Raw genomic sequence first — 114196 nt, forward strand, 5'->3', positions numbered from 1 at the left:
GATCTTCGCGGTGGCCACGTGCGCCGGCCGGAAGTCGGCGACGGCGGCGGCCATCACCAGGACGTTGGCCTCCGGCGCGTGCTTGGAGACCGCATCGCCGAGCTGCGCGGCCGACCCGATGTGCACGACGTTGACCGCGGCCGGGTCGACGAGTCCGGCGGTGTTCCCGGCGATCAGGGTCACTTCGGCGCCGCGCTGGGCCATCACCCGCGCGACGGCGTAGCCCTGCTTGCCCGAGCTCCGGTTACCGATGAAGCGCACCGGGTCCAGCGGCTCGCGGGTGCCGCCAGCGGTGACGAGTACCTTCACTCCGGCCATGTCGTAGGGCAGCGCGTCGCCGCGCTCCAGCAGCAGCCGGGCCAGGGTGGTGATCTCCTCGGCCTCGGGCAGCCGGCCCGGGCCGGTGTCGGCACCGGTGAGCCGACCCGATGCGGGTTCCAGCACGACCGCCCCGCGGCCGCGCAGGGTGGCCACGTTCGCCACGGTGGCCGGGTGCAACCACATCTCGGTGTGCATGGCGGGCGCGAACAGCACCGGGCAGCGGACGGTCAGCAACGTCGCGGTCAGCAGGTCATCGGCGCGCCCGGCCACGGCACGCGCCAGCAGGTCCGCGGTCGCCGGTGCCACCACGACCAGGTCGGCGTCCTGACCGATGCGCACATGGGGCACCTGATCGACATTCTCGAACACCCCGGTGTGCACCGGGTGACCGGACAGCGCTTCGAAGGTGGCCGCGCCGACGAACTTCAGGGCGGACTCGGTGGGCAGAACCCGCACCGAGTGGCCGGCCTCGGTGAGCTGGCGGACCAGTGTGCACGCCTTGTAGGCGGCGATGCCCCCGGCGACGCCGACGACGATCCGCTTCTGCTCCATCAGCCGGTGGGCCTTACTGCTCGCCCTCGGAGTGCTCAAGCAGATCGGAATGGATCTCGCGCATGGCGATCGACAGCGGCTTCTCCTGCAGACCCGGCTCGACCAGCGGACCGACGTATTCGAGGATGCCGTCGCCGAGCTGGTTGTAGTAGTCGTTGATCTGGCGCGCACGCTTGGCGGCGTAGATGACCAGCGCGTACTTGCTCGACGCGCGGTCGAGCAGCTCATCGATGGGCGGGTTGGTGATGCCCAGCGGCGTGTCGTAGGCGTTGGCGGCGTCGAGGTTCTCGACAGGCGTGCTCACTAAGATTCTCCCAGGCTGTAAATGTATTGAGGCGCGTTAAAGAAGATGCAGTTGGTGTAAAAGAGGCGCACCGGCTAGCGGGCCACCAGCAAGGATACCAATTCTGCGCACGCCGACTCCAATTGACTGTTGACGACCACCACATCGAAGTCGCTTTGGGCGGCCATTTCCTCGCGCGCGGTGCTCAGCCGCCGGGCCTGGACCTCCGGACTCTCGGTGCCGCGGCCGATCAAGCGCTCCTTGAGCACCTCCCAGCTGGGCGGGGCGAGGAAGACCGTCGTCACCTCGGGCATCGCGGCCTTGACGGCGCGCGCACCGGCCAGGTCGACCTCGATCAGCACGGGCGCACCGTTCGCGACGGCCGAACGCACCGGCGCCGCCGGGGTGCCCGAGCGATGCAGACCGCCGTGGATGTCGGCCCATTCGAGGAGCTCACCCGCATCGATCAGCCGCTGGAACTCGCCGGCGGAGACGAATGTGTAGTCCACGCCGTCGACCTCACCGGGTCGCGGCGCACGTGTCGTCACGGACACGCTGAAATGCAGGTCGGGAATCCGGTCGCGGAGACACCGCACGACCGTGGACTTCCCGACGGCGGACGGGCCGGACAGGACTACCACCGCAGCCTTGTCCGGCCCACCACCAGTCTTCACTTGTCTGTACTGCGTGTTAGTCGGCGGTGAAGTCGAACTTCTCCAGGAGGGCCTTGCGCTGACGATCGCCGAGGCCGCGCAGGCGGCGGGTCGGGGCGATCTCCAGTTCGGTCATGATCTCCTGCGCCTTGACCTTGCCGACCTTGGGCAGAGCCTCCAGAAGTGCGGAGACCTTCATCTTGCCCAAGACCTCATCGGTCTCGGCGTCCTTCAGTACCTGCTTGAGGTTGGTGCCGCCACGCTTCAGCCGATCTTTGAGCTCGGCTCGCGCTCGACGTGCGGCAGCAGCCTTCTCCAACGCTGCCGCGCGCTGTTCGTCGGTCAACTGGGGAAGGGCCACGGGGTTCCTCCGTCTCTCGCCATCTGTTGTTTCATCACGGCTGGATCACGTAACCAGCCAGCGACGACGACCGTACCCACGCATCCTGACGAAAGCTAACCCCACCCCCGGGTTACGGCGTCAAAAGTCCAGCGTGTACGGCATGCGCCCGCAATGCCCGTTTCCCCCGTCCGCGCGACGGCGCCGTCACCTGGATTTCTGATCTCCCTGCATATCAAGGGTTTTCACCGCTCCGGCAGGTCGGCGGCGGTTTCCGGCGGCCCGTCGCGAGTTCGCTGAATCGCCGATCCTGGCGGTCGAATGAGAAATTTTCGCTGGTCATGGCGTGTCGGGCGTGTCGTCGGTCGTACCCGGACCCCTGTCGCGAGGCGGGCCTCATCGATGGCTAGACCGCCTAGACAAAAGTTGGCTACTGCGGAGTAGGATGCCGCGGATGTCGGCTGCGATCCGGGCGTTCAGTGCGGTCCTGGCGCTGCTGCTCGCCGGCTCCCTGACGAGCCTGGCCGGTCCGGCGTGGGCCTGCGGGTGCGGGGCATATATCCCCGACCGGCCCGGCGCCGGTGTCGTCGACGAGCGCGCGCTGATCGCCTGGGACGGGCGCACCGAGGACATCGTGATGTCCTTCGGCGTACGCGGCAGTTCGGAGCGCGCGGCCTGGGTCATGCCGGTGCCCTCGGCGGCGCGGGTCACGCTCGGCGAGAACGCGGTGTTCGACGATCTCGCTGCAGTGACCGCACCGCGGGTCGAATACCACGACAGCTGGTGGCCGACGTTCAGTTGGCTGACCCAGGGCGGTGCTGCCCTCGACGGTGTGGGCGCCCGCCCACCCGGCGGGGTCGCCGTACTGGCCACCCAGCGCATCGGCCCGTTCGACGTGACGCGGCTGGCCGGTGACGACCCGGCGGCGCTGGCCGGCTGGCTCGGCGCGAACGGCTTCCCGCAGCCCCCGGGGCTCAACGACAACCTCGCGCCCTACCTGCAGCGGGGCTGGGAGATCGTCGCCATCCAACTCGCCCCGGACGGCACCGGAGCGTTGACCGGTGCCCTGCAGCCGCTGCGGCTGTCCTTCGCTTCCGAGCGCGTGGTCTACCCGATGCGGTTGTCCCGGGCGGCAAGCGCACCGCAGTCGGTGCACCTGGCGGTGCTCGCCGAGCACCGGATGGATCCGAGCACGGTGCCGGTGCCCGGCGCCACGCCAATCCTGCGCTACGCCGGACACCTGGACGAGGGCACGGCGCCCGCCACGCTGGCGCCCTACCTGGCCGCCGGCACCTTCCTGACGAGTTGGACCGACTACATCGGCGAACCGGCCCAGATCGAGAACGACTACGTCTTCACCCGGGCCGCCGCCGACACGCCCCATCAGCAGGTCATCCGGCGCACCCGCGAGCGCGGCGACATCACCGGCGCGCTGCTGCTCGCCGCGGCCATCGCCGCCGCGGCGGCGGCGGTGCTGGCGCTGCGGCGGGGCCGTCAGGCCAGATAGGCGACCTGGGCGGCCACCGTGGCCGCGGCGGCGCGCAGTGCACCGACGTCGGGCCCGGCCCGCAGGATCTCGCGGGACACCGCGGGCAGCACCCGGGGCCCCAACCGCCCGAGGTCCTCGGCACGCCCGCCCTGGGCCCCCACCCCGGGTGCCAGCACGGGTCCGTCCAATGCGCTCAGGTCCGGTGGCTCCGACAGCGTCGCCCCGATCACCACCCCGACCGAACCCGTTGCCGTGGCACGATTCTCGGCACCGACCGCATCGACGACGGCCTGTGCGACGGTCCGCCCCGCCACGGTGGCGCGCTGCACGCTCGCGCCCTCCGGGTTCGATGTCGCGGCCAGCACGAACACCCCGCGACCGTGCGCCGCGGCGACATCGAGCAGCGGGCGCAAGGATTCGAAGCCCAGATACGGCGACGCGGTGACCGCATCGGCCGCCAGTGCCGACTCCCCCGCCCAGGCCTGGGCGTAGGCGGCCATGGTGGAGCCGATATCGCCGCGTTTGGCATCGGCGAGCACCAGCACGCCGGCCTCCCGCAGCCCGGCGATCGTCTGCTCGAGGACGGCGAAACCGGCGGAGCCATAGGCCTCGAAGAAGGCCACCTGCGGCTTGACGATCGCGAAATCGGCGAAGGCCTGCACGCAGATTTCGCTGAACGCGCTCAGACCCGAGACATCGACCGGCAGGCCCCACGACGCCAACAGTTCGGGGTGCGGGTCGATACCGGGACACAACGGTCCCCTGGTGGCGACGGCGTCGGCCAGGCGCTCCCCGAAGCTCGTCACGGCCGGCCGTTGCCCAACTGGCTGTGCAACTCCTGCAGCGACCGCACGCCGATGTCGCCGCGGATGCCGGCTTCGATGCCCTGCACCGCGGCCGAGGCGCCCTGCACCGTGGTCACACACGGGATGTTCACCGAGACCGCGGCCGACCGGATCTCGTAGCCGTCGATGCGGGGCCCGGAGTTGCCGTACGGGGTGTTGATCACCATGTTGACCTCACCGGCGCGGATGGCGTCCACCGCGGACACCGCCGGCTTACCCTCGCCGGGCTCCTCGAAGTTCTTGCGTACGACCTCACAGGGAATCCCGTTGCGGCGCAGCATCTCCGCGGTGCCCTCGGTGGCCAGCACCCGGAATCCGAGATCGGCCAGCCGCTTGACCGGGAACACCAGGGAGCGCTTGTCCCGGTTGGCCACCGAGACGAACACCGTGCCCGAGGCCGGCAGCGATCCGTAGGCCGCGGTCTGGCTCTTGGCGAACGCGGTACCGAAGTCGCGGTCGATGCCCATCACCTCGCCGGTGGACTTCATCTCCGGGCCGAGCAGCGAATCCACCTGTGAGCCATCGGCCTTGCGGAACCGGTGGAAGGGCAGCACGGCCTCTTTCACCGCGATCGGCGCATCCGGGGAAACCGTCGCACCGTCACCTTGGGCGGCGAGGATGCCCTCCGCGCGCAGCTGGGCGATGCTGGCACCCAGCATCACCCGCGCGCATGCCTTGGCCAGCGGCACCGCGGTGGCCTTGGAGACGAACGGCACCGTGCGGCTGGCCCGCGGGTTGGCCTCCAGCACGTAGAGCACATCGTCCTTGAGCGCGTACTGCACGTTGAGCAGCCCGACCACGCCGATCCCGTGCGCCAGCGCCTCGGTGGCCGCGCGGACCTTGTCGATATCGGTGCGCCCCAACGTGACCGGCGGCAGCGCGCATGCCGAGTCGCCGGAGTGGATGCCGGCCTCCTCGATGTGTTCCATCACGCCGCCGATGTAGACCTCGGCGCCGTCGCAGAGCGCGTCGACGTCGATCTCGATGGCGTCCTCCAGGAACCGGTCCACCAGCACCGGATGCTCCGGGGACAACTCGGTGGCCCGCTGGATGTAGCCCTGCAGTGTCTCCTCGTCATAGACGATCTCCATGCCCCGCCCGCCGAGCACATAGGACGGGCGCACCAGCACCGGGTAACCGATATCGGCGGCGATCCGGCGCGCCTGATCGAAGCTGGTGGCGGTGCCGAAGCGGGGGGCGGGCAGGCCGGCGCGGCGCAGCACCTCACCGAACTCGCCACGGTCCTCGGCCAGATCGATGGCCTCGGGTTTGGTGCCCACGATCGGCACCCCGGCGCGCTCCAGCCGTGCGGCCAGCCCCAGCGGGGTCTGCCCGCCCAGCTGCACGATGACGCCGACGACACCGGGTCCGCCTGCACCGGAGGCCTGTTCGGCCTGGTAAACCTCCAGCACATCCTCGAACGTCAGTGGTTCGAAGTACAGCCGGTCGGCGGTGTCGTAGTCGGTGGACACCGTCTCGGGATTGCAGTTGACCATGATGGTCTCGAAACCGGCCTGGCTCAGCGTCGTGGCGGCATGCACGCAGCTGTAGTCGAATTCGATACCCTGCCCGATGCGGTTGGGCCCGGACCCCAGGATGAGCACCTTGGGCCGCTGCGTCTGCGGGGCCACCTCGGTCTCGGCCGCCGGGTCCAGCTCGTAGCTGCTGTAGTGGTACGGCGTGCGGGCCTCGAACTCGGCGGCGCAGGTATCCACGGTCTTGTACACCGGATGGATGCCGAGGCGCTCCCGTAGTGCCCGCACCCCGGCCTCGCCGGCGAGTTCGGGCCGCAGCGCCGCGATCTGACCGTCGGACAGCCCGCTGTGCTTGGCATGGCGCAGCAGCGTCTCGTCCAGCACGGGAGCGTCGACCAGCTCACCGCGCAGCGCCACCAGGGTGGCGATCTGGTCGACGAACCAGGGATCCACCCCGGAGGCCTCGGCGACCTGCTCGACCGAACCGCCGAGGCGCAGGGCCTGCTCGATGTCATAGATCCGGCCGTCGGTGGCGGTGCGCAGATCGGTCAGCAGTTCCTCGAGGGTGGCGTCGCGGTCGGGCTTGGTCCAGAACCCGGCACGCGTGGTCTCCAGCGAACGCATCACCTTCCCGAGGGCTTCGATGAAGTTGCGGCCCAACGACATCGCCTCGCCGACCGATTTCATCGTGGTGGTCAGGGTGGGATCGGCGCCGGGGAACTTCTCGAAGGCGAACCGGGGTGCCTTGACCACGACGTAGTCCAGGGTCGGCTCGAAACAGGCCGGGGTCTCCTTGGTGATGTCGTTGACGATCTCGTCCAGGGTGTAACCGATGGCCAGCTTGGCCGCGATCTTCGCGATCGGGAAGCCGGTCGCCTTGGAGGCCAGCGCCGAGGAACGCGAGACCCGCGGGTTCATCTCGATGACGATGAGACGCCCGTCCTTCGGGTTGATGGCGAACTGGATGTTGCAGCCACCGGTGTCCACCCCGACCTCGCGCAGGATGGCGATCCCCAGGTCGCGCATGGTCTGGTACTCACGGTCGGTCAGCGTCATCGCCGGGGCCACGGTGACCGAGTCGCCGGTGTGCACGCCCATCGGATCGAAGTTCTCGATCGAGCAGACCACCACCACGTTGTCGTGGTGATCGCGCATCAGCTCGAGCTCGAATTCCTTCCAGCCGTAGATGGATTCCTCGATGAGCACGTTCGCGGTGGGCGATGCGGACAGACCGTCCCCGGCCATCCGCTCGACGTCCTCGGCCGAATACGCCATACCCGAGCCCAGGCCGCCCATGGTGAACGACGGTCGCACCACCACCGGCAGCCCGAGATCGGCGACGGTGTCGCGAACCTCGTCCATGGTGAAGCAGACCCGCGAGCGCGCCGACTCACCACCGACCTTGGCGACGATGTCCTTGAACTTCTGCCGGTCCTCGCCGCGCTGGATGGCGTCGAAATCGGCGCCGATCATCTCGACGCCGTACTTGGCCAGGATGCCCTGGTCGTGCAGCGCGACGGCGGTGTTGAGCGCGGTCTGCCCGCCGAGGGTGGCCAGCACCGCGTCGATCTTGTTACCGCGCTCGGCCTGCTGGGCGAAGATCTTCTCCACGAATGCCGCGGTGATGGGTTCGACATAGGTGTGGTCCGCGTACTCCGGGTCGGTCATGATGGTCGCCGGATTGGAGTTGATCAGACTGACCTGCAGGCCTTCGGCCCGCAACACGCGGCAGGCCTGGGTGCCCGAGTAGTCGAACTCGCAGGCCTGCCCGATGACGATCGGGCCGGACCCGATCACCAGGACATGGTTGATATCGCTGCGACGTGGCATTTACTTGCCCTCCCCGGACAGAACGTCGATGAACTGGTCGAACAGGTACTCGGCGTCCCGTGGACCGGCCGCGGCCTCGGGGTGGTACTGCACCGAGAAGGCACGTCCGTCAACGAGTTTGATGCCTTCCACAACCCCGTCGTTGGCGCAGGTGTGGCTCACGATGCCCCGCCCGAAGGGGGTGTCGAATTCCTCGCCGGCCTCACCGGCCAGTGCGAACCCGTGGTTCTGCGCGGTGATCGCGACGCGGCCGGTGAGGTGATCCATCACCGGGATGTTGATGCCGCGGTGCCCGAAGGTCATCTTGTAGGTGGCCATCCCGAGCGCGCGACCCAGGATCTGATTGCCGAAGCAGATGCCGAACAACGGGATACCCGAGCCGAGCACCGCCCGGGTGACCTCCACGATGTGATCGGCGGTCGCCGGGTCACCGGGCCCGTTGGACAGGAAGACCCCGTCCGGCTTCAGCTCGGCGATCTCGTCGAAGGTGGTACCCGAGGGCAGCACATGGCTGCGCACTCCGCGGCGCGCGAAGTTGCGCGGCGTGTTGGTCTTGATGCCGAGGTCGATGGCGGCGACCGTGAAGCGGTGCTGTCCTTGCGCTTCCACGATGTAGCGGGTCTGCGTGCTGACCTCGCCGGCGAGATCCGCGCCCAGCATGGAGGGTTGGCTGCGCACCCGGTCCACGAGCGTGTCGGTGTCGGCCAGGGCATCACCGGAGAACACGCCCGCCTTCATCGAACCGGCGGTCCGCAGGTGACGCACCACGGCCCGGGTGTCGATGCCTGCGATGCCGACGACGCCCTGGCGTTCCAGTTCCTCGTCGAGGGTGCCGGTGGCGCGCCAGTTCGACGCACGCGGTGAGGGGTCACGCACGGCGTAGCCCGCCACCCAGATCCTGTCGGCACGGCTCTCGCCGTCCTCGCCGTTCCAGCCGGTGTTGCCGATCTGCGGGGCGGTGGCGACCACGATCTGGCGGTGATAGCTCGGGTCGGTCAGCGTCTCCTGGTAGCCGGACATCCCGGTGGAGAACACCGCCTCGCCCAGTGTCTGACCGACCGCGCCGAATGCCGTGCCGGTGAAGACCCGGCCATCCTCCAGCACCAACAGGGCGCGTCCTCGTGAGCTCACACGTCCTCCTCATTGCCTGATGTACTGACGACCCATTTGCCGATTTCACCGCGGTCGTCGGCGCGGAAGCCGGTGTCGATCTCGGTACCCGACGCCAGCCGCCAACGGATCGCCACGATGCCGTCGTGGGTGAGCGCCTTACCGGCGATCGCCCGCTCACTACGCACCGCCACGATGGACTCGTCCGGAATCCAGATCGGCCCGATTCCGCTGCGCTGCAGCATCATCCCCTCGGGATACCGGGTGAGCACGGCCTTGGCACGGAAGCCCAGCGCCGCCGCGGCCACCTTGTCGTTCCAGTGCGGTGCGATGGTGCTGCCGACGTAGAGCCCCTTGGTGGGTCCGGTCAGCACCGGACCGACCGAATCCGGCAGGGCGGGCAGATTGCCGATGAGCTCGGCCTGCCGGGCCACCCGGTTGCGCCAGCCGGTTGCCAGCCTGCGGATGAAGAACCCGATCAGCAGGGCGATCACCGCGGCCATCACCAGCGATCCGATCAATGTCTGGTCGTTCATGCGGTGGCGCTTCCCCGGGTCGCTTCGCTCCTGCCCGCCGGACTACGTCCCTCGCGCGCGGTGACCTTGCCCCGCAACATCGTCAGCGTCACCGTTGCCGGCAACTCCATCGACTCGAACGGGGTGTTGTCCGAGCGGCTGGCCAGCTTCGATCCGGTGACCGTCCAGGTGGCATCGGGGTCGACGACGGTCAGGTTGGCCGGCTCCCCCACCTCCAGCGGGCGGCCCTGATCCGGCAGGCCGACGATCGCCGCCGGCGCCTCGCTCATCACCCGGGCGACATCGCGCCAGCTCAGCAGGCCGGGTGCCACCATGGTCGCGACGATGACCGACAGGGCGGTCTGCAAACCGAGCATGCCGGGGCGGGCGTTGGCGAACTCGCAGCACTTCTCCTGCTCGGCGTGCGGTGCGTGGTCGGTGGCCACACAGTCGATCACGCCGTCGGCCAGCGCCTGACGCAACGCTTGCACATCGCTGGCCTCACGCAACGGCGGGTTTACCCGATTGCGGCCGTCGTAGCTGCTCAGCCGGCCGTCGTCGAGCAGCAGGTGATGCGGGGTGACCTCGGCCGTAATCAAGATCCCTTGCGCTTTGGCCCATTTCAGCAGCTCCACGGTCCCCGCGGTGGAGGCGTGGCAGATGTGTACCCGGGCGCGCGCATCGCGGGCCAGGATCGCGTCGCGGGCGACGATGGACTCCTCGGCCGAGCGCGGCCAACCCGCCAAGCCCAGCTTCGCGGCGTTGGGGCCCTCGTGGGCGACGGCCCCGACGGTGAGACGCGGCTCCTCGGCGTGCTGGGCGATCAGCACCCCGAGCCCGCTCGCGTACTCCAGCGCGCGCCGCATGATCAGCGGATCATGCACGCAGATTCCGTCGTCGGAGAACATCCGGACCTGGCCGGCACCGGCGGCCATCAGCCCCATCTCGGTGAGCTGCTTGCCTTCCAGGCCCACGGTGACCGCGCCGACCGGGTGCACGTCGACCAGACCGACCTGCTGCCCGCGGCGCCAGACGTGGTCGGTGACCACCGGACTGTCCGCCACTGGGTCGGTGTTGGCCATCGCGAAGACCGCGGTGTACCCGCCCAAAGCGGCTGCGGCCGAACCGGTTTCGATGTCCTCCGCGTACTCACGGCCCGGCTCGCGCAGATGGGTGTGCAGGTCCACGAAACCGGGCAGCATGATCTGCCCGGCCGCCTCGATGACCTCGGCATCCTCGGACCCGATACCCGGACCGATCTCGGCGATCTGACCGTCGGCGATACGCACATCGACGGGATCGCCCTCACCGTAGAGTCGTACGCCCTTGATCAGGACCGTCATGCCGTCACCGCAACCTCTCCGGACCCGGTGCCGACCAGCAGGTGGAACAGCACCGCCATCCGTACGTGAACTCCGTTGGAAACCTGTTGCAGCACCGCAGACTGCGACGAATCCGGCACCGAGTACGCGATCTCCATACCGCGCAGCATCGGGCCCGGGTGCAGCACCACGGCATGCTCGGCCAGCTTGGCCTGGCGCTTCTCCGAGAGGCCGTAGAGCACCGAGTACTCGCGCGCCGACGGGAAGAATCCGCCGTTCATCCGTTCGGCCTGTACCCGCAGCATCAGCACGGCGTCGGCGGCGGGCAGTTCGGCGTCCAGATCGTGGCAGACCGTCACCGGCCATTCGGACACGCCGACCGGCAGCAGGGTGGGCGGGGCCACCAGCACCACCTCGGCGCCCAGGGTGGCGAGCAGTTCGACATTGGAGCGCGCCACCCGGCTGTGCAGCACGTCGCCGACGATCACCACGCGTCTGCCCTCGATGGAGCCGAGTCGCTGGCGCAGGGTCAGCGCGTCGAGCAGTGCCTGGGTGGGATGCTCGTGGGTGCCGTCACCGGCGTTGATCACGCTGGGGCCGCCGCCGGAATTTCCCCCGGGTCGCTGCGCTCCTGCCCCCGAGGAACCGTCCTCCCGCGTCCATTCCGAGAGCTGCTGCGCCGCACCGGATGCCGGGTGCCGGATGATCAGTGCGTCGGCACCGGCGGCGCGCAGCGTCAGCGCGGTGTCGCGGAGCGATTCGCCCTTGGCCACCGAGGAGCCGGAGGCGCTGACGTTGATGACATCGGCACTCATCCACTTGCCCGCCACCTCGAACGACACCCGGGTACGGGTGGAGTTCTCGTAGAACATCGTGATGATGGTGCGCCCGCGCAGGGTGGGCAGCTTCTTGACTTCGCGCCCGAGCAGCGCCTCGGCGAACCGGTCGGCGTCATCGAGCAGGGCGACCGCCTCGTCGCGGGACAGGTCGGCTGCGGTCAGTAGGTGCTTCACCTGGTCGGCCCTCCATACGGTGCGATCCGCACGCTGTCCTGCCCATCGGGCTCCTGCAGTCGGACCTTGACGTTCTCTGCGCGCGAGGTGGGCACGTTCTTGCCGACATAGTCCGCCCGGACCGGCAGCTCCCGGTGCCCGCGGTCGACCAGCACCGCCAGTTGCACGATGCGGGGCCGCCCGATGTCCCGCAGCGCATCCAGCGCAGAGCGCACCGAACGGCCGGAATACAGCACGTCGTCGACCAGGATCACCAGCGCGCCGTCGATACCGCCGGCCGGGATGGAGGTCGACTCCAGGGGCCGTGGCGGTTTGGAATTCAGGTCGTCGCGATAGAGCGTGATGTCCAGTGCACCGTGCGGCAGCGCGACACCCGCGAACTCGTGCACCTTTTCGGCGAGCCGCGCGGCCAGCGTCACGCCGCGGGTCGGGATGCCGAGCAACACCACGCGCGGGGCGTCCGGCGCGTCCAGCGCGGTCTTCTCGATGATCTGATGCGCGATGCGCGAGATGGTCCGGCTCACATCCGCGGCGGACATCAATTCCCGGTCGGGGCTGGGTGTGCCCATGGTCAACCTGGACCTCCTTCTCCGCCTCACGGGACGGATCGTTAAAGGACGTCGAACTGCCGGTTACTTTAGCAGGGTGAATCTCGACAACAACCGCGCCTCCATCTCCGAGGCCATCGACGGCGGCCTGCTCGCCGGCGCCGTCACCCTGGTATGGCATGCCGGGCAGGTGGTGCAGGTCAACGAGTTGGGTCACCGCGATATCGCGGCCGGGCTGCCGATGCAGCGCGACACGATCTTCCGGATCGCCTCGATGAGCAAACCGGTGACGGTGGCGGCGGCGATGACGCTGGCCGAGGAGGGCCTGTTCGCGCTCGACGACCCGGTGGCCCGCTGGGTGCCCGAGGTCGCCGCGCTGCGGGTGCTGATCGAACCCGGCAGTGCGCTCGACGATACGACGGCGCTGCGCCGACCGATCACCTTCGACGACCTGATGACCCACCGCGCCGGCCTGGCCTATCCGTTCTCCATCACCGGTCCGCTGGCCAAAGCCTATGGGCGGCTGTCGTTCCGGCAGAACGAACAGCGCTGGCTCAACGAGCTGGCGCAGCTGCCGCTGGCCCACCAGCCCGGCGCGCGCATCACCTACAGCCACGGCACCGACGTGCTGGGCATCGCGATCTCCCGGATCGCCGGAAAACCGTTGCACGAGTTGCTCTCCGAACGCATCTTCGACCCGCTGGGCATGTCCGACACCGGTTTCGCCCTCAGCCTGGCCCAGCGCCGCCGGATGGCCACCATGTACGGCCTCGGCGCGGACGAGACGCTACGCGACGACGTGATGGGCCCGCCCGCGCTCACGCCGCCCGAGTTCTGCGCCGGCGGTGCGGGGTTGATGTCAACGGCCGACGACTACCTGACGTTCGCCCGGATGCTGCTCGGCGACGGCACGGTGGACGGCGTGCGGATCCTGTCCCCCGAATCGGTGCGCGTGATGCGCACCGACCGGTTGACCGCGGACCAGAAGGAGCAGAACTTCCTCGGGGTGCCGTTCTGGATCGGCCGCGGCTTCGGGCTGAGCATGTCGGTGGTCACCGATCCCGCCCAGTCCGAACGATTCTTCGGCCCGGGTGGTCTGGGCACCTTCGGCTGGCCGGGCGCGTTCGGCACCTGGTGGCAGGCCGACCCGGCCAATGACGTCATCGTGCTCTATCTGATCCAGAACTATCCGGATCTGACCGCCGATGTCGCGCAGGTCGCCGGCAACACCTCGATGGCGAAACTGCGGATGGCACAACCGAAGTTCGTGCGCCGGACCTACCAGGGGTTGGGCCTCTGAGCCGGCTGACCACCGACAGAACATCACATCGAGCGTGACAGCACCCGGCCGAACTGCAGCAGCCGCTCCATCTGAGCCAGGCCACCGTTGTCCACCGACTTGGTGTAGCGGAAGGACTCGCAGTACAGGTCGCTCTCGGTCGCCGAGGTACGCCGGGCGCGGGTCACCAGCTGGGTGTACATCCGCAACCGGACCTCGGACAGCCGCCGCGTCCCGTCCGCCAGCACCTCGAAGTGGGTGCTCAGAATGTGATCGCTGATGGTCGACAGCAAGATCGTGCGCACCGAGGAGTTCAATTGCCGGCGCTCGTCCACGATTTCGTCATCGGCGCGCCACATGATGAGCCGCAGCCCATCGGTGGCCACCACTTCCTGCCACACCGCGGTCCCGTCGGCCTCCTCGGTTTCGCCGCGCGACATGATGAACGCGGCGATCCCGGGGAACTCGATGACCGACCGCAGCTGTTCGAGCGCCAGCTCGGGATCACGCAGATAGACCGTCGCCGCATCCTGCACGCTCATGTACGGCGCCCAGTCCTGCGGCACGATTACTCCCCGGTCTCCGACGGCCGCAGCGCCGCCGCGGCGGCCCGGATCTGCGGGGTCACCAACATCACCTGGCCGAGCACACCGTTGACGAAGCCCGGGGATTCGTCGGTGGACAGTTCCTTGGCCAGCTCGACGGCCTCGTCGACGGCGACGGGCGCGGGCACGTCATCGGCGTGCAGCAGTTCCCACACCGCCACCCGCAGGATGGCGCGGTCCACCGCGGGCAGCCGCTCCAGCGTCCAGCCCTGCAGGTGCGAGGAGATCAGGTCGTCGACGTGCGCGGCCTGCTCGGTGACACCGCGGGCCACCGTCACCGTGTACGGGTTCAGCGCGTTGATATCGGCCTGCGTGTGGGACAGCGCATTGCGACCATCGGCGGCTTCGGCGGCGGTGATACCGCGCGCCTCGGCCTCGAACAGCAGGTCGACGGCGCGCTTACGCGCTTGGTGTCGACCACGGTCACCACGACGGTCAGCCATGGCTAGGCATTCACCCTGCCCAGGTAGCTGCCGTCGCGGGAATCGACCTTGAGCTTGTCGCCGGTGTTGATGAACAGCGGCACCTGCAGTTCGGCGCCGGTCTCCACGGTGGCCGGCTTGGTGCCGGCGCTGGAGCGGTCGCCCTGCAGGCCCGGTTCGGTGTGGGTGACCACGAGTTCCACGGTGACCGGGAGCTCCAGGTACAGCGGCGCACCTTCGTTGAAGGCGATCTGCACCTTCATGCCCTCGAGCAGGAAGTCGGCCAGGCGCCCCACCAGCGACTCGGACAGCGAGTGCTGCTCGTAGTCCTCGGAATCCATGAAGACGAAGTCGCTGCCGTCGCGGTACAGGTAGGTGGCATCGCGGCGGTCGACGGTGGCCGTCTCCACCTTCACACCGGCGTTGAACGTCTTGTCGACGACCTTGCCGGACAGGATGTTCTTGAGCTTGGTGCGCACGAAGGCCGGGCCCTTGCCGGGCTTGACGTGCTGGAACTCGGTGATCTGCCAGAGCTGACCCTCGATCGAGAGCACGAGTCCATTCTTGAAGTCGGCGGTTGATGCCACGGTGTGTACAGCTCCTAGATCAGGTGATGACAGCCAGTTCCTTGGGGAACCGGGTGAGTAACTCGGGTGTAGGTGCGCTCTCGCTGCCGACAACCAGGGTGTCCTCGATTCGGACACCGCCCCGGCCGGGCAGATAGACGCCGGGCTCCACGGTGACCGCAGCGCCAGCAAGCAGTGTACCGACGGCCGAGGCACTGATCCCCGGCGCTTCGTGGATCTGCAGTCCGACGCCGTGGCCGAGGCCGTGACCGAAGTTCTCGGCGAACCCTGCGTCGGCGATCACCTGCCGGGACGCGGCGTCGACGTCCCGCAGCGCAGCCCCCGCCGCCAGCGCGTTGCGGCCGGCCGCCTGGCTGCTCGCCACCAGGGCGTACAGATCTCGCTGCCACTGCGCGGCGTGCCCCAGCACGAAGGTCCGGGTCATATCCGAGTGGTAGCCGGCGACCAGTGCGCCGAAGTCGATCTTCACGAAATCGCCGTCGGTGAGCACCGCGTCGGTGGGCCGGTGGTGCGGGATGGCCGAGTTCGGTCCGGCGGCCACGATGGTCTCGAAGGACACACCGTCGGCGCCATGGTCGAGCATCAGCGATTCCAGCTCGCGACCGACCTGCTTCTCGGTGCGCCCGGGGCGCAGCCCGCCGCGGTTCACCAGATCATGCAGGGCCGCGTCGGCCGCCTCGCAGGCCAGCCGCAGGATGGCGACCTCGCCAGCATCCTTGACCTCCCGCAGCCGTTCGACCATGCCGGCGGCCCGGACGAACTCGACTCCCCCGGCGTCACCCACCGCCCGTTCCAGCAGACCGAACCCATCGACGGTCACCACATGGCTCTCGAAACCGAGCCGGCGCACACCGTCGGCGGCCGCGCGGGCGGCCAGGTGCGCGCCGACGGCACGTTCGATGACCAGTTCGGCGTCCGGCGCCTGCGCCGCGGCCTGCGTTACATAACGCCCGTCGGTTGCCAACACCGGCGTGTCTTGGTCGACACGCACCAAAAGTGCGGCGTTGGATCCGGTGAAGCCGGACAGATATCGGACGTTGACCAGGTCGGTTACCAATATGGCGTCCAGTTCGGCGGCCGCCAGCCGGTGCCGCAAACGGTCCCGGCGCGCAGATATCGTCACAGCCGCTGACGGTACTCGCTACGCTGTCCCCTCATGAGCAAGTGGTTGCTGCGCGGACTCGTGTTCGCGGCGGTCGTGGTGGTCCTCCGGTTGATCCAGGGAGCGCTGGTGGATGCCTTCCCGACGCAGGCCGGCTGGATCAGTCCCACGCTGGGTCTGTTCCTGGCGATCCCGGCGATCGTGTGGGCCTACTTCGACGGCCGCGCGGACGCGGCCGCCCAGTCCGACCCGGACCGCCGCCAGGATCTCGCGATGGTCTGGCTGGTCGCCGGCCTGATCGCCGGTCTGCTGGGCGATCTGGTGTGCTGGTTCATCGGGCTGTTCTACCCGGTGCTCTACACCGGGAACCTGATCAGCGAGCTGACCTCGTTCGCCGCGTTCACCGCGCTGCTGATCTTCCTGGCCGGTGTCATCGCGGTGACCATCGGCCGCTGGAGCGTCGATCGCAAGGCCCCGCCGTACGTGCGCCGCCGCGAGGGCGACGAGGAACGCGCCGACACCGACGTGTTCGCCGCCGTGCAGCCCGGTCCCGACGAGCCCGCCAAGCCTTAGCGGGTACCGACCACCGAATAGGCCGCGGCCAGCAGCGTCGGGTCCGGCCCTTCCAGGCGTCCCGGCTTGGCCAGTCCGTCGAGCACCACGAAGCGCAGCACCCCGGAACGGTTCTTCTTGTCACCGGCCATGTATTCGAGCAGCTGCGGCAACGCGTCGACGTCATAGCTGACGGGCAGGCCCAGCGCGGTCAGCACCCGGGCGTGCCGGTCGGCGGTGTCGTCATCGAGCCGGCCGGCCAGGCGACCCAGCTCCGCGGCGAACACCAGCCCCACCGAGACCGCGGCCCCGTGGCGCCACTTGTAGCGTTCACGGCGCTCGATGGCATGCGCCAACGTGTGCCCGTAGTTGAGGATTTCGCGCAGCGCCGACTCCTTCTCGTCGGCAGCCACCACCTCGGCCTTGACCGCGATCGCGCGCCGGATCAGTTCGGGCAGGACGGTGCCCGACGGGTCCAGCGCGGCCTCCGGGTCGGCCTCGATGAGGTCCAGGATCACCGGGTCTGCGATGAACCCGGCCTTCACGATCTCGGCCATCCCGGCCACGATCTCGTTGCGCGGCAACGTCTGCAGGGTGGCGAGGTCGACCAGCACCGCCAGCGGCTGATGGAACGCGCCGACCAGGTTCTTGCCGGCGTCGGTGTTGATACCGGTCTTCCCGCCGACGGCGGCGTCGACCATGCCCAGCAAGGTGGTCGGCACGTGCACGATGTCGACGCCGCGCAGCCAGGTCGCGGCGGCGAATCCGGCGACATCGGTGGCGGCCCCGCCGCCGAGGCTGACGACGGCATCCTTGCGCCCGATGCCGATCCGGCCCAGCACCTCCCAGATGAAACCGACGACGGGCAGTTCCTTCCCGGATTCGGCGTCCGGGATCTCGATGCGGTGCGCGTCGATGCCCGTGCCGGCCAGGTGTTCGCGGATCGCCTCGGCCGTCTGGGCCAGGGTCGGCTGGTGCAGGATGGCGACCTTGTGCCGACCGGCCAGCGTGCGGCCCAGGTCTTCCAGCAGCCCGGTCCCGATGATCACCGGGTACGGCCGGTCGACCATCACGTCCACTGTCACGGGTTCACTCATTGCGTGCCTCTGCTCGTTTCGCCAGCGCCGCCGGGGTGGGCGGGGCCTCGGTGGTGGGTGCCGGGTTCAGGACGGTCGGTCCGCGTCGCCAGGCCGGTCGGCGGCGCCGGCGCGGCCGCGCCGGACCGCACCCGGACAGCCGGGTGACGATGTGGCGCACCACCGCACCGGGATTGCGCCGGTTGGTGTTGACCCGCATGGTGGCCACCTCACGGAACAGCGGCACCCGCTCGTCCATCAGGGCACGGTACTTCGCGGCCGGGTCGTCACCGGCCAGCAACGGACGCGCACTCCCGGTCGTTCGCCGAATTCCTTCTGCGGCACTGATTTCCAGGTAGATCACGGTGTGACCCTTGAGCGCTTCGCGCACCTCCGGGGTGGTCACCGCACCGCCGCCGAGGGAGACCACACCGTCGTGCTCGTTCAGCGCGGCACGCACCACGTCGGCCTCGATCTGGCGGAAGTGCGCCTCGCCCTGGACAAAGATGTCGGCGATGCTGCTCCCGGTGGTCTCGACGATCTTGGCGTCGGTGTCCAGCAGCGGCACGCCGAGCGCCTTGGCCAACCGCCGGCCGATGGTGGACTTGCCGGAGCCCGGCATGCCCACCAGAACAGCTTTGGGTGCCATCGGCTATCCCGAGGCCTGAGCCGTCGGCTCGTGCTCGGCGACCGCGTGCAGATAGCTCTCGACGTTGCGGCGGGTCTCGGCCAGCGAGTCGCCGCCGAACTTGAGCAACGCGGCCCGCGCCAGCACCAGCGCGACCATCGTCTCGACCACCACGCCGGCGGCCGGCACCGCGCACACATCCGAACGCTGGTGGATCGCCACCGCCTCGTCGCCGGTGGACATGTCCACGGTCGCCAGCGCGCGGGGCACCGTGGAGATCGGCTTCATCGCCGCGCGCACCCGCAGCGGCTGCCCGTTGGTCATCCCGCCTTCCAGGCCGCCGGCCCGGTTGGTGGAGCGGACGATGCCGTCGGGGCCCGGGTACATCTCGTCGTGGGCGACGCTGCCGCGACGGCGCGCGGTCTCGAACCCGTCGCCGATCTCGACGCCCTTGATCGCCTGGATGCCCATCACCGCGGCGGCCAGCTGGCTGTCGAGCCGGTTGTCCCCGCTGGTGAACGAACCCAGTCCGATCGGCAGCCCGGTCACCACCACCTCGACGACGCCACCCAGGGTGTCGCCGTCCTTCTTGGCTGCCTCGATCTCGGTGATCATGGCTTCCTCGGCGGTCTTGTCGAAGGCCCGCACCGGGCTGTCGTCGATGGCGGTCAGGTCCTGCGGCAGCGGGGACGGGCCGTCATAGGGTTTGGACGCGCCGATGGAGATGACGTGGGAGATGACCTCGACACCGAGCGCCTGCTGCAGGAAGGCGCGCGCGACGGTGCCCGCGGCGACCCGGGCCGCGGTCTCGCGGGCGCTGGCCCGCTCCAGCACCGGCCGGGCGTCGTCGAAGCCGTACTTGAGCATGCCCGCGTAGTCGGCGTGCCCGGGGCGCGGGCGGGTGAGCGGCGCGTTGCGGGCGGCGTCGGCGTCGAGTTGGTCGGCGGGCACCGGGTCCGACGCCATCACGGTTTCCCACTTGGGCCACTCGGTGTTGCCGATCTCGATGGCGATGGGGCCGCCGAGGGTGCGGCCGTGACGCACCCCACCCAGCACGGTCACCTGGTCCTTCTCGAACTTCATCCGGGCGCCGCGGCCGTAGCCGAGCCGACGGCGCTGCAACTGGGCCGCGATGTCGTCGGAGGTGACGGACACACCCGCGACCATGCCTTCGACCATCGCCACCAGCGCGCGGCCGTGAGATTCACCTGCGGTAGTCCATCGCAACACGGGTGACATTCTCCCATGCGGCCGGCGGTGCGACCGAATCCGTCGACCCTGCGCTCCGCACTACCACCACGCCAGGGCGACCGACGCCGCGCTGGCCGCACACATCGAGGGGCCGTGCGGCACGGTCGATCCGCGCCGCGCCACCGCGAGCACGACTCCGGCCAACCCGGTCAGCAGCACCGCGCCGATGGCGCCCAGCAGCCAGACGTGCACCCCGAACGTCCCGGTGAGTGCGCCGAGACCGACCGCGAGCTTCACATCGCCGGCACCGAGCGCGGCCGGGTCCATCAGGTGCACCACAAGATAGAGAACGCCGAGCGCGGCGGCGCCCAGCACGGCCGGGGTTCCGCGGCCGGCCAGCACGGCCACGACGAGGATCACCGCGGCTCCGGGCAGGGTGAGCAGATTGGGCAGCCGGCGCTCGCGCAGGTCGTAGCCGCTCAGCATGATCAGCCATCCGGCGAGGACCAGCGCACCCACCGTTTCAGGCTAAGAGCCCGGCAGTGCCTGCCTCATCACCTCTTTGGGCGCCGGCAGCCCGGTGAACTGCTCGACCTGCGCGATTGCCTGGTGCAGCAGCATCTGCAACCCACTGATCACCCGGCCGCCACGCGCCTGCACCGCCGCCGCCAACGGTGTGGGCCACGGGTCATAGATCGCGTCCAGCAGCACCGGGACGCCGTCGATGGTGTGCGCATAGTCGGCCGCGATATCGGCGGGCAGCGTGCTGACCGCAACGTCCAGAGCGGTCACGGCCGTGCCGGGTTCGACCCAGCGGATGTCGATCCCGAGCCGACGACCCACATCCACCGTCGCCGCGGCCTTCTCCCGGTTGCGGGCGATGACCGCGATGTCGGTGACCCCGAGGGTGGCCAGCCCCGCCACCGCCGCCGGTGCGGTACCGCCCGATCCGAGGACGGCGCCGCGCCGCGGGGCGTCGAGCACGTCGACCAGCGCGCCGGCGACCCCGTCGATATCGGTGTTGTCGGCCCGCCATCCGGTCGCGGTGCGCACCAGGGTGTTCGCCGAGCCGACGAGCGCGGCGCGGTCGGTGCGCTCGGTGGCCACCTCCAGGGCGGCGAACTTGCCCGGTTTGGTCACCGACAGCCCGACCCATTCCGGTCCAAGACCGGCCACCAGCGCCGGCAACTGCTCGGCGGTGCACTCGATGCGGTCATAGGTCCACGACGTCAGGCCCAGCGCCCGGTAGGCCGCGAGGTGGATGTCCGGGGACCGGGAGTGCGAGATCGGTGATCCCAGGACCGCCGCGCGCCGAGCGGGACCCCTATCTGGCACTGTCGAGGACACCGTTGTTCCTGGCCACTTCGATGCTCGCCAGGTGCTGCTCATAGTCGCGGGTGAACAGGGTCGTGCCCTGCATGTCGATGGTGACGAAGTACAGCCAGTCCCCCGGTTCCGGGTTCTCCGCCGCGGCCAGGGCGGGTTGACCCGGCGAGCAGATCGGGGTCTTCGGAAGGCCCAGGGAGGCATAGGTGTTCCACGGGGTCACCCGGGCGCGATCACCGTCGGTGGTGGCGATCTCGGTGCGGTCCAGCGAGTAGTTGACCGTCGAGTCGAACTCCAGTTTGCGGTTCTCGGCGAGCCGGTTGAAGATCACCCGCGCCACCTTGGAGAAGTCCTGCGGCTTGGACTCGCGCTGCACCAGCGAGGCCACCACCAGGATCTCGTACGGTGACATCCCGGTGGTCTCGGCCGCGGCGAGCAATCCGTTCGCCTCGTACTGCGCGGCACTGGCGCCGATCAGCGACGCCAGGATCTGCTCGGCCGAACCCGACGGATTGACATTCCAGCTGCCCGGCGCGATCAGTCCCTCCAGGCGGCGGTGATCGTCGCCCATCGCGGTCGCCTCGGCCGTCGCCCAGCCGGGCACCGACAGCGCGCCAAGGTCGGCGGTACCGGCGGCCCGCTTGAGATCGTCGGCGGACACGCACGCCCGGGTGCCGTCCAGATCCACGCAGGAGGCATCCGAGATCAGCGACAGGATGCCCTTGGTGACGGCATCGGTCTTGACGTCCGCGACATCGTCGAGCTGGCGCCCCTCCGGGATCACCATCTGCCCGACCCGGCTCGCCGGGTCGGCGAGCTTCTGCACCGCGCTCGACGCCGGGATCTCGGTGCGCACCTTGTAGAAGCCGGGCTGGATGGCGGCGATCGCCGGGTTGGCGGCCGCGGCCTCCACGAACGCCTTCGACGAGGACACCACGTTGCGTTCCTGCAGCGTCTGCCCGATCGCGGTGGTCGAATCCCCGCTGTGCACCTCGATCACCACATCGGCGGTGCCGTCGCCGGCGAAATCACTGCTGCCGCCGAACAGTCCGTGCCACAGCTTGGAGCCGACGAACACCGCCCCGATGACCACCACGATCAGCGTCACCAGCGCGGCGACCGAGAAGACGCGGCGGCGCCGGGCCGTCCGCCGTTGCTGCGCCCGGGCGGCGCGGCTCAGCCGGCGGCGTGGTGGGCCGACCGCCTGCGGCTCGCTGCGCCCGGGACTCCAGTGATCACTCATCGACAACCCTTACCGCGGACCGGCGCTGGTCCAACCAGTTCTGCAGAATGCCCACTGCGGCAACCTGATCGACCATGGCCCGCTGATTCTTGGCCCGCACCCCGGCATCGCGCAGCGACCGCTGGGCGGTCACCGTGGTCAACCGTTCGTCGGCCAGCCGCACCGGCGTGGGTGCGATCCGGGCCGCCAGGGCATCGGCCAGTTCGACGGCGTCCTGCGCTGAGGAACCCGACCGGTTCGCCAGCGTGCGCGGCAGGCCGACGACGACCTCGACCGCTTCCAACTCTTCGGCGAGGCGCACCAGCCGGCGTAGGTGCCGGCCCGACCTGTCCCGCTGGACGGTTTCCAGCGGGGTGGCCAGAATCCCGTCCGGATCGCTACCGGCGACCCCGATGCGCACGGTGCCGACGTCGATGCCGAGCCGGCGTCCCCGGCCCGGATCATCGGGACCGGGCCTGTCCGGCAGGCGGTCGGCAGCGTCGGGCACGGGTTAGCTCCGGGCGATCTCTGCGTGCAGCGCGGCCAATGCCGCGTCGATGCCCGCCGCCCCCTTACCCGAGCCCTGAGCCAGATCGGCCTTACCGCCCCCGCGGCCGTTGACCGCCGCGCCGAACGTCTTCACCAGATCGTTGGCGTTCAAACCAAGGTCCTGCGCGCTCTTGTTGACCGCGACCACGAACGGCACCGCGTCGTCCTCGCCGCCCGAATCGGCGATCAGGGCCACCACGGCCGGATCGGAGCCCAGCTTGCCGCGGATGTCGCCGACCAGGCTGCGCAGATCCGCCGCGGTGATCCCACCCGCCATCCGCTGCGCCACAAAACGCACCTTACCGACAAGCTGCGCACCGGCCGCGGCATTTGCGGCCGCGGCGCGCGCATTTGCCAGCCGCGCCTTGTCCAGTTCCTTCTCCGCGGCCCGCAGCCGTTCCACGAGGTTGGCAACGCGTGCCGGGACCTCGTCGGAGGGCACCTTCAGCGAGGACGCCAGGCCCGCCATCAGCGCGCGCTCCTTGGACAGATGCCGGAACGATTCCAATCCCACGTAGGCCTCGACACGGCGCACACCGGAGCCCACCGAGGATTCACCGAGCACGGTGACCGGGCCGATCTGTGCCGAGCTGCGCACGTGCGTGCCGCCGCACAACTCCAGGGAGAACGGTCCGCCGATCTCGACGACGCGCACCTCGTCGGGATAGTTCTCGCCGAACAGCGCCATGGCCCCCATGGCCTTGGCCTGTTCCAGACCGGTGTTGAAGGTGTGCACCGCGAAATCGGCCTGCACCGCCTCGTTGGCGACCTCTTCGATCTGTGCGCGTTGCTGATCCGACAGCGAGCCCTGCCAGTTGAAGTCGAAGCGCAGGTAGCCCGGCCGGTTCAGCGACCCCGCCTGGACCGCGTTGGGGCCCAGCACCTCTCGCAGCGCCGCGTGCACCATGTGGGTGCCGGAATGGCCTTGGGTCGCGCCGCGGCGCCACCTCTCGTCGACCTCGGCGGTGACCGTGTCGCCCTCGACGAACTCCCCGGACTCCACCGTGACACGGTGCGCCCATAGGGTTTTCGCAATCTTCTGCACATCGCCGACCGCGGCCTTGGCGGTTGCCGAGGCGCCGGTACCGGAGATGGAACCCTCGTCGGCGATCTGGCCGCCGGATTCGGCGTAGAACGGGGTGCGGTCCAGGATCAACTCGACCTGCTGGCCGACAGCGGCCTCATGGGACACCACCGGAACCCGCTTGCCGTCGACGAAGATGCCGAGAATGCGCGCCTGCGAACTCAGCTCGTCGAAGCCGGTGAACTCGGTGGGCCCGGCGTCGACGAGTTCGCGGTAGGCCGACAGGTCGGCGTGGGCCTGCTTGCGGGCCGCGGCGTCGGCCTTGGCGCGTTGACGCTGTTCGGCCATCAGGGCGCGGAAGCCCGCTTCGTCCACGCTCAGGTCGGCCTCGGCCGCCATCTCCAGGGTGAGCTCGATCGGGAAACCGTAGGTGTCGTGCAAGGTGAACGCGTCGCGCCCGGACAGCTTTTCGGCACCCGAGGCCTTGGTCGCGCGGGCCGCGTCGTCGAACAGCTTGGACCCGGAGACCAGGGTGCGGTTGAACGCGGTCTCCTCGGCGACCGCGATGCGCTGGATGCGGTCGAAGTCGGTGGCCAGTTCCGGGTAGGACGGGCTCATCGCATCACGGACGGTGACCATCAGCTCCGCCATGATCGGGTCGTCGACACCGAGCAGTTTGGCGGCGCGGATGATGCGGCGCAGCAGCCGGCGCAGCACATAACCGCGCCCCTCGTTGCCGGGGCTGACACCGTCGCCGATGATGATGGCCGCGGTCCTGCTGTGGTCGGCGATGATCCGGTAGCGCACATCGTCGTCGTGGACGCCCTGGCCGTAGCCGCGGGGTGCGATGCCGGCCACCAGGTCGATGGCCGGGCGCAGCAGGTCCGTCTCGTAGACGTTGTCGACGCCCTGCAGCAGGCACGCCACCCGCTCGACCCCCATACCGGTGTCGATGTTCTTGCGCGGCAGCGGCCCGAGAATCTCGAAGTCCTCCTTGGAGGTGCCCTCACCACGCTCGTTCTGCATGAAGACGAGATTCCAGATCTCGATGTAGCGGTCCTCGTTGGCTTCCGGGCCGCCCTCGATGCCGTACTGGGGCCCACGGTCGTAGTAGATCTCCGAGGAGGGCCCGCACGGACCGGGAATGCCCATCGACCAGTAGTTGTCGGCCATACCGCGGCGCTGGATGCGCTCCATCGGCAGTCCGGCCACCTCCTGCCAGTAGCCGATGGCCTCGTCGTCATCGAGATAGACGGTGGCCCAAAGCCGTTCGGGATCGAACCCGTATCCGCCGGCTTCCACCGGGTTGGTCAACAGCGTCCAGGCGTACTCGATGGCACCCTTCTTGAAGTAATCGCCGAAGCTGAAATTCCCGGCCATCTGGAAGAAGGTGTTGTGCCGGGTGGTGATGCCGACCTCTTCGATGTCCGGGGTGCGGATGCACTTCTGCACACTGACCGCGGTGTCATATGCCGGGGTGCGCGCCCCGAGGAAGAAGGGGACGAACTGCACCATGCCGGCGTTGACGAACAGCAGGTTGGGGTCATCGAGGATCACCGAGGCGCTGGGCACCTCGGTGTGTCCGGCCTTCACGAAATGATCGAGGAAGCGTTTCCTGATCTCGTGTGTCTGCACGTGCTGCTGTCCTTTGGTCAACCTGCGAATACTTTGACCGCACCACAGTACCGGTCGCCCCGCTCAGCCCGACACGAAGCTCAACCGCACCGATCGCCGCGGGTTGTCCCTGTTCAAGTCCACCAGCACGATGCTCTGCCAGGTTCCCAGCAACGGTTCGCCGGCACCCACCGGGACGGTGACCGACGGACAGACCAGCCCCGGGAGCACGTGATCGGCGCCGTGACCGGGTGAGCCGTGCGCATGCCGGTAGCGGTCATCGCGCGGCAACAGCCGCTCCAACGCGTCCAACAGGTCCTCATCGGAGCCCGCACCGGTCTCGATGACCGCGACGCCGGCGGTCGCATGCGGGACGAAGACATTGCAGAGCCCGTCTCCCTTGGCGGCGCAGAATTCGCGCACCTGCGCGGTCAGGTCGGTGATCCGGCGGCGCGACGTGTCCAGTTCGAGCACTGCGGTGTCCACGGGTGCCAGCCTACGAAGCGCGCCGGCGAAACGCTTGTGCCGTGCGCGCGGCAGGAGGACAGTTGAGGTGACCGGTGGTGCCGCCGGGGCGCCGCCCTGTACCGAAGGGGGTGGATCGTGTACGCACGCTCTACCACTGTTCTGGCGCGTCCCGAATCGGTCGACGCCGGCATCGCGTACGTCCGCGACGAGGTCATGCCCGCGCTGACCGACCTCGCGGGCTGTATCGGCCTGTCACTGATGGTGGATCGGCAGACCGGCCGGTGCATCGCCACCAGCGCATGGCGTGACCTCGACGACATGCGGGACAGCGCCGACGCGGCGGGCCGGCTGCGCACTCAGGCCGGCGAGCGCTTCGGCGGGCCGGTCACCGCCGAGGAATGGCAGATCGCGGTGCTGCACCGCGAGCACAGCTCCGACCCGGGCGCCTGGGTGCGGGCCACCTGGGTGACGGTGCCCCCCGAGCTCACCGAGGCCGGCATCGAGTACTACCGCAGCGCGGTGCTCCCGCAGATCGAACATCTGCCCGGATTCCGAAGCGCCAGTCTGCTCGTCGACACCGCGTCGGGACGGGCGGTGTCCTCGGTGTCGTTCGGCAGCCGGGAGGCGATGGAGCAGAACCGGGACTACGCGTCGACGCTGAAGGCCGAGTCGATCCGCGCCGCGGGGGCCAGCGCGGTGGACGAGGGCGAGTTCGAGCTCGTCATCGCCCACCTGCGGGTGCCGGAACTGGTCTGAGCCGGCGGGTCACGACCTGCCTAGCGCTTGCGCCGGATGATGGCCCGCAGCTTTTCCAGCCGGCTCGCGATCTCGCGCTCGGCGCCGTAGCCGGTGGGCCGATAATAGTCGACACCCACCAGCTCATCGGGTGGATACTGTTGGGCCGCAACGCCGCCCGGTGCATCGTGGGCGTACTTGTAGCCGACGGCGTTGCCCAGTTTCTCGGCACCGGAATAGTGCCCGTCACGCAGGTGCGCGGGCACCAGCCCGGCCTTGCCCGCCCGGATGTCGCCCATCGCCGCCCCCAGTGCGGTCGTCACGGCGTTGGACTTCGGCGCGGTCGCCAGGTGCACCGTCGCGTGCGCCAGCGTGAGCTGCGCTTCCGGCATGCCGATCAACGCGACGGTCTGCGCCGCGGCGACCGCGGTCGGCAACGCCATCGGGTCGGCAAGTCCGATGTCCTCGCTGGCCAGGATCACCAGCCGGCGGGCCAAAAAGCGCGGGTCCTCCCCCGCGGTCAGCATCCGGGCCAGGTAGTGCAGCGCGGCGTCGACGTCCGAGCCGCGCACCGACTTGATGAAGGCGCTGATGACGTCGTAGTGCTGGTCGCCGTCACGGTCGTAGCGCACCGCGGCCTGATCCAGGGACTGCTCCACCACCTCGACGGTGATGGTTGCGCCCGCGCCGCCGGCGGTCTCGGCCGCCACCTCCAGCGCCGTCAGCGCCCGGCGGGCATCCCCGGCCGAGAGCTTGACCAGTAGTTCCAGCGCGTCGTCGTCGATCGCGACCGAGCCGCCGAGTCCCCGTTCGTCGGCGACAGCCCGTTGCAGCACAGCGCGGACGTCGTCGGCGCCCAGCGGCTGCAGCTGCAGGATCAGTGACCGGGACAGCAGCGGGGCCACCACCGAGAAGGACGGGTTCTCGGTGGTCGCGGCGACCAGCAGCACCACCCGGTTCTCCACGGCGGCCAGCAGCGCGTCCTGCTGAGTCTTGGAGAACCGGTGCACCTCGTCGATGAACAACACGGTCTGCTGGCCGCGGATGGCCGCGTGCCGGGCCGTCTCGATGACCGCACGGACTTCCTTGACCCCGGCGGACAGCGCCGACAACGCCTCGAACCGGCGTCCGGTGGCGCCGGATATCAGCGAGGCCAGCGTGGTCTTACCGGTGCCCGGCGGTCCGTACAGAATGACGCTGGCCGCACCGGAACCTTCCACCAGACGGCGCAGCGGGGAACCGGGTTTGAGCAGATGCTGCTGGCCGACGACGTCGTCGAGGGTGGCCGGGCGCATCCGGACGGCCAGCGGGCTGGCGCCCGTCGGCATATCGGCAGCGGCGGGCGCATCGCCCGGCATGTCGAACAAGCTGTCGGCCACGCCTCAACGCTAGGCCGTGACGAAGTCGATGAGCTCCTCGACCCGCCCGATCAACGCCGGTTCCAGGTCGTTCCAGTCCCGCACCCGCCCCCGGATCCGCTGCCAGGCGCCGGCGATATCGGCCTGGGTGGCGTGCGGCCAGCCCAGCGCGTCGCAGATGCCGTGCTTCCACTCGATACCGCGCGGGATCACCGGCCACTGTGGCAAGCCCACCCGGGCGGGTTTGACGGCCTGCCAGATGTCGATATAGGGATGCCCGACCACCAGCGCGTGCCCGCCCGCCACCCGCGTCGCCTCGGCGGCGATCCGCGACTCCTTCGACCCGGCCACCAGATGGTCGACCAAGACGCCGAGGCGCCGCCCCGGGCCGGGCCTGAACTCGGCCACGATTGCCGCAAGATCATCGACACCGCCCAGGTATTCCACGACGACGCCCTCGATGCGCAGGTCAGCGCCCCACACCTGCTCGACCAGCTCGGCGTCGTGGCGGCCCTCCACGTAGATGCGGCTGGCGAGTGCGACCCTGGCCTTGGCACCGGACACCGCCACCGACCCCGACGCGGTGCGGGCGGGCGCGGCGGTCACCTTCGGCTTGACCAGGATGACCGGCTTGCCCTCGACCAGGAAGCCGGGCCCCAGCGGGAACGACCGCACCCGGCGATTGCGGTCCTCCAGTTCGACCCGGCCGTTCTCGATGCGCACCACCGCGCCGACGAAGCCGCTGGACGGATCCTCCACCACCAGACCCCGCTCGGCCGGGTGCTCGACGGAGCGGACCCGCGACGGGGTGTGTGGATTGCGGGCCAGGACATCGAAGCCGTATCGATCACTCACGCGGGCGATCCTAGGAACGGCGGTGCCGGAAACACCGTTGCGACATGCCCGCGTCATAGCATCGAGATGTGTTGCTGAACCGTCTCACCGCGGAGGGGATCGCCGCGGGCACGGTCACCCTGGTGTTACGCCGCTGGGACAGGCCGCGGGCGAAGGCGGGTGGCACCCAGCGCACGGTCGCGGGCACGATCCGCATCGATGCGGTCACCGAGCGCGCCGGTGACTACCGCGTCACCGCGGCGCAGGCACGCGCCGCCGGCTACGCCGACGCCGCCGCGGCCCAGGCCGAACTCGACCGTCGACCCGCCGCCCACACGTATCTGATCCGGGTGTCCTACCTGGCACCCGACGAACGACCCGAGCTGGCCGCCGAGGACGCCCTCGCGGCTGACGACATCGCGGGCATCGGTGAACGGCTGGACCGCTGGGACGCCGCCACCGAACCGTGGACCCGCAACTATCTGCGGCTCATCGGCGACAACGAGGCCATCCGGGCACCGGATCTGGCGGAACGGGTGGGCATCGACGTGCCGCGCTTCAAACGCAGGGTCCGTCAGCTCAAAGGTCTGGGCCTGACCATCAGTCTGGGCACCGGGTACCGGTTGTCGCCACGTGGAGCGGCTTTCTTGCGTGCCGACGGCCACCGGCCGACGCGGTGAGCCTGCTCAGCCGCCGACGGCGGCGAGCTTGGCCGGCGAGGAGGTGATCTCGTCGATGACCGTGTGGATGAACCGCATCTTCTCCAGCACGGCCGCCGGCAGCACGAACGGGTAGAGGTCGTCGCGGCCCATCGACCGGTTGACCATGTTCAGCGCCCATGACAGCGGCAGCCACATCTCGATGATGGTGTCGAAACCGCTGGGCCCCAATGCCCTTCGGTCGAAGGTGGCGCCCGCCGGGGCGAGGCTGAAGGCCGCCGCGGTGTCCAGGGTGTCGCGGATGTGCAGGTAGTGGGCGAAGGTCTCGGCCCAGTCCTCGGCGGGGTGCATGGTCGCATACGACGAGACGTAGTCGCTCTGCCAGCCCTGCGGGGCGCCCTCGCTGTAATGCCGGTCCAGCGCGGCCTGATAGTCCAGGTCCGGATCGCCGAACAGGTCGTTGAAACCGGCCAGATACTCCGGCGACGGGCTGACCAGCCGGTAGAAGTAGTAGTGCCCGAGTTCGTGGCGGAAGTGCCCGAGCAGGGTGCGGTAGGGCTCCTCCATCGCGACGCGCAGCTGTTCGCGGTGCACATCGTCGCCCTCGGCGAGATCGAGGGTGATCACCCCGTCGGCGTGCCCGGTGAACACCTTTTCCTGCACGCTGCTCAGCAGGTCGAAGGCGAGCCCGAACTGCGGGTCCTCATCGCGGCCGACGATCGGCAGCTTGAGTTCGTGCAGTTCGGCGATCACCCGGCGCTTGGCCTTCTCGGCGGCGGCGAACTTCGCCAGCGCCCCCGCGTCGGCATCGTGCGGCCGGGTCCGGGTCAGCGCGCAGGATGCGCACAGCTTGACCACCGGCCCCTTCTCGACCAGCCAGTTGCATTCGGCCAGATGAAGATTCGCGCACAAACGGTACTGCTTCTCGTCCACCGCGCCGGCGTGCTCGCTCTCTTCCTCGGACGCGATCACCAGCAACGCCATATCGTCGAGCGAGAAACCGAGCCGGGAGCCGCACGACAGGCATTTCGAATTCTCGAACGCCAACCGCTGCCCGCAATTCGGGCAGTTGAAATCCCGCATGTTCTTCTCTTCCCTGTGACGCCGATGACGCGGCCAGAACCCCGACCGCTTGAACGTGCCCCGTGCGGCTGGCGCCTAAACCATGTCCGACGGCGTGCCGGTCACATACGGCGCGACGTCGACGGAGACATCGATAACGCTACTCTCCGAATCGGTGTAGATGATCCCGCGCAACGGAGGGACGTCGGCGTAGTCCCGGCCGAAGCCGACGACGATATACCGTTCGTCGACCATCTGGTCGTTCGTCGGGTCCAGGCCCAGCCACTGGTTCTCCCGCGTCCACACCGAGGCCCAGGCGTGGGTGGCGTCCACCCCGACCATCCGCTCACGCCCCGGCGGCGGATCGGTGGCCAGGTACCCCGACACGTAGCTGGCGGCCAGCCCGTTGGCGCGCAGACAGGCGATGGCCAGCCGGGCGAAGTCCTGGCAGACGCCCTCCCGGGCGGCCAGCACCTCCGACACCCGGGTGGACACCGTGGTCGACCCGGACCGGTAGGTGAAGTCACGGAAGATGCGCGCGTTCAGGTCGCGCAGCACCTCGATCAGCGGCCGCTGCGGGGTGAAACTCGGTGCGGCGTAGGCGCGCACCTCCTCGGTGATCTCCGCCGACGCCAGGTCCAGGGTGAACTCGGTGGCCAGCGCCCCGTCCTGGCCGACCGGCCGGGAGATCTCCCACGGAGCACGCGCGGACCCGCCGCCGTAGAGCTCCGGTGCCGGCGGGTCCACCTCGACGATCGAGTGGCTGGTGACAACGAGCGTTCGGTGCCGCTCGGTGACGTGGAAGTAGGAGCTCAGATTGCCGAACACGTCACGGCTGGTGGTGCTGTCCGGGGTGTCCGGGCTGATCACCAGTTCATGTGAGCGGCAGCGCTGGGTACCGGTCTCGCGTGGGGTCAGGAAACCCCGGCCGTAGGAACTGGTCACATCGTCGGAGTACCGGTAGGTGGTGCGGTGGGTGACCTCGTAGGTTCGGGTTCCGGCGTGGCTCACGGCAGCATCCTGCGCTCATCGGGACCCCACAGCGGCTGGATCCCGGTCGGCAGCGACAGGTGCGCGGTGGTGATCAGGTTGGACAGCTCACGCAGGTCGGCGTGCAGACGGTTGAGCAGGTCCAGCAGCTCGGTCCGGCGGCCGTCGGAGCCGACGGTCTCCAGGTCGGCCAGGTCGACCCGGCGCAGGGTGGCGGCGATCTCGTCGGCCCACCGCTCCGGGCGTGAGGTGCCCGACGAGGACGGCAGCCGTTTGAGGTTCGCGCGCAGCCGCTCCAGCTGGAAGACCAGCGATCTGGGGTTCTCCTCGTCGAAGAGCACCAGATCCGCGATCGCCGTCACGCTCACCTTGCCCAGTGTGCGGCGCCGGTAGATCACCGATGATTCGCAGGCCACCAGCATGGATTCGGCGACCGCCTGTTCGGCGCCCGGCCGGCGCACGGTGGTCAGCGTCGCCCGCAGCAGAGCGGTCAGTCCGAGGCCGCGCTCGATCCGCTTGCCGATGTCCATCATCGTCCAGCCGATGTCCTGCACCATCGACTCGGCAGCCATACCCGACAGCGCCAGCATCCCGGCCAGCGTCTGGGACTGCGCGGTCAGCAAGTAGGCATCCCCGACCGTCTGCGACTCGGGCGGGGCGACGGCGCTGTTCCATTTCCCGTCGCCGCGGTGTACGACGGCGCGCTCGACGGCGGCCAGCACCATCCAGGTGTCGTTGGACATCTGGTCACGCACTCCCCTGGCCGCCAGCCCGAGCCGTTCCACCGATTGCGCCAACGAGCCGGGTCGGCGCCGGTCGGCGGTCAGCGACCAGAGCGTGCTGGGCGCGACGGCGATCGCCTCGTGGTCGTCATCGCCTGCGCCGGTGTCGGTTCCGGTGATCGAGCCGATGGCACCGAGCAGCACCGGCACACACTGGCTCTCCTCCATGTCCTGGCGGTACCGGTATTCGTGGTAGCGCTCCCGGGTGACGGTGAGCAGCCGGGCCATTTGTTCGGCGCGTTCGGCGTATCGGCCCAGCCAGAACAGATCCGACAGCACCCGTGGCGAACTCACGGCCCGGGTGGGGCTGGGCGTCATGACCGGCAGATCCACCGACGGGGTGGGCACGGCCTTGGCCCGGTCCGGGGTGCGCACCCAGACATCCTTGGCGGCAACGGTATCCAGGGTGTAGGCGGCGTTTCCCGGCGCGGGCAGGAACCCCAGACCGCCGATCATCGGCGCGTAGCCGCTGCGCTGGGCAACCGTGAACAGCCGCATCCCGACCTCGGCTGCCGAGACTCCGCCGGGGTAGTAATCGGTGGGCGCCGAGGAGAATTGCGGTAGCTCCTGCCCGAGCCAACGCCACGGTTCGGCGGTGATGCGGGCGGCCAGTTCGGTGCGCGCGGCCGCCGTCAGCGTCGGACCGACGATGGTCTTGGCGCCGGTGGTCGACTTGATCAGCAGGGTCGCCAGGTTCGCCAGCAGGTGCGAACGCTCCACGTCCACACCGCCCCAGTAGGTCTGCGGGGACGACAGCATCGGGGTCTCCCCGACCAGCATCTCCGACAGTTTCGGCAGGAAGTGCAGCAGCCCTGGGCTTTCCAGGATCCCGCTGCCCAGGGTGTTGACCACGGTGACCGCACCGCGGCGCAGCACCTCGACGAGCCCGACGACGCCCAGGCGCGAATCGGCCCGCAGGTCCAGCGGGTCGACATAGGCGGCGTCGACTCGCCGCAACACCACGTCGACGCGCTTCAGGGTGCCCAGCGAACGCATCCACAACGTGCCGTCACGGACCACCAGATCGGCGCTCTCCACCAGCGGAAAGCCCAGCACGTTGGCCAGGTAAGCCTGGTCGAACGCCGTCTCGGACTGGGTGCCGGGGCTGAGCACCACCACCATCGGTTCCTCGGCGGCCTCGGGGGCGGCATCGATGAGCGCCAGCCGCAGCGCCTGCGCCCACGGGGACGCCGGACGCGGGGCGATCCGTTCGTACAGGTCGGGCGCGGCGTGCGCGGTGACACGTCGGCCGGCCAGCGCGTAGCCGGCACCCGACGGCGCCTGCGTCCAGTCGGCGTTCACCCGGAAGTCGCCGTCGGCGGCGCGGCTGACATCGCAGCCGTGCAGGAACAGCTGATGGCGGCCGGGCACCTCGATGCCGTGCGCGGCACGCACATAGGCCGGATGGGCGAACAACAACTGGGCGGGCAACACCCCACTGGTGATCGACTTGCGCTCGCTGTAGAGATCGGTCAGCACCGCGTCGAGCAGGCGCGAGCGCTGCACCAGGCCGGCTTCCAGGATGTCCCAGTCGGCGGTGGAGATCAGCAGCGGCAATCCATCGAGGCGCCACGGCTCGGCCACCGCGTCATCGGTGAGCGCATCGTGATCCACGTGCACGAAGGTGATGCCGTCGTCGTCGACGAGATTGCGCACCGTGGCCCGCAACCGGTCCAGGCCGTCGAAGCCGCGCTCGCCGACGCCGTCGGCCAGTTCCTGCCAGGCCGGGCGGACGGCGCCGGCCGGGTCGATGAACTCGTCGTAGCCGGTGCCCCGGGTGCCGCGGACATCGAACAGCGCCTGTTGGGCGCGCCGGGCGCGGTACCCGGCGAGCACATCGACGGCGCGCGTCGGCGCGCCGGGCAGCCCGGGATCAGGCTCCGCTGAGCCGTGCGTGCGTAGAACCATCAACGCAGCACGGTACGCACCCGGCGCAGGTCCAGAATGCCGGGCGCGCCGGTGTCGGTCGACTGGCGCGCCTGCTTCTCCCGCAGATCCGACATGTCCACCCGGCCGGGGGTGAATCCGGTCGCCTCGAACCGGCGTCCACGCCGGGATTCGGCCTCCACCGCGTTGACCGGTGGCGTGTCATAGGCCCGCCCGCCCGGATGGGCGACATGGTAGGTGCATCCGCCGCGCGATGTCGCGGTCATGGTGTCGACGAGTTCGAAGCGCAGCGGGCCGTCGACGGTGATGGTCGGGTGCAGCGCACTGGGCGGCTGCCAGGCCCGGTACCGTACGCCGCCGACCTGGACGTCGTTCTTGTCGGTGGCCAGCAGCGGTATCGGGTGCCCGTTCGCGGTGACGATGTAGCGGTGCCGGTCGGCCCCCACCAGCCGCACCTGGATGCGTTCCACCGACGAGTCGACATACCGGGCGGTGCCGGCCCCGGAGGACTCCTCGCCGAGCACGTTCCAAGGTTCGATGGCGCCGCGCAGCTCGATCTCGACACCGTCGAACACCGCGGTGCCGATCCGCGGGAAGCGGAACTCGGTGAACGGGTCCAGCCAGCTGGTCTCGAAGTTCACCCCGTGCGCCCGCAGATCCGCCGCGACATCGGCGATGTCCTGGATCAGGAAGTGCGGCAACAGATAACGGCCGTGCAGGTTCTCGCCGTGCCGGATCAGCGGGGCCTTGAGCGGCTCTTCCCAGAACCACGAGATCAGCGAACGCACCAGCAACGACTGCACCATCGCCATCTGGTAGTGCGGCGGCATCTCGAACCCGCGAAGCTCCAGCAGGCCGAGCCTGCCGGTCGGACTGTCCGGACTGTAAAGCTTGTCGATGCAGAACTCGGCGCGGTGGGTGTTGCCGGTGATGTCGGTGAGCAGGTGGCGCAGGGCGCGATCGGTGACCCAGGCTGCGCCCTCACCCGCCTCGGCCAGCCGGGCGATCTCGGCGAACGCGATCTCCAGTTCGTACAACGATTCCGAGCGTCCCTCGTCCACCCGCGGGGCCTGCGAGGTGGTGCCGATGAAGCGGCCGGAGAACAGATAGGACAACGCGGGGTGGCGCTGCCAGTAGGTCAGCATCGACACCAGCAGATCCGGACGGCGCAGCATGGGCGAGTCGGCCGGGGTGACCCCGCCGAGGGTGATGTGGTTCCCACCGCCGGTGCCGCCGTGGGTGCCGTCCACGTCGAACGCCTCGGTGGACAGCCGGGCCTGGCGGGCTTCTTCGTAGAGCGTCTCCAGTTGCGCCCGCTGCTCGGCGAAGCTGCCGGTCGGCGCCACGTTGACCTCGATGACGCCGGGGTCCGGGGTGACGCTCATCGAGGTGATCCGCCCGTCCCGCGGAGGCCCGTAGCCCTCGACGACGACCGGCACGGCGATGGCCGCCGCGGCCTGCTCGACGCGGGAGATCAGGTCGATGAAGTGTTCCAGGTCGGTGGTGGGCGGCAGGAACACGTGCAGGATGCCGTCGCGCACCTGCGCGACCAGTGCGGTGGTCGGTGCCTCGTCGGCCTCCTCGACCGGCGCCGGCGGTTCGGCGATCTCGGCGGTGCGCAAGGTGGCACGGCGCGCGGTCGGGTCCGCATCGAAGTCCCTCCTGGGCGCACGCCAGCTGATGGAGTTCAGCGGAAGGCGCAGCCCCGCCGGGGAATCCCCGGCCAGCAACACGATTCGCCCGCGGCGCAGCTGCCAATCCGCGCTGGCCCAGCCGGAGTCGTCATCTCGGCGGTGCACCGGGAGGACGAATGCCGCGGGCTCATCGGTCGATTCGTCGAGCCGGGCGAGCAGCCGCGCGCGCCGCGCGGCGTCATCCTCGGCCAGGTCGTCCTGGGCATCGACCGGGTCGCCGGCGGGCCGGCGCACCGCAGCGGCGAGGCGCTCCAGCGGATCCTCGTAGGCGGGCCGGACCTGGGCGGCGGGCAGCCCCAACCCGTCGGCGATCAATCCCAGCAGTTTGGCACCGGCATCGGAGGAGGTCTGGGTGGGCTTGGTCTGCGCCCACGGGTCCGCCAGCAGCGCCGGGTCGTTCCACAGCGGCTCACCATCGGTGCGCCAGAACAGGCCGATCTGCCAGCGCGGCAACGGTTCTCCCGGATACCACTTACCCTGGCTGCGCTGGACCAGACCGCCCGGCGCCCACACCCTGCGCAGCCGCTCGGCCAGCACCGAGGCCCGTTCCCGCTTGTGCGGGCCGTCGGCGGCGGTGAGCCATTCCGGGTCGGTCTGGTTGTCGATCGAGACGAAGGTGGGCTCCCCGCCGACGGTCAGCCGCACGTCGCCGGCGACCATCCGCTCGTCGATCTGCGCGCCGAGTGCGTTGATGGCCGCCCACGCCTCGGGGGTGTAGGGCAGCGTGACCCGGGGGTCCTCGTGGATGCGGGTGACGATATTGCTGAAATCCAGCGTCGATTCGCAGGGCCCGACCGCTCCGGTGATGGGCGCCGCGGAAGCCGGGTGCGGGGTGGCCGACAGCGGGATGTGACCCTCCCCGGCGAACAGCGCCGACGTCGGATCCAGGCCGATCCAGCCGGCGCCGGGAATGAAGACTTCGGTCCACGCGTGCAGATCGGTGAAATCGGCGGCCGGCCCCGACGGACCGTCGAGGGCCTCGACGTCGGAAGTCAACTGCACCAGGTAGCCGGAGACGAAGCGGGCCGCCAGGCCCAGCTGGCGCAGGATGGACACCAGCAACCAGGCCGAGTCTCGGCACGACCCGATCCCGGTGCGCAGCGTGTGATCCGGGGTCTGCACCCCGGGTTCCATCCGGACGCTGTAGCCGACGTCCGCCCGGACCGCGGTGTTCAGCTTGACCAGGAAGTCGATGGTGCGGGTGCCCGGCACGACCGTGAAGTTCTGCACCCAGGACTTGGTGAGCTCACCGGGCCCCGATCCCGGACCGTCCTCGTCGACCGGCCGCAGGAAGGGTTCCAGATCGGCGAGCAGATCCTTCGGGTACGCGAAGGGGAACGTCTCGGCCCATTCCTCGATGAAGAAGTCGAACGGGTTGATCACCTTCATATCGGCGATCAGCCCGACGGTGATGCTCAGGCTGCGGGCGCGGTTGGGGAAGACCAGCCGCGCCACGAAGTTGCCGAAGGCGTCCTGCTGCCAGTTGACGAAATGATCGGCCGGCTCGACCTGCAACGAGTACGCCTCGATGGGGGTGCGCGAGTGCGGGGCCGGGCGCAACCGCACCACGTGCGGATGCACATCCACCAACCTGTCGAAGGTGTAGGTGGTGCGGTGCTCCAGCGCCACTTTGATTCCCATAGCGTCCGATCCCATCACAGGTAGCGCGGGACCGCATTGCGCGTGCCTGGGTGCGCTACTCCATCACCGCGGTCAGATCGAAATCATAGAAGGCCTCTTTGACCGACTGCATAAGGGCCTCTTTGGTATTCGGCGCCCCCGGCTCCCAGGAGGCCACCGAGATGCACACCGCACCCCCGACGGTGCCCGCCGCCACCAGCATCCGGCCGCCCATCCGCTCCAGGTCACCCGCGGTGAGACCGGGCTCGGGTGAGCCCGCGACGAAGAAGTCCGCCGGCGTCCCGTCCGGGCGGTTGACCTCTTCGGGCAGCGCGCCGCTGTTGGACGAGCCGATGGGTTTACCGACTTTGAGAACCAGCTTCTCCAGACGGCGCAACAGGAACTTCGGCGAGTAGGGCACCAGTGGCAGCGGGGCCAGCACCCGCTCGCGGTTCTCGGCGAGTTCGCCCAGCGCCGCCTTGATACCGGCCCTGATCTCGCTGAGATCGCCGGGCGCGCGCTGCCCGTCCGCCATGACCGTGATGGTGTTGAGCGCGTTACCGCGGGTGTCCCCGGCGACGCGTTCGCTGACCGGCAGCGACAGCATGGCCTTGCCGTGCGCGTCGACCCGGCCGGTGATGGCGCCGATCCGGGCGGCGATGCCGGCCAGCAGCACATTGCTGGACCCACCGAGCGCCTTGGCGCGGGCCTCCCACTCACTCTGGTCGACGCGCACCGCGATGGTGGGCAGGTGCACCGCCCGCTGGGGGTAGCGCACCGCCGCGACGGGCGCGGCGGCCTTGGCCGACTCGGACAGTTCCGCGGACTGCTCGCGCGCGATCCGTGCCGCACCGAGCACCGCGGCCGGCACGTCGCGGACCGCGCGCACGGTGGTGGCCAGATCCGCGCGAAGCGCCTGCGCGCGGGTGCGTGCCCGCCCGGGCGGATAGCCGAGATCGCGTCCGGTTCCGTTCACGGCATGGGTGATGGATTCGATCAACGCACCAGCATCGGCGACGGTGTGGGACACCACCAGGGTGACGACCGCGCCGCCCTCGACGAGCGGCTGAACGCCGATATGCCACGGCGGGCCGTGTTCCGGATCCACCGGCACCTCGGCCCGCTCGTTGACGAAATCCCACACCTCGTCGCGTCGCCGTTCGGCGGCGGAGATCTCGATGCCGCCCGGCTCGCCCGAGGACACCCAGTGATGGCGGCCGAACGGGATCACCGAGCGTTCGACGAGTCTGCCCAGCAGACCATCGGCCAGGTTCCGGTGGAAGCGCCGCAGCCCGTCCATATCGACGCCGCGCTCGTAGATCCACACGTACTGGATCACGGGTCCGCGCCGCAGCGCCCGTAGACCGAGGTAGGACCCCTGGTCCATGTACGCAAGGGTGTTGTCAGCCGGGTACGTCATATGCCGGGGCCTCTCTTGACGCGGACTAGCGGATGCGCGGGCCCCCCCGTACACCTGATCGACGTAGCGAACAAATTTTAACGGACAAGTCAATATTTGGGGTGTCAACCTCACGAACGGGATGACGATAACCCGGAATCATCCTCGGTGTGTGACTTCGGCTGGCCCCGCCCGGACTCGGCGCCGCCGCGGACCAGCCGCATGCCCAACTCGTCAAAATTCACGGAATGCCCTTTTTCGCAAACGATCTCGACGTGGGCATCGGCATCGCAGCGCAGGTGCGTGAGCCGCAGCCGCGCACTGCCGGGCAGATGCGTGCGACCCCATTCGAACATTGCCCACACCACCGGCATGAAGTCCACACCCGCCGGAGTGAGCACGTATTCCTGGCGCTCGCGCTGTCCCGATTCGCGGTAGGGACGCTTTTCCAGCAAACCGGCACCGACCAGTTCGGATAACCGCGCGGAGGTGGCGGCCTTGGTGATCCCGGCCCGCCGGGAGAAATCGTCGAACCGGGTGGTGCCGTAGTAGGCCTCCCGCATGAGCAGCATGGCCGACTTCTGGCCCACCGCGGTCATCGTCTTCTCGATCGGACACTCCCCGACCGCCGACCACGCATCACGGTCGACCAGCCGGCCCTGCAGCACTGTCATGTAGATCACTCCCTAGCTGGGTTGTTGTGACTAAACCTAGCTGTTACACCTGAGTATAGAAAGAAGTACTCAGCGACGAGTGGCAAGGAGCACAACATGTCGGGATTCTCGGATCGGGACGCGGTCATCGTCGGCGCGGTGCGGACACCGGTGGGAAAAGGTAAGGCCAACGGCGCGCTGCATGGCGTGCTGCCGGCCGACCTGTTGGCCCACAGCCTGCGCGAGCTGACCGCACGAACCGGGGTCGACCCCGCGCAGGTCGACGATGTCATCGCCGGCGCGGTGACCCAGGTCGGCGACCAGGCGGTCAACATCGCCCGCAACGCCCTGCTGGGGGCGGGGTTCCCGGAGACGGTGCCCGCAACCACCGTGGACCGGCAGTGCGGCAGCAGCCAGCAGGCCGTCAGCTTCGCCGCCCACGGTGTGCTGGCCGGCGCCTATGACATCGTGATCGCCGCCGGCGTGGAGTCGATGTCTCGGGTGCCGATGGGCTCCTCGGTGCTGCCCGGCAGCGACCCGTTCGGCACGGACATGGCCGCCCGCTACCCGGATGGCCTTGTCCCACAGGGCATCAGCGCGGAACTGATCGCCGCCAAATGGCATCTGTCGCGCAGCCAACTCGACGAGTTCTCGGCCGGCAGCCACGAGAAGGCCGCGGCCGCCGCCAAGGCCGGGCGCTTCGACGCCGAACTTGCGCCGATCGCCGGCCTGACCAGCGATGAGATCGTTCGCCCCGGCACCACCGTGGAAACGCTGGCCGGCCTGCGCCCGGCGTTCTACACCGAGGCGTATGCGGCCCGTTTCCCGCAGATCAACTGGGATATCACGGCGGGCAACTCGTCACCGCTGTCCGACGGCAGCGCCGCGGTGATGATCACCAGCGGCGCGACCGCGCGGCGGCTCGGCCTGAAACCGCTGGCCCGCATTCACACCACCGTCGCCGTCGGGTCCGACCCGCTCTACATGTTGACCGGTGTCATCCCGGCCACCGAGAAGGTGCTGCAGCGCGCGGGACTGACGCTGTCCGATATCGACCTGTTCGAGGTGAACGAGGCGTTCGCGCCGGTCGTGCTGAGCTGGTCCGCCGACACGGGAGCCGACCTGGCGAAGGTGAACGTCAACGGCGGTGCCATCGCCATCGGTCACCCGCTCGGGGCCAGCGGTGCGCGGATCATGACCACCCTGGTACATGCCTTGGAGCAACGCGGCGCCCGCTACGGACTGCAGACGATGTGCGAGGCCGGTGGCATGGCCAACGCCACCATCATCGAACGGTTGTAGCCCTCACCACTGGATCGTCGGCGCCAGCCCGAAGTCGGCGAAGGCCTTGGTGACCGCATCCGCCAGGGCCGGCGCCGAGTTCGGGCCACCGACCTTCCAGGACGCGATACTGATCGCCACGGTGCCGTTCGAGATCGTGACGCCGAGCGCCAGGTGTCCACCGCGGCGAGCGAAAGCGGCTTCGGTGACCCCGTTCTCGATCATCCGCCCGATGAAGAAGTCCGCCTCGGTGCCGTCGATACGGCTCAGGGCGGCAGGCATGTCACCGGCATTGGAGCAGCCGATCGGCTGACCCTCCTGCAGCACCGCCTTCTCCACCGTCGCCATCAGGAACTTGGGCACGAACGGGATCAGCGGGAGCGGCGCCATGATCGCGTCCCGGTTCGCCGCCATCTCGACGAGGGCGTCCTTGACGGCCTTGCGCAGCGGCCCGAGGGAGGTGAGCACGGTGTCCGGGTCGACGGTCACGGTGATGACGTTGAGCGCGTTGCCGCGGGTGTCGCCCTCGGTGCGTTCGCTCACCGGGAACGTCAGCATCACCTGCCCGTCGCCGTCCACCCGGCCGAGGGCGTGGCCGAGCCGTGCGGCCAGCGCGGCGACGAAGGCGTTGCGGGTGCCGCTCAGTTCGGCGACCTTCTCGTCGAAGGTCGCGATATCGATACTGGCCGCCACCATCGGCACCGTGACGGGCACGTCCGGGCCGGACACCTTCTTCTTTCTGGTTCCGCGTTTCGGTTTGGGATGCGCCGCGGCCTGCTGGCGTTGCAGCCGCACGGTGCCGATCAACGCGGACGGAATGCCGGGCAGCAAGCGGGCGGTGGTGCCGAGATCCTCGCGCAACGCCCGACCGACACTGCGCGACCCGGGGTCCGGGTAACCGAGGTCCCAGCTGTGCCCCTGCACGGCGGACACGATCGACAGCGTCGAGGCGGCACCATCGGCGATGGTGTGCGAGAACACCAGCGACACCGCCGCACCGCCACCGACCAACGGCTGCACGGCTAGGTGCCAGGCCGGGCCGGTTTCCGGATCGACCGGGATCTTGGCCCGCTCGTTGGCCCAGTCCCAGACCTGCGAACGGGGGCGTTCGGAGGCGCTCACGGCGATGGCGCCCGAGCGTGCGCCGGCCACCCAGCGGTGCCTGCCGAACGGCAGCGGCGACCGTTCTATCCGGCGGCCCAACAAGGTGTTCTCCAGGTTGCGCTGGAAACGGCGCAGGCCGTCCATGTCGACTCCGCGGTTATAGATCCACACCGACTGTCCGACCGGACCGCGGCGCAGCGCCCGCAGCGCGATATAGGACGCGTGGTCCATATAGTCGACCGTATTCGGCGCCAGTGTCGCCACGACAACTCCCCCATTCCCCGATCTATCGGGGGTGAGAGTACGGCCAGCAACGGGTGGCCGTGCGGATTTGGCGAACCCGTGACGCAGCTCGCACGCGCCTTACGTGCGGACGAGCTCGAACAGCGGGATGGCGCGCGCGGTCTTGGACTGGTACTCGGCGAACACCGGCGCCAGCGCGACGATCTTCGGGTAGGTCGCGTCGCGCTCGCCGTCGGGCAGTTCCCTGGCGGTGACGTCGTAGGCCTCGGTGCCGATCTCGATGTGCGCCCGCGGGTTGGCCCGCAGATTGTGCACCCAGGCCGGATGCTTCGGTGCGCCGGCGTAGGAGCCGACGATCAGGACCTTGCCGTCGATCTCCAGATACGCCAGCGGCGAGAGCCGCGGCTGCCCGGACTTGGCGCCGACGGTGTGCAGGAGCAGCAGGGTCCCGCCCTCGAACGGTCCGCCGACCTTACCGGCGTTGGCGCGGAATTCCTCGACGATCTGGCGGTTGAACTCGTCGAGCGCCGCGGTGTCCGCGACCAGTCGGCTCTTGTCGAGATCATCATTGGTTTCGGTCATGGTGGAGTCAGCCTTTCCGTCCCGGCATCTATTCCGGCCGAGTCTGCCGCCACCACGCGGCGATGTAGAGCACCATCGCCGCGGCAAGTGAGACCAGCACCCAGACCACGACCGCGAGGTCGATCCAGGCGCCCGCGGGCGGGGCGCCGGGCAGCACATTGCGCAGCGGCACCACGGCGAACAGCATCGCCGCGAACCAGGTGATGAACGGTGGTTGAAGTTTGCGCCGGTCGGTCACCGTCTCCACCGCGACGAACAACGCCGCGGCCGGCAGGGCGAGCAACACCAGCAGGATGCCGGCGATCAGCACCAGAGCCTCACGGGTGCGGTGCATCTCCAGTTGCACGCCGGGCACACCGTCGGGCAGCGTCTCGGCCCGGCTGTCGACGGTCCACCCGTTGATGGAGCCACCGACGACGATGGGTGCCGGCACGCGACGCAGCGGCGTACCGGCGAACAACTCGATCCCGATCCGGTCGGTGGCATAACGGTCGAAGGGCCAGTCGTCGGGGTCGCCGATGGCTGCGAACGACGTCGACTCCTCGCTGCCGACCAGGTCGTCGTGCACGAAGATCAGTTCACCGGACTGCGTCCAGGAGCTCAGCCGGACCGTGAACTGCGTTGGCGGCGAGCGTAACTCGACACCGGGGTGCACCAGGACATCGACGTCCAGGCGGTTCTGCGCGGCTTCCATCTGCCGCAGCCGCACGATGACGGCGGTGTCGCCGGTCACCGCCTCCTCGGGGAAGGCGAACTGGCGCGGTGTCTGCTCCAGCACGCCGTAGCCGATCAACGAGGCGACGTACACCGCGATCACGACGACCACCGTGGTCAGCACGGTGGCGCGACGGGACGCGCGGGCAAGCGGCACGCGCGGATCCTAACGTCACCCGCACGCCGCCGGTGGCCGATTGGTCCGGGGCTACTTGGGCTCCGGCTTGGCGTCGATACCGGCTTCCTTGCGCTGCAAGGCGGTGATCGGTGCCGGCGCATCGGTCAACGGGTCGACACCACCGCCGGACTTGGGGAATGCGATGACCTCGCGGATTGAGTCGACCCCGGCCAGCAGCGCGACGATCCGGTCCCAGCCGAACGCGATACCGCCGTGCGGCGGCGCGCCGAAGGTGAAGGCGTCCAACAGGAATCCGAACTTCTCCCGGGCCTCGTCGTGATCGATACCCATCATCGCGAACACCCGCTCCTGCACGTCGCGGCGGTGGATACGAATCGATCCGCCACCGATCTCGTTGCCGTTGCAGACGATGTCGTAGGCGTTGGCCAGCGCCGACCCCGGGTCGGTGTCGAACGTCGCCTCCGACTCGGGCATCGGCGCGGTGAACGCGTGGTGCACCGCGGTCCAGTTGCCCGAACCCACCGCGACATCGCCGGCCGCGGTCGCATCGTCGGCCGGTTCGAACAGCGGCCATTTCACGATCCAGGTGAAGGCCCAGGCGTTCGGATCGATGAGGTCGAGGCGCTTGGCAATCTCGATGCGGGTCGCCCCGAGCAGCGCACGGGCTCCCTTGGGGGTACCGGCTGCGAAGAACACGCAGTCCCCCGGCGCGGCACCGACGTGGGCGGCCAGGCCCGCGCGCTCGGCGTCGGACAGGTTCTTGGCGACCGGCCCGCTCAGCTCGCCGTCCTCGCCGACGAGCACATAGGCCAGGCCCTTGTGCCCGCGCTGTTTGGCGAACTCCTGCCAGCCGTCCAGCGTCCGGCGGGGCTGCGACGCGCCGCCGGCCATGACCACGGCACCCACATAGGGCGCCTGGAACACCCGGAACGGCGTGTCCTTGAAGTACTCGGTGCACTCGACGAGTTCGACGGCGAACCGCAGGTCGGGCTTGTCGGTGCCGAATCGGCCCATCGCCTCGTCGTAGCACATCCGCGGGATCGGGGTGGCGAGGTCGTAGCCGATGGTGGACCACACGGCCCGCAGCACTTCTTCGGAGATCGCGATGACATCGTCGGCGTCGACGAAGCTCAGCTCCATGTCGAGCTGGGTGAACTCGGGCTGGCGGTCGGCGCGGAAATCCTCGTCGCGGTAGCAGCGCGCGATCTGGTAGTAGCGCTCCATGCCCGCCACCATCAACAGCTGCTTGAACAGCTGCGGGCTCTGCGGCAATGCGTAGAAGCTGCCGGGTTGCAACCGGGCCGGCACCAGGAAGTCCCGCGCTCCCTCCGGTGTGGACCGGGTGAGCGTCGGGGTCTCGATCTCGACGAAGTCGTGCGCGGCAAGCACACCGCGCGCGGCGGCATTCACCTTGGACCGCAGGCGGATTGCATTGCCGGGGCCCTCGCGGCGCAGATCCAGGTAGCGGTACCGCAGGCGCGCCTCCTCACCGGCGCTCTCGTCGAGCTGGAACGGCAGCGGGGCGCTCTCGCCCAGCACCGTCAGCTCGGTGGCGTTGACCTCGATATCGCCGGTCGCGATCTCGGCGTTGGCATTGCCCTGCGGACGCACCTCGACGACCCCGGTCACCGCGACGCAGAACTCGGCGCGCAACCGGTGCGCCTGCTCCAGCACCGCCGCGTCCCGGAAGACGACCTGGGATGTCCCGGACGCATCGCGCAGGTCGATGAAGATGACACCGCCGTGGTCGCGGCGGCGCGCCACCCAACCCGCCAGGGTCACCGTCTGACCGGCGTCGGTGGACCGCAGCGATCCGGCGGCATGGGTGCGCAGCACGAAAACTCCTCATGAAGATGGGTGAGACGACAGCACAGTCTAGTGGGGGGCCCGCGATCACCAACGACCGCAGTCCGCGGCCGATCGGTACCCATTAGGGTCGACGGGTGAGGAAAATGTACCCGTGCGAGCGCGTCGATCTGGATTTCATCTCCGATGCCCCGTTCCGCTTCGTCAGCACGGTCGACTTGGCCCTCCCCCCCGAGCAGCTGTTCGAGGTGCTCTCGGACGCCGGGTCATGGCCGCAGTGGGCCAGTGTGATCACCGATGTGCGCTGGACCAGCCCGCAGCCCTATGACGTCGGCACCACCCGCACCGTCACGATGCGTGGCAACATCATCGGCGACGAGGAATTCCTGGCCTGGGAGCCCTACAGCCACATGGCCTTTCGGTTCAACGACGCGTCCACCGCCAGCATCGCGGCGTTCGCCGAGGATTACTGGATCGTGCCGACAGATCGGGGTTGCCACCTGACCTGGGTGATGGCGATGAAACCGAACGGCACGGCCGCCCGGCTGGGCATGACGGCCGGAAAGCCCTTGATGGCCTGGATGTTTCAAAGGTTCCTGCACAACCTGCGCCGATACACCGACCAACGGTACGGTTAGCGCCAGTCCCGGATCGCCGCGGCGAACGCGTGGGGCGCGTCGGACTGGACGAAGTGGCCCGCCCCGGCGACCAGTTCGACACGGTGATCGGAAAAGGTGTCCTTCCACCTGGTGAGTTCGCGGTCGCCGAACGCGATATCGCCGGTTCCCCAGATGATCAGCACCGGTAGCGACGCGATCGCCGGCAGCGTCGATGCGACCTCGGCCAGGAACTCCCGGCTCGCGGTGAGTTCACGAGGGAAGATCCCCGAGGCTTCGCGGCGCAGCGGGCTTGCCAGCGCCTGCTGATAGTGCGCCATCTCGTCTCCGGACGGCTTCCTGAGCCGGTGTCCGGCCGGGATCATCGCGTTGACGAACAGATTGAATTGCCTGATCAGCAGCCGCCCCAGCGGTCCTCCCATCACGCGGGACATGATCTGCACGTGCACCGCATCCGTCGGCCACGCCCAGGTGTTGCCCAGCACCAGACGCTCGACCGCCGCGGGGCGCCGGGCCAGGGCGGCCAGCCCGATGGGCCCGCCCCAGTCATGGACCACCAGCGTCACCGCACTCAGCGCCAGCTCGTCGATGAAATCGGTGATCACCTGCGCGTGATCGGCGGGCAGATACCCGTATCCCGGTGCCGCGACCGACAACCCGAATCCCGGGTAGTCGACGGCGACGCAGCGGAAATCGTCGCGCAGCTCCTTGATCACCTCGCGGTACACGAACGACCAGGTGGGATTGCCGTGCAGGAACAGCAGGGTAGGCCCACTGCCCTCGTCGATGTAGTGCACGGTGTGGCCGCCGATGTCGACGAACCGGCTGTCGAACGGGAACAGCTCGTCATCGACCCAGTCCGGTCGCTGTCGTACCACCATCGTCATCACCCTTCCGCCGTGTCACTTGATATAAGCAATTGAGCTTTAAAATATCAAGCGTGATCGCGCTGCGCATCCGCGCTAATAGACGCCGTCCCACGCTGCGCGCCGGCGGGCATCGGGGTCCTCGACGGTGACATCACGGGTCGACCGGATCACCAGGGTGCGCCGGAACTCGGCGTCATAGCGCGGCCATTCGCTGAGACCGTCGGTGGCGAAGTCCAGCCAGGTCCGCTGCATCCGCCTGCCCACCGAGGGCTGCACCCGCCGGCCCAGGGGATGCAGCTTGCGGCCCAGATAGGAGCCGTAGCTGTGCTGGATGTGCACGATCTCGCTGCCGTGCGTCGCGCCCAGCCCGAGCGCCTTCAGCGTCCACGTGGTGTGGTCGAAGCGGTACACGTGCGTCGCGGCGTCGCCGCTGTAGGCATCGGCGAACGCCCAGGTGGGCGCCCCGAACATGGCGTCGGACCCGAAATCGACCAGCGCCCGCCGGCGCGGGAACCCCGGATACGCGGCGAGCACCCGGTCCCGGGCCTGCGGCGCGCGGCGGGCGAAGAAGGCATCGATCCCGGCCGCCGTGGTGGGCAGCATCGGCGGCTTGCCCCAGGCGAACATCGACGCCTCGTGGCTGTTGGTGCCGATGATCAGCGGTACCCGTAGCACCGCGCCGGCGCGCGCCGCCTCGATCGGATGCTGCGGAAGCAGGTCCACGCCGTGGGTCAATCCGTATGCCAGCACCGGGGTCTGGGCCGCACTCTCCAATTGGATCTGTCCCGCGGCGCGGCGCAGCCGGCGCTGCGGGAGCGCCTTGAGCTCGTCGGCCCCGACCCCGAGCTCGGCCAGGAACGCCTGCGACTGACGTGCCCGCGACTCCCGATCCGCAATCAACGGCAACGCCGGGCTCTGTGCGATGGCCCGACTGAACAGACCCTCGGCGGCCGGGCTGGCCAGCAGCGCCAGCACCGAGGTCGCCCCCGCGGACTCACCGAACACCGTCACCTGCTCGGGATCTCCGCCGAACGCACCGATGTTCTCCCGGATCCAGCGCAGCGCCGCGATTTGATCACGCAAACACAGGTTGTCATCGAAACCGGGACCGAGATCGCCGAGCTCGAATCCGCCGAAGACACCGAGCCGATAGGTCACGTTGACCACCACGACATTGCCGTTGGCCGCCAGCCGGGAACCGTTGTAGAGCTGCAGTTGGCCCGCCCCGTAGACGAAGGCACCGCCGGGGATCCACACCATGACGGGTAACGATCCGCCCACATCGGGTGACCAGACCGTCACGGTCAGGCACGCTTCGTCGCGCATCTTGGGGTCATCGCGCCCGCCACCGACGAACGAACGGCCCTGCGGCGGCAGCGGACCGTGCTCGATGGCGTCCCGCACCCCCGACCACGGTCGCACCGGGCGAGGGGCCACGAAACGCAAGTCGCCCACCGGTTGTTGGGCGTACGCGACGCCGCGCCACACGCCGACCCCACCGTCGGTGGCGCCCCGGAGCAGGCCGTGCGCCGTCTCCACGATGGTTGTCAGTTCGGCGACAGGGGCCACCCCAGAATCGTAGTGTGGAAAGCTGAGCGCGGCTTGGACCAGGTGATGGTGCCGACACGCAGATGGGGTTGGTGAGGACGTTGACCTTCAACGAGGGTATGCAGATCGACACGAGCACCACCTCGAGCAGTGGCGGTCGGGGCGGGGGCGGGCGCGGGATCGCCGTCGGCGGGGGTATCGGCGGGCTCCTGCTGGTGGTGGTCGCCCTGTTCCTCGGGGTGGATCCGAGCAGCGTATTGCCCCAAGATCAGGTGCCGGGCATGGACACCCAGGGTGTCGACGCCTCGGGTTTCGATCTGAGCCAATGCAAGACCGGCGCGGACGCCAATGCGATCGTGCAATGCCGGGTGGTGGCCACCGGCAACTCCGTGGATGCGGTCTGGGCGCAACAGCTGCAGGGGTATCAGCGCCCGCAGGTCCGGCTGTTCACCGGGTCGGTGAACACCGGTTGCGGGCCGGCCGACAGCGCGGTGGGCCCGTTCTACTGCCCGTCGGACCGGACGGCCTATTTCGACACCGACTTCTTCGACGTGCTGGTCGACCAGTTCGGTTCCAGCGGTGGCCCGTTGGCCCAGGAATACGTGGTCGCCCATGAGTTCGGCCACCATGTGCAAAACCTGCTCGGAGTGCTCGGGCGCGCGCAGCAGGATCCGCAGGGCCCCACCGGCGGCGGGGTCCGCACCGAGCTGCAGGCCGATTGTTATGCCGGGGTCTGGGCCCACTACGCCTCCATCACCAAACAGGAGAGCACCGGCGAGCCGTTCTTGGAACCGTTGAGCGACAAGGACATCGCCGATGCGCTGTCCGCGGCGTCGTCGGTCGGCGACGACCGCATCCAGAAGCAGGCCACCGGACGGGTGAACCCGGAGGCCTGGACCCACGGCTCCTCGGCGCAGCGCCAGCAGTGGTTCACGCAGGGGTATCGGACCGGCGACCCGAACCAGTGCGACACCTTCGCCCCCGGGGCGCTGTGAGCGACGCGATCATCCCGGACGACAAGGACTGGACCTGGGTGCTTGCCCGGGCCTGCCCGGAGTGCGGTTTCGACCCCGCGACCGTGCGCGCCGCCGATGTCCCCGGCCGCATCCGTCGCGATGCCGCGGCCTGGGTCACCCGGCTGGCGCAGCCGGACGTCCGGGTCCGCCCACAACCCGGGGTGTGGTCGACACTCGAGTACGGCTGCCACATCCGTGATGTGCACCGCATCTTCGATCACCGCGTGCAGTTGATGCTGACCGAGGACGATCCGCGGTTCCCGAACTGGGACCAGGATGACACCGCCGTGGCCGAGGACTACTCGTCCCAAGATCCCGCGGTGGTCGCCGGCGAGCTGTCCGACGCGGCCACCACCGTCGCCGACCGCTACGACCGGGTACCCGCGGGCGGCTGGGCACGACGCGGATTGCGAAGCAATGGCAGCGAATTCACGGTCGCCACCATCGCGGTCTACCACCTGCACGATATCGTGCACCACGCCTGGGACGTGCGCACGGTGTGAGTCAGAGCCGCGACTGCTCCTTGATGCCGGTGTCGCTACTGCGCAGCGGGCGGATCAGTCCATCCTGGCAGAACGAGGCCAGCAGTTGGCCGTCCTCGGTATGCACGGTGCCGCGGACATGGGACATGCCGGCCCCGACCTGGGTGCTCTCGTGCCCGTACAACAGCCACCCCTGCCATTGCACGGGTTCGTGGAAGCTGACCGAGATGGTCATCGGCGCGGTCGACACCGTCAGATGCGCCTGTGCGGTGCCGATACCCTCGTGTGCGCGCATGGTGGTGGAGATCCCCAGGTGTCCGGTGAAATAGGCGATCAGTGCCTTGGCCAGCTCATCGCGACCCGGGATCGGGTCGTAGTGCAGCCAGGCGTACAACTCCGGCGGCCCGACCTCGTCGGGGCTGTTGACGTCGACGACATCGACGAGGCGGACCTCGCGCCCGCTCATCGGCATGATGGCGGGTTGAGCCGCCGCCGGACCCACCACATCCGCCTTGGGCAGGTGGTGGCGGATGACGTCGCCGGAGGGCACATCGGCGAGCACCGTGACGGTGATACACCGCTTGCCGTTCTGCGACGCGGTCACCACCGCGGTCGCCGTCGAACGGCCCTCGGAGAGCACGTCGATATCGAGCACTACCGGCGGCCCGACCAGCACGACACGGGCGAACACGGCGTAGGCCGATCGCACCGATTTGCCCGGGAAGCGTTTGGCCACCGCCACGATGGCCTGGGCGAGCACCTGGGTCCCCTCCACGACCTGACGATCGTCGGCGCCGGCGAGCCCGGTCTGGGCAATGAAGCGGTTGTCCCCGTCCGGACGGGGCTCGAAAAGCTCGAGCAGCCCCTCCAGCGTCCACTGCGCCTGCTGCTGCGCCTGATCCGATGTCGTCATCGTGCCCCTTCCTGGTGGCTCTGCAAAAACGGTAACGTCATTCTCGCGGGTTGCACAACACTCCGATCCCGAGGGGGTCCGTAGATGGCCAGACCCACGGCGCGCGGCACGGAGACCGAGTCGCGGCCCGCGCGATTCATGAGATCGGCCCTGGAGATCCTCGGCGAGACCGGCCGCACCGATTTCACCGTGCTGGCGGTGGTGGAACGCTCGAAGACCTCGCTGCGGTCGTTCTACCAGCACTACTCCAGCAAGGACGAGCTGCTGCTCGCCCTTGTCGACAGGATCATGGCCGAGTCGGCGGCACGGTGGCGCACCGACGTGGCCGGCCTGGACGCGATCGCGGCGCTACGCACCCTCGTCGAGCGGATCACCGCGCCGGCGGCATCCACCAAACAGGACAGCATCAACCGTGGCCTGACCTTCTACAACGATCATCTCGCCGAGACGCTGCCCCGCGAATATGCCCGCGTGCTGTCGCCGCTGCACGCGTTGATCAGGGACATCATCGTCGCCGGTGGCGCCGAGGGCGTATTCCGCGAAGCCTCCGACAGCGAGACCGACACCGCCGCCGCCCTCATCATGCAGACGATGCTCGGGGCGTTGCGGTTGCGCGTGCTGGGCGCCGAACTCAACGGCGCCCCGGTCGAGGGCCAGCACATCTTCGAATTCTGCGTGCGAAGTCTGCTGCGCGACCCGGGGCATCCGATCCGACCCCCATGGTAACGTCATTACCACTTCACGGAAATTGTCTTTTCAGAAGGCGGAAATGCCGCCCCGGCGATGACCTGCGTGTGACAGGAGCTACCCCATGACCGTTGCCGCCAACCCGGAACAGATGTTGTTCGCCTCCACCGCCCAGGCCTTCCTGGAGAAGGAGGCTTCCCTGCACAAGGTGCGCGAAATCCACAGCACTGGTGGCTCTTTCGATGCCCGATGGTGGCAGCGCGCCGCCGAGCTGGGCTGGGCTGGCCTACTGGTGCCCGAGGAGCTCGGTGGCGGCAGCGTTTCCGGGGACGGCATCGCCGATCTGGCGATGCTGGCCGAGCAGGCCGGGCGCACCGTGGCTCCCGGCCCGCTGCATCCGGTCAGCGTCGTGCTCGCCGGACTGGTCGAGGCGGCGCAGCACCACGAGGGGCTCATCGAGTCGCTGGTATCCGGCGAGACGGTCGCGAGCTGGGCGGTGTACGAACCCGGCGCCCCGTTCTCGCCGCTCACCCCCTCGCTCACCGCCACCGCGACCGACGGCGGCTACCGTCTCGACGGGGTGAAGGACCGGGTCGAATCCGGCGATGCCGCCGGGGTGCTGCTGGTGACCGCCGCACTGGACGGGGTGCCCCGTCAGTTCGTGGTGCCCACCGACACCGCCGGGGTGGGTATCGCGACCCAACGGTCGCTGGACATGGTGCGCCACTATGCGCGGGTGACATTCGACGGTGTCGAGGTCGGCGCCGACGCCGTGGTCGGCACGGCCGAGCAGACCGCGCACATCATCGAACGCCAGCGTCAGGTGGCGCTGGTCCTGCAATGCGCCGAGACCGTCGGCATCCTGGACGCGGTGCTGGCCATGACCAACCAGTGGCTCCTCGACCGGCACAGCTTCGGCCGGCCGCTGGCCTCCTATCAGGCGCTCAAGCATCGCTTCGCCGACATGAAGCTGTGGTTCGAGGCCGCCCGCGCCACCACCGCCGGTGCCGCCGAGGCAGTCGGTGCGCGATCCCCGCAGGCAGCCAAATTGGTCAGCGTCGCGAAAGCCTATGTCGGCGAGCGCGCCCCGGTGATGCTGCAGGACTGTGTCCAGCTGCACGGCGGCATCGGCGTCACGTGGGAGCACGACCTGCACCTGTACCTGCGCCGGGCGGCGCAGAACCGGGCGATGTTCGGCTCGCCCGAGGACCACCACCGAGTCATCTTCGACCTGAGCCGAAAGGTCCCCGCATGACGGACACCGCCCTGTCCACCCACACCGACGAGTCGGTCGCGGATTTCGCCGTCCGGGCCCGCACGTGGCTCGCCGAGAACATGCCGCCCATCGACCCCGACAACCCGCCGTTCATGGTGCGTGCCGAGCAGCAGTCGTGGGATCGCGCCAAGGCACTGCAACGCACGCTGCACGCGGGCGGTTTCGCCGGGATCTGCTTTCCCCGCGAGTACGGCGGTCTCGGGCTGGACATGGCCTACCAGAAGGCGTTCAACGCCGAATGCCGGGCCTACGAGATGCCGCTGATCCTGAACACGCCGTCGTTCACCATCTGCGCGGCGACCATCCTGGATGTCGGCAGCGAGGAACAGAAGCGGACGCGCATCTCGGCGGCCATCCGCGGCGACGAGATCCTGTGCCAGTTGCTGTCCGAACCCAGCGGCGGCTCCGATCTGGCCGGCGTGATCACCCGGGCCGACCGGGTCGGGGACAAGTGGATCATCAACGGCGCCAAGACCTGGAGCACCAGTGCGTTCGCCGCCGACTACGGCTTGATGCTGGCCCGCACCGACTGGAACGTCCCCAAACACGAGGGCCTCACCATGTTCCTGGTGCCGCTGAACGCACCCGGTATCACGATGCGCCGGATCACCGAGGTCAACGGCAACGAGGAGTTCTGCGAAGAGTTCTTCGACGGTCTGGAACTCGGCGACGACGCCGTGGTCGGCGCGGTCAACGACGGCTGGACCGTGGCGTCGCGCCAGCTGCATCACGAGCGGCGCGCCGTCGGTGGCGGATCCGAATTCGCCAGCGGCACAGGGGCGGAGAACGCCAGCGAGATGCCCCCCGATCATGTCGGGCTGGCCGAGGCGACCGGGCAGGGCGGCGATGCGCGGATCCAGGACCTGGCCGGGCGGGCGCTGGCTCGCCGCATCGTCAAGGAACAGCTCATCGAGCATGTGTCCCGGTGCATCGCGAACGGTTCGCTGCCACCCAACGCCGGAACCCTGATCCGGCTCTTCCACGCCGAGACCACCGAGCTCGAGATCGACACCGCGCTGGCCATCGCCGGTACCGCCGCAGTCGTCGACGACGACAATGCCCTGCTGGACATCGGCATACGCTATCTGTCCCGGCAGACCGGCTCACTGGGCGGCGGTAGCTCGGAGATGGCCCGCAACGTGATCGGCGAGCGGGTGCTCGGCTTCCCGCGCGAACCCGCCGCCGATCGCGGTGTGCCCTTCAATCAGGTCCGGCGCAACAAGACCTGATCGGCCGTCGGGTCAATCCGCCAGAGCCAGCACCTCGTCGAAGCCCGCCACCAGGCACGCGTGGAAGACATCGAAGTCGCCGATGGCGCCGGTGTCGACGTCGATGCCCAGCGCGCAGGTGTCGACATAGGTCAGCAGTGTCACGTTGACCGCCGCACCGATCGTCGGGCCGAACGCGTACTGCGCCACGACATGTGCGCCGCCGAGGAATACCGGGACCGGAACGCCCGGCACATCGCTGGCCAGGAAGTCGACGCGTCGCAGCACCGAACCGATGTACCAGCGGGGCATCAGGTTGAGCACCCCCGCGATCCACTGCGTGTAGGGCAGCGACCGCTCGCCGCGCACCCTCGCCGTGACGGCGTGCACGGCGGCTATCCGCTCGGCCGGATCGACGATGCCGGCGGGTACGTCGAAGCGCATCAACCCGATCCGGTTGCCACCCACCGCGTCGCTGTCGGTACGGAGGTTGATCGGCATCGTCAAGTGCAGGTCGCCGATCGTGACATCGTGCGCCTCGTGGTAGCGGCGCAACCCGCCCGCCAGCCCCGCCACGAATCCGTCGTTGAGGGCGCCGCCGCCACGGTGCGCCGCCCGCCGCAGCCGCGGCAGCGCCACCTCGTGCACGCCGAGCCGACGGATCAGCGAGCGCCGCGTCATCAGCGGTGATCCGGTGCGGTACACGGGCCGCACCGTGCGATAGATCGACGCGCCGGTCGCGGCGGCGGTTTCCACGCTGGCCAGCGGGTGCCGGATGCTGTGGAACAACAACTTCGGGGCCGCGGTGAGCGCCCCCGCCACCGCCGACGCCGCCAGGCCCGCGTCGAAACCGAGTACGTCCAGCGAATCTCCCAGCCACGACCGCACGTGCGCGTCCGGCGGGGCCGGCAACGGGGCGACCGCGCCGGCCGTTTCGGAGAGGTCGAACAGCGTCATCGCGATCTGGACACCCCCGACGCCATCGGTGAGGGCGTGATGGAACTTGCACAGCACCGCCGCCCCGCCGCCGGAGAGTCCGTCGATGAGCGTCACGTACCAGAGCGGGCGGGCCCGGTCGAAGTCCTCCATCTCGGCGAGCCGGGCCATCTCCAGCAATCCGCCGAGATCCCCTGGGGCGGGCGCGGCCGCCCGGCGGACGTGGAAGTCCAGATCGAAATCGGGCATGTCCACCCAGCGCGGGGGCGCCGGCGGCGGGGACGCCACGACGCGTTGGCGCAGCATGGGTAATCGCCGGCTGACGGCATCGAACCGATCGCGCACCGCATCCCATGCCGGCGACCTGTCCAGGATCAGCAAGGTCACAACGGTCGATCGCAACCGGGGATCGCTTTCCATCGCCCACGTGAACGCGTCACTGCCACGCATGAACTCGGTCATGACAACCAGCCTGCGCGCACCGCTGAGGGGGCGGCGCGGACCGGTGGCGGTGGGGACCTATCTCGTCGTATTGAGGACTTAAGCCCCCTCGTCGTTGCGCGACGGCGGCATACCGTCGACCCGTGGCGTCTGGCGCGCCGCGCCACATACAGGAAGGACGACGATGTCCGAGACGCTGGAATCCCTGCCCCCCTCCCCCGGCACCCGGCAAGGTCCGCGGGCCGGCCTGGGTCTGGCCGCACTGACGGCGATCGTCGTCGGATCCATGATCGGCAGCGGCATCTTCGCCCTGCCGTCGCAGATGGCGGCCAGCGCCGCGCCCGGCCCCCTGCTCATCGGCTGGGTGATCACCGGCGTCGGCATGTTGACGCTGGCCTTCGTCTTCCAGACCCTGGCCAGCCGCAAGCCGGATGTCGATGGTGGCGTCTACGGTTATGCCCGAGCCGGATTCGGCAACTACATCGGCTTCACCTCGGCGTTCGGCTACTGGGTGTCGGCCTGGGTGGGCAACGTCGCCTACCTGGTCCTGCTGTTCTCCACGCTGGGCTACTTCTTCCCCCAGTTCGAGGGCGGCGCAACCGTTCCCGCGATCTTCGGCGCGTCGGTGGTGCTGTGGATCGTGCACGCCATGACGCTGCGGGGCGTGCAGACGGCGGCATTCGTCAACGTCGTGGTGACCATCGCGAAGGTGGTCCCGATCCTGGTGTTCATCGCCATCGCCGCCGTCGGGTTCAACGCGGGATTGTTCTCCGCCGACTTCTGGGGCAAGACCACCCAGATCGACGGCGTGCCCCTGGGCGACACGATGGCGCAGGTCAAGAACATGATGCTGGTGACGGTGTGGGTGTTCATCGGTATCGAGGGTGCCTCGGTCTACTCCCAGCGCGCCGCCCGGCGCCGCGATGTCGGGCGGGCCACCGTGCTCGGCTTCGTCGGGGTGCTGGCGCTGCTGCTGATGGTCAACCTGCTGTCCTACGGCCTGATGGCGCAGGCCGAGCTGGCCGGTGTACCGGACCCGTCGATGGCCGGTGTGTTGGAGAGCCAGGTGGGCCACTGGGGTGCCGCCCTGATCTCGATCGGTCTGGTCATCTCGCTGCTGGGCGCGCTGATCGCCTGGGTGCTGCTGTGCGTGGAGATTCTGCGCCTGCCCGCACTGGAGCACGTGATGCCGAAAGCGCTGGCCCGCGAGAACACGCACGGCGCACCGGCCAGCGCGCTGTGGCTGACCAACCTGTGCGTCCAGGCGCTGCTGTTGTGGACGCTGGCCAACTCGAGCACCTATACCAACCTGGTTTATCTCGCGACGTCGCTGATCCTGCTGCCCTACCTGTGGTCGGCCGCCTATCAGGTGCTGTTGGCGCTGCGCGGCGAAACCTACGAGGCCGGCCACCGCCGGGCCCGGGATCTGGTCATCGGTGCGGTGGCCCTCGGCTACGCGGTGTGGCTGGTGTATGCCGGCGGCTGGCAGTACCTGCTGGTGGCGGCGGTGTTCTACCTGGTGGGCACCGCGCTCTACCTGTGGGCGCGCCGGGAAAGCCGGTTACCGGCGTTCTCCAAACCCGAGTGGGCCGTCTTCGCGGTGGTCACCGTGACCGCGGTGCTGGCCGTCACCATGATGGCCACCGGCAACCTGGCGGTCCTGTGAACGCCCACGGCTCCCGGCTCGGCGTCTGGTCCGAGGCCGGCCGGCTGCGGCGAGTGATGGTCTGCGCGCCGGGTCTGGCCCACCAGCGGCTCACCCCGGACAACTGCCACGAGTTGCTCTTCGACGATGTCATCTGGCTGCAGCAGGCCCGCCGCGACCACTTCGATTTCGTCGCCAAGATGGTCGACCGCGGCGTGGAGGTGCTCGAACTGCAGAGCCTGCTCGCCGACGTCGTGGCGCAGCCCGCGGCACTGGAGTGGCTGCTGGACCGCAAGATCACCGACGACCTGGTGGGGCCCGTGCTGACCCGTGAGATCAGGGCCTGGCTGACCGAGCAGTCGTCGGATCGGTTGGCGGAGCTGCTCATTGGCGGTGTCGCCTATCAGGACGTGGTCGATGAGGTGGACGGCGGCTTCCTTTCGCTGTTCAGCTCGCTGGACCCGGCCGGGTTCGTCATCCGGCCGCTGCCCAACACCCAATTCATGCGCGACAACTCGTCGTGGATCTTCTCCGGGGTCACCCTCAACCCGATGTACTGGCCCGCGCGGCGCCAGGAGACGCTGCTCACCACCGCGGTCTACAAATTCCATCCCGCCTTCGCCGACGAGAAGTTCGATGTGTGGCTGGGTGACACCGACGGACGTCCGGCCGATCATGGTCTCGCCACCCTGGAGGGCGGCGATGTGATGCCGATCGGCAAGGGGCTCGTCGTGATCGGGATGGGCGAGCGGACATCTCATCAGGCGATCACCCAGGTGGCACGCAACCTCTTCGCCGCGGGTGCGGCCGAGCGGGTGATCATCGCCAGCCTGCCGAAGACCCGTTCGGCCATGCATCTGGACACCGTGTTCACCTTCTGCGACCACGATCTGGTGACGGCCTTCGCGCCGGTGGTCGACGGCATCGTGCCGATCAGCCTGCGACCCGACGAGTCCGCGCCGTCCGGCTTGGACATTCGCCGCGAGAAGCGCGGGCTGGTCGCGACCATCGGTGAGGCACTCGGTGTCGACTTCCGCGTCGTCAGCACCGCCGGGGACGTGTACGGGATCCAGCGCGAACAGTGGGACGACGGCAACAACGTCGTGGCGCTGCAGCCGGGTGTCGTCATCGGCTATGACCGCAACACCCTGACCAACACGGCGTTGCGCAAGGCCGGCGTCGAGGTCGTCACCATCGACGCCAGCGAGCTCGGCCGCGGGCGCGGCGGCGGCCGGTGCATGACCTGCCCGATCCTGCGTGACCCGCTCTATACCTGACCCCCGCCCCGAAGGAATCCGGCCATGGCGTTCAACAATCGGAATCGCAGCCTGCTCAGCCTCGTCCACCACACCGACCGTGACCTGCTCTACCTGCTCCAACTGTCCCGAGATCTCAAGAACGCCAAATACTCCGGGGTGGCGCGGCCGCGGCTGGTCGGCAAGAACATCGCCCTGATCTTCGAGAAGACCTCCACCCGGACGCGCTGCGCTTTCGAGGTGGCCGCCTACGACGAGGGGGCGCACGTGACGTTCATCGATCCCGCCTCGTCCCAGATCGGGCGCAAGGAGTCGATGAAGGACACCGCCCGGGTACTGGGGCGGATGTATGACGCGATCGAGTACCGAGGGGCCGGCCAGCGGACCGTCGAGGAACTCGCGGACTACGCCGGGGTTCCGGTGTTCAACGGGTTGACCGACGATTTCCATCCGACACAGATGCTCGCCGATGTCCTCACCATGACCGAGCACTGCCCGAAACCGTTGACCGACATCGCTTTCGCCTTCGTCGGCGACGGGCGTAACAACGTCGCCAACTCGTTGCTGCTGGTGGCCGCCAAGCTCGGGATGGATGTCCGGATCGGCGCACCGAAACAGCTGTGGCCGGACGCGGATCACCGGGCGCTGTGCCAGGAATTCGCCGCCGTGTCCGGCGCGCGGATCACCGTCACCGAGGATCCGGCCGCGGCCGTGGCAGGGGTCGACTTCGTCTACACCGACGTCTGGGTCTCGATGGGCGAACCCATGGACACCTGGGGTGAGCGGGTCGACCTGCTGCTGCCCTACCAGGTCAACTCCGCGCTGCTGTCCGCGGCCGGAAATCCGCGGGTCAGGTTCATGCACTGCCTACCGGCATATCACAACTGCGACACCGAGATCGGGGCGCAGATCGCCGCACGGTATCCAGGTCTGGCCAACGGGGTGGAGGTCACCGACGAGGTCTTCGAGGGGCCGGCGAACATCGCGTTCGAGCAGGCCGAGAACCGGATGCACACCATCAAGGCGGTCCTCGTGGCCGCGCTGGGCTGACCGTCATGCGGATCGTCATCGCCTTGGGCGGCAACGCGATTCTGCGGCGCGGGCAGCCCATGACCGCGGAGAACCAGCGGGCCAACATCCGGCTGGCCGCACAGTCCATCGCCGCGATCGCCCCCGGTAATGAGATTGTCATCGCCCACGGCAACGGCCCGCAGGTCGGGCTGCTCGCCCTGCAGGCGGCCGCCTACCACGAGGTGGCGCCCTATCCGCTGGACGTGCTCGGGGCCCAGACGGAGGCGATGATCGGCTATGTCATCGAACAGGAGCTGGGCAACCTGCTGCCCGTCGGCCAGCCGCTGGCCACCCTGCTCACGATGATCGAAGTCGATCGCGATGACCCCGCGTTCGATCACCCCACCAAGCCGATCGGGCCGGTCTACGACCGGGAGACCGCGCAGCGCCTGGCCGCGGCGCACGGCTGGAGCATCGCCCCCGACGGTGACCGGTTTCGGCGCGTCGTCGCCAGCCCGGCACCCAGGCGGATCTTCGAGATCGAGGCCATCCGCTGTCTGGTGGAGCACGGGGTGATCGTGATCTGCGCCGGCGGCGGTGGCATCCCCACCCGCTACGACGACAACGGCGACCTGTGTGGCGTCGAGGCGGTCATCGACAAGGATCTCGCGTCGGCGCTGCTGGCCGAGCAACTCGGTGCCGACCTGCTCGTCATCGCCACCGATGTCGACGCCGTCTACACCGGCTGGGGTACCCCGCAGCAGGCCCGGCTCGGGCGGACCACACCCGAGGAACTCGCCGGGCTGAATCTGCCCGCCGGTTCGATGGGGCCGAAAGCGCAAGCCGCCGGCGACTTTGCGCGTCACACCGGCAACGAAGCGGTGATCGGTTCGCTCGCCCAGATCACCGATATCGTCGAGGGAACGGCGGGGACCCGGGTGCGGCGCGGCACCGCACACTGACCGGAAATCCAGTTGCACGTGGGCGCCGAGCGCCGACATGATCGCCGACATGCCCGCGATACTCGATGTCGAGCAGTTCATGGCCGACGGCTTCGTCAAGATCGAGGCCGCCTTCGATCGTGAGCTCGGCCTGCGCTGCCAGCAGCAGCTGTGGCGGGCCGTCGATCTGGACCCGGGCGACCCGGCGACCTGGACCGAGCCCCTGATCCGGGTGCCTGCCATGGCGACACCCGAGTTCGCCGCCTCGGCCAACACCGAGGTTCTCACCGCGGCGTTCGACGCGCTCGTCGGGAAGGCACACTGGCGGCCACTGCGGGGGATGGGCACCTTTGTATCGCGCTTCCCGAGCACCGAGGCTCCGCGCGAGGCCGGCTGGCATGTCGAGGCGTCGTTCTACGACGCCGCGGGACCGCGGTTGAGCCTGCGTTCGCGCGGCCGGGCACTGCTGATGCTGTTGCTGTACTCCGATGTCGGCCGGGATGACGCACCGACCGCGATTCGGGTCGGGTCACACCTGGCCGTGCCGAAGGTCTTGGCGCAGTATGGTTCCGACGGCGCCGCATGGATGTCGGTCTGTGAGCGGGTGGTCCCAGCGACCGAGAACTGCGAAATCGTCTCGGTGACAGGAAATATCGGCGACGTCTACCTGTGCCACCCGTTCGTCGTACACAGCGGCACCGCGCACCGCGGCACGGTGCCGCGGTTCATGGCGCAGCCCGCGCTGGAGCCCACCGGGGAACTCGACCTGACGGCCGAATATCCGAGCCCGGTGGCCGTCGCCGTGCGCAGAGGGCTCGGCGAGGACCATCCGGTCTAGAACAGGGTGGGGTGCGCCGGTGCCGTGACTTCGGAGGAAACGGCACCGGCGCGCGCCATGGGCCCACGCCCAGTCAATCGGTACCGGGTGAGCAGCGGCGCGACGCGGGCGCGCAGCTTATCGCGGTACTCCGGCGGCAGGTAGGCCCCGCGCCGGTACAAACTGCGGTATCGGAAGACCAGTTCGGGATGCGCCCGCTGCAGCCACGCCATGAACCAGTCGCGGGTGGCGCCGCGCAGGTGCAACCCGAACACCGTGGCGCTGGTGGCGCCGGCGTCGGCGATCGCGCGCAGCAGCGCCTCGAGATGCTCGGGAGAATCGGTCAGCCCGGGGAGCACGGGTGCCACCATCACGTGGCAGTCCAGCCCGGCGTCGCGGATCGCGGAGATCAGCGCCAACCGGGCCTGCGGTGCCGGGGTGCCGGGTTCGAGGTCGCGCTGCAGCTCGGGGTCGACGACGGCCAGCGAGATCGACACACTGGCGCCCGGACCGTCCTGCTCGGCCGCGGCGATCAACGGCAGATCGCGGCGCACCAAGGTGCCCTTGGTCAGGATCGAATACGGCGTGCCGGATTCGGCGAGGGCGTTCAAGATGCCCGGCATCAGCCGGTAGCGGCCTTCGGCGCGCTGGTAGGGATCGGTGTTGGTACCCAGTGCCACCGTCTCCCTGGTCCACGAGGGCCGGCGCAATTCGCGGGAAAGAACCTCGGCCACATTGGTTTTCACCACGACCTGGGTGTCGAAATCCGCACCGGGGTCGAAGTCCAGATATTCGTGGGTCGGCCGGGCGAAGCAGTACCGGCAGGCGTGGGAACAGCCACGGTAGCCGTTGACGGTGTACCGAAACGGCAGCATCGCCGCATTCGGTACCTTGTTCAGCGCGGACTTGCACAAGACCTCGTGGAACGTGATCGCGTCGAACTCCGGTGTGCGGACACTGCGGACGAAACCGAGCCGCGCCAGACCCGGCAGTGCGCCGTCGTCGGCGCGTGCGCTCTGTCCGTCCCATCGCATAGATTCATCGAACATTTGTTCGATGAGATTGTCAAGCGGGGATCAGGGCCGTGCCTCGAAGACCAGGTTGAACGGGGTCTCGGCGACGCGGCGGAACCGGGTGAAGCCGGCATCGTCGACCAGCACTTGGGCCAGTCGGCGCTCCCCCGCCTGCGCGCCGAGCGCCGGGCCCTGCTGTGCCAGCGATACCGGCACGCAGATGAGCGAGGACGCTCCGTAGAACACCCGGCCCACCGGGTTGAGGTTGTCGGCCACGGTGTCGCCGGCGAACGGCTCCACCAGCATGCAGTGGCCGTCGGGTTTCAGTGACCGGCGCGCGTGGCTCGCGGCTCCGGCGGGATCCGCCATATCGTGCAGGCAGTCGAAGAAGGCGATCAGGTCGTAGTCACCGCCCTGATAACCGGTCGCGTCGGCCACCTCGAAGGACGCGTTGGCAACCCCGGCCTGCGCGGCGTGCTCCCGGGCCGTCGCGATCGAGGCGTCGTGATAGTCGATGCCGACGAACTGCGACTCCGGAAAGGCCTGTGCCATCAGAATTGTGGTGACCCCGTGCCCACACCCGATATCGGCCACCTTCGCCCCGGCGGCGAGCTTGTCGACGACACCGTCGAGCGCGGGCAGCCAGGAGTCCAACAAGTGGGCACGGTAGCCGGCCCGGAAGAAGCGTTCGGTCCCGCCGAACAGGCAGGGATGGTGATCTCCCCACTCCATCCCCGCGCCGCTGCGAAAGTTCTGCACCGCGCGCGACTTGACGTGAAACAGGTCCTCGACCACCGCATAGCCGCCGGGTAGGTCCACCGGCCCGTCCGGGTCGGCCAGGCACAGTGCCTGCTCCTCGGAGAGGAAGTAGGTCCCCGTGGCGCTTTCGTACTCCACGTAACCGCCGGCGGCCTGATTGGCCAGCCACTCGCGTACGTATCGCTCGACGGTGCCGGTACGGGCGGCCAACTCGGCCGGTGTGCAGCGCCCCTCGGCCAGCGCCGCGTACAGCCCGAGTTCGTCACCGATCAGCACCAGGGTGGCGCTCATCGACGCCCCGAGATCACCCACCGCCTTGTTCAGAAACGCTTGGAGTTTGCCCTCGTCGACGGCCATCACAGGCTCCTTCGCCCGCGGCACCCGGGCGGATGCCCGCAAACTCCGAATTTACTCCGCGACGCGACCGGTCACCGAGAAATGACCGATCCGCCCCCGCGCCCAGCAAACCGATATCAGGCGGCTACCACTGGGTGCCCTGGCACCACACGCTGTACGGCGCATCCTGGGCGGCGATGATCTGGTCGCCGACCGCGATATCGCAATGCGCGTTCGGTGCCCCCACGCCGCCCTTGGTGGTGCTGCTCACCTGCAGGATGGCCCACTGCGGATCGGCCAGCGTGGTCTCGACCACCCACGGCGCGTCCGGACCCACGGTGATGGTCTCGCGCTTGGCGTAGGCGTACGCATCGGCGTTGTAGGCGTCCTTGCTCGCCGGCTGTGCCGTCAGATAGAACACCTGGAATTGGTAAGGCGCGCCCGAGGTCAGGGTGTAGCGGACCACTTGACCGCCCGCCTCCGGTTCGGCACCGGCCGTCGCGGTGCCGAAGGCGAGCGCCGCGCCCGCCACCATCGCCGCCGCGCCGGCGACCGCTCCTACCTTGCTCGTGGTATTTCGCATGCCCATCACATCGCCGGACGCTACCGGATCGTTACACCCGCCTCATCCGCACCGGGTTGTACCAGCCGAACGGACGGCCAACCACGATCGAACAACACGTTAATTTGTTCGTCACATAGAGAAATTTCACAGAAACCTAGGCCCCCTAACGTGCCGATTCGACACCCACTCGGGTTCTCCAAAGTTCTGACGATGCACTGAAATCGAAGGAAAGGCCTTAGATGCGACTCCCCCGCCCGATGTTCAACAGGTCAGTTCTGCTAGCGGGGAGCGTCGTGGTCACCACCTCGATGCTGCTCGCTGCCTGCGGTAGCAAGGCCAGCGAGACCGAAGCGTCCAGCGCCGAATCGTGCGTCGACACCTCGGGTTCCACCGTCAAGGTCGGCTCGCTGAACTCCCTGTCGGGCACCATGGCCATCTCCGAGGTCACCGTGCGCGACGCCATCAAGCTCGCCGTCGACGAGATCAACGCCGCCGGTGGCGTGTTGGACAAGCAGATCCAGATCGTCGGCGAGGACGGCGCCTCCGAACCCACCGTGTTCGCCGAGAAGGCCGAGAAGCTGATCAGCAGTGACTGTGTCGCAGCCGTTTTCGGTGGTTGGACCTCTTCGAGTCGCAAGGCCATGCTGCCGGTCTTCGAGAGCAACAACGCGCTGCTCTACTACCCCGTGCAGTACGAGGGCCTGGAGTCGAGCAAGAACATCTTCTACACCGGGGCGACCACCAACCAGCAGATCGTGCCCGCGCTGGACTACCTGAAGGAAAAGGGCACCAAGTCGCTCTACCTGGTGGGCAGTGACTACGTCTTCCCGCAGACCGCCAATCGCATCATCAAGGCGTACGCAGCGGCCAACGGGATGGAGATCAAGGGCGAGGACTACACGCCGCTGGGCTCGACCGACTTCTCCACCATCGTCAACAAGGTCCGCACGGCCGACGCCGACGCGGTGTTCAACACCCTCAACGGTGACTCCAACGTGGCGTTCTTCCGCGAGTACAAGAACGTCGGGCTCACCCCGCAGGCGATGCCGGTGGTCTCGGTGTCCATCGCCGAAGAGGAGGTCGGTGGTATCGGCGTGCAGAACATCACCGATCAGCTGACCGCGTGGAACTACTACCAGACCATCGACACCCCGGTGAACAACGCGTTCGTGGCCGCTTACAAGAAGGCCTACGGCGAGAACAAGCCGACCTCGGACCCGATGGAGGCCGCCTACGTCTCGGTGTACCTGTGGAAGAACACCGTCGAGAAGGCCGGATCGTTCGACGTCAAGGCCATTCAGGAGAACGCAGGCGGGGTCAGCTTCGACGCCCCCGAGGGCAAGGTGACCATCGACGGCGAGAACAACCACATCACCAAGACGGCGCGCATCGGCGAGATCAAGCCCGATGGTCTCATCTACACGGTGTGGGAGTCCGCCGGCCCGATCGAGCCGGACCCGTACCTGAAGTCCTACCCGTGGGCCGCCGGGCTGTCGGGATAACCACGTGGATGTCCTGATCGGACAGCTGGCAACAGGATTGAGCCTCGGCTCGATCCTGTTGCTCGCTGCACTCGGACTCTCACTGACCTTCGGTCAGATGGGTGTCATCAACATGGCACACGGCGAGTTCATCATGGCCGGCTGCTACACCGCCTACGTGGTTCAGCAGGCCGTCTCGAATACCGGTGCCTCACTGCTGATCTCATTGGTCGTCGGTTTCCTGGTCGGCGGAGCCATGGGTGTGCTGCTGGAAGTCACGCTGATCCAGCGGATGTATGACCGGCCGCTGGACACCCTGCTGGTCACCTTCGGTGTCGGCCTGATCCTGCAGCAGATCGCCCGCGACATCTTCGGCGCCCCGGCGGTGAACGTCGTGGCACCGGAATGGCTCTCCGGAGGTGTGGAGATCCTGGGCGCGGTGGTGCCCAAGACCCGCATCTTCATCCTGGTGCTCGCGGCGGTGGCCGTGGTGGCCCTGGCCGCCGCACTCAAGGCCAGTCCGATGGGCCGGCGCATCCGCGCGGTCGTGCAGAACCGCGACCTGGCCGAGACCAGCGGAATCTCCTCGCGGCGAACCGATATCACCACGTTCTTCATCGGTTCCGGGCTGGCCGGGGTGGCCGGGGTGGCACTCACTCTGATCGGCTCGACCAGCCCGACCACCGGGCAGAGTTATCTGATCGATGCCTTCCTGGTCGTGGTGGTGGGCGGTCTGGGGCAGATCAAGGGCACCGTCATCGCCGCGCTCGGGATCGGCTTCCTGAACTCGTTCATCGAGTACAACACCACGGCCTCGCTGGCCAAGGTGATTCTGTTCGTGATCATCGTGTTCTTCCTGCAGGTGCGCCCGCAGGGCCTGTTCACGGTTCGAACGAGGAGTCTGGTGTGAAACACCTCATCGGTCGTTGGCAGACGTGGGCCGGCTTCGGCGTCGGCGCCATCGTGTTGTTCGGTCTCGCTCCCGCCGTCCTGTCCGATTTCCGGCTGGGCCTGTTCGCGAAGTTCCTGTGCTTCGCGATCGTCGCCGTCGGCATCGGATTGGCCTGGGGCCGAGGCGGAATGCTGGTGCTGGGCCAGGGCGTGTTCTTCGGGCTCGGCGGCTACATCATGGGCATGCACCTGAAGATCTCCGACGCGGCCCTGACCAACCAAGACGTCCCGGACTTCATGCAGATCGCCGGTGTGCGGGAACTGCCCGGCTACTGGCAACCGTTCGCCTCGCCGGTGGTCACGCTGGTGGCCATCGTGGTGATCCCCACCGGCATCGCCGCACTGCTGGGCCTGGGCGTGTTCAAACGCCGGGTCAAGGGCGCCTATTTCGCGATCCTGTCGCAGGCGCTGGCCGCCGCCTTGGCCATCTTGCTGATCGGGCAGACCAGCGTCGGAGGCAGCAACGGGCTGACCAACTTCCGCACCTTCTTCGGGTTCTCGCTCAAGGACCCGGTGAACAAGCAGATGCTGTACTTCATCGCCGCCGCGGTGCTCCTGCTCTCGGTGGCGGTGGCACGGCAGCTGATGCAGAGTCGCTACGGGGAACTGCTCGTCGCCGTGCGCGACGGTGAGGAGCGGGTGCGCTTCCTGGGCTACGACCCGGCCAATATCAAGGTCGTCGCCTACGTGGTCGCCGCGCTGTTCGCCAGCATCGCCGGGGCGCTGTTCGCCCCGATCGTCGGGTTCATCGCACCGTCACAGGTCGGCATCCTGCCCTCGATCGCCTTCCTGATCGGAGTGGCCATCGGCGGGCGCACCACGCTGCTCGGCCCGGTGCTCGGCGCCATCGGGGTGGCGTGGGCGCAGACGCTGCTCTCGGAACGCTTTCCGTCGGAGTGGACCTACGCCCAAGGCGCCTTGTTCATCATCGTCGTCGGGTTCTTCCCGGCCGGCCTGGCCGGGCTCGGGGTGTTCCTGCGCCGCCGCAAGGGCAAGCCGGACGTCGGCGACGGACCGGCGCCCGATCCGGCGTCGCTGCCCGATCCCGACCCGGAACCAGAGAAGGCCGGAGCCACCGCATGACAGAGCTCGAGACCGAGGTCCATCCCGAACCCGCCGCCGGCGGCAACGCCGGGATGGGCACCCAGTACCTGGAAGTCCGCGGGCTCACCGTGGATTTCGACGGCTTCAAGGCCGTCAGCGATGTGGACCTGACCCTGTTCCAGGGTGACCTGCGCTTCCTGATCGGCCCCAACGGCGCCGGGAAGACCACCGTCATCGACGCGATCACCGGGCTGGTGCCCGCCACCGGATCGGTGAGCAAGTCCGGACAGGAACTGCTGGGCAAGAAGGTCCACCAGATCGCCCGCCGCGGGGTGGGACGCACCTTCCAGACCGCGACGGTGTTCGAGCAACTCACCGTGCTGCAGAATCTGGACATCGCCGCGGGTGCCGGAAGGTCCGCCTGGGCGCTGCTGCGGCGTCGCTCCGGAATTCTGCCCGCGATCGAAGAAGCCCTTGAGACAACCGGTCTCGCGGATCTGGCCGACAAGCCGGCAGGCGTGCTGGCACACGGCCAGAAACAGTGGCTGGAGATCGGCATGCTGCTGGTGCAGAACGCCGATGTGCTGCTGCTCGACGAACCGGTCGCCGGCATGAGCCACGAGGAACGCGAAGAGACCGGAAACCTGCTGCGCCGCATCGGCGGTGAGCGCACCGTGGTGGTCGTCGAGCACGATATGGACTTCATGCGCGCGTTCGCGACGTCGGTGACGGTGCTGGCCCGCGGTCAGGTGATCGCCGAGGGCACGGTGGCCGAGGTCCAGGCCAATCCGCGGGTGCAGGAGGTCTACCTGGGTACCGCGGCGGCCGGCACCGATGATCTGAAAGAGGAATCCTGATGCTCGAACTCGTCGACGTGCGGACCGGCTACGGCCGCTCCGAGGTCATCCACGGGGCCAGCCTGGAGGTGCCCGCCGACGGGGTGGCCGCGGTCATGGGCCACAACGGGGCGGGCAAGACCACCCTGTTGCGTGCCGCGGTCGGGCTCCTGAAATGCAGTGCCGGAAAGGTACTTTTCGACGGTGAGGACATCACCAAACTGCGGCCCAGCGCCCGGGTGGCCAAGGGGCTGGCCTATGTGCCGCAGGGCCAGCAGTCCTTCGGTCAGCTCACCACCGCGGAGAACCTCCAGGTGGTGGCCGACGGACGCAAGAACGCCAAATCGCTGATCGACGAGCAGCTCGACCTGTTCCCGGCCCTCAAGGAACTGCTCACCCGCCGGGCCGGGCTGCTCTCCGGCGGGCAGCGTCAGCAACTGGCGATCGCGCGCGCCCTGATCACCACCCCGAAATGCCTGATCCTCGACGAACCGACCGAGGGCATCCAGCCGTCGGTGGTGGCCGAGATCGAGGCCGCGATCACCGCGCTGACCGCTCGCGGGGATCTCGGGGTGCTGCTGGTCGAGCAGCACATCGGTTTCGCGCTGGAGTCGGCGCAGCGCTACTACATCCTGGAGGCCGGCCGGGTGACCTCCAGCGGCACCGGCGGCTCCGCGTCGGAGGCCGAGGTCCGTGCGGCGATGGCTATCTAAAGCTCCAGCAGCACGGTCACCGGGCCGTCGTTGACGAGCTCGACCGCCATGTGCGCCCCGAAGACCCCGGTGGCCACCGGCGCACCGAGCGCGCGCAGCGCGTCGGCGAACGCATCGATGAGCGGCTCGGCGACCGGACGCGGTGCGGCGGCGTTCCAGGACGGGCGGCGGCCCTTGACGGTGTTGGCGTACAGGGTGAACTGGCTGACCACCAGGATCGGCGCGCCGGTGTCGGCGGCCGCCCGCTCGTCGTCGAGAATGCGGAGCCGCCAGAGCTTTTCGGCCATCTTGGTGGCCAGCGCCTCGTCGTCGGTGTGGGTGATGCCGACCAGTGCGAGCAGTCCCTGCCCGGCCGGCTCGATCCGCCCCACGGTCTGCCCGCCGACCACCACCCGCGCCGATGTCACCCGTTGCACCAGAACTCGCATGCCCCGAACCCTAGAGTGTTCCCATGCGGATCCTCGCCGAGCAGGGTGGTCTGGTCATCGCCGAGGACGGTCCGCGCATTCTGGTGATCGACCGCGGCGCCGGAGCGGCACAGGTGCTGGCCTTCGTGCTGCTGATCCTGACGGTGGTGTTCGGTGGTTTCGGCATCGTGTCGACGGTGCTGGCACTGCGCGACTCGCAGAGCAACCCACCGCTGGTCGTCGCCGCGGTGGTCCTCGCGGCCGGTATCGCCACCGCGGCGGCTCTGCTGTTCGTCGTCCGGTCGCTGCGCCGCATCCGGTCGGCGCCGCTGGACACCTTCACACCGGTCGCGGTGCTCGACCGGCAGCGGCGGATTTTCCTCGACGGTGCGGGCCAGATCGTGGCACCGCTGGAGCACGTCCGCTTCGAGCGCCGCATGCAGATGACGTCGAGCTCCCCGAAGTTGGTGGCGGTGACGCCGGCGGGAATCCGCGTCCTCAAGCGCGGCAACCCGTTCGGCGGCGGCATCGGCGACATGGACGCGGTGTTGTCCACCGCGATCCTGCGCCCGCCGGGCTAACTCAGACGGCGCAGCACCTCCGCGGCCACCGCGTCGATCGCGATGTCGACCTGCTCACCGCTGCCGAGGTCTTTGACCCCCACCGTGCCCGCGTCGATATCGCGGTCCCCGGCCACCAGGGCGAGCACGGCACCCGAGCGGTCCGCGCCGCGCATCGAGGCCTTCAGACTGCGATCGCCATAGGCCAGATCCACCCGAATACCGTTGGCGCGCAGGGTGGCGGCCAGCTTCGCCAGTTCGAGCTTGGCCGTCTCCCCCAGCGCCACGCCGTACACGTCCACCCGGTTGGCGGCGCCCACGGTCTTGCCCTCGGCCGCCAGGGCCAGCAGGGTGCGGTCCACCCCGAGGCCGAACCCGATACCGGACAGATCCTGCCCACCGAGCTGACCCATCAGCCCGTCGTACCGACCACCGCCGCCGATACCGGACTGCGCACCCAGGCCGTCGTGCACGAACTCGAAGGTGGTCTTCGTGTAGTAATCCAGCCCACGCACCATCCGCGGGTTCACCACATAGGGCACCCCGAGCGCGTCCAGGTGGGCCAGCACGGTCTCGAAGTGCGCCTTGGCGGCGTCGGAGAGGTGATCGAGCATCAGCGGGGCGTCGGCGGTCATCTCGCGCACCGCGGGACGCTTGTCGTCGAGCACCCGCAGCGGATTGATCTCCGCGCGTCGTCGGGTGTCCTCGTCGAGGTCGAGGGTGAACAGGAACTCCTGCAGCAACTCCCGGTACCGGGGCCGGCAGGTCTCGTCACCCAGTGAGGTGATCTCCAGCCGGAAACCATCCAGCCCGAGGGACCGGAACCCGCCGTCGGCCACGGCGATGACCTCGGCGTCCAGGGCGGGATCGTCCACCCCGATGGCCTCCACCCCGACCTGTTGCAGCTGTCGGTAGCGGCCGGCCTGCGGCCGTTCGTAGCGGAAGAACGGCCCGGCGTAGCACAGCTTGACCGGCAGCGGCCCGCGGTCGAGCCCATGCTCGATGACCGCCCGCATGACACCGGCGGTGCCCTCCGGACGCAGCGTCACCGAACGCTCACCGCGGTCGGCGAAGGTGTACATCTCCTTGCTCACCACATCGGTGGATTCGCCGACGCCGCGGGCGAACAACGCGGTGTCCTCGAAGATCGGCAACTCGATATCGCCGTACCCGGCCCGCCGGGCGGCGGCGAGCAAGCCGTCGCGCACCGCGACGAAGGCCGCGGAGTCGGGCGGAAAGTAGTCGGGTACACCCTTGGGCGCCTTGAAATCAGCCACGGTATTCGCTCACAGAGTCAGACCTTCGAGAAAGGGGTTGGTGCGGCGCTCGAATCCGATCGTGGACCGCGGGCCGTGCCCGGGGAGTACCACGGTGTCATCGTCGAGCACCATCAGTTTTGTCACGAGTGAGTTCATCAGATCCCGCCCGCTGCCGCCGAACAGGTCGGTGCGGCCCACCGACCCCTTGAACAGAGTGTCACCGGTGAAGCACAGACCCGGAGCCCGGAAACACACCGAGCCCAGCGTGTGGCCCGGGGTGTGGTCGACGGTCACAGCCATCCCGCCGACGTCGAGCAGCTGGGCATCGTGCTCCAGTTCGACGACCTGACGCGGCTCACGGAACAGCGCGCCCAGCGCCAGCTGACCGAGTCGCGGTCCGATGCCCTTGATCGGGTCGGTCAACATCACCCGGTCCTGCGGATGGATGAACACCGGGCAGCCGTAGGTGTCGGCCACCTTCTGCGCCGACCACATGTGATCGAGGTGTCCGTGGGTCAGCAGGACCGCCGCCGGGGTGAGCCGGTGCTCGTCGAGGATCGTGCGCAGCCGGCCGAAGGCCGACTGGCCGGGGTCGACGATGACGGCGTCGGCCCCGGCGTGCGGTGCCAGCACATAGCAATTGCACGCCAGCACCCCCGCCGGGAATCCGGTGATCAACACCGGGCAAGTTTCCCACGTCCACTTTCGGCACCGGTATTCGCGCGGGTCGCACGGCCCGCCCTCAGAAACGCCTGGCACACTCGGTGCCGATGTGAACGCGCGGCCGACGCCGCGCAGACCCGAGGAGGACAGCGGCGGTGCCGACCAACGAACAGCGACGGGCAGCGGCCAAGCGCAAGCTCGAACGTCAGCTCGAACGCCGAGAGCAGCGGGCCAAGCGGGCGCGCCTGATCACGATCATCGCCTCGGTGACCGGCGTGCTCGTGGTGGTCGGCGCGGTGGTGGCCACCGTCATCATCACCAACAAGGACTCCGCGAACACCGCGTCCGCCTCGACGACCACCAGCGCAGACCCCGGCGCCCCGCAACCCGCCGCGGACGGCAAGCTGCCCCCGTTCGCGGCGCCGGCCGGCCTCGGCCAGGACTGCCAGTACCCGGCCGCGGGCGAGGCCAGCCGCAAGGTCAACCCGCCGCGCACCGGAAAGATCCCGATGGACGAGGCGGAGATCAGCGTCAGCATGGCCACCGATCAGGGCAATATCGGCCTGATGCTGAACAACGCGCAGGCGCCGTGCACCGCGAACAGCTTCGCCAGCCTGGCCGGGCAGGGCTACTTCAACGACACCCCCTGCCACCGGCTGACGACCAGCGACAGCCTGTCGGTTCTGCAGTGCGGTGACCCCACCGGCCAGGGCACCGGCGGCCCGGGCTACGAGTTCGCCAACGAGTACCCGACCAACCAGTACCAGCCGGACAACCCGGCGCTGCAGCAGCCCGTGCTCTATCCGCGCGGCACGCTGGCGATGGCCAACGCCGGCCCCGGCACCAACGGCAGCCAGTTCTTCCTGGTCTACAAGGATTCGCAGCTGCCGCCGAACTACACCGTGTTCGGCACCATCGACGAGACCGGCCTGGCCACCCTGGACAAGATCGCCGGCGCCGGCGTGGAGGGTGGCGGTCAGGACGGTCCGCCGGCCACCAAGGTGCAGGTGAAGACGATCCAGCTGGACTGAGCCGATGAGCGTCCCGCCGTACGGGTTCCACCCGCCCGGCTATCCCCCGGCCTACGGCTATCCGCCCGCGCCGAGGCCGACCAACGCGCTGGCCGTCGCCTCGCTCATCTGCGCCTTCCTGGTCGCCCCGCTGGGCGTGGTGTTCGGCCACATCTCGCTGCACCAGATCAAGCGCAGCGGCGAGGACGGGCGGCCGATGGCCATCGCGGGTCTGGTGATCGGCTACCTGCTCACCGTGCTCGGGGTGCTGGTGCTGGTCTTCACGTTCGTGGTGACGCGGGCGATCGTCGAGGACATCCGTGAGTACGACCCGAACGCGCCGCGCTACACCGCGGCACCCGGGGTGCCGGCCGGGGAACTGCCCTCGTTCAAGCCACCGGCGCCCCTCGGCTCTAACTGCCAGTACCTGAAAACCTCGGAGCCGGCGAGCAAGCCGGTCCAGCCGCCCCGGATGGGTAAGGTGCCCACGACGCCGGCCAGCATCCCCGCGGTGATCACGACCGACCGCGGGGCGATCGGTCTGCAGCTGAACAATGCCCAGGCCCCGTGCACGGTGAACAACTTCGCCAGCCTGGCCGCGCAGGGGTTCTTCAACGGCACCGACTGCCACCGGCTGACCACCACCCCCGAACTCGGGGTGCTGCAGTGCGGGGACCCGCTGGGCACCGGTAAGGGCGGCCCCGGATACCAATTCCCCAACGAGTACCCCACCAACCAGTACCGGTTGACCGATCCCGCGGTACGCATCCCGGTGGTCTATCCCCGGGGCACCCTGGCCATGGCCAACGCCGGCCCCGGCACCAACGGCAGCCAGTTCTTCCTGGTGTACCGGGATTCCGAGCTGCCGCCCACCTATCCTGTGTTCGGCACCATCGACGAGGCGGGTCTCGCGGTCCTCGACCGGATCGCCGCGGGCGGGGTCGCCGACGGCGGCGATGACGGCACCCCGGCCACCTCCGTCACCATCCAGGCGGTGCGGGTGCGCTGAGACGGCGCGTCAGCTGTCCTTCAACTTGGACCGAATGTAGAACTCGACGTTCTCCCCCTCCACCTTGGTAACCCGGACCTCGGCGACGTAGTCGCCGTCCGGTCCGGTGAACGTGCACTCGAATTCGGTGCCCGCCTCGGCCTTGACCCCGTCCGGGCAGGCGACGTCCTTCGGGGTGAATCCGGTCTCCTTGGAGACCAGATCGGTCACCGACTGTGCGGCACCCTCGGGTTTGATGGTGGACCCGCACCCGCTGACGACCATGGCCAGCGCGGCAAGAACGATCGAGACGGCGATACGCATGCGCGCAGTATCGCACTCACGCCGCCGATGTCACCCGATACACGTCATAGACACCCTCGACATTGCGCACCACGTTCAGCACATGCCCCAAATGCTTCGGGTCGCCCATCTCGAAGGTGAATCGGCTGATCGCCACACGGTCGTTGGAGGTGGTCACCGACGCCGACAGGATGTTGACCTTCTCGTCGGCCAGCACGCGGGTCACATCGGAGAGCAGCCGATGCCGGTCCAGCGCCTCCACCTGAATCGCCACCAGGAACACCGAGGACGGCGACGGGGCCCAATGCACCTCGATGATCCGTTCGGACTGCTCCTGCAACGATTCCGCGTTCGTGCAGTCGGTACGGTGCACACTGACGCCGCCACCGCGGGTCACGAAGCCCATGATGACGTCACCGGGCACCGGGGTGCAGCATTTGGCGAGCTTGGTCAGCACGCCGACCGCACCCGGCACCGACACCCCGACGTCATCGCTGGTGCGCTGACGCACCGGCATGGTCGCGGGCGTGGATCGTTCGGCGATCTCGTCCTCGGCCTCCTCGTCGCCGCCGAGCTGGGCCAGCAGGCGCTGCACCACATGCCGGGCCGAGGTGTGCCCCTCACCGACCGCGGTGTAGAGCGCGGAGACGTCGGCATAGTGCAGTTCGCGTGCCAGCGCGCTCATCGAATCGCCATTCATCAAGCGCTGCAACGGCAGTCCGCCGCGGCGAACCTCCTTGACGATGGCGTCCTTACCGGCTTCCAGGGCCTCCTCGCGGCGTTCCTTGGCGAACCACTGCCGGATCTTGGCCTTGGCGCGCGGGGACACCACGAAGGTCTGCCAGTCCCGCGACGGGCCCGCATTGGCGGCCTTGGAGGTGAAAACCTCGACCTGGTCCCCGTTTTCGAGCTTGCGCTCCAGCGCCACCAACCGGTGGTTCACCCGGGCACCGATACAGCGGTGTCCGACCTCGGTGTGCACGGCGTAGGCGAAGTCCACCGGGGTGGACCCGGTGGGCAGTGTGACGACATCGCCCTTGGGGGTGAAGACGAAGATCTCCTGCACGGCGAGGTCGTAGCGCAGTGATTCCAGGAACTCCCCGGGGTCGGCGGCCTCCCGCTGCCAGTCCAGCAGCTGACGCATCCAGGCCATCTCGTCGATCTCGGCGGAGGCGCCTCCTGGCGGTAACCCGTTGCGCCCCTTGGCTTCCTTGTAGCGCCAGTGCGCGGCGATACCGAATTCGGCGGTGTCGTGCATCTCGTTGGTGCGGATCTGCACCTCCAGCGGTTTGCCCTCCGGGCCGATCACCGTGGTGTGCAGGGACTGGTAGACGCCGTACCGCGGCTGGGCGATGTAGTCCTTGAAGCGGCCCGCCATCGGCTGCCACAGCGAGTGCACCACGCCGACGGCCGCATAACAGTCCCGCATGTCGTGGCACAGGATTCGCACACCCACCAGGTCGTGGATATCGTCGAAATCGCGGCCTTTGACGATCATCTTCTGATAGATCGACCAGTAGTGTTTGGGCCTGCCCTCCACCGTGGCGTTGATCTTCATGGCGGCCAGCGAGGAACCGATCTCGGCCCGCACCCGGGCCAGGTAGGTGTCCCGCGACGGAGCTCGGTCGGCCACCAGGCGCACGATCTCCTCGTAGCGCTTGGGGTGCAGGATGGCAAACGACAGGTCCTCCAGCTCCCATTTCACCGTCGCCATGCCGAGCCGATGCGCCAGCGGCGCAATCACTTCCAGCGTCTCGCGGGCCTTGCGGGCCTGTTTTTCCGGCGGCAGGAACCGCATGGTGCGCATGTTGTGCAGCCGGTCGGCGACCTTGATGACGAGCACCCGGGGGTCACGTGCCATCGCGATGATCATCTTGCGGATGGTCTCGCCCTCGGCGGCGCTGCCCAAGGCCACCTTGTCGAGTTTGGTCACCCCGTCGACGAGATGACCGACCTCGCTGCCGAAATCGTCGGTCAGCGCCTCCAGCGAGTAGCCGGTGTCCTCGACGGTGTCGTGCAGCAGCGCGGCGACCAGGGTGGTGGTGTCCATGCCGAGCTCGGCGAGGATATTGGCGACCGCCAGCGGATGGGTGATGTAGGGGTCACCCGAACGGCGCAGCTGATCGGCGTGGCGCTCCTCGGCGACATCGTAGGCCCGCTGCAGAATGGCCAGGTCGGCCTTGGGATGGAACTGTCGGTGCACGGCGACCAGCGGTTCGAGCACCGGGTTCACCAGGCTGCGCTGGGAGGTCATCCGCCGGGCGAGGCGCGCCCGCACGCGACGTGAGGCACTGATCTTCGAGGTGTCCTGCGAGCTGGCATCCCCTGCGGGCACGGACGCGATGGCCTGCCCGGTGCCGGGTTCGTCGGCCATGTTCACCTCCTGGCTGTTCGGAGTGGACCCACACGCTGGACTTCGACAATAGCCGTCAGTCGGTGATGAGGCTGGTGACCTGCAGTGGTTGCACCGCGGCGCGCCCGTTCAGCGCGGTCAGTTCGAGCACCACCGCCGCGCCCGCCACCCGGGCACCGCTGTTGACCAGCAGCTGCGCGGCGGCGGCCAGGGTGCCGCCGGTCGCCAGTACGTCATCGATGACAAGAACGTTGCGACCGGCCAGATCGATACCGTCGGCCGGGATCTCCAGGGTCGCCGACCCGTATTCGAGGTCGTATCGCACCGTGTGCACCGGCGGCGGCAGCTTGCCGCCCTTGCGGACGGCGAGCACCCCGGTGCCCATCTTGAGCGCGACGGCGGCACCCAGCAGGAACCCACGGGCGTCCACCCCGGCGATCAGGTCCACCCCGTCGGCGGCCTCGGCCAGCGCGTCGGTCACCACGGCCAGACCGCGCGGGTCGGCCAACACCGGGGTGAGGTCTTTGAACTCGACGCCGGGGATCGGGAAATCGGCGACGTGGCGGGTAAGGGCATCGATGAGCGTGGCGGCTTCGCGCCTGATGTCAGTCACGTCGGGCACCGGGCCTCACGTCAGGGACCAACGGTCCATGTTCCAGCCCGCTCCCCATCGAGTCGGGTTACTGCTCACGGCGCCGACCTGCTTGGCGGTCAGCAAGGTGCGCTGCTGGCGGTACAGCGGCAGCGTCGGAACGTCCGCCCACAGGATCGGTCCGCTCTCCCCCAGCAGCCGCGCCTGCTCCTTGGGGTCGGCCGTCACCACCAGCGCGTCGATGATGCCGTCGATGCGTTCGTTGCTGTACCCGGCCAGATTGTTGCCGTTGCCGGTGTGCAGGTCGTAGGCGTCCAAGGCCGAGGATCCGGTCGAGCCGCTGCCCGGGGCGCCACCGGTGCTCGCGATGAGCACGTCGATCGTGTTGTCCCGCAGGCTCAGTGGTCCGACGGACTCGCCGGCGGCCTCGGTGACGGTGATGCCCGCGGCGGCACAGGCCGAGGCGATGGCGCCGACGGTGGCGGCCAGTCGCGGGTTGGGGCTCTGGTAACCGATCCGGACGGTGAGTGGCTGGTTGCCCAGGGCCTGCCGCGCCCCCTCGATGTTCGCGACGCCGAACTGCCCCGCCTCGCCCGCACTTTCGGCGGCCGAGACGGCGTCCTCGGTGGTCGGGCTGAGCCGGGCGTTGGCGATCGGCACCTGCGCGTTGCGCGCGATGGTGTCCCGCGGGGTGCACAGCGACAGGGCGCGCCGCGCCGGCGGCGCGGCCATCGGCCCCTGCGCCGAATAGATCAGTTGCTCGATTCCCGCCGACGGGGTGTCGGTGCGCGAGTAGCCGGCCGGCAGGTTGAGGGTGCCCGCCGATCCGGCCGAGATGTCGACAACATCGAAGGACCCGCTGTTGATCCGGTCCTGGATGTCGGCGCCGCGAGGCCACACCGTCACCCGCGCGGCGGCCGGCTTGGCACCCCACCACTTGTCGTTGGCCACCAGCACCACCGCGCCGTCCCCGGTGACCGAGTCCACCTTGTAGGGACCCGAGGACGGGAGCCCTTTGAGGTCGGTGTCCGTGGTCAGATCCCAGGTCGAATTCCAGGCCCGCGCGATCCGGTCCAGGGCGCCCACATCGCTGGTCTGCACGGCGGTGGTCACCCCGCCGTCGCCGAGGCCCAGCTCGTCGGCCAGCACATGCGAGGGCAGCATCGCCGTCGCCCCGAACAGCTGGCCGTAGTCGGCGACGGCGCGGTCCTGCGCGAAGGACACCCGGGCCTTCTTCTGACCGGGAACACAGTCGATCGTGGCGATATCGCGGTAGCCGGCGGTGCTGGCCGCGTCGAAGGCCGGGAATCGGCCGGACTGGGCCGCCCAGGTCAGCACCATGTCATCGCAGGTGATCGGTTTGCCGTCGGAGTAGACGGCAGCGGCGTTGATTTCGTAGTCGAGCACCAGCGGGGCGCGGCCGACCACCGAAACCGTGCCGTAGTCGCGGTCGCTGACGATCTGGCCGTCGGGTCCGCGGTAGGTGAAACCGGTGAGCACCCTGGCGAACGCCTGCGGACCACCGGAGGCGGCGCCGGCCACCGAGTTGGTGTTGTAGGTGAACAGTGCTCCGTCGACGGCGTAGTCGATGGCCCCGTCGGACCCGGACGAGCAGCCCGCCGATACCAGGGCCACCGACAGCGACAACGCGGCCGCCGCCGTACCGGTCCGCCGGATCACGCGCCGGGACATTAGGTCCGCCGTTTGCCCGACGGTCGAGTGGGCCGGTTCGGGCGCGCACCGGGTGCGGGCTTGTCCGGTGCCGGGGCCGCGGGCGCGGCGGCGCTGGCGCTCACCGCCTCCTCGGCGATATCGGCAGCGGGTTCGTCGTCGGTCTCGGCCTCGGCACCCGTCTTGGCGGCGGCGGCCGCGCGGCGGCGCAGCACCCGCTTGGTGTGCTTGCTGACCAGCTCGGTGCGTTCCCGCAGGCTCACCAGCAGCGGGGTGGCGAAGTAGATCGAGGAGTAGGTACCGACGAGCACGCCGACCAGCTGCACCAACGCCAGATCCTGCAACGTGCCCACGCCGAGCAGCCAGACCGCGATGACCATCAGCGCGATGATCGGCAGCGCCGAGATGAGGCTGGTGTTGATGGAGCGCATGAACGTCTGGTTGACGGCCAGGTTGGCCTGTTCGGCGAACGTCCGGCGGGTGGTGTGCTCGAAACCGTCGGTGTTCTCCTCCACCTTGTCGAACACGATGACGGTGTCGTAAAGCGAGAATCCCAGAATGGTCAGCAGCCCGATCACGGTGGCCGGGGACACTTCGAAGCCCACCAGGGCGTACACCCCGGCGGTGACGATCAGGTCGAAGAACAGTGCCGCCAGCGCGGCGATCGCCATATAGCGCTCGTAGCGCACGGTGATGTAGATGGTGACGAGCACCAGGAACACCACCAGCGCGATGAGCGCCTTCTGGGTGATCTGGCCGCCCCAGGTCGAGGACACCGCCGAGTCACTGATGGCCTGCTTGCTGGGCTCGCCGTTGGAGCCCTTGGGCGCGAAGGCGTCGAACAGCGCCACCCGCAGCTTCTCGGTCTCGTCGTTCGTCAGCGTCTCGGTGCGGATCTGCACGGTCGCCGACGGTCCGTTGCCGACGATCACCACCGTCTCGGGAGGCTTGCCCATCGCCTCGTTGAAGACCGTCTCGACCTGCTGCGTGGTGGCCTGCGCCTTGGCGCCGTCGACCGGCATCGAAACCTTGGTGCCGCCCTCGAAGTCGATGCCGAAGGTGAACCCGCGCAACAGCATCGCCAGGATCGAGATGCCGACGATGACGCCGCTGACGGCGTACCAGAGCTTGCGCTTACCGATGACCTCGAAGGCGCCGGTGCCGGTGTAGAGGCGCACGAAGAAGCCGTGCCGCGGCGCCCCGGCGGCGCCGGTCTCGGACACCGCGGTCTCTGCGGAGGAATGTTTGGCCGACATCTGACTAACCCCGTCCTGTCGAGTGCACGGCGCGCCGTTCCCGGGCGATCTGCTGGACCGCCCCGAGCCCGTTGAACGCCGGCTTGGCCAGCGTCGCCGACTTGGAGGACAGGTACACCAGCGGCCAGGTCACCAGGAACACCACCAGCACGTCCAGGATGGTCGTCAGGCCCAGCGTGAACGCGAAGCCCTTGACCTGACCGACCGCCAGGAAGTAGAGCACCGCGGCGGCCAGGAACGTGACGGCGTTACCGGACAGGATGGTCTTGCGGGCCCGGGCCCAGCCGCGCGGCACCGCCGAGCGGTAGGACCGGCCCTCGCGGATCTCGTCCTTGATCCGCTCGAAGAACACCACGAACGAGTCGGCGGTCGTACCGATACCGATGATCAGACCGGCGATACCGGCCAGGTCGAGGGTGTAGTTGATGTATCTACCCAGCAACACCAGCAGCGCGTACGCCATCGCACCGGCCAGGATCAGCGACAGCGCGGTCAGCAATCCGAGCACCCGGTAGTAGAGCAGCGCGTAGACCAGCACCAGCGCCAGGCCGACCGCGCCCGCGATCAGGCCCGCCTTGAGTGAGGTCAAACCCAGTGTGGCCGAGACGGTTTCGGCTTCCGACGACTCGAAGGACAGCGGCAGCGAACCGTACTTGAGCACGTTGGCGAGCTCGCGCGCCGAGGAGTCGGTGAACTGCCCGGTGATCTGGGTGCGTCCGCCGGGGATCGCCTCCTGGATCTCCGGGGCGCTGACCACCTGCGAGTCCAGCGTGAAGGCGGTCTGGGTACCGACGTTCGCCGCGGTGAAATCGGCCCAGATCTTGGAGCCGGCGCTCTTGAACTCGACATCGACGACGTAATCGCCGCGCTGCTGGTCCAGTCCGGATCCGGCGGTCTTGATCTCCTCACCGCTCATGATCGACTTGTCGAGCAGGTACACGGTGTTGTGGTCCACCGAGCAGGTGACCAACGGCAGGTTGGGGTCGTCGTTGCCGGCGAGCACATCCTCCTCGTTGCAGCGAGTGGCCTGGAACTGCAGGGCCAGCAGCTGAATGCTCTGGTCGGTGCTCTGCCGCAGCTGTTTCTCGTCGGCGATGCGCTGGGCCAGGTCGGCCTCCTCGTCCGGCGCGCCGGGAGGGGCTTGGGGCTGGCCGGGGGCGGGTGCCGGCGTGGGGGCCGGGGTCGGAGCCGGCTCCAGCGGGTAGGGCCGCGGTTGCGAGGCGGGCGGCACGGGCGCAGCCGGCGCACCGCCACCGGTGGCGGGATCGCCGGGGGTACGGATGGGGGCTTCGGGTTCGGCCGGCGCGATCAGCGGCGGCGCTCCGGGGTCGCCGCCGGGCGCCAGCCCGGGCAATCCGGGTGCCCCTCCGGGTGGCGCCTGGGCGGCCGGGTCTCCGGGCGCCTGCGCGGGCATGGCGTGGATGACCGGGCGGATGTAGAGCCGCGCGGTCTGACCGAGGCTGCGAGCCTCCGAGCCGTCATCGCCGGGAACGGTGATGACCAGGTTGTCGCCGTCGATGATGACTTCCGAGCCCGAGACGCCGAGCCCGTCCACGCGCGAGCTGATGATCTCCTGTGCCTGCAACAACGATTCCCGGGACGGCTTCGACCCGTCCGGGGTGCGTGCGGTGAGGGTGACACGGGTGCCGCCCTGCAGGTCGATGCCCAGCTTCGGTTCGGCCTTTTTGTCTCCGGTCAGGAAGACCAGCAGGTAGACACCGATGAGGAGCACCAGGAAGAGCGTCAGGTAGCGGGCAGGGTGGACCGGCGCCGAAGACGAAGCCACGGTTCTTGGGTCTCCTTGAAACGATCAGGGACGGGATAGCGCACGGCTCGGCGCTACCGGGAGGGTACGCGGTGAAGCTGAGTCAGTTGCCGTCAGTCTTGGGAGCAGGCCGGTCGGTCAACTCGACGGCGCCGGAGGAGTCTTCGTAGTTGCCGGTTTCGTCATCTTCGTACTCGTCGTCGTCGGCGTCCTCGATGCGGTCCCGGATGGCCAGTTTCATCCAGGTGGTGACGACGCCGGGTGCGATCTCGAGGTCGACGTGGTCATCGGTGATACCGGCGATGGTGCCCTGCAGACCCGATGTGGTGTGCACGCGGTCACCGATGGTCAGCGACTCGTGCAGGTCGATGGTGGCGTGCATGGCCTTCTTCTGCCGGCGCGACGCGAAGAACATGAAAGCGCCCATGATGAGGATGAGGGGCAGGAATACGACGAGATCCATGAAACTGCTGTCCTTCGCGGTTGTTCAGCGGGTACGGCACACCAGTGTGCCATTACCGCTGCTCGGCTCCCCGCGGTCACCCAGCGACGGGTTCCGGGCCAACTGAATTCGTGGCACAATTCGGAGGAATATGCGCGATCCGTAGCTTGTGCGCGTATCAACTGCCGTTTTCACCAGCATCCGATCAGGAGTCAGCCGTGACTGCCGTCGAACAGACTCGCCACCTCGCCACCGCCATCCCGGGACCGAACTCCTCGGCCCTGATCGACCGCAAGGCCGCCGCGGTGTCCCGCGGCGTCGGCACCACGATGCCGGTCTACGCGGCGCGCGCCGGCGGCGGCATCGTCGAGGATGTGGACGGCAACCGCCTCATCGACCTCGGCTCGGGTATCGCGGTGACCACCATCGGCAATGCCGCGCCCCGGGTCGCCGCCGCCGTGGCCGCGCAGGCCGGCGAGTTCACTCACACCTGTTTCATGGTCACCCCGTACGAGCAGTACGTCGCCGTCTGCGAACACCTCAACCGGCTGACCCCCGGTACCGGGGACAAACGTTCGGCGCTGTTCAACACCGGGTCCGAGGCCGTCGAGAACGCCATCAAGATCGCCCGCTCGTACACCCGCAAACAGGCGGTGGTGGCCTTCGACCACGCCTACCACGGCCGCACCAACCTCACCATGGCGCTGACCGCGAAGTCGATGCCCTACAAGCACGGCTTCGGCCCGTTCGCGCCGGAGATCTATCGGGCGCCGCTGTCGTATCCGTTCCGCGACGCCGAATTCGGCAAGGAGCTGGCCACCGACGGCGAGCTGGCCGCCCGGCGCGCGATCAGCGTGATCGACAAGCAGGTCGGTGCGGACAACCTGGCCGCCGTCATCATCGAACCGATCCAGGGTGAGGGCGGGTTCATCGTGCCCGCCCCCGGTTTCCTGGCCACCCTGCTGGCCTGGTGCCGGGACAACGACGTGGTGTTCATCGCCGACGAGGTACAGACCGGGTTCGCTCGCACCGGGGCGATGTTCGCCTGTGAGCACGAAGGGATCGAGCCCGACCTGATCGTCACCGCCAAGGGCATCGCCGGCGGTCTCCCGCTGTCGGCGGTCACCGGGCGCGCCGAGATCATGGATGCCCCGCACGTGTCCGGGCTGGGCGGCACCTACGGCGGCAACCCGGTCGCCTGCGCCGCCGCGCTGGCCACCATCGAGACCATCGAGGCCGAGGGGCTCGTGGCGCGGGCCGCCGCGATCGAAACCCTGATGAAGGACCGGCTGCACCGGCTGCAGGCCGATGACGACCGGATCGGTGATGTGCGCGGGCGCGGGGCGATGATCGCCGTCGAACTTGTCAAGTCCGGAGGCACCGAACCCGACGCCGAGCTGACGAAGGCGCTGTGCGCGGCCGCGCACGCGGAGGGTGTCATCGTGCTGTCCTGCGGCACTTACGGCAACGTGCTGCGCTTCCTGCCCCCGCTGGCGATCAGCGACGACCTGCTGCACGAGGGCCTCGACGTGTTGGAAGCCGCCCTGCGACACCTGTCCTGACGGTTGGCGGCGCCGCTATCACGGCTCCGCGGTGCGCGGTCGGTGACGCATCGTAGAGTGAGACGGGACACACCCGACCTTGCTCTCGAACGAACTGGCGCGATGGACACGATTCGCCGATGGTGGCGCCAACCGGACCACTATGAGTGGCTGTCGGTGTACCTGGAGTCCCAGCAGCTCCGCTGGCCGCTGCAACTGATCATGGCCACCACGGTCACGGCAGTCGGGTTCGTGCCGCTGCTCCTGCTGTGGAGCCCGGCGGTACCGGACGGCTGGGCGACGTATGTCATCGCGGTCTCGGCGACCTTGCTGCGCTGGAGCATGACGGTGGCCTGGCTGATCCGCTGGCCGTCGCGGCGGGTGTCGCGCATCTTCGCCCTGCTGTCCGCGCTGTGCGTCTCGGCCGCCAACCTGACCATCCTGGACCCGCAACACGGCCTGCTGGCGTGCGCCATCTTCTCGGCGATCGGCGGGCTGGTGGCCTTCACCCAGAACAGCCCGTTCCTGGCCCTGGTGCTGGCGATCGGGACCGCCACCGCGGTGATCTGCGGGGTACGGGTCGCCATGATGGGCGACACCGCCCTGGCGCTCAGCGAGCTGCTGCTGATCCTGGCCAGCATTCTCACCGTGCCGATGATGGGTCAGGTGCTGGTGCAGTTGTTGGGGGCCGACGCGGTGAACTCCGATGTCGATGTCCTCACCGGGCTGCACAACCGACGCGGGTTCTACCGCGCCGTGGCACACCGGGCCGGTCGCATCGTGCGCGGGCGCGGCATGCTGGGACTGGTGATGGTCGATCTGGACTGCTTCAAACAGGTCAATGACAGTCTGGGGCATGCGGCCGGCGATGAGGTGTTGAAAGCGGTCGCGACGGTGCTGCGCAAGGCCGCCGGCGGCGATGCGGTGGTGGCCCGCCTGGGCGGTGAGGAATTCTGTATCGCCGCCACCACCAGCGAGCGTCATATCCGCCACCTCGCCGACCGGGTGTGCGCCGAGATCGGCGGGCTGCCTGACGGTGTCACCGCCAGTGTGGGCACCGCCGCCATCGCGCGACTGCCGTCTTCCCAGGAGGCGCTGGACGATCTGCTGGGCACCGCCGACCGGGCGATGTATGCCGCCAAACGTGCCGGCGGCAATCGCGTCTGTCACGCCTCGGATGTGCTGCAGCGCTGACGCTAGCGGTGCGCGAGTTCGTTGTCGCGGTCACCGCTTCGGAACATGTTGCGCCAGTTGAGACGACCCCGGGCCTGGGCGGTCGGGCCGATGACCTCGGTGCGCTGATCGGGCATCGCCGCCGGCTGCGCTGCGGTCGTCGTGTCGACCGGCTCGACGGTACGGACATCGCGGATCTCCACGTCCCGGATGCTGCGGACCGACAGCCGTCCGACCGCGACGGCGGCCAGGAAGATCACCACGGCGCCCAGCCCGGAGAAGTAGGCCAACTCCAGCACCACCCGCTTGGCGTCGGTGACCGCCACCGGGCTGCCGATGTTGCCGAGCGCCAGCGGCGCGGCCAATGCCCGCCCGACCACGAACCATGCCCCGGCGGCCACGGCCAGCCAGCCGCCCAGGATGGCGGTGGCACGGTTGCGCGAGACCAGCAGCAACAATCCGCCGAGCACGGTCACGGCACCGGGCAGCACCTCCAGCCAGCCCCGGCCCAGCGTCCAGGTCCACGGCGCGTCGGGGGTATAGGCGAAGTCGATGTAGGGCCCGACGAAGGGGATGAACGCGCCCCACAGCCCGAGCAGGATCAACAGAAAACCGCTGAGCGCTCCGCGACTGCGGGATATCGCCAGCCTGCCGCCCCGGACGGAGCGTGTGCGGGTATCGGACATGGTGGCCTCCTCGGTCATGCCGAGGGGTTACCCACCGCGGTCAAGCGGTAACCAGCTGGATTCCCATCAGCAGGACGGCGATCAACGGCAGCACGCCCTGGGTGACGGCCGCGCGGGCCTTGTCCGGCGAAGACACCAGCAGCACCAGCGCCGCGGCCAGCATCGAGCCCACCCCGGCCAGCACCAGCGCTGCCCCGACGGCGCCGTGGCCGGCGAGCGCCGCGCCCACGCCGATACCGGTTACCACGGCCAGAAACAGGTTGTAGAAGCCCTGATTGAACGCCAGTTCCTTGGTGGCCTCCGCTTCCTCTGCGGACAGCCCGAAGGTCGCCCGGGTGCGCGGCGACGTCCAGGTCAGCGACTCCATCACGAAGATGTACACGTGCAGCAGGGCGGCGAGGCCGGCGACGACGAGAGCGGCGGTGAGCATGGGGAACTATTCAAACAGACCGGTCTGCCCGAAACCCGCGACCGGCGGTTGCAGACCCAGATGCGTCCACGCCAGCGGGGTCGCGACCCGACCGCGGGGGGTGCGCGCGATCATCCCGGCGCGCACCAGGAAGGGCTCGCAGACCTCCTCGACGGTGGTGGCTTCCTCCCCCACCGCGACGGCAAGTGTGGACACCCCGACCGGCCCGCCACCGAAGCTGCGGGTCAGCGCCGAGAGCACCGCGCGGTCCAGGCGGTCCAGGCCGAGCTCGTCGACGTCGTAGACCTCCAGCGCCGCCTTGGCGATATCGCGGGTGATGACGCCGTCGGCACGTACCTCCGCGTAGTCACGCACCCGGCGCAGCAGCCGGTTGGCGATGCGCGGGGTACCGCGGGAGCGCCGGGCCACCTCGGACCCGGCGGCGGCCTCCAGTTCGATCCCGAGGATGCCCGCCGAGCGGTGCAGCACCCGCTCCAGATCGGCGGGCTCGTAGAAATCCATGTGCGCGGTGAAACCGAAGCGGTCCCGCAGCGGGCCGGTCAGGGCTCCCGATCGGGTGGTCGCACCCACCAGCGTGAACGGCGCCACGTCGAGCGGAATCGAGGTGGCCCCCGGGCCCTTGCCGACCACGACGTCGACCCGGAAATCCTCCATCGCCAGGTAGAGCATTTCCTCGGCGGGTCGCGCGATGCGGTGGATCTCGTCGATGAACAGCACATCGCCTTCGACCAGGTTGGACAGCATCGCCGCAAGGTCGCCGGCACGCTCCAGCGCCGGGCCCGAGGTGACCCGCAGCGCCGAGCCCAGTTCGGCGGCGATGATCATCGCCAGCGAGGTCTTGCCCAGGCCGGGCGGACCGGAGAGCAGGATGTGATCCGGTGTGCCGCCACGGTTCTTGGCGCCTTCGAGGACCAACTGCAACTGTTCGCGCACCCGGTGCTGCCCGATGAACTCACCGAGCGTGCGCGGTCGCAGGCTGGCATCGATATCGCCTTCGCCGACGGTGAGCGCCGGTGACACATCCCGGTCCCCGTGCTCGTCGTCCTGGAGATCCTCGTCGAATCTGCTCATTTCTTACCCAGCATCGACAGTGCCGCGCGCAGCGCGGTCGAGGTGGTTGCCGCGGGGTCTCCGGCGAGTACCTTGTCGGTGGCCTCCTCGGCCTGCTTGACCGCAAAGCCAAGGCCGACAAGGGCTTCCACCACCGGCATCCGCACCGCGTGCCCGCCCGCCGCCGCCGAACCGCCGGCGCCGGGGACCGCACCGATCTTGTCGCGCAGTTCCAGCACCAGCCGCTCGGCCCCGCGCTTACCGATGCCCGGAACCCTGGTCAGCGCGGTGACGTCGCCGTCGGCGAGCGCCTGGCGCAGCGAGGTCGCGTCGTAGACCGCAAGGGTGGCCAGCGCGATCTTCGGGCCGACACCGGACACCCCCAGCAGGGTGGTGAACAGATCGCGCGATTCACCGTCGGCGAAGCCGTACAGCGTCATCGAGTCCTCGCGCACGATCATCGCGGTGATGAGCCTGGCCTGCTCGCCGCGCCGCAACGTGGACAGCGTGGACGGGGTGGCCATCACCTTGTAGCCGACACCGGCGGCCTCCACGACCGCGTGATCCAGCGCGATGTCGATGATCTCGCCGCGTACCGAGGCAATCATGCGCGAGCCGCCTTCAGCTTGGACTCGTAGGTGCGTTTGGCCGCCGCGGCCTTGGCCTCCGCCTCGGCCATCCGGGCGATCATCGGCGCCCGCCAGCAATGACAGATGGCCAGCGCGAGCGCGTCCGCGGCATCCGCCGGGGTGGGTTTCTGTTGCAGCCCAAGGATTTTGGTCACCATGGTGGTGACCTGCGCCTTGTCCGCGCGGCCGTTGCCGGTCACTGCGGCCTTGACCTCACTGGGGGTGTGAAAGTGCACGTCGATATCGCGGCGGGCCGCGGCCAGGGCGATCACCCCGCCGGCCTGCGCGGTCCCCATCGCGGTGTTCGCGTTCTGGTTGGCGAACACCCGCTCGATGGCGATGACGTCCGGGCGGTGGGTGTCCATCCAGTATTCGACGGTGTCACTGATGGCGAGTAGCCGCCGGTGCAACGCCTCGCCGGCCGGTGTGCGCACCACGTCGACGTCAAGGGCGACGACATGGCGTCCGCGGCCGGTCTCGATCACCGACAGCCCGCAGCGCGTCAACCCGGGATCGACTCCCATTACCCGCACGCCAACCCCTTCACCATCAGAACACGTGTTCGATAGCCTAGCGGCCGGGTGGGACGCCGCGGGCGAGGGACACGCTCATTTCGGCAAGCTCATAGCGTGAAGTGGCCGGACCGCCAGCCGCCCGCGATCTGCAGGGTCAGCTCGTCGAGGCGCGCGCCCGAGCGCCGCCAGCCGCGCACCAGGTGCGACTCGATCTCGGCGCCGTCGCGCTCGACGACGATCCGCCACCGCACCCCGACCGCCTTACCGAGCAGCCAGAACGGCCACAGCAGCAGGAATGGCGTCGCGAGCACGAGGCCGAACAGTCCGTCGAAGGCCAGATCGACGATATCGCCGAACGGCCACCACCGGCGATGCACCGACCACTGCCGCCCGTTGGGGTCCGTCACGACTGCCACCCGCGATATCTTGCCGTGCGGCATGGCTTCAGGCGAGTGGTGACAGCGGCCGGGTCAGTCCTCGTCGAGCTGTGCCGCGACGTCGTCCGGAATGTCGATATTGGTGTAGACGTCCTGCACATCGTCGCTGTCCTCCAGCGCATCGATGAGCTTGAGCACCTTGCGGGCTCCGTCGAGGTCCACCTGCACACTCACCGAGGGCTGGAAGCCGGATTCGGCCGAGTCGTAGTCGATACCGGCGTCCTGCAGCGCGGTGCGCACCGCCACCAGATCGGTGGGCTCGCAGATGATCTCGAAGCCCTCGCCGAGGTCGTTGATCTCCTCCGCGCCGGCCTCCAGCACGGCGCCGAGCACGTCGTCCTCGGTGAGGCCGTTCTTGTCGAGCGTGACCACACCCTTGCGGGAGAACAGGTAGGAGACCGACCCCGGGTCGGCCATGTTGCCGCCGTTGCGGGTCATCGCGACGCGCACCTCGCCGGCGGCGCGGTTGCGGTTGTCGGTGAGGCATTCGATGAGCACCGCAACACCATTGGGTCCGTAGCCCTCGTAGGTGATGTTCTGCCAGTCGGCACCGCCGGCCTCTTCACCGCCACCACGCTTGCGGGCCCGCTCGATGTTGTCGTTGGGCACCGAGGACTTCTTGGCCTTCTGGATGGCGTCATAGAGCGTCGGGTTGCCCGCCGGATCGCCACCGCCGGTGCGCGCCGCTACCTCGATGTTCTTGATCAACTTGGCGAACATCTTGCCGCGCTTGGCGTCGACGACGGCCTTCTTGTGCTTGGTGGTGGCCCACTTGGAATGGCCGCTCATGCAGGTACGCCCTCTTTCTGGTGAAACGTCGACTGCACAGTCTACGGGCACCGGTGATCGGTCAGAACAAGTCCGCGTCAACATAGCGCTGCAGATTGGGCGCCATGGCGGCGACCAGATCGTCCTCGCTCATCGAGGCCACCGGTTCGACCCGCCAGACGTACCGCATCATGGCCAGCCCCATGATCTGCGAGGAGATCAGACCGCTACGGACCCGCCGGTCCTGTTCGTCGGCGCCCACTCGCGAGGCGCCCATCAGGCTCCCCTCCACCACCCGTCGCAGTTTCTCCCGCGTCGATTCCTCGTGGGCGGCGGTCAGCAGGATGGCCCGCAGCACCGGCCCGATCTCCGCATCGGCCCAGGCGCCCAGCATCAGCCGCAACAGCGCCACGCCCAGGTGCTCCGGGGGCGTGGTCCAGGTGGCGGCGACGGAGTCCAGCCAGCGGGCCGGGGGCGTGGTGGCGGCGTCGAGCAATCCCTCCTTGGATCCGAAGTAGTGATAGATGAGCGCCGGGTCCACATCGGCGCCCCGGGCGATCGCACGCAGGGTGGTGCCCGCCCAGCCGTGCTGGGCGAACTCTTCCCGGGCGGCGGCCAGGATGCGCGCCGACAACACCCCGCGCTCATCCCGCGGCCCGGGGGGCGGCTTCTTCGGCATGTCCGGAACCCTAGCAGAAGTTTCACGTTGCGTTGAGACTAGTTTCAACGTAGCGTGAGACTCATGACCTTGAACGGCCCCCAGACCACCGGCCGCGCCTTTCGCAACCTCAGCTCGCCGGAGCACACCGTCCGACACGACGTCAATATGGCGGTGCCGATGCGCGACGGGATCTCGCTGGTCGCCGACGTGCACCGGCCCGATGCCCGTGGCCGCTTCCCGGCGCTCGTCGCGGCATCGCCCTACCCTCGCCAGATCCAGGATCTCGGCGCACCGATGGGGTTCATCGAGGCCGGCAACACCGAGTTCTGGGTGTCACGCGGCTACGTCCACGTCATTGCCAACGTCCGCGGAACCGGCGGCTCCGGAGGCGAATTCGGCTTCTTCGATGGCGACGAGCGCCGCGATATGCACGATCTGGTCGAATGGACGGCCGCGCAGCCATGGCGTGACGGCAATGTCGGGATGATCGGCATCAGCTATTTCGCGATGACCCAACTGGAGGCGGCCGTCGAGCGGCCCCCGCACCTGAAGGCGATCTTCCCGCTGGCGGTCACCGCGGACCTGTTCGAGGCCTCGTCACATCACGGGCTGGTCAGCTCGGCGTTCATCACGCCTTTCCTCTCCATGATGGGACTGACCGCGTCACGCAGCGACGAGTTCTGGCGCAGTGTGCCGATGAAGCTCGCCCGCAAGGTGCTCAATACGGGTCCACTGCACCGCAAGTTCGGCACCATGAACGGTGAGGCGGCGGTGACGATGATGCACCAGCTACTCAAGCTGCCCCACGATCCGCACCCGTGGGACCAGCTGTGGCTCGACGTGTTCGTCAACCATCCCGTGCGTGACGAGTGGTGGGACGAACGCGATCTCACACCGCTGCTGAAGAACATCGAGATCCCGGTCTATCTCGGATGTGACTGGGAGAACGTGCCGCTGCACCTGCCATCGACGTTCATCGCATGGAAGGCGCTGGCGGACAACCCCAACGTGCGGATGGGGATGCTGGACAGGTTCGGGCTGACCTGGCCATGGGAGAGCCTGCACGAAGAGGCCCTGGCCTGGTACGACCATTGGCTCAAGGGCCGCGACACCGGAATCCTCGACGGTGATCCCGTTCGTTACGCCCTGCCCGGCGCGCCCGGCTGGCACGCCGCCCCGTCCTGGCCGCCGGCGGCTGCGCATCACGCGTTCGCGCTGCGCGCCGACGGCGTGCTCGACACCGATGAGGGCGACAGTGGCGCACGTGAATTCATGACATTGGGCGCTGGTACCGGCCGGGTCAAGGCCGGCGCGATCGACCCGCCGGCGAGTCTGACGTGGACATCGAACCCGCTGCCGGACGACCTGGACATGGTCGGCGAGATCGAGCTGCGGATGATCGCCTCGGCCACCGCGGCCGACACGGCGTGGATCCTCACCCTCCAGGACGTGGCCCCCGACGGACAGGTCACCGATGTGACCGCGGGCTGGCTGCGGGCCGGGCTGCGGACGGTCGACGAAGTGGCCAGTGCACCCGGCGCTCCCGTACTCCCCTGCCGAACACCGGTTGCGGTGCCCATCGGTGTGGATGTCGAATACCGAATCCCGCTGGTGCCCAACGCGCGGCGATTCGCTGCCGGAAATCGCATCCGGCTGGTGATCGCCGGCGACGACCAGAATCCGCAGACACCGGCGATCATGAACTTTCGGCACGCATCGGTGGGGACCAGCAGCCGCAACACGGTGCGTTCGTCCTCGCGCCTGCTGCTGCCGGTGCTCGCCGGGTAGTCGGTCAGCGCACCAGTGTCGCTCCCCCGTGTTAACTCAGCCACACTCACTGCCGGAGGAACTTACTCCAAAGTAAGGTAACCGCCATGACCTTCTCCCTGGAGTTGCCCTCGGACCTGCTGGACGTGCAGAAGTGGGTGCACGAGTTCGCTGCCGACGTCGTCCGTCCCGCCGCAGCCGAGTGGGACGAGCGCGAGGAGACCCCCTGGCCGATCATCGCCGAGGCGGCCAAGATCGGTCTCTACTCCCTGGAGATGTTCGCCGAACAGTCCGCGGAACCCACCGGACTCGGCATGATCGTCGTCTTCGAGGAACTGTTCTGGGGCGATGCCGGTATCGCGCTGTCCATCCTGGGCACCGGACTGGCGGCCGCCTCCGTCGCCGGATCCGGCACCCCCGAGCAGATCGGCGAGTTCCTGCCGCAGATGTTCGGTACCGTCGACAAGCCCGAGGTCGCCGCATTCTGCGCCTCCGAGCCCAACGCCGGTTCCGATGTGGGCTCGATCCTGACCCGGGCCCGCTACGACGAGGCCACCGACGAATGGGTGCTCAACGGCACCAAGACCTGGGCCACCAACGGCGGCATCGCCAACGTCCACGTCGTCGTGGCATCCGTGCACCCCGAGCTCGGCACCCGCGGCCAGGCCTCCTTCATCATCCCGCCGGGCACCAAGGGCCTGAGCCAGGGCCAGAAGTTCCTCAAGCACGGGATCCGCGCGTCGCACACCGCCGAGGTCGTGCTCGACGATGTCCGCATCCCCGGCCACCTGATCGTCGGCGGCAAGGAGAAGTTCGACGCGAAGATCGCCAAGGTGCGCGAAGGCAAGAAGGCCGCCGGCCAGGCCGCGATGGCGACCTTCGAGCGGACCCGCCCCACCGTCGGCGCGATGGCCGTCGGGGTGGCCCGCGCCGCCTACGAGTACGCCCTCGATTACGCCTGCGAGCGGGAGCAGTTCGGCCGCAAGATCGGCGATTTCCAAGGTGTCGCGTTCAAGCTCGCCGATATGAAAGCGCGCATCGACGCGGCCCGGCTGCTGGTGTACCGGGCCGGCTGGATGGCCCGCAACGGCAAGCAGTTCGAGAACGCCGAGGGGTCGATGGCCAAACTGGTGGCCAGCGAGACCGCGGTCTATGTCACCGACGAGGCCATCCAGATCCTCGGCGGCAACGGTTACACCCGCGACTACCCCGTCGAGCGGATGCACCGCGACGCGAAGATCTTCACGATCTTCGAAGGCACCAGCGAGATCCAGCGCCTGGTGATGAGCCGCGCGATCACCGGCCTGCCGATCCGCTGAAATTACTTGTAACAGAGCAAATTTGACGTATCCCTGTCCCCCGCAGGATAGTGCGACCGCAGCGCGGTGGCGAGAACGCGGTCGAGTGTACGGTCGGGCAGCAACGGCAACCAGCGGATCAAGGCGGCTTCGCGCCCGACCGGGTAACGCGTACGGGGTCTGCGTGCCGTCACCGCCTTGACGATGACCTTGGCTGCGGCGTCGGCAGGCACACCCGATTCGGTGGACGATGCGGCCTGGTTGTTCACCGCGTGCACCAGGGCGCCGTAGCGGACACTCTGCTCGGACGTCATGGTCGACACCAGCTCACCGGCCGCGGCGATCGCCCGCTCGAGCATCTCCGTGCGTACGGCGCCCGGTTCGATCACCACCACCCCGACACCACACGCAGCCTGCTCGCGCCGCAGCGCATCACTGACGGCTTCGAGCGCGAATTTCGTTGCGGCATAAGGTCCATAGCTGGCCATCGCGACCCTGCCGCCCACCGAGCTGATATTGACCACTCGACCCTTGGCCGGTATCAATGCAGGCAGCAACGCCTGGATGACGGCGACCTGACCGAACAGGTTGACCTCGAACATCCGGCGCCACTCGTCGATCGGGAACACCTCTATCGGCACATTGGCCTGGACGGCGGCGTTGTTCACCACCGCCCGCAACCGGCGGCGCCGCGGGTCGGCGGCCACCCGTTCGGCCAGCGCCCGGATGTGGTCCGGTTCGGTGATGTCGAGTATCAGTGGCTCCACACCGGGCCCACGGATCGCCAAGGCGTCCCGGTCGCGCCGGACACCGGCGAGCACATGGAACCCACGCTCGGCCAGCGCGCGTGCGGTGGCGGCGCCGATTCCCGCGGACGCACCCGTGACGACCACCAACTCTGAGATTTCAGATGACAATGTCATCTCGATGAGACTACGCTTCCAGATGACACTGTCAACTAAGATGGCGCCCATGGTGACCCGCGTTGAATCGGCCGCCGCGACGCGCCGCGCCCTGCTCGACGATGCCGCGGAGCTACTCGACAGCGGAGGTCCCGACGCCGTGACGCTGCGCGAGGTCGGCGCGCGGACCGGCCTGAGCCGAGGCGCGCCCTACCGCCACTTCGCCAACAAGGACGCCCTGCTGACGGCGGTTGCCGCCGAGGGCTGGGAGCGCATCGGTGATCGCATGTCCGCCCTAGTGGCCGACACGCAACTTCTGCCCGCCGACAAACTGCGCGCGGCGCTACTGAGCGTCATCGAGATCAGCAGGCAGCAGCCGCACCTGTATCAACTGATGTTCAGCGCACCGGCGGGAGACCCGACCGCGGTAGCCCGTGCCGCACAACGCATGTGCGACGAATTCACCGCCATCGTCGCCATGATCGTCGGCGCACAGTCCGCGCAGCGCTGCTCCGCCCTGCTGCTGACCGGTGCGCACGGTGCCGCGGGCCTGGAATCCAGTGGTCTGCTCAGCAACGACAAATGGCACACCACCGCCGAGGAGCTCAGCGACAGCCTGATCGCCGCGATCGCCCCGGATTAACGGCCGGTCACCATATCCACGAACAGCGCGTGCACCCGCCGGTCGCCGGTCATCTCGGGGTGAAACGAGGTGGCCAGCACCTGGCCCTGCCTGACCGCGACGGGATGACCGCCCGCGGTGGCCAACACCTGCACCGCCGGTCCGACCCGTTCCACCCAGGGGGCCCGGATGAACACCGCGTGCACCGGAGTGTCGAGGCCGGTGAACGTCAGATCCTCTTCGAAAGAGTCAACCTGACGCCCGAAAGCGTTGCGCCGCACCGTCATATCGATGCCGCCGAGCGGTAGCGCCGCGCGTCCGGGTACCCCGGCGTCCAAGATCTCGCTGGCCAGCAGGATCATCCCCGCGCAGGACCCATAGGCCGGCAACCCGTCACGCAACAGTCCGCGCAGCGGCTCCAGCAGTTCGAACTCACCCAGCAGATGGCTCATCGCGGTCGATTCGCCGCCGGGGATGACAAGTGCGTCGACGGATTGCAGCTCGGTCAGCCGGCGTACCGTGACGGCCTCGGCGCCGGCCTCGGTCAGCGCCGCCAGATGTTCGCGGGTGTCCCCCTGCAGGGCGAGCACCCCTACCCGCACACTCACCGGGCGGGCGGGGTGAAGCCGCGCTGATAGCGGGTCAGACCCTCCTGCATCACGGCGGCGACCATTTCGCCGTACTGGTTGAACAACTTGCCCTGGGTCAGCGCCCGGCCGCCGCACGCCGACGGTGAGGACTGGTCATAGAGCAGCCATTCGTCGGCGCGGAATGGCCGCATGAACCACATCGCGTGATCCAACGACGCGATCATCAGGTGCTTGCGCTCCTCGGGATGATTCACCTGCGCCGAACCCAGCAGGGTCAGGTCGCTCAGGTAGGCCAGCGCGCAGATGTGCAGCACCGGATCATCGGGCAGCGGATCACGGTGGCGGAACCACACCTGTTGCTGAGAAGCCTTGCCCGGCAACTTGTTCACCTGGTCGCGGGGAACGATGCGCACGTCCCACTCGTCGAACTGCCGGAAGCTGGCATCGTCGAACACCCTCGAGTTGGTCATGAAGCCGGGGATGTCGTCGGGTCCGGGAGCCGACGGCATGGCGTCCTGGTGTTCGATACCGCTCTGGTCGGTCTGGAACGAGGCCGACATGCTGAAGATCGTCTGGCCGTGCTGCACGGCGCTGACCCGGCGGGTGGCAAACGACCCGCCGTCGCGGATGCGTTCCACCAGGTACACCGACGGCGAGCGGGCGTCCCCGGGCCGCAGGAAATAACCGTGCAGCGAGTGGACCTGGAACTTCGGGTCCACCGTGCGCACCGCCGACACCAGTGATTGACCGGCGACGTGACCGCCGAAGGTGCGTTGCAGGAACCCGGACTCCGGGCTGAACACGCCGCCGCGATAGATGTCGACTTCGAGTTGCTCGAGGTCGAGGATTTCTTCGATGGACATCTGCGGCGACTACCAGCCTCGTTCGGCGAGCCGGTGGGGCTGCGCAATGTCCTCCACGTTGATGCCGACCATGGCCTCGCCGAGCCCGCGCGACACCTTGGCCAACACGTCGGGATCGTCGTAGAAGGTGGTGGCCTTCACGATCGCCGCGGCCCGGGCCGCCGGGTCACCGGACTTGAAGATGCCCGAGCCGACGAACACGCCCTCGGCGCCGAGCTGCATCATCATCGCCGCATCGGCGGGGGTGGCGATACCGCCGGCGGTGAACATGGTCACCGGCAGCTTGCCGGCCCGAGCCACCTCGGCCACCAGCTCATAGGGGGCCTGCAGCTCCTTGGCCGCCACGAACAATTCGTCCTCGGACAGCGAACCCAGCCGGCGGATCTCGCCGCCGATGGACCGCATGTGCGTGGTCGCGTTGGAGACGTCGCCGGTGCCGGCCTCACCCTTGGAGCGGATCATCGCCGCACCTTCGGTGATCCGGCGCAGCGCCTCGCCGAGGTTGGTGGCCCCGCACACGAAGGGCACGGTGAACTTCCACTTGTCGATGTGGTTGGTGTAGTCGGCCGGGGTGAGCACCTCGGATTCGTCGATGTAGTCGACCCCGAGGCTCTGCAGGATCTGCGCCTCCACGAAATGCCCGATGCGCACCTTGGCCATCACCGGGATGGTGACCGCGGCGATGATGCCTTCGATCATGTCCGGATCGCTCATCCGCGAGACACCGCCCTGGGCACGGATGTCGGCGGGTACGCGCTCCAGCGCCATCACCGCCACCGCACCCGCGGCCTCGGCGATGCGCGCCTGCTCGGGGGTGACGACGTCCATGATGACGCCGCCCTTGAGCATTTCGGCCATCCCGCGCTTGACCCGCGCGGTACCGGTCTGACTACCGGAACCAGGTGCGGTTTCCATCAGTGTCTCCTTCACTTCGCTACTGATTCAGTCTAGGGGTGGTGCCAAATCAATTGGATCCGCAGTCTCAGCGAATCAGCTGGGGCTGCGTACCAGGCCCGGCGCCCCGCACGTCGGCAAGCTCGCCGGCCCGCGCCAGCAGTTCGCCGAGCTGCAGCGGATACACGGTTTGCCCCTTGGCGACCAGCTCGTCGATCATTGTCTCATCGCACCAGAGATGACCGTGCAGGTAGCGCCGCTCCAGGTCGGTGTGCCCCGTGGTAGCAGGTTCGAAGTGCGCCGTGCGGTGCACGAAGAACAGCTCCTCGCTGTGCATCACCGAGCCGTTGAAGTCGATGACGGCCTCCCGCCGCCACACCGGACCCACCAACTCGGCCGGCGACAGCGCCAAACCCGTCTCCTCGGCCAGTTCGCGGACCGCGGTCTCGACGAGATCCTCGCCCGGCTCGACCGCCCCGCCGACGGTGAACCACCAGCGCGGTGCGTCGGCACCACCACGGGCCGGGTCCGAACCGCAGAACAGCAGCACCTTGCCGGCCTCGTCGAGCAGGATGACCCGCGCCGAGACGCGACGGGTGAACTGCCCGGGATCCCGCGCCGCCGGTCCGGCCCGTTCCGCGATCTCGAAATAGGTGGGCAGCGCCGCGGTGCCGCCCAGGTGCAGCAGCCGCACCAGCGGGCGTTCCCGCAGCGCCAGGGTGTCGCGCACGGCGTCGTTGTGGAACCGGCGGGCCAGCAGCACCCGGGCCTCCGCATCGGCGAGCTCGGCGACCAGCGCCACCGGCAGCGACAGCGGATCGACGCTTCCCAGCGCGGCCGACAGTTCGTTCTCCGCGGCCTCACGCATGGCCCGGGGCGCGCGTTCGGCGGCATCGGCGAGGGCGGCCAACCGCTTGCCCTCCGGCGCCCGGCCGTAGGCGTCCACGGCGACGGCACGCGCGACCACCGCGCGACGGGCCAACAGTCCATCCAACGCCTGCCAGGACAGGTCATAGCGCACGTGCAGGCGGTCCAGCCGGTTGGCGGTGAGGTAGGCCCAGCTGCCGAGCAGCAGCAGCACCACCCCGAGCAGCACCGCGAGCACGATCAAGAGAACCGTCATGAACCGGCCACCGCCACCTTGGCGCCGACACCGCTGACCGTCTCGTACACCCGCATGATCTCGCCGGCCACCACCGACCAGTCGTAGCGCTGCACGGCCCGCGCCCCCGCGGCCACGTAGCGCTTGCGGGCCTGGTCATCGCCGAGCAACTCGATCAGACTGGTGGCCAACGCATCCGGGTCGTCGACGGGCACGAGCCGACCGGCTGCACCGTTGTCGAGCACCCGCCGGAAGGCGTCGAGGTCGCTGGCCACCACCGCGGTGCCGGCGGCCATCGCCTCCACCAGCACGATGCCGAAGCTCTCCCCGCCGGTGTTGGGTGCGCAGTAGAGATCGACGCTGCGTAGCGCCGAGGCCTTGGTGGCATCGTCGACCGCGCCGAGGAACCGCAGGTTCGCCGCACAGTCGCCGGCCTCGTTGGCCAGTTCCTGCTCGTCGCCGCGGCCCACCACCAGCACCTCGACGTCGGGGAATTCGGCGACCAGCCGCGGCAACGCGCCCAGCAACACCGACATCCCCTTGCGCGGCTCGTCGAACCGGCCGAGGAACAGCACCGAACGCCCGGGCCGCGGATAGCCGTCCAACATCGGCGCCGAAGCGAACTCCGCGACCGGCACCCCGTTGGGGATCTCGACCGCGTCGGAGCCCAGGGCCTCCATCTGCCAGCGCCGCGCCAGGTCCGACACCGCGATGCGGCCGACGATCTTCTCGTTGAGCGGGCGCAGCATGCCCTGGAACACGCTCAGCGTCAACGATTTCGTGGTCGAGGTGTGAAACGTGGCGACGATCGGCCCCTCGGCGATCATCAACGCCAGCATGGAGACGCTCGGCGCGTTCGGCTCATGCAGATGCAGCACATCGAAATCGCCCTCGACGAGCCACTTCTTGACCTTGCGGTGGGTGGCCGGGCCGAACCGCAGGCGTGCGACCGATCCGTTGTACGGAATGGGGACGGCCCGGCCGCCGGACACCACGAAATCGGGCAGCCGGGTGCGGGCGTCGTCCGATGCGGGAGCCAGCACACTGACGAAATGCCCGCTTGCCAGAAAGACCTCGGCCAGCTGCAGCACGTGGGCCTGCACCCCGCCGTGCACATCGAACGAGTACGGGCACACCATCCCGATGCGCATCGGCCGTTCCTAGTTTCCGCCGAGCCGGGCGCGGCGCTCGTCAGAGAGGTCGGCCACCCACTGCGGTTGCAGCATGTGCCAATCCGCGGGGAATTCGGCGATACCGGCGGCGAAGTGGTCGGCCAATGTCTGGGTGATACGCCCGATATCGCCGCAGGAGGTGTCCAGCGGGGCATGGATACGCAGGCCCCAGCCGTCGCCGTCGAACCAGGTGTGCGCGGGCAGCAGCGCGGCCCCGGTCTGCAGCGCCAGCTTCGCCGGCCCGGACGGCAATCGGGTCTGCTCACCGAAGAAGTCGACCGGAACGCCCGAGCGGGTCAGATCTCGGTCGGACATCAAACAGACCAGGCCGTTGTCGTCGAGGCGTTCGACGAGGATCTCCGAGGGTGGCCGGGCTCCCCCGGTCAGCGGCAGTACCTCGAATCCGAGGCTCTCGCGGTAGGCGACGAATCGGTTGTACAGCGACTCCGGCTTGAGCCGTTCGGCGACGGTGGCGAACTGCCCGTAGGTGTGCGTCAGCCACACCCCGGCGATATCCCAGTTGCCGCTGTGCGGCAGCGCGAGGACCGCGCCGTGACCGGCCGCCAGGGCCTCCCCGACGTGGTGGTCGCCCTCGACTCGCTCCTGCACGCTGGCGGCGACCGCGGTGTGGTCCATCGAGGGCAGCCGGAACGCCTCGCGCCAGTACCGCGCATAAGAGGCCAGCGACGCGCGGACCAGGCTGCCCGGCACCTGTCCGGCGGGCACGCCGAGCACCCGGCCCAGGTTCTTGCGCAGCTGCTCGGGTCCCCCGCCGCGCGCCGCGTACAGCGCGCCGGCGTCGAACATGTTGCGGGCGGCGAACTCCGGCATGGCCCGCACCATCCGCCAGCCCGTCGCATATCCGAGATCGGAGAGGTGCCCGCCCAGCGGCACCCGCAGGCCACCGAATCTGGGCAGCCCCGAGGTCGGCGTGCTCACTCGGCGTCCCCGTCGGGCGCGGGCGCCACGGGTGCCGACGGCATCCGGTCCATCGCGCCCGGCGAGGTGCGCACGGCGTGCAGCCGCTGCGCGAGGGTGACCAGGCTGGCCACGGCCAGCAGCCACATGGCGATGTCCAGCAGGGGCGCCCACCCGAACAACCCGGACAGTCCGGCCCCGGTCAGCGCGATCACCAGGCGTTCGGGCCGTTCGATGAGGCCGCCGTCGCCGCGCAGTCCACTGGCCTCCGCGCGCGCCTTGATATACGAGATGACCTGCGAGGTCACCAGGCAGATCAGGATCGCGACCACCAGTGCGGCGTTGTGCAGGCCGAACGCGGCCCACCAGGCCAGCCCGCAGAAGATCGCGCCGTCACCGATGCGGTCACAGGTGGCGTCGAGCACCGCGCCGAACCGGGTGCCGCCACCGCGTTCGCGGGCCATCGCACCGTCGAGCATGTCAGCCAGCACGAAGAACCAGACGGCCACCGCGCCCCACCACAGCTGGCCGATCGGGAACAGGGTGAGCGCGGCGACCACCGAACCCGCCGTCCCGAGGATGGTGATGCTGTCCGGGGTCAGACCGGTGCGCAGCGCCGCCCTGGCGATCGGACGGGACAGCTTGGTGTACGCCGCCCGCGTCATCAGGTAGAAGTTGCTCACTGGTCGGAGTTCCCCGTCGCTCCGCTCGCCCCGGGCTCGGAATTCCCCGTCGCGGCAGCGTCCAGCCGGTGCCATTCGGTGGCCAGCAGCCGCCGGGTCTCACCGAGCAGCTGCGGGATGACCTTGGACCCGCCGATGATGGTGATGAAGTTGGCGTCCCCGCCCCAGCGCGGGACCACGTGCATGTGCAGGTGCTCGGCCAGCGAACCACCGGCCGAGGTGCCCAGGTTGAGACCGACGTTGAAACCGTGCGGCCGGGAGACGCCCTTGATCACCCGAATCGCCTTCTGGGTGAAGGACATCAACTCGGCGGACTCGTCCACGGTGAGGTCTTCGAGCTCGGACACCCGCCGATAGGGCACCACCATCAGGTGGCCGGGGTTGTAGGGGTAGAGGTTGAGCACCGCGTAGACGCGCTCGCCGCGCGCCACCATCAGGCCGTCCTCATCCGACATCGCCGGGATGTCGGTGAACGGCTCCTTGGACTGCGCCGAACCCGCACCCTTCTTCATCGGCGACTCGGCGATGTAGCTCATCCGGTGCGGCGTCCACAACCGTTGCAGGTGGTCCGGTTCACCCACCCCGATGTCGACGATGCCCTCGCCGCCGCTGTCGCTCACGGATCCACCCCGAACAGCTCGGCGTTGGGGGTGGCGTTCTCACGCCGGGCGATCCAGTCCACGATCGCGTCCACGGCCGCATCGCGGCCGACACCGTTGACCTGGGTGCGATCCCCGAACCGGAAGGACACCGCGCCCGCTTCGATGTCCTTGTCCCCGGCAAGCAGCATGAAGGGCACCCGCTGGTTGGTGTGATTGACGATCTTCTTGGCCATCCGGTCGTCGCTGGAGTCCACCTCCACCCGCACGCCGCGCGAGCGCAATTGTGCGGCAACATCTTCCAGATAAGGCACATGCGCATCGGCCACCGGGACCCCGACCACCTGGACCGGCGCCAGCCAGGCCGGGAACGCGCCGGCATAGTGCTCGGTGAGCACCCCGAAGAAACGCTCGATGGAACCGAACAGCGCGCGGTGGATCAACACGGGACGCTGACGCGACCCGTCGGCGGCGGTGTACTCCAGTTCGAACCGATCGGGCATGTTGAAGTCGAGCTGGATCGTCGACATCTGCCAGTTGCGGCCCAGCGCATCCTTCACCTGCACCGAGATCTTCGGCCCGTAGAAGGCCGCCCCGCCCGGATCCGGCACCAGCGCCAGTCCGGAGGCCTCGGCCACCTCACGCAGCGTGGTGGTGGCCTCCTCCCACATATCGTCGGAGCCCACCGACTTCTCCGGATCCCGGGTGGAGAGCTCCAGGTAGAAGTCGTCGAGCCCGTAGTCCGACAGCAGGTCGAGCACGAAACCCAGCAGCGAGGTGAGTTCCTCGCGCATCTGCTCGCGGGTGGTGTAGATGTGCGCGTCGTCCTGGGTCATCCCGCGCACCCGGGTCAGACCGTGTACCACCCCGGACTTCTCGTAGCGGTACACCGAACCGAATTCGAAGAGCCGCAACGGAAGTTCGCGGTAAGACCGTCCGCGGGACCGGTAGATCAGGTGGTGCATGGGGCAGTTCATCGGCTTCAGGTAGTAGTCCTGGCCGGGTTTGCGCACCTCGCCGTGCTCGTCGAATTCGGCGTCGATGTGCATGGGCGGGAACATGCCGTCCGCGTACCACTCCAGGTGGCCCGAGGTGATGTAGAGGTTCTCCTTGGTGATGTGCGGGGTGTTGACGAACTGGTAGCCGGCCTGTTCGTGCTTGCGCCGGGAGTAGTCCTCCAGCTCCTTGCGCACGATCCCGCCCTTGGGGTGGAACACCGGCAGACCGGACCCCAGCTCGTCGGGGAAGCTGAACAGGTCCAGTTCGACCCCGAGCTTGCGGTGATCGCGGCGCTGGGCCTCCTCGATCAATTCGAGGTGGCGGTCCAGGGCCTCCTGCGACTCCCACGCGGTGCCGTACACCCGTTGCAGGCTGGCGTTGTTCTGGTTGCCGCGCCAGTATGCGGCACTGCTGCGGGTCAGCTTGAACGCCGGGATGAACCGGGTGGTCGGAATGTGCGGGCCGCGGCACAGGTCGCCCCAGATGCGCTCCTTGGTGCGCGGATTGAGGTTGTCGTAGGCGGTCAGCTCGTCCCCGCCGACCTCCATGACATCGGGGTCCCCGGACTTGTCGTCGACCAGTTCCAGCTTGAACGGCTCGCCGGAAAGTTCCTCGCGGGCTTGCTCTTTGGACTCATAGACACGCCGGGAGAACAGCTGGCCGTCCTTGACGATCTTGGCCATCCGCTTTTCGAGCTTGGCCAGGTCTTCGGGCGTGAACGGCTCGGCGACGTCGAAGTCGTAGTAGAACCCGTCGGTGATCGGCGGGCCGATACCGAGCTTTGCCTGTGGGAACAGGTCCTGCACCGCCTGGGCGAGCACATGCGCGCAGGAATGCCGGATGACGCTGCGGCCGTCCTCGGTGTCGGCGGCGACGGCCTCGACGTCCACGTCGATGTCGGGGACCCAGTTCAGGTCGCGCAGCCGGCCCTCGGCGTCGCGCACCACGACGATGGCATCGGGTGCGCCGCGCTCGGGCAGTCCCGCCTCGCGCACCGCCGCCCCTGCGGTGGTCCCGGCAGCGACCCGGAGCAGGGCTGCGGGGGCGGAACTGGCGGCGGCGGTCATCGGTGGATCTCCTAAACGACGAGACGGTGCGGACGAGCTTCCGTGATCGCGACCATGCTATCGGGGGTACCGCCGCGCGAAAGCTAGGACCCGATGCCGATCGGGCTCTTCAGCCAGGCCCAATCGATGCCCGCCCAGCCGGCGACCAGACCGACCGCCCCGAACAGCCACAGGGTGATGACCACGAAGGCGGCGGTGAACAGCGCGCTGAGCGCCTTGACCGCGATGTGCTGGCGGGCGAACCAGGCCATCGCCGCGTCGTAGCGGGCCCGCGCGTGCGCCAACACGACCTGCGCGGCCCGGAACTCGGTGGCCAGGATGCCCAGGCCCAGGAAGACGATGGCCCAGCCCGGCCCCGGGTACGGGATGGCGATGATCCCGACCACCAGCACCAGCGTGCCGATGACACCGACGACGATCCGGTAGGTCAGGTCCGCGACGGGACGGTCGCGGATCTTGTCCCGCCAGCGGGCCCACGCGCGCTTGCGGTCGCCCGACATCATGGCTGCCCCGGCTTGAGCCGGACGAACAGTGCGTCACCCTCGGTCAGCACCACGCCATCGTCGAGCACCCGCCCGCTGACGAAGATCTTGCGTCCGTCGATGCGATCGATTCCGGCGTCCACCTGCAGTTGCTTGCCGATCGGCACGATCTTGCGGTAGTCGATGCCCAGGTGCGCGGTGCGCTGGTACGCGCTCTTGGTCAGCTTGGCGGCGGTGAAGCCGAGCAGCGAGTCGAACAGCAGCCCGAGCACTCCGCCGTGCACGGCGCCGTTGCGGCCCAGGTGATAGCGGCGGAACTGCGCAGTGCCGCCGATCCGCCCGTCCTCGGTGACGTGCAGGTCCACCGGGACCGACATGATGTTGCCGCGGTTGGGCAGGTCCATCCGCCGCCCCGACGGCGAATGCCATTCGTCGGCTTCGTAGGGCGCCAGCAGCGCGGACACCTTCTCGATCAGCGCGGCGGCCTCGGTGATGACCTCATCGGGTGCGTCGGCGGCCCGGGCGTGGTCCTGCAGGGTGCGCACCGCCTCGATGAATCGTCCGTAGTCGGGCCCGCCGCGGTCGGTGGGCTCGGGCGGATTGAATCCGCCCCCTGTATGCGCTGCACCGGTCGTCACACCGTCACGTTATTGCACGGGTGCGATAGTGGCTGGTGTGGATCTGACCTATCCCGAAGTGGGCGCCACCCGGGGGCCACTGCCCCGCGGTTATCAGCACGTGCACGCCGGCGCGGTCATCGGGCACGGGCGGGCGCGGTTCGAGGAGGCCGGCGACGCTGTCCTGCACTGGGGGATGCAGCGCGGCGCCGGGGTGCTGGTCCACGCCGACGGTGACGTCGCCACCGTCGGCGCGGAGGTGAGCGTGGGCTTGTGGCCGCTGCGCGCACCGTGCCGGGTGGTGTACGTGCTGGAGGAAGACGATCGGCGGGGGTTCGCCTACGGCACGCTGCCCGGACATCCGGAAACCGGCGAGGAACTGTTCGCCGTGCGCTACGACCCCGCCGACGGCGCGGTGTACGCCGAGGTGACGGCGTTCGCGCGGCACGCCACGTGGTGGAGCAAGTTGGGCGGACCGCTCACCCGGCTGGCGCAGCGGATCATCACCCGCCGCTATCTGAAGGCGGTTTGACTACCTGCTGCTCTGCAGCAACCGCGCCACGTTCGCCTTGAGTTCGGGAGTACCGAAGGTCAGTTCCTCGGCGGTGGTGGCGTAGTCCAGGGTGATCTGCACCTGGCGTTCCAGCTGCATGTTGAGGATGCGTTTGGTCGATTCGACCGCCTTCTGGGGCAGCTCGAGGATTTTCTTGGCGGCGGCCACCGCCTCGGCGAGCGGATCGGCCACCACGTGATTGGCCAGTCCGAGCTCCACCGCCTTCTGTGCCGGGATGCGCGCCCCGGTGAGCGCGTATTCCTTGGCCTGCAGAATGCTCATCTGCATCGGCCAGACCAGCGGCCCACCGTCGGCGGCCACCAGCCCGAGCTGCACGTGCGGGTCGGCGAGAAACGCCTTCTCCCCCATGTACACCACGTCCGACAGCGCCACCACGCTGCAGCCCAGCCCCACCGCGGGGCCGTTGACGGCGGCGATCACCGGGATCCGGCAACGCACCATGCCCATCACGATCTCGCGGCCGTCGATGATGGTCTTGGTGCGCAGGTCGACGTCCTCGCTGAGTTCCTTGATGTAGTTGAAGTCGCCGCCCGCCGAAAACGCCTTTCCTGCACCGGTGATCACCGCTACCCGCGCGGCGGGGTCCAGGCTGAGCCGATTCCAGATCCGCGCCAGCCCGACATGCAGGTCGTCGTTGACGGCGTTGAGTTCCTCGGGCCGGTTCAGCGTGATGATGCGCAACGGGCCGTCGGCCTCGACCTGGATCTCTGTGGGCATGTCGTACATGTCAAACCGCCATTCTGAGGATTCGGCCCGCGATGATGTTCTTCTGGATCTGCGAGGTGCCGCCCATGACGCTCTGCGAGCGGCTGTAGAGGTAGGTGTTGAACAGGTCGGTATCGGTGGTGCCGGTCTGCGCGAGCACGGCGTGCCCAACGGACTGCTCGACCCAGGTCATCAGCAGTTTGTCGATCGATCCCTCCGGCCCGTGCGAGATCCCGTCCAGCTGTTCGGAGAGCCGGCGTCGCACATGCTGGCGCAAGACGTGCACTTGCACGGTGGCCCAGGCCAATTCGTCACTCGGCGTGCCGCGGCGGGCCAGTTGGTTGACGGTCTTCTCATAACGTGCGGCATACCCCAGGGTGGAGGGCTCACGTTCGTGGCCGACCACGGTCATGGCCAGTGCCCAGCCATCACCCGGGTTGCCGACCATCTGGCTCGCGGGCACCCGCGCGCCGTCGAAGAGCACCTGGCCGAATTCGTTGCTCACGCCGTTGATCATCTTCAGCGGGCGCTGTTCGATTCCGGGCTGGTGCATGTTGATCAGGAACGCCGAAATACCCTTGTGGCGCTTGACGTCCTTGTCGGTGCGGGCCAGCAGCAGGCACCAGTCGGCGACGTCGGAGTAACTGGTCCAGATCTTGTGCCCGTTGATCACGTACTCGTCGCCATCGAGGGTGGCGGTGGTGGTCAGCGACGCCAGGTCCGATCCGGCGCCGGGTTCGGAGAAGCCCTGACACCAGCGCTGCGTACCGTCGATCATGCCGGGCAGGAACCGTTGCTGCAGTTCCTTGCTGGCGTGCCGGCCCAGGCCGGTCACCAGGTACCCCAGACTCGGCCGCGGCGGGGCTCCGGCGCGGGCCAGTTCCTCGTCGACGATCACGTCATAGACCGGGGGCAGCTCGAGGCCGCCGAACTCCTTGGGCCAGGTGGCACCGAAAAACCCTGCGGCGTGCAGGGATTGGTGCCACTCCCCTTGCCGCGCCCAGTACTCCTGCGTCGACTTCGGGAAGTTGGGCGCCTGCTCGGCGAGCCAGGCCCGCAGCCGCTGCCGGAAGGCCAGTTCGGAGTCGGAGTCACGAAAGTCCAACGGAGATCTCCTTCAACGACACCGGCCACAGACCGGTGGACACCAAGACGCGGCGCAGGTAGACATGCGCCGCACACTCCCAGGTGTTGCCGATGCCGCCGTGCACCTGGATCGACGTCTCACAGATGGTGTGCGCGGATTTCGCGCAGTACACCTTCGCGACGCGGGCGGCTTCGGCCGCGACGCCGGGCTCCTCCTCGTCGACCGCCCACGCGGCATAGCGCAGGATGCTGATCGAGCCCTCGATGAGCACCAGGCTCTCGGCGAGCAGGTGCGCCACGGCCTGGTAGGAACCGATGGCCTTGCCGTACTGCTCACGCATCTTGGCGTAGTCGCAGGCCAGGTCGAATGCGCCGCGGGCGGCGCCCAGGATGTCGGCGGCGGTCACCACCAGTGCCAGCGCGTGGGCGCGCTGGGCCTTGTCCTCGTCGAGCGCATCCGCGGGGGTGCGGTCGCCGGCTACCGGTGCCGCCCATCGGGTCAGGTCGACACCGGGGCTCGCTTCTCCCAGGTCGGCGGCGGTGACACGGTCACCGTCGAGCCAGACGCCGCGGCGCAGCCCGCGCGCGTCGGGGGCGATCGCCCCGAAGACGACCGTGGCGTCACCGTGCCCCAGGTCGTCGGCCAGTACCGGCCCGAGGAACGGCACGTCGACCAATCCGCGGCCGAATTCCTCGGCGACCAGGGCGACCTCGACACCGGAGGCGCCGTCGGAGCGCAGCGATCGCCACCCGGTGGCCGCGACCGTCTTCTCCAGGCGCGCGACCCGCTCACCGTCGTCCAATTCGCCGACCGCGCCGGGCCCGAGGTCATCGGCCAGTTTCGCGGCCGCGTCCCGCAGTTGTTGCTGTTCACTGGTCAGCCGAACATCCATGAGAGGAGCCTATCCTTTCTGGAGAATCCGATTCTCATCAGGCCAGAACTTTACTACCAGCCGGAATGATTTCACAGGCCGCCGGGCGCCTCTCCAGCCAAAGCCCAGGCTCGTTCGGCCAGGCCGCGGTAGCGGTCCCGGAACAGATCGGTGCCCGCCCGCGCGTCGGAGGCGTTGCCGTCCAGCCCGCGCCGCCACACCCCGGCCACGATCGAGGCCAGCCGGAACATCGAGAACACCACGAAGATGGGCAGATCATCGGGGACGTCGCGGCCGGCGTGGCGGCAGTACTCGGCGACGAAGGCCGCTTCGTCCGGTATCCCGGTGCCCGCCAGGTCCTCACCCGCCACGCCCATCAACGGATCGTCCGCACCGGGCAGGTGATAGGTCATCGCGGCGTACCCGAGATCGGCCAGCGGGTGACCGATGGTCGCCAGCTCCCAGTCCAGCACCGCGACGATGCGCGGTTCGGTGGGGTGCAACAACACATTGCCCAACCGGTAATCACCGTGGGCGATACAGGCCTCGTCCCCGTCGGGCAGGTGGGCGGGCAGCCACGCCGCCAGCCGGTCCATATCCGCACAGTCTTCGACCTTCACGGTCTCCCAGGTCCTGGTCCACAGCGCCACCTGACGGGCCAGATAACCGTCCGGCCGACCGAAATCCGACAGTCCGGCGGCCCGCCAGTCCACCGTGTGCAGACGCGCCAGCACCCGGGCCAGGTCGCGGTACACCGCCGCGCGCTCGGCGGGGGTGCCGTCGCGCAGCACCCGGTCGGGAAAGACCCTGCCCGGCACGTGCTCCATCACGAAGAACGGCGTGCCCAGGACCGACTCATCGGTGCACATGGCCCGCATCCGGGGCACCGGGACGTCGCTGGCCGCCAGCGCCGACATCACCCGGTATTCCCGGCCGACATCGTGCGCGCGCGGCAGCAAAGTGCCCGGCGGCTTTTTGCGCAGCACGAATTCCCCAGCGGCGCTTCGTAGATGAAAGGTGGGGTTGCTCTGACCACCCTGAAACTGGCGGATCTGCAGCGGGCCCTCGATGCCGTGCACCTGGAGATACCGGACCAGCGCCGCCTCGTCGAAACGGTGCTGAGGCAGGACGTCGACGAGTTCGGGTACACCGGACATCTCGGCAGCGTCTCACATCCGTTAACCCGGCCGACGCTCATTGCGCGCGCGATGTGCACGAACCCCTGACAGACTTCTGTCCATGACCGATCTTGTTGCCAACCCCGCCACCGCCGAACGCGCCCGCACCGGCCTGTCCGCCGACGCCCTGCGCCGGGCGATGATCGACCACGTGCGGTACTCGATCGGCCGCCCGGCCGCCGCGCTGCGGCCCGAGCACTACTACCGGGCGCTGGCACTGGCGGTGCGGGACCGCATGCAGGACAACCGGGTTGCCTCCACCCAAACCTCGCTCGACCTGGGCAGCAAGGTCACCTGCTATCTGTCCGCCGAGTTCCTGATGGGACCTCAGCTCGGCGCCAACCTGCTCAACCTGGGCATCGAGCAGGCGGCCCGCGCGGCGCTGGCCGAGCTCGGCCAGGACCTCGACGAGGTGCTCGCCTGCGAGGAGGAACCCGGCCTGGGCAACGGCGGCCTGGGCCGGCTCGCGGCGTGTTACCTGGACTCGCTGGCCACCCTGGAGCGGCCGGCCATCGGCTACGGCATCCGCTACGAGTTCGGCATCTTCGACCAGGAACTGCACGACGGCTGGCAGGTGGAGAAGACCGACAACTGGCTCGACGCCGGCAATCCGTGGGAGATCGCCAAACCGGATGTGAGCTACCTGGTGAACTGGGAGGGCCACACCGAGCACTACCACGATGACGCCGGGATGGCCCGCATCCGCTGGGTGCCCGGCCGGGTGGTCAAGGGTGTGGCCTATGACACCCCGATCCAGGGGTACGGCGTCAAGACGTGCAATGTGCTGACGCTGTGGAGCGCCCGGGCGGTGCAGGAGTTCGCGCTGGACGCCTTCAACACCGGCGACTACTACAAGGCCGTCGAGGAGGAGGTGAGCGCGGAAACCGTCACCAAGGTGCTCTATCCCAACGACGAACCCGACGCCGGCAAGCGGCTGCGGCTGCTGCAGCAGTTCTTCTTCGTGTCGTGTTCACTGCAGCACGTCGTGCACATCATGGACGATCTGGCCGATGCCTCCCTGCGCGATCTGCCGACGCGTTTTGCGTTGCAGCTCAACGATACCCATCCCTCCATCGGTGTGGCCGAGTTGATGCGCATCCTGGTCGACGAGCGCCGACTGGAGTGGAACGAGGCCTGGGCCATCACCGTGGCCACCTTCGGCTACACCAACCACACCCTGCTGCCGGAGGCCCTGGAGAAGTGGCCGCTGGACCTGTTCGGCGAGAGCCTGCCCCGGCATCTGGAGATCATCTACGAGATCAACAACCGGTTCCTCGACGAGGTGCGCGCGAAGTTCCCCGGCGACGAGGACCGGGTGCGCCGGATGTCGCTGATCGGCGAGGACGGCGCGAAGTCCGTCCGGATGGCGCACCTGGCCACCGTCGGCAGCCACGCGATCAACGGGGTGGCGGCGTTGCACTCCGAATTGCTCAAGGACAGCGTCCTCAAGGACTTCTACGAACTGTGGCCCGAGCGGTTCTCGAACAAGACCAACGGGGTCACCCCGCGGCGCTTCGTCGCGCTGTCCAATCCCGGCCTGCGCCACCTGCTGGACCGCCGGATCGGTGACGGCTGGCTGACCCACCTGGACCGGCTGCGCGGCCTGGAGGACTTCATCGAGGATGACGGCTTCCGGCAGGAATGGCGGGATGTCAAGCGGGCCAACAAGGCCCGGCTCGCCGAATTCGTCCGCGCCGAGACCGGGGTGGACCTCGACCCCACCTGGCTGTTCGACATCCAGGTCAAACGGATCCACGAATACAAGCGCCAACACCTCAACGTGCTCAACATCGTGACGCAGTATCTGCGCATCAAGAACAATCCCGGTATCGACATGGCGCCGCGGGCCTTCATCTTCGGCGGCAAGGCCGCGCCCGGCTACTTCCTGGCCAAACGCATCATCAAGCTGATCACCGCGGTCGGCGACATGATCAACTTCGATCCCGAGGTCAACCGCTACATGAAGGTGGTGTTCCTGCCGAACTTCAACGTGCAGAACGCCCACCTGATCTACCCCGCGGCCAACCTGTCCGAGCAGATCTCCACCGCGGGCAAGGAAGCGTCGGGCACCGGCAACATGAAGTTCATGATGAACGGGGCGCTGACCATCGGCACCCTCGACGGCGCCAACGTCGAGATCCGCGAGGAGGCCGGCGCGGAGAACTTCTTCCTGTTCGGACTCACCGTGGACGAGGTGGAGGCGCTCCAGGCCGACGGCTACCGCCCGTCCTCCTATATCGCCGCGAATCCGGAACTGCGCGCGGTGCTGGACCTGATCGCCGGCGGGCACTTCTCGCACGGGGACACCGAGGTGTTCCGACCACTCATCGACAACCTCACCCACCACGACCCCTTCCTGGTGCTCGCCGACTACGCCTCCTACGTGCAGTGCCAGGATCGGGTGAGCGCGGCCTGGCAGGACCGCGACGCCTGGTCGCGGATGTCCATCCTCAACGCCGCACGCAGCGGGAAGTTCTCCTCCGACCGGGCCATCGAGCAGTACTGCGACGAGATCTGGGGCGTCCGCCCGGTGCATGTTCAGCCACTGGATAATGGGTAAACCGTTGAGCATGGCTACTTCGACACCGCTGGCACCGATCTCCGACGCCGAGGTCACCCTGCTCGACGCCTACTGGCGGGCCGCCAATTACCTGTCCGTGGGGCAGATCTACCTGTTGGACAACCCGCTGCTGCGCGAGCCCCTGGCACCCCAGCACGTCAAACCGCGGCTGCTCGGCCACTGGGGCACCACACCGGGCCTCAACCTGCTCTACGCGCACCTCAACCGGGTGATCCGACAACGCGATACTGACGTCGTCTACATCACCGGCCCGGGCCACGGCGGGCCGGGCATGGTGGCCAACGCCTACCTGGAGGGCACCTACTCCGAGGTGTACACCGGTATCGGCCAGGATGCCGACGGGCTGCAGAAGCTGTTCCGCCAGTTCTCGTTCCCCGGCGGCATCCCCAGCCATGCCGCGCCGGAGACACCCGGCTCGATCCACGAGGGCGGCGAACTCGGGTACGCCCTGGTGCACGCCTACGGCGCCGCATTCGACAATCCGGACCTGGTGGTGGCCGCGGTCGTCGGCGACGGTGAGGCCGAAACCGGTCCGTTGGCGGCGAGCTGGCATTCCAACAAATTCCTCGACCCGGTGCGCGACGGGGCGGTGCTGCCGATCCTGCACCTCAACGGCTACAAGATCGCCAACCCGACGGTGCTGGCCCGCATCCCGGCCGACGAACTGGATGCGTTGATGCGCGGCTACGGCTACGTGCCGATCACCGTCGCCGGTGACGATCCGGTCGACGTGCACCGGCAGCTGGCCTGCGCACTCGATGACGCGTTCGACCAGATCGCGGCCATTCAGCGGGCAGCGCGGGTGGACGGGCAGGTGGGCCGACCACTGTGGCCGATGATCATCCTGCGCACCCCGAAGGGCTGGACCGGCCCCCGCGAGGTGGACGGAAAGAAGGTCGAGGGCACCTGGCGATCGCATCAGGTGCCGCTGGCGCAGACCCGCACCGACGCCGACCATCTGCAGGCTCTCGAGGCCTGGATGCGCAGCTACCGGCCCGAGGAGTTGTTCGACGAGGCCGGGACGCTGCGCCCGGACCTGCAGGCGCTGGCACCCGACGGTGACCGGCGGATGAGCGCCAACCCGCATGCCAACGGTGGGCTGCTGCTGCGTGAGCTCGATCTGCCCCCGATCACCGACTACGCGGTGGAGGTGGAGAACCCCGCGGTGGGCATGGGCGAGGCGACCAGGGTGCTGGGCACCTACCTGCGGGACGTGATCAGCCGCAACGGTGACAACTTCCGGCTGATGGGCCCCGACGAGACGGCGTCCAACCGGCTCACCGCGGTCTTCGATGCGACCGACAAGGCATGGCAGGCAGAACAATCCGCCGACGACGAACATCTGTCCCCGGGCGGCCGGGTGATGGAGGTGCTCTCCGAGCATCTGTGTCAGGGCTGGTTGGAGGGCTACCTGCTGACCGGTAGGCACGGCCTGTTCAGCTGTTATGAAGCGTTTGTGCACATCGTCGATTCGATGGCCAACCAGCACGCCAAATGGCTCGCCAGCACCAATGAGCTGCCCTGGCGCCGGCCGATTGCATCCCTGAATTACCTTCTCACTTCCCATGTTTGGCGCCAGGATCACAATGGGGCCTCACACCAGGATCCGGGATTCATCGACCACATCGCCAACAAGCGGCCCGAGGTGGTCCGGGTCTACCTGCCCCCGGATGCCAACTGTCTGCTCTCGGTGGCCGATCACTGCCTGCGTAGCCGCCAGTACATCAACGTCATCGTCGCCGGCAAGCAGCCGGCGCTGAACTACCTGACCATGGACGAGGCCATTGCGCACTGCACGCGGGGAGCTGGCATCTGGGAGTGGGCCGGCTCGGAGAGCGCGACCGGCGCCCCCGATGTCGTGCTGGCCTGCGCGGGCGACGTCCCGACACTGGAAACCCTTGCCGCAGCCGATATTCTGCGCCGCAGGCTGCCCGGTCTGGCGGTCCGCGTGGTCAACGTGGTGGACATCATGCGGCTGCAGCCGCAGTCCGAACATCCGCACGGCATGACCGATCACGAGTTCGATGCGCTGTTCACCACCGACACCCCGATCATCTTCGCCTACCACGGCTACCCGTGGCTGATTCACCGGTTGGCCTACCGGCACGCCAACCACAGCCAGCTGCATGTCCGCGGATTCAAGGAGCGCGGCACCACCACGACGCCCTTCGACATGGTGATGCTCAACGACCTCGACCGGTTCCATCTGGTGATGGACGTGATCGACCGGGTCGACGGGCTGGGCAGCAATGCCGCGGGTCTGCGCCAGGAGATGGTCGACGCCCGGCTGGCCGCGCGGCGCTACACCCGCGAGCACGGCGAGGACGATCCAGCCATCACCGGCTGGACGTGGGAGCGCTTGGACTGACGGTGCGCCCTGTTTGCCGGGGATGAGCGGATCAGCGCCCCGGCTGTCCACCGAACGGCGGACACAGTCGCCCAATTGTGAGCGCATAGCGCACACGTCGCGGTTCGACGGGGTCGGTACCGGGTGCCCGGCGCGGGCAACTAGGGTGCTAGGTATGGTTGCTGGCCGTTGGGGCCGAGCCGGCCATGCGGCACCGTTTCCGAACACTGAGGGGTTCTGTGGACCTGGAGGGCGTGATCGGCGCGGGCCTGACG

The 114196-nt window shown here is 68.6% G+C and carries 110 protein-coding genes and 1 pseudogene (2 of these 111 cut by a window edge); 34 read left to right on the top strand and 77 right to left on the bottom strand.

Annotation, left to right across the window (positions count from 1 at the left end; genetic code table 11):
* From coaBC to mihF, 4 genes are all read right to left on the bottom strand, one after another.
* Positions 1 to 873 carry the 5' portion of a bifunctional phosphopantothenoylcysteine decarboxylase/phosphopantothenate--cysteine ligase CoaBC gene (gene coaBC, locus A7U43_RS17770; RefSeq protein WP_067997947.1) on the bottom strand. 366 nt of this gene lie to the left of the window's left edge, so 873 of the gene's 1239 nt are visible here — the first part of the coding sequence; the start codon lies at positions 871 to 873; the stop codon falls past the left edge of the window.
* Between the two features lie 13 nt (positions 874 to 886).
* Complete coding sequence (gene rpoZ, locus A7U43_RS17775; RefSeq protein ID WP_067997949.1) at positions 887 to 1177, bottom strand: DNA-directed RNA polymerase subunit omega; 291 nt, start codon at positions 1175 to 1177, stop codon at positions 887 to 889.
* A gap of 74 nt (positions 1178 to 1251) precedes the next feature.
* A complete protein-coding gene (gene gmk / locus A7U43_RS17780) occupies positions 1252 to 1830 on the bottom strand; it encodes a guanylate kinase (protein ID WP_067997952.1) in 579 nt (192 codons plus the stop codon).
* Positions 1831 to 1846: 16 nt separating this feature from the next.
* Entirely contained in the window at positions 1847 to 2170 is a 324-nt protein-coding gene (gene mihF, locus A7U43_RS17785) for an integration host factor, actinobacterial type (protein WP_036338016.1), read from the bottom strand.
* A 433-nt stretch (positions 2171 to 2603) separates the two neighbouring features.
* Here mihF and A7U43_RS17790 point away from each other — a divergent pair, with 433 nt between their 5' ends.
* Positions 2604 to 3656: a DUF2330 domain-containing protein gene (locus A7U43_RS17790; protein ID WP_231963345.1), complete on the top strand. Its 1053-nt coding sequence runs from the start codon at positions 2604 to 2606 to the stop codon at positions 3654 to 3656.
* Here the strand turns inward: A7U43_RS17790 and pyrF are convergent.
* Genes pyrF through pyrR form a run of 7 tightly spaced genes read right to left on the bottom strand, consistent with a single transcriptional unit; the run spans position 3644 to position 12317 of the window.
* Positions 3644 to 4444, bottom strand: a complete 801-nt coding sequence (pyrF, locus tag A7U43_RS17795) for an orotidine-5'-phosphate decarboxylase (RefSeq protein ID WP_067997958.1) — start codon at positions 4442 to 4444, stop codon at positions 3644 to 3646. The two genes, A7U43_RS17790 and pyrF, sit on opposite strands and share 13 nt — an antisense overlap.
* The gene (carB, locus tag A7U43_RS17800; RefSeq protein WP_067997960.1) at positions 4441 to 7788 is read right to left on the bottom strand and encodes a carbamoyl-phosphate synthase large subunit; all 3348 of its coding nucleotides are present in this window, start codon (positions 7786 to 7788) and stop codon (positions 4441 to 4443) included. Before carB ends, pyrF begins: the two co-directional genes overlap by 4 nt.
* A complete protein-coding gene (gene carA, locus A7U43_RS17805) occupies positions 7789 to 8919 on the bottom strand; it encodes a glutamine-hydrolyzing carbamoyl-phosphate synthase small subunit (RefSeq protein WP_067997964.1) in 1131 nt (376 codons plus the stop codon).
* Positions 8916 to 9434 (bottom strand): PH-like domain-containing protein, encoded by a 519-nt coding sequence (locus tag A7U43_RS17810; RefSeq protein ID WP_067997968.1) that lies wholly within the window; start codon positions 9432 to 9434, stop codon positions 8916 to 8918. Before A7U43_RS17810 ends, carA begins: the two co-directional genes overlap by 4 nt.
* Positions 9431 to 10756, bottom strand: coding sequence for a dihydroorotase (locus A7U43_RS17815; RefSeq protein WP_067997972.1), 1326 nt, complete (start codon positions 10754 to 10756; stop codon positions 9431 to 9433). Before A7U43_RS17815 ends, A7U43_RS17810 begins: the two co-directional genes overlap by 4 nt.
* Positions 10753 to 11748 (bottom strand): aspartate carbamoyltransferase catalytic subunit, encoded by a 996-nt coding sequence (locus A7U43_RS17820; protein ID WP_067997974.1) that lies wholly within the window; start codon positions 11746 to 11748, stop codon positions 10753 to 10755. Before A7U43_RS17820 ends, A7U43_RS17815 begins: the two co-directional genes overlap by 4 nt.
* Positions 11745 to 12317, bottom strand: coding sequence for a bifunctional pyr operon transcriptional regulator/uracil phosphoribosyltransferase PyrR (gene pyrR, locus A7U43_RS17825; RefSeq protein ID WP_067997976.1), 573 nt, complete (start codon positions 12315 to 12317; stop codon positions 11745 to 11747). The genes A7U43_RS17820 and pyrR overlap by 4 nt, the downstream gene beginning before the upstream one ends.
* A 76-nt stretch (positions 12318 to 12393) precedes the next feature.
* On the opposite strand from pyrR, the gene A7U43_RS17830 reads away from it, so the two are divergent.
* Positions 12394 to 13596 carry a serine hydrolase domain-containing protein gene (locus A7U43_RS17830; protein WP_067997981.1) on the top strand — a complete coding sequence of 401 codons (1203 nt, stop codon included), beginning with the start codon at positions 12394 to 12396 and terminating at the stop codon, positions 13594 to 13596.
* A gap of 23 nt (positions 13597 to 13619) precedes the next feature.
* On the opposite strand, the gene A7U43_RS17835 is transcribed toward A7U43_RS17830, so the two are convergent.
* The 4 genes from A7U43_RS17835 to A7U43_RS17850 are packed head-to-tail and all read right to left on the bottom strand — an operon-like array spanning position 13620 to position 16312.
* Positions 13620 to 14117 (bottom strand): hypothetical protein, encoded by a 498-nt coding sequence (locus A7U43_RS17835; RefSeq protein ID WP_068003036.1) that lies wholly within the window; start codon positions 14115 to 14117, stop codon positions 13620 to 13622.
* 26 nt (positions 14118 to 14143) lie between these two features.
* A complete protein-coding gene (nusB, locus tag A7U43_RS17840; RefSeq protein WP_067997983.1) occupies positions 14144 to 14623 on the bottom strand; it encodes a transcription antitermination factor NusB in 480 nt (159 codons plus the stop codon).
* A gap of 2 nt (positions 14624 to 14625) precedes the next feature.
* Complete coding sequence (gene efp, locus A7U43_RS17845; protein WP_067997986.1) at positions 14626 to 15189, bottom strand: elongation factor P; 564 nt, start codon at positions 15187 to 15189, stop codon at positions 14626 to 14628.
* Between the two features lie 19 nt (positions 15190 to 15208).
* Positions 15209 to 16312: a M24 family metallopeptidase gene (locus A7U43_RS17850; RefSeq protein ID WP_067997988.1), complete on the bottom strand. Its 1104-nt coding sequence runs from the start codon at positions 16310 to 16312 to the stop codon at positions 15209 to 15211.
* 33 nt (positions 16313 to 16345) lie between these two features.
* Here A7U43_RS17850 and A7U43_RS17855 point away from each other — a divergent pair, with 33 nt between their 5' ends.
* Positions 16346 to 16864, top strand: coding sequence for a B-4DMT family transporter (locus A7U43_RS17855; RefSeq protein ID WP_067997992.1), 519 nt, complete (start codon positions 16346 to 16348; stop codon positions 16862 to 16864).
* Here the strand turns inward: A7U43_RS17855 and aroB are convergent.
* The 9 genes and pseudogenes from aroB to A7U43_RS17900 all read right to left on the bottom strand — a co-directional run bounded on the left by aroB (position 16861) and on the right by A7U43_RS17900 (position 25947).
* Positions 16861 to 17940, bottom strand: coding sequence for a 3-dehydroquinate synthase (gene aroB / locus A7U43_RS17860; RefSeq protein WP_067997996.1), 1080 nt, complete (start codon positions 17938 to 17940; stop codon positions 16861 to 16863). The two genes, A7U43_RS17855 and aroB, sit on opposite strands and share 4 nt — an antisense overlap.
* A gap of 118 nt (positions 17941 to 18058) precedes the next feature.
* Positions 18059 to 18568 (bottom strand): annotated as a pseudogene (locus A7U43_RS17865) (shikimate kinase); the annotation flags it as partial.
* Positions 18569 to 18571: 3 nt separating this feature from the next.
* Complete coding sequence (gene aroC / locus A7U43_RS17870; protein ID WP_068003038.1) at positions 18572 to 19777, bottom strand: chorismate synthase; 1206 nt, start codon at positions 19775 to 19777, stop codon at positions 18572 to 18574.
* A 60-nt stretch (positions 19778 to 19837) separates the two neighbouring features.
* Positions 19838 to 20224 carry a prepilin peptidase gene (locus A7U43_RS17875; protein WP_068003041.1) on the bottom strand — a complete coding sequence of 129 codons (387 nt, stop codon included), beginning with the start codon at positions 20222 to 20224 and terminating at the stop codon, positions 19838 to 19840.
* A 42-nt stretch (positions 20225 to 20266) separates the two neighbouring features.
* Positions 20267 to 21073, bottom strand: coding sequence for a shikimate dehydrogenase (locus tag A7U43_RS17880; RefSeq protein WP_067998003.1), 807 nt, complete (start codon positions 21071 to 21073; stop codon positions 20267 to 20269).
* Entirely contained in the window at positions 21063 to 22307 is a 1245-nt protein-coding gene (locus A7U43_RS17885) for an endolytic transglycosylase MltG (protein WP_067998006.1), read from the bottom strand. The genes A7U43_RS17880 and A7U43_RS17885 overlap by 11 nt, the downstream gene beginning before the upstream one ends.
* Positions 22300 to 22794: a Holliday junction resolvase RuvX gene (ruvX, locus tag A7U43_RS17890; RefSeq protein WP_067998009.1), complete on the bottom strand. Its 495-nt coding sequence runs from the start codon at positions 22792 to 22794 to the stop codon at positions 22300 to 22302. Before ruvX ends, A7U43_RS17885 begins: the two co-directional genes overlap by 8 nt.
* A gap of 3 nt (positions 22795 to 22797) precedes the next feature.
* A complete protein-coding gene (gene alaS, locus A7U43_RS17895) occupies positions 22798 to 25494 on the bottom strand; it encodes an alanine--tRNA ligase (RefSeq protein WP_067998012.1) in 2697 nt (898 codons plus the stop codon).
* A 63-nt stretch (positions 25495 to 25557) separates the two neighbouring features.
* Positions 25558 to 25947 (bottom strand): secondary thiamine-phosphate synthase enzyme YjbQ, encoded by a 390-nt coding sequence (locus tag A7U43_RS17900; RefSeq protein WP_082902439.1) that lies wholly within the window; start codon positions 25945 to 25947, stop codon positions 25558 to 25560.
* A gap of 129 nt (positions 25948 to 26076) precedes the next feature.
* On the opposite strand from A7U43_RS17900, the gene A7U43_RS17905 reads away from it, so the two are divergent.
* Positions 26077 to 26697 (top strand): hypothetical protein, encoded by a 621-nt coding sequence (locus A7U43_RS17905; protein WP_067998017.1) that lies wholly within the window; start codon positions 26077 to 26079, stop codon positions 26695 to 26697.
* Between the two features lie 20 nt (positions 26698 to 26717).
* Here A7U43_RS17905 and A7U43_RS17910 read toward each other — a convergent pair whose 3' ends face one another.
* Together A7U43_RS17910 and A7U43_RS17915 are read right to left on the bottom strand one after the other, a co-directional pair.
* Positions 26718 to 28034, bottom strand: coding sequence for a replication-associated recombination protein A (locus A7U43_RS17910; protein ID WP_197500075.1), 1317 nt, complete (start codon positions 28032 to 28034; stop codon positions 26718 to 26720).
* 30 nt (positions 28035 to 28064) lie between these two features.
* Positions 28065 to 28889, bottom strand: coding sequence for a DUF3097 domain-containing protein (locus A7U43_RS17915; protein ID WP_067998022.1), 825 nt, complete (start codon positions 28887 to 28889; stop codon positions 28065 to 28067).
* A gap of 68 nt (positions 28890 to 28957) precedes the next feature.
* On the opposite strand from A7U43_RS17915, the gene A7U43_RS17920 reads away from it, so the two are divergent.
* Entirely contained in the window at positions 28958 to 29548 is a 591-nt protein-coding gene (locus A7U43_RS17920; protein WP_067998025.1) for a hypothetical protein, read from the top strand.
* 6 nt (positions 29549 to 29554) lie between these two features.
* Here the strand turns inward: A7U43_RS17920 and A7U43_RS17925 are convergent, their stop codons facing one another.
* From A7U43_RS17925 to A7U43_RS17950, 6 genes are all read right to left on the bottom strand, one after another.
* Positions 29555 to 30610, bottom strand: coding sequence for a zinc-binding metallopeptidase family protein (locus A7U43_RS17925; protein ID WP_067998029.1), 1056 nt, complete (start codon positions 30608 to 30610; stop codon positions 29555 to 29557).
* 75 nt (positions 30611 to 30685) lie between these two features.
* Positions 30686 to 31600, bottom strand: a complete 915-nt coding sequence (locus tag A7U43_RS17930) for a transglutaminase family protein (protein WP_067998032.1) — start codon at positions 31598 to 31600, stop codon at positions 30686 to 30688.
* Positions 31597 to 34269 carry a circularly permuted type 2 ATP-grasp protein gene (locus A7U43_RS17935; RefSeq protein ID WP_082902192.1) on the bottom strand — a complete coding sequence of 891 codons (2673 nt, stop codon included), beginning with the start codon at positions 34267 to 34269 and terminating at the stop codon, positions 31597 to 31599. The genes A7U43_RS17930 and A7U43_RS17935 overlap by 4 nt, the downstream gene beginning before the upstream one ends.
* Positions 34269 to 37583, bottom strand: a complete 3315-nt coding sequence (locus tag A7U43_RS17940; protein ID WP_067998035.1) for a transglutaminase family protein — start codon at positions 37581 to 37583, stop codon at positions 34269 to 34271. The genes A7U43_RS17935 and A7U43_RS17940 overlap by 1 nt, the downstream gene beginning before the upstream one ends.
* 55 nt (positions 37584 to 37638) lie before the next feature.
* Positions 37639 to 38949 (bottom strand): hypothetical protein, encoded by a 1311-nt coding sequence (locus A7U43_RS17945; RefSeq protein WP_231963346.1) that lies wholly within the window; start codon positions 38947 to 38949, stop codon positions 37639 to 37641.
* Positions 38950 to 39092: 143 nt separating this feature from the next.
* Positions 39093 to 39635: a winged helix-turn-helix transcriptional regulator gene (locus A7U43_RS17950; protein WP_067998041.1), complete on the bottom strand. Its 543-nt coding sequence runs from the start codon at positions 39633 to 39635 to the stop codon at positions 39093 to 39095.
* Positions 39636 to 39731: 96 nt separating this feature from the next.
* Between A7U43_RS17950 and A7U43_RS17955 the strand changes: the two genes are divergently transcribed.
* Positions 39732 to 40916, top strand: coding sequence for a thiolase family protein (locus A7U43_RS17955; RefSeq protein WP_067998044.1), 1185 nt, complete (start codon positions 39732 to 39734; stop codon positions 40914 to 40916).
* Between the two features lie 3 nt (positions 40917 to 40919).
* On the opposite strand, the gene A7U43_RS17960 is transcribed toward A7U43_RS17955, so the two are convergent.
* From A7U43_RS17960 to aspS, 4 genes are all read right to left on the bottom strand, one after another.
* Complete coding sequence (locus A7U43_RS17960; protein WP_082902193.1) at positions 40920 to 42263, bottom strand: hypothetical protein; 1344 nt, start codon at positions 42261 to 42263, stop codon at positions 40920 to 40922.
* Positions 42264 to 42362: 99 nt separating this feature from the next.
* On the bottom strand, positions 42363 to 42824 hold the full coding sequence (locus A7U43_RS17965; RefSeq protein ID WP_067998047.1) for a nitroreductase family deazaflavin-dependent oxidoreductase: 462 nt from the start codon (positions 42822 to 42824) through the stop codon (positions 42363 to 42365).
* Between the two features lie 28 nt (positions 42825 to 42852).
* Complete coding sequence (locus A7U43_RS17970; RefSeq protein WP_082902194.1) at positions 42853 to 43695, bottom strand: DUF4436 family protein; 843 nt, start codon at positions 43693 to 43695, stop codon at positions 42853 to 42855.
* A 51-nt stretch (positions 43696 to 43746) separates the two neighbouring features.
* Positions 43747 to 45513, bottom strand: a complete 1767-nt coding sequence (aspS, locus tag A7U43_RS17975) for an aspartate--tRNA ligase (RefSeq protein WP_067998049.1) — start codon at positions 45511 to 45513, stop codon at positions 43747 to 43749.
* Positions 45514 to 45629: 116 nt separating this feature from the next.
* On the opposite strand from aspS, the gene A7U43_RS17980 reads away from it, so the two are divergent.
* A complete protein-coding gene (locus tag A7U43_RS17980; RefSeq protein WP_067998053.1) occupies positions 45630 to 46121 on the top strand; it encodes an SRPBCC family protein in 492 nt (163 codons plus the stop codon).
* Here the strand turns inward: A7U43_RS17980 and A7U43_RS17985 are convergent.
* Both A7U43_RS17985 and A7U43_RS17990 read right to left on the bottom strand, forming a co-directional pair.
* On the bottom strand, positions 46118 to 46981 hold the full coding sequence (locus tag A7U43_RS17985; protein ID WP_068003051.1) for an alpha/beta fold hydrolase: 864 nt from the start codon (positions 46979 to 46981) through the stop codon (positions 46118 to 46120). The two genes, A7U43_RS17980 and A7U43_RS17985, sit on opposite strands and share 4 nt — an antisense overlap.
* A gap of 81 nt (positions 46982 to 47062) precedes the next feature.
* The gene (locus A7U43_RS17990; protein WP_067998056.1) at positions 47063 to 48538 is read right to left on the bottom strand and encodes a carboxylesterase/lipase family protein; all 1476 of its coding nucleotides are present in this window, start codon (positions 48536 to 48538) and stop codon (positions 47063 to 47065) included.
* A gap of 80 nt (positions 48539 to 48618) precedes the next feature.
* Between A7U43_RS17990 and ypfJ the strand changes: the two genes are divergently transcribed.
* Entirely contained in the window at positions 48619 to 49512 is an 894-nt protein-coding gene (ypfJ, locus tag A7U43_RS17995; protein WP_068003053.1) for a KPN_02809 family neutral zinc metallopeptidase, read from the top strand.
* Positions 49509 to 50036: a DinB family protein gene (locus A7U43_RS18000; RefSeq protein ID WP_067998059.1), complete on the top strand. Its 528-nt coding sequence runs from the start codon at positions 49509 to 49511 to the stop codon at positions 50034 to 50036. Before ypfJ ends, A7U43_RS18000 begins: the two co-directional genes overlap by 4 nt.
* Position 50037: 1 nt before the next feature.
* On the opposite strand, the gene A7U43_RS18005 is transcribed toward A7U43_RS18000, so the two are convergent.
* On the bottom strand, positions 50038 to 50928 hold the full coding sequence (locus A7U43_RS18005) for an acyl-CoA thioesterase (protein WP_067998062.1): 891 nt from the start codon (positions 50926 to 50928) through the stop codon (positions 50038 to 50040).
* 84 nt (positions 50929 to 51012) lie between these two features.
* On the opposite strand from A7U43_RS18005, the gene A7U43_RS18010 reads away from it, so the two are divergent.
* The 3 genes from A7U43_RS18010 to A7U43_RS18020 all read left to right on the top strand — a co-directional run bounded on the left by A7U43_RS18010 (position 51013) and on the right by A7U43_RS18020 (position 54120).
* Positions 51013 to 51654: a TetR/AcrR family transcriptional regulator gene (locus A7U43_RS18010; protein ID WP_067998065.1), complete on the top strand. Its 642-nt coding sequence runs from the start codon at positions 51013 to 51015 to the stop codon at positions 51652 to 51654.
* Between the two features lie 85 nt (positions 51655 to 51739).
* Entirely contained in the window at positions 51740 to 52870 is a 1131-nt protein-coding gene (locus A7U43_RS18015; protein WP_067998067.1) for an acyl-CoA dehydrogenase family protein, read from the top strand.
* Positions 52867 to 54120 (top strand): acyl-CoA dehydrogenase family protein, encoded by a 1254-nt coding sequence (locus A7U43_RS18020; protein WP_067998069.1) that lies wholly within the window; start codon positions 52867 to 52869, stop codon positions 54118 to 54120. The genes A7U43_RS18015 and A7U43_RS18020 overlap by 4 nt, the downstream gene beginning before the upstream one ends.
* A 12-nt stretch (positions 54121 to 54132) precedes the next feature.
* Here A7U43_RS18020 and A7U43_RS18025 read toward each other — a convergent pair whose 3' ends face one another.
* On the bottom strand, positions 54133 to 55497 hold the full coding sequence (locus tag A7U43_RS18025; protein ID WP_067998071.1) for a wax ester/triacylglycerol synthase domain-containing protein: 1365 nt from the start codon (positions 55495 to 55497) through the stop codon (positions 54133 to 54135).
* 163 nt (positions 55498 to 55660) lie between these two features.
* Between A7U43_RS18025 and arcD the strand changes: the two genes are divergently transcribed.
* Genes arcD through A7U43_RS18050 form a run of 5 tightly spaced genes read left to right on the top strand, consistent with a single transcriptional unit; the run spans position 55661 to position 61167 of the window.
* The gene (gene arcD / locus A7U43_RS18030; RefSeq protein ID WP_082902195.1) at positions 55661 to 57142 is read left to right on the top strand and encodes an arginine-ornithine antiporter; all 1482 of its coding nucleotides are present in this window, start codon (positions 55661 to 55663) and stop codon (positions 57140 to 57142) included.
* Between the two features lie 56 nt (positions 57143 to 57198).
* Positions 57199 to 58398: an arginine deiminase gene (locus A7U43_RS18035; protein WP_068003056.1), complete on the top strand. Its 1200-nt coding sequence runs from the start codon at positions 57199 to 57201 to the stop codon at positions 58396 to 58398.
* Between the two features lie 24 nt (positions 58399 to 58422).
* The gene (locus A7U43_RS18040) at positions 58423 to 59427 is read left to right on the top strand and encodes an ornithine carbamoyltransferase (RefSeq protein ID WP_067998073.1); all 1005 of its coding nucleotides are present in this window, start codon (positions 58423 to 58425) and stop codon (positions 59425 to 59427) included.
* Between the two features lie 5 nt (positions 59428 to 59432).
* On the top strand, positions 59433 to 60350 hold the full coding sequence (gene arcC / locus A7U43_RS18045; protein WP_067998075.1) for a carbamate kinase: 918 nt from the start codon (positions 59433 to 59435) through the stop codon (positions 60348 to 60350).
* Between the two features lie 49 nt (positions 60351 to 60399).
* Positions 60400 to 61167: a phytanoyl-CoA dioxygenase family protein gene (locus A7U43_RS18050; RefSeq protein ID WP_068003061.1), complete on the top strand. Its 768-nt coding sequence runs from the start codon at positions 60400 to 60402 to the stop codon at positions 61165 to 61167.
* Here A7U43_RS18050 and A7U43_RS18055 read toward each other — a convergent pair.
* From A7U43_RS18055 to A7U43_RS18065, 3 genes are all read right to left on the bottom strand, one after another.
* Positions 61164 to 62180 carry an Rv2578c family radical SAM protein gene (locus tag A7U43_RS18055; protein ID WP_068003065.1) on the bottom strand — a complete coding sequence of 339 codons (1017 nt, stop codon included), beginning with the start codon at positions 62178 to 62180 and terminating at the stop codon, positions 61164 to 61166. The genes A7U43_RS18050 and A7U43_RS18055 overlap by 4 nt on opposite strands.
* Before the next feature lie 42 nt (positions 62181 to 62222).
* On the bottom strand, positions 62223 to 63275 hold the full coding sequence (locus A7U43_RS18060; protein ID WP_067998077.1) for a class I SAM-dependent methyltransferase: 1053 nt from the start codon (positions 63273 to 63275) through the stop codon (positions 62223 to 62225).
* Positions 63276 to 63399: 124 nt separating this feature from the next.
* Positions 63400 to 63837, bottom strand: coding sequence for a hypothetical protein (locus A7U43_RS18065; protein WP_068003068.1), 438 nt, complete (start codon positions 63835 to 63837; stop codon positions 63400 to 63402).
* Positions 63838 to 64058: 221 nt separating this feature from the next.
* Between A7U43_RS18065 and urtA the strand changes: the two genes are divergently transcribed.
* The 5 genes from urtA to urtE are packed head-to-tail and all read left to right on the top strand — an operon-like array spanning position 64059 to position 68844.
* Positions 64059 to 65321: an urea ABC transporter substrate-binding protein gene (gene urtA / locus A7U43_RS18070; protein WP_067998079.1), complete on the top strand. Its 1263-nt coding sequence runs from the start codon at positions 64059 to 64061 to the stop codon at positions 65319 to 65321.
* A gap of 4 nt (positions 65322 to 65325) precedes the next feature.
* Positions 65326 to 66210 carry an urea ABC transporter permease subunit UrtB gene (gene urtB, locus A7U43_RS18075; RefSeq protein ID WP_067998081.1) on the top strand — a complete coding sequence of 295 codons (885 nt, stop codon included), beginning with the start codon at positions 65326 to 65328 and terminating at the stop codon, positions 66208 to 66210.
* Positions 66207 to 67334, top strand: coding sequence for an urea ABC transporter permease subunit UrtC (urtC, locus tag A7U43_RS18080; RefSeq protein WP_067998083.1), 1128 nt, complete (start codon positions 66207 to 66209; stop codon positions 67332 to 67334). The genes urtB and urtC overlap by 4 nt, the downstream gene beginning before the upstream one ends.
* On the top strand, positions 67331 to 68152 hold the full coding sequence (gene urtD / locus A7U43_RS18085; RefSeq protein ID WP_067998086.1) for an urea ABC transporter ATP-binding protein UrtD: 822 nt from the start codon (positions 67331 to 67333) through the stop codon (positions 68150 to 68152). Before urtC ends, urtD begins: the two co-directional genes overlap by 4 nt.
* Positions 68152 to 68844, top strand: coding sequence for an urea ABC transporter ATP-binding subunit UrtE (gene urtE / locus A7U43_RS18090; RefSeq protein ID WP_067998088.1), 693 nt, complete (start codon positions 68152 to 68154; stop codon positions 68842 to 68844). The genes urtD and urtE overlap by 1 nt, the downstream gene beginning before the upstream one ends.
* Here urtE and dtd read toward each other — a convergent pair.
* Positions 68841 to 69272, bottom strand: coding sequence for a D-aminoacyl-tRNA deacylase (gene dtd / locus A7U43_RS18095; protein WP_067998090.1), 432 nt, complete (start codon positions 69270 to 69272; stop codon positions 68841 to 68843). The two genes, urtE and dtd, sit on opposite strands and share 4 nt — an antisense overlap.
* 23 nt (positions 69273 to 69295) lie before the next feature.
* Here dtd and A7U43_RS30355 point away from each other — a divergent pair, with 23 nt between their 5' ends.
* Positions 69296 to 69832, top strand: a complete 537-nt coding sequence (locus A7U43_RS30355; RefSeq protein ID WP_231963348.1) for a hypothetical protein — start codon at positions 69296 to 69298, stop codon at positions 69830 to 69832.
* On the opposite strand, the gene hisS is transcribed toward A7U43_RS30355, so the two are convergent.
* Both hisS and A7U43_RS18110 read right to left on the bottom strand, forming a co-directional pair.
* Positions 69829 to 71088: a histidine--tRNA ligase gene (gene hisS / locus A7U43_RS18105; RefSeq protein ID WP_067998093.1), complete on the bottom strand. Its 1260-nt coding sequence runs from the start codon at positions 71086 to 71088 to the stop codon at positions 69829 to 69831. The two genes, A7U43_RS30355 and hisS, sit on opposite strands and share 4 nt — an antisense overlap.
* A 9-nt stretch (positions 71089 to 71097) precedes the next feature.
* Positions 71098 to 71751, bottom strand: coding sequence for an MBL fold metallo-hydrolase (locus A7U43_RS18110; protein WP_067998095.1), 654 nt, complete (start codon positions 71749 to 71751; stop codon positions 71098 to 71100).
* Positions 71752 to 71888: 137 nt separating this feature from the next.
* Between A7U43_RS18110 and A7U43_RS18115 the strand changes: the two genes are divergently transcribed.
* On the top strand, positions 71889 to 72764 hold the full coding sequence (locus A7U43_RS18115) for a peptidylprolyl isomerase (protein WP_067998097.1): 876 nt from the start codon (positions 71889 to 71891) through the stop codon (positions 72762 to 72764).
* 4 nt (positions 72765 to 72768) lie between these two features.
* Entirely contained in the window at positions 72769 to 73752 is a 984-nt protein-coding gene (locus tag A7U43_RS18120) for a peptidylprolyl isomerase (protein ID WP_067998099.1), read from the top strand.
* A gap of 9 nt (positions 73753 to 73761) precedes the next feature.
* Here A7U43_RS18120 and A7U43_RS18125 read toward each other — a convergent pair whose 3' ends face one another.
* The 7 genes from A7U43_RS18125 to yajC all read right to left on the bottom strand — a co-directional run bounded on the left by A7U43_RS18125 (position 73762) and on the right by yajC (position 82134).
* A complete protein-coding gene (locus tag A7U43_RS18125; RefSeq protein ID WP_067998101.1) occupies positions 73762 to 74055 on the bottom strand; it encodes a DUF4333 domain-containing protein in 294 nt (97 codons plus the stop codon).
* 16 nt (positions 74056 to 74071) lie between these two features.
* On the bottom strand, positions 74072 to 76408 hold the full coding sequence (locus A7U43_RS18130) for a RelA/SpoT family protein (RefSeq protein WP_067998102.1): 2337 nt from the start codon (positions 76406 to 76408) through the stop codon (positions 74072 to 74074).
* 55 nt (positions 76409 to 76463) lie between these two features.
* On the bottom strand, positions 76464 to 77000 hold the full coding sequence (locus tag A7U43_RS18135) for an adenine phosphoribosyltransferase (RefSeq protein ID WP_068003074.1): 537 nt from the start codon (positions 76998 to 77000) through the stop codon (positions 76464 to 76466).
* Between the two features lie 15 nt (positions 77001 to 77015).
* A complete protein-coding gene (locus tag A7U43_RS18140) occupies positions 77016 to 78671 on the bottom strand; it encodes an ABC transporter substrate-binding protein (RefSeq protein ID WP_067998104.1) in 1656 nt (551 codons plus the stop codon).
* Entirely contained in the window at positions 78671 to 79906 is a 1236-nt protein-coding gene (secF, locus tag A7U43_RS18145; protein ID WP_067998106.1) for a protein translocase subunit SecF, read from the bottom strand. The genes A7U43_RS18140 and secF overlap by 1 nt, the downstream gene beginning before the upstream one ends.
* Positions 79907 to 79910: 4 nt before the next feature.
* Positions 79911 to 81692: a protein translocase subunit SecD gene (secD, locus tag A7U43_RS18150; RefSeq protein WP_067998109.1), complete on the bottom strand. Its 1782-nt coding sequence runs from the start codon at positions 81690 to 81692 to the stop codon at positions 79911 to 79913.
* Between the two features lie 82 nt (positions 81693 to 81774).
* Positions 81775 to 82134, bottom strand: coding sequence for a preprotein translocase subunit YajC (yajC, locus tag A7U43_RS18155; protein ID WP_067998110.1), 360 nt, complete (start codon positions 82132 to 82134; stop codon positions 81775 to 81777).
* A 197-nt stretch (positions 82135 to 82331) separates the two neighbouring features.
* Between yajC and gabT the strand changes: the two genes are divergently transcribed.
* Together gabT and A7U43_RS18165 are read left to right on the top strand one after the other, a co-directional pair.
* Positions 82332 to 83675, top strand: a complete 1344-nt coding sequence (gene gabT, locus A7U43_RS18160) for a 4-aminobutyrate--2-oxoglutarate transaminase (RefSeq protein WP_067998111.1) — start codon at positions 82332 to 82334, stop codon at positions 83673 to 83675.
* Positions 83676 to 83777: 102 nt separating this feature from the next.
* Entirely contained in the window at positions 83778 to 84848 is a 1071-nt protein-coding gene (locus A7U43_RS18165) for a GGDEF domain-containing protein (protein ID WP_067998112.1), read from the top strand.
* A gap of 2 nt (positions 84849 to 84850) precedes the next feature.
* Here A7U43_RS18165 and A7U43_RS18170 read toward each other — a convergent pair whose 3' ends face one another.
* The 8 genes from A7U43_RS18170 to A7U43_RS18205 form a co-directional block, all read right to left on the bottom strand.
* Positions 84851 to 85513, bottom strand: a complete 663-nt coding sequence (locus A7U43_RS18170) for a hypothetical protein (RefSeq protein WP_068003077.1) — start codon at positions 85511 to 85513, stop codon at positions 84851 to 84853.
* Positions 85514 to 85553: 40 nt separating this feature from the next.
* Positions 85554 to 85943, bottom strand: a complete 390-nt coding sequence (locus tag A7U43_RS18175) for a DUF1304 domain-containing protein (RefSeq protein WP_067998113.1) — start codon at positions 85941 to 85943, stop codon at positions 85554 to 85556.
* A 6-nt stretch (positions 85944 to 85949) separates the two neighbouring features.
* Positions 85950 to 87014, bottom strand: coding sequence for a Holliday junction branch migration DNA helicase RuvB (ruvB, locus tag A7U43_RS18180; protein WP_067998114.1), 1065 nt, complete (start codon positions 87012 to 87014; stop codon positions 85950 to 85952).
* Positions 87011 to 87601 (bottom strand): Holliday junction branch migration protein RuvA, encoded by a 591-nt coding sequence (gene ruvA / locus A7U43_RS18185; RefSeq protein ID WP_067998115.1) that lies wholly within the window; start codon positions 87599 to 87601, stop codon positions 87011 to 87013. The genes ruvB and ruvA overlap by 4 nt, the downstream gene beginning before the upstream one ends.
* Positions 87598 to 88155: a crossover junction endodeoxyribonuclease RuvC gene (gene ruvC, locus A7U43_RS18190; protein WP_067998118.1), complete on the bottom strand. Its 558-nt coding sequence runs from the start codon at positions 88153 to 88155 to the stop codon at positions 87598 to 87600. The genes ruvA and ruvC overlap by 4 nt, the downstream gene beginning before the upstream one ends.
* A gap of 89 nt (positions 88156 to 88244) precedes the next feature.
* Positions 88245 to 88553, bottom strand: coding sequence for a hypothetical protein (locus A7U43_RS18195; protein WP_068003080.1), 309 nt, complete (start codon positions 88551 to 88553; stop codon positions 88245 to 88247).
* Positions 88554 to 88607: 54 nt separating this feature from the next.
* Positions 88608 to 89363 (bottom strand): YebC/PmpR family DNA-binding transcriptional regulator, encoded by a 756-nt coding sequence (locus A7U43_RS18200; protein WP_067998120.1) that lies wholly within the window; start codon positions 89361 to 89363, stop codon positions 88608 to 88610.
* A gap of 61 nt (positions 89364 to 89424) precedes the next feature.
* Positions 89425 to 90021 carry a TetR/AcrR family transcriptional regulator gene (locus tag A7U43_RS18205; RefSeq protein ID WP_067998122.1) on the bottom strand — a complete coding sequence of 199 codons (597 nt, stop codon included), beginning with the start codon at positions 90019 to 90021 and terminating at the stop codon, positions 89425 to 89427.
* A 63-nt stretch (positions 90022 to 90084) separates the two neighbouring features.
* Between A7U43_RS18205 and A7U43_RS18210 the strand changes: the two genes are divergently transcribed.
* The gene (locus A7U43_RS18210) at positions 90085 to 91791 is read left to right on the top strand and encodes a CocE/NonD family hydrolase (protein WP_067998124.1); all 1707 of its coding nucleotides are present in this window, start codon (positions 90085 to 90087) and stop codon (positions 91789 to 91791) included.
* A gap of 86 nt (positions 91792 to 91877) precedes the next feature.
* A complete protein-coding gene (locus A7U43_RS18215) occupies positions 91878 to 93089 on the top strand; it encodes an acyl-CoA dehydrogenase family protein (RefSeq protein WP_067998126.1) in 1212 nt (403 codons plus the stop codon).
* 2 nt (positions 93090 to 93091) lie between these two features.
* Here the strand turns inward: A7U43_RS18215 and A7U43_RS18220 are convergent, their stop codons facing one another.
* On the bottom strand, positions 93092 to 93991 hold the full coding sequence (locus tag A7U43_RS18220) for an SDR family NAD(P)-dependent oxidoreductase (protein ID WP_068003083.1): 900 nt from the start codon (positions 93989 to 93991) through the stop codon (positions 93092 to 93094).
* 49 nt (positions 93992 to 94040) lie between these two features.
* Here A7U43_RS18220 and A7U43_RS18225 point away from each other — a divergent pair, with 49 nt between their 5' ends.
* Positions 94041 to 94613, top strand: a complete 573-nt coding sequence (locus A7U43_RS18225) for a TetR/AcrR family transcriptional regulator (protein ID WP_068003085.1) — start codon at positions 94041 to 94043, stop codon at positions 94611 to 94613.
* Here the strand turns inward: A7U43_RS18225 and pdxT are convergent.
* From pdxT to A7U43_RS18280, 11 genes are all read right to left on the bottom strand, one after another.
* Positions 94610 to 95200 carry a pyridoxal 5'-phosphate synthase glutaminase subunit PdxT gene (gene pdxT / locus A7U43_RS18230; RefSeq protein ID WP_067998128.1) on the bottom strand — a complete coding sequence of 197 codons (591 nt, stop codon included), beginning with the start codon at positions 95198 to 95200 and terminating at the stop codon, positions 94610 to 94612. The two genes, A7U43_RS18225 and pdxT, sit on opposite strands and share 4 nt — an antisense overlap.
* Positions 95197 to 96045: an acyl-CoA thioesterase II gene (tesB, locus tag A7U43_RS18235; RefSeq protein ID WP_067998130.1), complete on the bottom strand. Its 849-nt coding sequence runs from the start codon at positions 96043 to 96045 to the stop codon at positions 95197 to 95199. Before tesB ends, pdxT begins: the two co-directional genes overlap by 4 nt.
* Positions 96046 to 96054: 9 nt before the next feature.
* Entirely contained in the window at positions 96055 to 96960 is a 906-nt protein-coding gene (pdxS, locus tag A7U43_RS18240; RefSeq protein ID WP_068003089.1) for a pyridoxal 5'-phosphate synthase lyase subunit PdxS, read from the bottom strand.
* Between the two features lie 67 nt (positions 96961 to 97027).
* Positions 97028 to 98062, bottom strand: a complete 1035-nt coding sequence (locus A7U43_RS18245) for an NUDIX hydrolase (protein WP_067998132.1) — start codon at positions 98060 to 98062, stop codon at positions 97028 to 97030.
* Positions 98059 to 99192 (bottom strand): glycosyltransferase family 4 protein, encoded by a 1134-nt coding sequence (locus A7U43_RS18250; RefSeq protein WP_067998134.1) that lies wholly within the window; start codon positions 99190 to 99192, stop codon positions 98059 to 98061. The genes A7U43_RS18245 and A7U43_RS18250 overlap by 4 nt, the downstream gene beginning before the upstream one ends.
* 9 nt (positions 99193 to 99201) lie before the next feature.
* A complete protein-coding gene (locus tag A7U43_RS18255) occupies positions 99202 to 100056 on the bottom strand; it encodes a phosphatidylinositol mannoside acyltransferase (RefSeq protein WP_231963698.1) in 855 nt (284 codons plus the stop codon).
* A 92-nt stretch (positions 100057 to 100148) separates the two neighbouring features.
* Positions 100149 to 100814: a phosphatidylinositol phosphate synthase gene (gene pgsA / locus A7U43_RS18260; RefSeq protein WP_067998139.1), complete on the bottom strand. Its 666-nt coding sequence runs from the start codon at positions 100812 to 100814 to the stop codon at positions 100149 to 100151.
* Positions 100811 to 101434: an ATP adenylyltransferase gene (locus A7U43_RS18265; protein WP_067998141.1), complete on the bottom strand. Its 624-nt coding sequence runs from the start codon at positions 101432 to 101434 to the stop codon at positions 100811 to 100813. The genes pgsA and A7U43_RS18265 overlap by 4 nt, the downstream gene beginning before the upstream one ends.
* Positions 101431 to 103479, bottom strand: a complete 2049-nt coding sequence (gene thrS, locus A7U43_RS18270) for a threonine--tRNA ligase (protein ID WP_067998143.1) — start codon at positions 103477 to 103479, stop codon at positions 101431 to 101433. Before thrS ends, A7U43_RS18265 begins: the two co-directional genes overlap by 4 nt.
* 83 nt (positions 103480 to 103562) lie before the next feature.
* Positions 103563 to 103982 (bottom strand): TIGR02611 family protein, encoded by a 420-nt coding sequence (locus tag A7U43_RS18275; RefSeq protein ID WP_067998145.1) that lies wholly within the window; start codon positions 103980 to 103982, stop codon positions 103563 to 103565.
* Positions 103979 to 104599, bottom strand: coding sequence for a PaaI family thioesterase (locus tag A7U43_RS18280; RefSeq protein WP_067998150.1), 621 nt, complete (start codon positions 104597 to 104599; stop codon positions 103979 to 103981). Before A7U43_RS18280 ends, A7U43_RS18275 begins: the two co-directional genes overlap by 4 nt.
* Before the next feature lie 37 nt (positions 104600 to 104636).
* On the opposite strand from A7U43_RS18280, the gene A7U43_RS18285 reads away from it, so the two are divergent.
* The gene (locus A7U43_RS18285) at positions 104637 to 105110 is read left to right on the top strand and encodes a DUF1990 domain-containing protein (protein ID WP_082902199.1); all 474 of its coding nucleotides are present in this window, start codon (positions 104637 to 104639) and stop codon (positions 105108 to 105110) included.
* Here A7U43_RS18285 and A7U43_RS18290 read toward each other — a convergent pair whose 3' ends face one another.
* The 4 genes from A7U43_RS18290 to A7U43_RS18305 form a co-directional block, all read right to left on the bottom strand.
* Entirely contained in the window at positions 105111 to 105878 is a 768-nt protein-coding gene (locus A7U43_RS18290) for an enoyl-CoA hydratase/isomerase family protein (protein ID WP_067998152.1), read from the bottom strand.
* A gap of 1 nt (position 105879) precedes the next feature.
* A complete protein-coding gene (locus A7U43_RS18295; RefSeq protein ID WP_067998154.1) occupies positions 105880 to 106962 on the bottom strand; it encodes an acyl-CoA dehydrogenase family protein in 1083 nt (360 codons plus the stop codon).
* Complete coding sequence (locus A7U43_RS18300) at positions 106949 to 107836, bottom strand: acyl-CoA dehydrogenase family protein (protein WP_067998156.1); 888 nt, start codon at positions 107834 to 107836, stop codon at positions 106949 to 106951. Before A7U43_RS18300 ends, A7U43_RS18295 begins: the two co-directional genes overlap by 14 nt.
* 71 nt (positions 107837 to 107907) lie before the next feature.
* The gene (locus A7U43_RS18305; RefSeq protein ID WP_067998158.1) at positions 107908 to 108972 is read right to left on the bottom strand and encodes a phosphotransferase family protein; all 1065 of its coding nucleotides are present in this window, start codon (positions 108970 to 108972) and stop codon (positions 107908 to 107910) included.
* Between the two features lie 82 nt (positions 108973 to 109054).
* Between A7U43_RS18305 and A7U43_RS18310 the strand changes: the two genes are divergently transcribed.
* The 3 genes from A7U43_RS18310 to A7U43_RS18320 form a co-directional block, all read left to right on the top strand.
* Complete coding sequence (locus A7U43_RS18310) at positions 109055 to 111553, top strand: glycogen/starch/alpha-glucan phosphorylase (RefSeq protein ID WP_067998160.1); 2499 nt, start codon at positions 109055 to 109057, stop codon at positions 111551 to 111553.
* A gap of 10 nt (positions 111554 to 111563) precedes the next feature.
* A complete protein-coding gene (locus tag A7U43_RS18315; RefSeq protein WP_231963349.1) occupies positions 111564 to 113942 on the top strand; it encodes a phosphoketolase family protein in 2379 nt (792 codons plus the stop codon).
* A 218-nt stretch (positions 113943 to 114160) separates the two neighbouring features.
* A protein-coding gene (locus tag A7U43_RS18320; RefSeq protein ID WP_067998162.1) for an Abi-alpha family protein crosses the window boundary here: on the top strand, positions 114161 to 114196 show its 5' portion. 624 nt of this gene lie beyond the right edge of the window; 36 of the gene's 660 nt are visible here — the first part of the coding sequence; its start codon is at positions 114161 to 114163; the stop codon falls past the right edge of the window.

The organism is Mycobacterium adipatum, from assembly GCF_001644575.1.
Taxonomy (GTDB): domain Bacteria; phylum Actinomycetota; class Actinomycetes; order Mycobacteriales; family Mycobacteriaceae; genus Mycobacterium; species Mycobacterium adipatum.

What these genes read in the sequence shown, in the direction of transcription:
- A7U43_RS17790 (WP_231963345.1), top strand. Translation starts at nt 2,604, where the DNA reads ATGTCGGCTGCGATCCGGGCGTTCAGTGCGGTCCTGGCGCTGCTGCTC.
- carB (WP_067997960.1), bottom strand. Translation starts at nt 7,788, where the DNA reads ATGCCACGTCGCAGCGATATCAACCATGTCCTGGTGATCGGGTCCGGC.
- A7U43_RS17810 (WP_067997968.1), bottom strand. Translation starts at nt 9,434, where the DNA reads ATGAACGACCAGACATTGATCGGATCGCTGGTGATGGCCGCGGTGATC.
- A7U43_RS17815 (WP_067997972.1), bottom strand. Translation starts at nt 10,756, where the DNA reads ATGACGGTCCTGATCAAGGGCGTACGACTCTACGGTGAGGGCGATCCC.
- pyrR (WP_067997976.1), bottom strand. Translation starts at nt 12,317, where the DNA reads ATGGGCACACCCAGCCCCGACCGGGAATTGATGTCCGCCGCGGATGTG.
- A7U43_RS17835 (WP_068003036.1), bottom strand. Translation starts at nt 14,117, where the DNA reads ATGAGCGTGCAGGATGCGGCGACGGTCTATCTGCGTGATCCCGAGCTG.
- nusB (WP_067997983.1), bottom strand. Translation starts at nt 14,623, where the DNA reads ATGGCTGACCGTCGTGGTGACCGTGGTCGACACCAAGCGCGTAAGCGC.
- A7U43_RS17855 (WP_067997992.1), top strand. Translation starts at nt 16,346, where the DNA reads ATGAGCAAGTGGTTGCTGCGCGGACTCGTGTTCGCGGCGGTCGTGGTG.
- aroB (WP_067997996.1), bottom strand. Translation starts at nt 17,940, where the DNA reads ATGAGTGAACCCGTGACAGTGGACGTGATGGTCGACCGGCCGTACCCG.
- A7U43_RS17875 (WP_068003041.1), bottom strand. Translation starts at nt 20,224, where the DNA reads ATGCTGAGCGGCTACGACCTGCGCGAGCGCCGGCTGCCCAATCTGCTC.
- A7U43_RS17885 (WP_067998006.1), bottom strand. Translation starts at nt 22,307, where the DNA reads ATGAGTGATCACTGGAGTCCCGGGCGCAGCGAGCCGCAGGCGGTCGGC.
- A7U43_RS17910 (WP_197500075.1), bottom strand. Translation starts at nt 28,034, where the DNA reads ATGCCGGGCGATGCGCCCGCCGCTGCCGATATGCCGACGGGCGCCAGC.
- A7U43_RS17925 (WP_067998029.1), bottom strand. Translation starts at nt 30,610, where the DNA reads ATGCGGGATTTCAACTGCCCGAATTGCGGGCAGCGGTTGGCGTTCGAG.
- A7U43_RS17935 (WP_082902192.1), bottom strand. Translation starts at nt 34,269, where the DNA reads ATGGTTCTACGCACGCACGGCTCAGCGGAGCCTGATCCCGGGCTGCCC.
- A7U43_RS17940 (WP_067998035.1), bottom strand. Translation starts at nt 37,583, where the DNA reads ATGGGAATCAAAGTGGCGCTGGAGCACCGCACCACCTACACCTTCGAC.
- A7U43_RS17945 (WP_231963346.1), bottom strand. Translation starts at nt 38,949, where the DNA reads ATGGACCAGGGGTCCTACCTCGGTCTACGGGCGCTGCGGCGCGGACCC.
- A7U43_RS17950 (WP_067998041.1), bottom strand. Translation starts at nt 39,635, where the DNA reads ATGACAGTGCTGCAGGGCCGGCTGGTCGACCGTGATGCGTGGTCGGCG.
- A7U43_RS17955 (WP_067998044.1), top strand. Translation starts at nt 39,732, where the DNA reads ATGTCGGGATTCTCGGATCGGGACGCGGTCATCGTCGGCGCGGTGCGG.
- A7U43_RS17965 (WP_067998047.1), bottom strand. Translation starts at nt 42,824, where the DNA reads ATGACCGAAACCAATGATGATCTCGACAAGAGCCGACTGGTCGCGGAC.
- A7U43_RS17980 (WP_067998053.1), top strand. Translation starts at nt 45,630, where the DNA reads ATGTACCCGTGCGAGCGCGTCGATCTGGATTTCATCTCCGATGCCCCG.
- A7U43_RS17985 (WP_068003051.1), bottom strand. Translation starts at nt 46,981, where the DNA reads ATGGTGGTACGACAGCGACCGGACTGGGTCGATGACGAGCTGTTCCCG.
- A7U43_RS18005 (WP_067998062.1), bottom strand. Translation starts at nt 50,928, where the DNA reads ATGACGACATCGGATCAGGCGCAGCAGCAGGCGCAGTGGACGCTGGAG.
- A7U43_RS18010 (WP_067998065.1), top strand. Translation starts at nt 51,013, where the DNA reads ATGGCCAGACCCACGGCGCGCGGCACGGAGACCGAGTCGCGGCCCGCG.
- A7U43_RS18015 (WP_067998067.1), top strand. Translation starts at nt 51,740, where the DNA reads ATGACCGTTGCCGCCAACCCGGAACAGATGTTGTTCGCCTCCACCGCC.
- A7U43_RS18020 (WP_067998069.1), top strand. Translation starts at nt 52,867, where the DNA reads ATGACGGACACCGCCCTGTCCACCCACACCGACGAGTCGGTCGCGGAT.
- A7U43_RS18025 (WP_067998071.1), bottom strand. Translation starts at nt 55,497, where the DNA reads ATGACCGAGTTCATGCGTGGCAGTGACGCGTTCACGTGGGCGATGGAA.
- arcD (WP_082902195.1), top strand. Translation starts at nt 55,661, where the DNA reads ATGTCCGAGACGCTGGAATCCCTGCCCCCCTCCCCCGGCACCCGGCAA.
- A7U43_RS18035 (WP_068003056.1), top strand. Translation starts at nt 57,199, where the DNA reads ATGGTCTGCGCGCCGGGTCTGGCCCACCAGCGGCTCACCCCGGACAAC.
- A7U43_RS18040 (WP_067998073.1), top strand. Translation starts at nt 58,423, where the DNA reads ATGGCGTTCAACAATCGGAATCGCAGCCTGCTCAGCCTCGTCCACCAC.
- arcC (WP_067998075.1), top strand. Translation starts at nt 59,433, where the DNA reads ATGCGGATCGTCATCGCCTTGGGCGGCAACGCGATTCTGCGGCGCGGG.
- A7U43_RS18050 (WP_068003061.1), top strand. Translation starts at nt 60,400, where the DNA reads ATGCCCGCGATACTCGATGTCGAGCAGTTCATGGCCGACGGCTTCGTC.
- A7U43_RS18055 (WP_068003065.1), bottom strand. Translation starts at nt 62,180, where the DNA reads ATGCGATGGGACGGACAGAGCGCACGCGCCGACGACGGCGCACTGCCG.
- A7U43_RS18060 (WP_067998077.1), bottom strand. Translation starts at nt 63,275, where the DNA reads ATGGCCGTCGACGAGGGCAAACTCCAAGCGTTTCTGAACAAGGCGGTG.
- A7U43_RS18065 (WP_068003068.1), bottom strand. Translation starts at nt 63,837, where the DNA reads ATGCGAAATACCACGAGCAAGGTAGGAGCGGTCGCCGGCGCGGCGGCG.
- urtA (WP_067998079.1), top strand. Translation starts at nt 64,059, where the DNA reads ATGCGACTCCCCCGCCCGATGTTCAACAGGTCAGTTCTGCTAGCGGGG.
- urtD (WP_067998086.1), top strand. Translation starts at nt 67,331, where the DNA reads ATGACAGAGCTCGAGACCGAGGTCCATCCCGAACCCGCCGCCGGCGGC.
- urtE (WP_067998088.1), top strand. Translation starts at nt 68,152, where the DNA reads ATGCTCGAACTCGTCGACGTGCGGACCGGCTACGGCCGCTCCGAGGTC.
- dtd (WP_067998090.1), bottom strand. Translation starts at nt 69,272, where the DNA reads ATGCGAGTTCTGGTGCAACGGGTGACATCGGCGCGGGTGGTGGTCGGC.
- A7U43_RS30355 (WP_231963348.1), top strand. Translation starts at nt 69,296, where the DNA reads ATGCGGATCCTCGCCGAGCAGGGTGGTCTGGTCATCGCCGAGGACGGT.
- A7U43_RS18120 (WP_067998099.1), top strand. Translation starts at nt 72,769, where the DNA reads ATGAGCGTCCCGCCGTACGGGTTCCACCCGCCCGGCTATCCCCCGGCC.
- A7U43_RS18125 (WP_067998101.1), bottom strand. Translation starts at nt 74,055, where the DNA reads ATGCGTATCGCCGTCTCGATCGTTCTTGCCGCGCTGGCCATGGTCGTC.
- A7U43_RS18130 (WP_067998102.1), bottom strand. Translation starts at nt 76,408, where the DNA reads ATGGCCGACGAACCCGGCACCGGGCAGGCCATCGCGTCCGTGCCCGCA.
- A7U43_RS18140 (WP_067998104.1), bottom strand. Translation starts at nt 78,671, where the DNA reads ATGTCCCGGCGCGTGATCCGGCGGACCGGTACGGCGGCGGCCGCGTTG.
- secF (WP_067998106.1), bottom strand. Translation starts at nt 79,906, where the DNA reads ATGTCGGCCAAACATTCCTCCGCAGAGACCGCGGTGTCCGAGACCGGC.
- yajC (WP_067998110.1), bottom strand. Translation starts at nt 82,134, where the DNA reads ATGGATCTCGTCGTATTCCTGCCCCTCATCCTCATCATGGGCGCTTTC.
- A7U43_RS18165 (WP_067998112.1), top strand. Translation starts at nt 83,778, where the DNA reads ATGGACACGATTCGCCGATGGTGGCGCCAACCGGACCACTATGAGTGG.
- A7U43_RS18170 (WP_068003077.1), bottom strand. Translation starts at nt 85,513, where the DNA reads ATGTCCGATACCCGCACACGCTCCGTCCGGGGCGGCAGGCTGGCGATA.
- A7U43_RS18175 (WP_067998113.1), bottom strand. Translation starts at nt 85,943, where the DNA reads ATGCTCACCGCCGCTCTCGTCGTCGCCGGCCTCGCCGCCCTGCTGCAC.
- ruvB (WP_067998114.1), bottom strand. Translation starts at nt 87,014, where the DNA reads ATGAGCAGATTCGACGAGGATCTCCAGGACGACGAGCACGGGGACCGG.
- ruvA (WP_067998115.1), bottom strand. Translation starts at nt 87,601, where the DNA reads ATGATTGCCTCGGTACGCGGCGAGATCATCGACATCGCGCTGGATCAC.
- A7U43_RS18200 (WP_067998120.1), bottom strand. Translation starts at nt 89,363, where the DNA reads ATGAGCGGCCATTCCAAGTGGGCCACCACCAAGCACAAGAAGGCCGTC.
- A7U43_RS18205 (WP_067998122.1), bottom strand. Translation starts at nt 90,021, where the DNA reads ATGCCGAAGAAGCCGCCCCCCGGGCCGCGGGATGAGCGCGGGGTGTTG.
- A7U43_RS18210 (WP_067998124.1), top strand. Translation starts at nt 90,085, where the DNA reads ATGACCTTGAACGGCCCCCAGACCACCGGCCGCGCCTTTCGCAACCTC.
- A7U43_RS18215 (WP_067998126.1), top strand. Translation starts at nt 91,878, where the DNA reads ATGACCTTCTCCCTGGAGTTGCCCTCGGACCTGCTGGACGTGCAGAAG.
- A7U43_RS18220 (WP_068003083.1), bottom strand. Translation starts at nt 93,991, where the DNA reads ATGACATTGTCATCTGAAATCTCAGAGTTGGTGGTCGTCACGGGTGCG.
- A7U43_RS18225 (WP_068003085.1), top strand. Translation starts at nt 94,041, where the DNA reads ATGGTGACCCGCGTTGAATCGGCCGCCGCGACGCGCCGCGCCCTGCTC.
- tesB (WP_067998130.1), bottom strand. Translation starts at nt 96,045, where the DNA reads ATGTCCATCGAAGAAATCCTCGACCTCGAGCAACTCGAAGTCGACATC.
- pdxS (WP_068003089.1), bottom strand. Translation starts at nt 96,960, where the DNA reads ATGGAAACCGCACCTGGTTCCGGTAGTCAGACCGGTACCGCGCGGGTC.
- A7U43_RS18245 (WP_067998132.1), bottom strand. Translation starts at nt 98,062, where the DNA reads ATGACGGTTCTCTTGATCGTGCTCGCGGTGCTGCTCGGGGTGGTGCTG.
- A7U43_RS18250 (WP_067998134.1), bottom strand. Translation starts at nt 99,192, where the DNA reads ATGCGCATCGGGATGGTGTGCCCGTACTCGTTCGATGTGCACGGCGGG.
- A7U43_RS18255 (WP_231963698.1), bottom strand. Translation starts at nt 100,056, where the DNA reads ATGGTGCGGGCCATGCCGGAGTTCGCCGCCCGCAACATGTTCGACGCC.
- thrS (WP_067998143.1), bottom strand. Translation starts at nt 103,479, where the DNA reads ATGACCGCCGCCGCCAGTTCCGCCCCCGCAGCCCTGCTCCGGGTCGCT.
- A7U43_RS18275 (WP_067998145.1), bottom strand. Translation starts at nt 103,982, where the DNA reads ATGATGTCGGGCGACCGCAAGCGCGCGTGGGCCCGCTGGCGGGACAAG.
- A7U43_RS18290 (WP_067998152.1), bottom strand. Translation starts at nt 105,878, where the DNA reads ATGTACGACATGCCCACAGAGATCCAGGTCGAGGCCGACGGCCCGTTG.
- A7U43_RS18300 (WP_067998156.1), bottom strand. Translation starts at nt 107,836, where the DNA reads ATGGATGTTCGGCTGACCAGTGAACAGCAACAACTGCGGGACGCGGCC.
- A7U43_RS18305 (WP_067998158.1), bottom strand. Translation starts at nt 108,972, where the DNA reads ATGTCCGGTGTACCCGAACTCGTCGACGTCCTGCCTCAGCACCGTTTC.
- A7U43_RS18310 (WP_067998160.1), top strand. Translation starts at nt 109,055, where the DNA reads ATGACCGATCTTGTTGCCAACCCCGCCACCGCCGAACGCGCCCGCACC.
- A7U43_RS18315 (WP_231963349.1), top strand. Translation starts at nt 111,564, where the DNA reads ATGGCTACTTCGACACCGCTGGCACCGATCTCCGACGCCGAGGTCACC.